Annotated in this window: 106 protein-coding genes (2 of these 106 running past the window's edge); 59 read left to right on the top strand and 47 right to left on the bottom strand. The window is 63.7% G+C overall.

All coding sequences use genetic code 11. The annotated features are described in order from the left end of the window. Window positions 1-745 carry the 5' portion of a methyl-accepting chemotaxis protein gene (locus LNV07_RS07645; RefSeq protein WP_263570589.1) on the bottom strand. The gene continues 818 nt to the left of window position 1, outside the view, so only the first 745 of its 1563 coding nucleotides appear in the window; its start codon is at window positions 743-745; its stop codon lies beyond the left edge, outside the window. A 414-nt stretch (window positions 746-1159) separates the two neighbouring features. Between LNV07_RS07645 and LNV07_RS07640 the strand changes: the two genes are divergently transcribed. The 4 genes from LNV07_RS07640 (at window position 1160) to LNV07_RS07625 (ending at window position 3998) form a co-directional block, all read left to right on the top strand. After that, window positions 1160-1723, top strand: a complete 564-nt coding sequence (locus LNV07_RS07640) for a cytochrome b (protein WP_263570588.1) — start codon at window positions 1160-1162, stop codon at window positions 1721-1723. A 65-nt stretch (window positions 1724-1788) separates the two neighbouring features. Further along, entirely contained in the window at window positions 1789-2724 is a 936-nt protein-coding gene (locus tag LNV07_RS07635) for a cation diffusion facilitator family transporter (protein ID WP_263570587.1), read from the top strand. 50 nt (window positions 2725-2774) lie between these two features. Next, window positions 2775-3500 (top strand): VC0807 family protein, encoded by a 726-nt coding sequence (locus LNV07_RS07630; RefSeq protein ID WP_263570586.1) that lies wholly within the window; start codon window positions 2775-2777, stop codon window positions 3498-3500. A 36-nt stretch (window positions 3501-3536) separates the two neighbouring features. Then, window positions 3537-3998, top strand: a complete 462-nt coding sequence (locus LNV07_RS07625) for a tellurite resistance TerB family protein (protein ID WP_263570585.1) — start codon at window positions 3537-3539, stop codon at window positions 3996-3998. Here the strand turns inward: LNV07_RS07625 and LNV07_RS07620 are convergent. Continuing rightward, entirely contained in the window at window positions 3995-4585 is a 591-nt protein-coding gene (locus LNV07_RS07620; protein WP_263570584.1) for a GNAT family N-acetyltransferase, read from the bottom strand. The genes LNV07_RS07625 and LNV07_RS07620 overlap by 4 nt on opposite strands. 91 nt (window positions 4586-4676) lie before the next feature. Between LNV07_RS07620 and LNV07_RS07615 the strand changes: the two genes are divergently transcribed. Continuing rightward, window positions 4677-5327 (top strand): glutathione S-transferase family protein, encoded by a 651-nt coding sequence (locus LNV07_RS07615; RefSeq protein ID WP_263570583.1) that lies wholly within the window; start codon window positions 4677-4679, stop codon window positions 5325-5327. 38 nt (window positions 5328-5365) lie between these two features. Here the strand turns inward: LNV07_RS07615 and LNV07_RS07610 are convergent, their stop codons facing one another. After that, window positions 5366-5830, bottom strand: coding sequence for a hypothetical protein (locus tag LNV07_RS07610; protein ID WP_263570582.1), 465 nt, complete (start codon window positions 5828-5830; stop codon window positions 5366-5368). Between the two features lie 320 nt (window positions 5831-6150). Here LNV07_RS07610 and LNV07_RS07605 point away from each other — a divergent pair, with 320 nt between their 5' ends. Next, on the top strand, window positions 6151-6588 hold the full coding sequence (locus LNV07_RS07605) for a cache domain-containing protein (protein WP_263570581.1): 438 nt from the start codon (window positions 6151-6153) through the stop codon (window positions 6586-6588). Window positions 6589-6603: 15 nt separating this feature from the next. Here the strand turns inward: LNV07_RS07605 and LNV07_RS07600 are convergent, their stop codons facing one another. Next, on the bottom strand, window positions 6604-7041 hold the full coding sequence (locus LNV07_RS07600; RefSeq protein WP_263570580.1) for a GNAT family N-acetyltransferase: 438 nt from the start codon (window positions 7039-7041) through the stop codon (window positions 6604-6606). A gap of 60 nt (window positions 7042-7101) precedes the next feature. On the opposite strand from LNV07_RS07600, the gene LNV07_RS07595 reads away from it, so the two are divergent. Then, window positions 7102-7635 (top strand): choice-of-anchor A family protein, encoded by a 534-nt coding sequence (locus LNV07_RS07595; protein WP_263570579.1) that lies wholly within the window; start codon window positions 7102-7104, stop codon window positions 7633-7635. A gap of 63 nt (window positions 7636-7698) precedes the next feature. Here the strand turns inward: LNV07_RS07595 and LNV07_RS07590 are convergent, their stop codons facing one another. Then, window positions 7699-9609, bottom strand: a complete 1911-nt coding sequence (locus tag LNV07_RS07590) for a winged helix-turn-helix domain-containing protein (RefSeq protein WP_263570578.1) — start codon at window positions 9607-9609, stop codon at window positions 7699-7701. A gap of 117 nt (window positions 9610-9726) precedes the next feature. On the opposite strand from LNV07_RS07590, the gene LNV07_RS07585 reads away from it, so the two are divergent. Both LNV07_RS07585 and LNV07_RS07580 read left to right on the top strand, forming a co-directional pair. Then, window positions 9727-10767 (top strand): formylglycine-generating enzyme family protein, encoded by a 1041-nt coding sequence (locus LNV07_RS07585; protein ID WP_263570577.1) that lies wholly within the window; start codon window positions 9727-9729, stop codon window positions 10765-10767. Between the two features lie 282 nt (window positions 10768-11049). Next, window positions 11050-11394, top strand: a complete 345-nt coding sequence (locus LNV07_RS07580) for a DMT family transporter (RefSeq protein ID WP_263570576.1) — start codon at window positions 11050-11052, stop codon at window positions 11392-11394. Between the two features lie 6 nt (window positions 11395-11400). On the opposite strand, the gene LNV07_RS07575 is transcribed toward LNV07_RS07580, so the two are convergent. Next, complete coding sequence (locus LNV07_RS07575) at window positions 11401-12456, bottom strand: AraC family transcriptional regulator (protein ID WP_263570575.1); 1056 nt, start codon at window positions 12454-12456, stop codon at window positions 11401-11403. Continuing rightward, the gene (locus LNV07_RS07570; protein WP_263570574.1) at window positions 12453-13379 is read right to left on the bottom strand and encodes a GGDEF domain-containing protein; all 927 of its coding nucleotides are present in this window, start codon (window positions 13377-13379) and stop codon (window positions 12453-12455) included. The genes LNV07_RS07575 and LNV07_RS07570 overlap by 4 nt, the downstream gene beginning before the upstream one ends. Window positions 13380-13602: 223 nt before the next feature. Between LNV07_RS07570 and LNV07_RS07565 the strand changes: the two genes are divergently transcribed. Beyond that, window positions 13603-16128, top strand: coding sequence for a TonB-dependent receptor (locus tag LNV07_RS07565; RefSeq protein WP_263570573.1), 2526 nt, complete (start codon window positions 13603-13605; stop codon window positions 16126-16128). After that, on the top strand, window positions 16128-17687 hold the full coding sequence (locus tag LNV07_RS07560) for a phytase (RefSeq protein ID WP_263570572.1): 1560 nt from the start codon (window positions 16128-16130) through the stop codon (window positions 17685-17687). The genes LNV07_RS07565 and LNV07_RS07560 overlap by 1 nt, the downstream gene beginning before the upstream one ends. Here the strand turns inward: LNV07_RS07560 and LNV07_RS07555 are convergent. After that, entirely contained in the window at window positions 17679-18332 is a 654-nt protein-coding gene (locus tag LNV07_RS07555; protein WP_397545533.1) for a Vat family streptogramin A O-acetyltransferase, read from the bottom strand. The genes LNV07_RS07560 and LNV07_RS07555 overlap by 9 nt on opposite strands. Before the next feature lie 21 nt (window positions 18333-18353). Next, window positions 18354-19265 (bottom strand): MBL fold metallo-hydrolase, encoded by a 912-nt coding sequence (locus LNV07_RS07550; protein WP_263570570.1) that lies wholly within the window; start codon window positions 19263-19265, stop codon window positions 18354-18356. Between the two features lie 102 nt (window positions 19266-19367). On the opposite strand from LNV07_RS07550, the gene LNV07_RS07545 reads away from it, so the two are divergent. The 10 genes from LNV07_RS07545 to LNV07_RS07500 all read left to right on the top strand — a co-directional run bounded on the left by LNV07_RS07545 (window position 19368) and on the right by LNV07_RS07500 (window position 31337). After that, window positions 19368-19823 (top strand): MerR family transcriptional regulator, encoded by a 456-nt coding sequence (locus LNV07_RS07545; protein WP_263570569.1) that lies wholly within the window; start codon window positions 19368-19370, stop codon window positions 19821-19823. 129 nt (window positions 19824-19952) lie between these two features. After that, on the top strand, window positions 19953-20366 hold the full coding sequence (locus LNV07_RS07540) for a hypothetical protein (protein WP_263570568.1): 414 nt from the start codon (window positions 19953-19955) through the stop codon (window positions 20364-20366). A gap of 279 nt (window positions 20367-20645) precedes the next feature. Then, window positions 20646-21017, top strand: a complete 372-nt coding sequence (locus LNV07_RS07535) for an HPF/RaiA family ribosome-associated protein (protein ID WP_263570567.1) — start codon at window positions 20646-20648, stop codon at window positions 21015-21017. A gap of 49 nt (window positions 21018-21066) precedes the next feature. After that, window positions 21067-21672, top strand: coding sequence for a class I SAM-dependent methyltransferase (locus LNV07_RS07530; RefSeq protein ID WP_263570566.1), 606 nt, complete (start codon window positions 21067-21069; stop codon window positions 21670-21672). A gap of 274 nt (window positions 21673-21946) precedes the next feature. Then, on the top strand, window positions 21947-23122 hold the full coding sequence (locus LNV07_RS07525; protein ID WP_263570565.1) for an efflux RND transporter periplasmic adaptor subunit: 1176 nt from the start codon (window positions 21947-21949) through the stop codon (window positions 23120-23122). After that, on the top strand, window positions 23122-25128 hold the full coding sequence (locus LNV07_RS07520; protein WP_263570564.1) for an ATP-binding cassette domain-containing protein: 2007 nt from the start codon (window positions 23122-23124) through the stop codon (window positions 25126-25128). Before LNV07_RS07525 ends, LNV07_RS07520 begins: the two co-directional genes overlap by 1 nt. A gap of 46 nt (window positions 25129-25174) precedes the next feature. Beyond that, window positions 25175-26512, top strand: coding sequence for a TolC family protein (locus tag LNV07_RS07515; protein ID WP_263570563.1), 1338 nt, complete (start codon window positions 25175-25177; stop codon window positions 26510-26512). 86 nt (window positions 26513-26598) lie between these two features. Further along, complete coding sequence (locus LNV07_RS07510; protein ID WP_263570562.1) at window positions 26599-29085, top strand: protein kinase domain-containing protein; 2487 nt, start codon at window positions 26599-26601, stop codon at window positions 29083-29085. After that, entirely contained in the window at window positions 29075-30109 is a 1035-nt protein-coding gene (locus tag LNV07_RS07505; RefSeq protein WP_263570561.1) for an alpha/beta fold hydrolase, read from the top strand. The genes LNV07_RS07510 and LNV07_RS07505 overlap by 11 nt, the downstream gene beginning before the upstream one ends. 28 nt (window positions 30110-30137) lie before the next feature. Further along, on the top strand, window positions 30138-31337 hold the full coding sequence (locus LNV07_RS07500; protein WP_263570560.1) for an MFS transporter: 1200 nt from the start codon (window positions 30138-30140) through the stop codon (window positions 31335-31337). An 8-nt stretch (window positions 31338-31345) separates the two neighbouring features. Here the strand turns inward: LNV07_RS07500 and LNV07_RS07495 are convergent, their stop codons facing one another. Further along, window positions 31346-32089: a hypothetical protein gene (locus tag LNV07_RS07495; RefSeq protein WP_263570559.1), complete on the bottom strand. Its 744-nt coding sequence runs from the start codon at window positions 32087-32089 to the stop codon at window positions 31346-31348. 138 nt (window positions 32090-32227) lie between these two features. Then, a complete protein-coding gene (locus LNV07_RS07490) occupies window positions 32228-32956 on the bottom strand; it encodes a hypothetical protein (RefSeq protein WP_263570558.1) in 729 nt (242 codons plus the stop codon). A gap of 326 nt (window positions 32957-33282) precedes the next feature. Between LNV07_RS07490 and fabI the strand changes: the two genes are divergently transcribed. Further along, complete coding sequence (gene fabI / locus LNV07_RS07485) at window positions 33283-34080, top strand: enoyl-ACP reductase FabI (RefSeq protein ID WP_263570557.1); 798 nt, start codon at window positions 33283-33285, stop codon at window positions 34078-34080. A gap of 158 nt (window positions 34081-34238) precedes the next feature. After that, entirely contained in the window at window positions 34239-35825 is a 1587-nt protein-coding gene (locus LNV07_RS07480; RefSeq protein WP_263570556.1) for a thioredoxin family protein, read from the top strand. A gap of 53 nt (window positions 35826-35878) precedes the next feature. Here the strand turns inward: LNV07_RS07480 and LNV07_RS07475 are convergent, their stop codons facing one another. Beyond that, the gene (locus LNV07_RS07475; protein WP_263570555.1) at window positions 35879-37657 is read right to left on the bottom strand and encodes a hypothetical protein; all 1779 of its coding nucleotides are present in this window, start codon (window positions 37655-37657) and stop codon (window positions 35879-35881) included. Between the two features lie 207 nt (window positions 37658-37864). Here LNV07_RS07475 and LNV07_RS07470 point away from each other — a divergent pair, with 207 nt between their 5' ends. From LNV07_RS07470 to LNV07_RS07455, 4 genes are all read left to right on the top strand, one after another. Beyond that, a complete protein-coding gene (locus tag LNV07_RS07470) occupies window positions 37865-38539 on the top strand; it encodes a response regulator transcription factor (RefSeq protein ID WP_263570554.1) in 675 nt (224 codons plus the stop codon). Beyond that, a complete protein-coding gene (locus LNV07_RS07465; protein ID WP_263570553.1) occupies window positions 38532-40505 on the top strand; it encodes a sensor histidine kinase in 1974 nt (657 codons plus the stop codon). The genes LNV07_RS07470 and LNV07_RS07465 overlap by 8 nt, the downstream gene beginning before the upstream one ends. Window positions 40506-40798: 293 nt before the next feature. Further along, the gene (locus tag LNV07_RS07460) at window positions 40799-41599 is read left to right on the top strand and encodes a sigma-70 family RNA polymerase sigma factor (RefSeq protein ID WP_263570552.1); all 801 of its coding nucleotides are present in this window, start codon (window positions 40799-40801) and stop codon (window positions 41597-41599) included. Continuing rightward, window positions 41596-42525 (top strand): cupin domain-containing protein, encoded by a 930-nt coding sequence (locus tag LNV07_RS07455; protein WP_263570551.1) that lies wholly within the window; start codon window positions 41596-41598, stop codon window positions 42523-42525. The genes LNV07_RS07460 and LNV07_RS07455 overlap by 4 nt, the downstream gene beginning before the upstream one ends. Window positions 42526-42558: 33 nt before the next feature. Here LNV07_RS07455 and LNV07_RS07450 read toward each other — a convergent pair whose 3' ends face one another. Together LNV07_RS07450 and LNV07_RS07445 are read right to left on the bottom strand one after the other, a co-directional pair. Beyond that, window positions 42559-43056 carry an SRPBCC family protein gene (locus tag LNV07_RS07450; protein WP_263570550.1) on the bottom strand — a complete coding sequence of 166 codons (498 nt, stop codon included), beginning with the start codon at window positions 43054-43056 and terminating at the stop codon, window positions 42559-42561. Between the two features lie 196 nt (window positions 43057-43252). Beyond that, complete coding sequence (locus LNV07_RS07445) at window positions 43253-44788, bottom strand: DUF4331 domain-containing protein (RefSeq protein ID WP_263570549.1); 1536 nt, start codon at window positions 44786-44788, stop codon at window positions 43253-43255. 170 nt (window positions 44789-44958) lie between these two features. Here LNV07_RS07445 and LNV07_RS07440 point away from each other — a divergent pair, with 170 nt between their 5' ends. Continuing rightward, entirely contained in the window at window positions 44959-45528 is a 570-nt protein-coding gene (locus LNV07_RS07440; RefSeq protein WP_263570548.1) for a PEP-CTERM sorting domain-containing protein, read from the top strand. On the opposite strand, the gene LNV07_RS07435 is transcribed toward LNV07_RS07440, so the two are convergent. From LNV07_RS07435 to LNV07_RS07425, 3 genes are read right to left on the bottom strand one after another with little or no spacing between them, the layout of a single operon-like run. Continuing rightward, window positions 45529-47955 (bottom strand): putative bifunctional diguanylate cyclase/phosphodiesterase, encoded by a 2427-nt coding sequence (locus LNV07_RS07435; RefSeq protein ID WP_263570547.1) that lies wholly within the window; start codon window positions 47953-47955, stop codon window positions 45529-45531. Then, window positions 47952-48557: a methylamine utilization protein gene (locus LNV07_RS07430; RefSeq protein WP_263570546.1), complete on the bottom strand. Its 606-nt coding sequence runs from the start codon at window positions 48555-48557 to the stop codon at window positions 47952-47954. Before LNV07_RS07430 ends, LNV07_RS07435 begins: the two co-directional genes overlap by 4 nt. A gap of 33 nt (window positions 48558-48590) precedes the next feature. Beyond that, the gene (locus LNV07_RS07425; RefSeq protein WP_263570545.1) at window positions 48591-49016 is read right to left on the bottom strand and encodes a group I truncated hemoglobin; all 426 of its coding nucleotides are present in this window, start codon (window positions 49014-49016) and stop codon (window positions 48591-48593) included. Between the two features lie 132 nt (window positions 49017-49148). On the opposite strand from LNV07_RS07425, the gene LNV07_RS07420 reads away from it, so the two are divergent. Together LNV07_RS07420 and LNV07_RS07415 are read left to right on the top strand one after the other, a co-directional pair. Further along, window positions 49149-50021 (top strand): DUF3034 family protein, encoded by an 873-nt coding sequence (locus LNV07_RS07420; protein ID WP_263570544.1) that lies wholly within the window; start codon window positions 49149-49151, stop codon window positions 50019-50021. Continuing rightward, window positions 50018-51265: a hypothetical protein gene (locus LNV07_RS07415; protein WP_263570543.1), complete on the top strand. Its 1248-nt coding sequence runs from the start codon at window positions 50018-50020 to the stop codon at window positions 51263-51265. Before LNV07_RS07420 ends, LNV07_RS07415 begins: the two co-directional genes overlap by 4 nt. Window positions 51266-51277: 12 nt before the next feature. Here the strand turns inward: LNV07_RS07415 and LNV07_RS07410 are convergent, their stop codons facing one another. The 9 genes from LNV07_RS07410 to LNV07_RS07370 form a co-directional block, all read right to left on the bottom strand. Beyond that, entirely contained in the window at window positions 51278-51691 is a 414-nt protein-coding gene (locus tag LNV07_RS07410; protein ID WP_263570542.1) for a VOC family protein, read from the bottom strand. 43 nt (window positions 51692-51734) lie between these two features. Further along, window positions 51735-52271, bottom strand: a complete 537-nt coding sequence (locus LNV07_RS07405; RefSeq protein WP_263570541.1) for a GNAT family N-acetyltransferase — start codon at window positions 52269-52271, stop codon at window positions 51735-51737. Window positions 52272-52292: 21 nt separating this feature from the next. Next, window positions 52293-52751, bottom strand: a complete 459-nt coding sequence (locus tag LNV07_RS07400) for a GNAT family N-acetyltransferase (protein WP_263570540.1) — start codon at window positions 52749-52751, stop codon at window positions 52293-52295. Between the two features lie 74 nt (window positions 52752-52825). Beyond that, entirely contained in the window at window positions 52826-53881 is a 1056-nt protein-coding gene (locus LNV07_RS07395; protein WP_263570539.1) for an alpha/beta fold hydrolase, read from the bottom strand. 151 nt (window positions 53882-54032) lie between these two features. Beyond that, window positions 54033-54584, bottom strand: a complete 552-nt coding sequence (locus tag LNV07_RS07390) for an NADPH-dependent FMN reductase (protein ID WP_263570538.1) — start codon at window positions 54582-54584, stop codon at window positions 54033-54035. Between the two features lie 193 nt (window positions 54585-54777). Beyond that, window positions 54778-57228 carry a tetratricopeptide repeat protein gene (locus LNV07_RS07385; protein WP_263570537.1) on the bottom strand — a complete coding sequence of 817 codons (2451 nt, stop codon included), beginning with the start codon at window positions 57226-57228 and terminating at the stop codon, window positions 54778-54780. 29 nt (window positions 57229-57257) lie between these two features. Continuing rightward, window positions 57258-57932 (bottom strand): zinc metalloprotease, encoded by a 675-nt coding sequence (locus tag LNV07_RS07380; RefSeq protein ID WP_263570536.1) that lies wholly within the window; start codon window positions 57930-57932, stop codon window positions 57258-57260. Continuing rightward, entirely contained in the window at window positions 57922-58920 is a 999-nt protein-coding gene (locus LNV07_RS07375; protein ID WP_263570535.1) for an XdhC family protein, read from the bottom strand. Before LNV07_RS07375 ends, LNV07_RS07380 begins: the two co-directional genes overlap by 11 nt. A 59-nt stretch (window positions 58921-58979) precedes the next feature. Further along, complete coding sequence (locus tag LNV07_RS07370) at window positions 58980-59219, bottom strand: DUF2789 domain-containing protein (RefSeq protein ID WP_263570534.1); 240 nt, start codon at window positions 59217-59219, stop codon at window positions 58980-58982. Between the two features lie 220 nt (window positions 59220-59439). Here LNV07_RS07370 and LNV07_RS07365 point away from each other — a divergent pair, with 220 nt between their 5' ends. The 5 genes from LNV07_RS07365 (at window position 59440) to LNV07_RS07345 (ending at window position 64505) form a co-directional block, all read left to right on the top strand. Continuing rightward, entirely contained in the window at window positions 59440-59928 is a 489-nt protein-coding gene (locus LNV07_RS07365; RefSeq protein WP_263570533.1) for a (2Fe-2S)-binding protein, read from the top strand. Beyond that, complete coding sequence (locus LNV07_RS07360; RefSeq protein ID WP_263570532.1) at window positions 59925-62279, top strand: xanthine dehydrogenase family protein molybdopterin-binding subunit; 2355 nt, start codon at window positions 59925-59927, stop codon at window positions 62277-62279. Before LNV07_RS07365 ends, LNV07_RS07360 begins: the two co-directional genes overlap by 4 nt. 18 nt (window positions 62280-62297) lie before the next feature. Beyond that, window positions 62298-63089 carry an FAD binding domain-containing protein gene (locus LNV07_RS07355; protein ID WP_263570531.1) on the top strand — a complete coding sequence of 264 codons (792 nt, stop codon included), beginning with the start codon at window positions 62298-62300 and terminating at the stop codon, window positions 63087-63089. Between the two features lie 19 nt (window positions 63090-63108). Further along, window positions 63109-63660: an SRPBCC family protein gene (locus tag LNV07_RS07350; protein ID WP_263570530.1), complete on the top strand. Its 552-nt coding sequence runs from the start codon at window positions 63109-63111 to the stop codon at window positions 63658-63660. 194 nt (window positions 63661-63854) lie between these two features. After that, window positions 63855-64505, top strand: coding sequence for a PEP-CTERM sorting domain-containing protein (locus LNV07_RS07345; protein WP_263570529.1), 651 nt, complete (start codon window positions 63855-63857; stop codon window positions 64503-64505). A 46-nt stretch (window positions 64506-64551) separates the two neighbouring features. Here LNV07_RS07345 and pdxR read toward each other — a convergent pair whose 3' ends face one another. After that, the gene (gene pdxR / locus LNV07_RS07340) at window positions 64552-66150 is read right to left on the bottom strand and encodes a MocR-like pyridoxine biosynthesis transcription factor PdxR (protein ID WP_263570528.1); all 1599 of its coding nucleotides are present in this window, start codon (window positions 66148-66150) and stop codon (window positions 64552-64554) included. A gap of 92 nt (window positions 66151-66242) precedes the next feature. Here pdxR and LNV07_RS07335 point away from each other — a divergent pair, with 92 nt between their 5' ends. Genes LNV07_RS07335 through LNV07_RS07320 form a run of 4 tightly spaced genes read left to right on the top strand, consistent with a single transcriptional unit; the run spans window position 66243 to window position 68466 of the window. After that, a complete protein-coding gene (locus LNV07_RS07335; protein WP_263570527.1) occupies window positions 66243-66884 on the top strand; it encodes an FMN-binding negative transcriptional regulator in 642 nt (213 codons plus the stop codon). A 26-nt stretch (window positions 66885-66910) separates the two neighbouring features. After that, the gene (locus LNV07_RS07330) at window positions 66911-67522 is read left to right on the top strand and encodes a GNAT family N-acetyltransferase (protein ID WP_263570526.1); all 612 of its coding nucleotides are present in this window, start codon (window positions 66911-66913) and stop codon (window positions 67520-67522) included. 42 nt (window positions 67523-67564) lie between these two features. Then, complete coding sequence (locus LNV07_RS07325; protein WP_263570525.1) at window positions 67565-68026, top strand: GNAT family N-acetyltransferase; 462 nt, start codon at window positions 67565-67567, stop codon at window positions 68024-68026. Next, window positions 68023-68466, top strand: a complete 444-nt coding sequence (locus tag LNV07_RS07320) for a GNAT family N-acetyltransferase (RefSeq protein WP_263570524.1) — start codon at window positions 68023-68025, stop codon at window positions 68464-68466. Before LNV07_RS07325 ends, LNV07_RS07320 begins: the two co-directional genes overlap by 4 nt. A 4-nt stretch (window positions 68467-68470) precedes the next feature. Here the strand turns inward: LNV07_RS07320 and LNV07_RS07315 are convergent, their stop codons facing one another. The 7 genes from LNV07_RS07315 to LNV07_RS07280 form a co-directional block, all read right to left on the bottom strand. Continuing rightward, window positions 68471-69052, bottom strand: coding sequence for a DUF3617 domain-containing protein (locus tag LNV07_RS07315; protein ID WP_263570523.1), 582 nt, complete (start codon window positions 69050-69052; stop codon window positions 68471-68473). A 263-nt stretch (window positions 69053-69315) separates the two neighbouring features. Next, window positions 69316-70041 carry a substrate-binding periplasmic protein gene (locus tag LNV07_RS07310; RefSeq protein ID WP_263570840.1) on the bottom strand — a complete coding sequence of 242 codons (726 nt, stop codon included), beginning with the start codon at window positions 70039-70041 and terminating at the stop codon, window positions 69316-69318. A 186-nt stretch (window positions 70042-70227) separates the two neighbouring features. Then, entirely contained in the window at window positions 70228-70419 is a 192-nt protein-coding gene (locus tag LNV07_RS07305) for a helix-turn-helix transcriptional regulator (RefSeq protein ID WP_263532512.1), read from the bottom strand. Continuing rightward, window positions 70416-70796, bottom strand: coding sequence for a hypothetical protein (locus LNV07_RS07300; protein WP_263570522.1), 381 nt, complete (start codon window positions 70794-70796; stop codon window positions 70416-70418). Before LNV07_RS07300 ends, LNV07_RS07305 begins: the two co-directional genes overlap by 4 nt. Window positions 70797-70923: 127 nt before the next feature. After that, on the bottom strand, window positions 70924-71409 hold the full coding sequence (locus tag LNV07_RS07295) for a c-type cytochrome (protein ID WP_263570521.1): 486 nt from the start codon (window positions 71407-71409) through the stop codon (window positions 70924-70926). A gap of 64 nt (window positions 71410-71473) precedes the next feature. Continuing rightward, a complete protein-coding gene (locus LNV07_RS07290) occupies window positions 71474-73240 on the bottom strand; it encodes a sensor domain-containing diguanylate cyclase (protein WP_263570520.1) in 1767 nt (588 codons plus the stop codon). Between the two features lie 157 nt (window positions 73241-73397). Further along, window positions 73398-77009, bottom strand: coding sequence for an L-glutamate gamma-semialdehyde dehydrogenase (locus tag LNV07_RS07280; RefSeq protein ID WP_397545532.1), 3612 nt, complete (start codon window positions 77007-77009; stop codon window positions 73398-73400). A gap of 104 nt (window positions 77010-77113) precedes the next feature. Here LNV07_RS07280 and LNV07_RS07275 point away from each other — a divergent pair, with 104 nt between their 5' ends. The 3 genes from LNV07_RS07275 to LNV07_RS07265 all read left to right on the top strand — a co-directional run bounded on the left by LNV07_RS07275 (window position 77114) and on the right by LNV07_RS07265 (window position 78297). Then, the gene (locus LNV07_RS07275; RefSeq protein ID WP_263570519.1) at window positions 77114-77584 is read left to right on the top strand and encodes an Lrp/AsnC ligand binding domain-containing protein; all 471 of its coding nucleotides are present in this window, start codon (window positions 77114-77116) and stop codon (window positions 77582-77584) included. Window positions 77585-77742: 158 nt separating this feature from the next. Continuing rightward, the gene (locus tag LNV07_RS07270) at window positions 77743-78006 is read left to right on the top strand and encodes a hypothetical protein (RefSeq protein ID WP_263570518.1); all 264 of its coding nucleotides are present in this window, start codon (window positions 77743-77745) and stop codon (window positions 78004-78006) included. A gap of 51 nt (window positions 78007-78057) precedes the next feature. Beyond that, entirely contained in the window at window positions 78058-78297 is a 240-nt protein-coding gene (locus tag LNV07_RS07265) for a hypothetical protein (RefSeq protein ID WP_263570517.1), read from the top strand. A 341-nt stretch (window positions 78298-78638) separates the two neighbouring features. On the opposite strand, the gene LNV07_RS07260 is transcribed toward LNV07_RS07265, so the two are convergent. Together LNV07_RS07260 and ppk2 are read right to left on the bottom strand one after the other, a co-directional pair. Beyond that, a complete protein-coding gene (locus tag LNV07_RS07260; RefSeq protein WP_263570516.1) occupies window positions 78639-79394 on the bottom strand; it encodes a phosphatase PAP2 family protein in 756 nt (251 codons plus the stop codon). Window positions 79395-79446: 52 nt separating this feature from the next. Then, on the bottom strand, window positions 79447-80331 hold the full coding sequence (ppk2, locus tag LNV07_RS07255; protein WP_397545538.1) for a polyphosphate kinase 2: 885 nt from the start codon (window positions 80329-80331) through the stop codon (window positions 79447-79449). 576 nt (window positions 80332-80907) lie between these two features. Between ppk2 and LNV07_RS07250 the strand changes: the two genes are divergently transcribed. The 6 genes from LNV07_RS07250 (at window position 80908) to LNV07_RS07225 (ending at window position 85204) form a co-directional block, all read left to right on the top strand. After that, window positions 80908-82122: an HlyD family secretion protein gene (locus LNV07_RS07250; protein ID WP_263570514.1), complete on the top strand. Its 1215-nt coding sequence runs from the start codon at window positions 80908-80910 to the stop codon at window positions 82120-82122. A 189-nt stretch (window positions 82123-82311) separates the two neighbouring features. Next, on the top strand, window positions 82312-82482 hold the full coding sequence (locus LNV07_RS07245) for a hypothetical protein (RefSeq protein ID WP_263570513.1): 171 nt from the start codon (window positions 82312-82314) through the stop codon (window positions 82480-82482). A 16-nt stretch (window positions 82483-82498) separates the two neighbouring features. Beyond that, a complete protein-coding gene (locus LNV07_RS07240) occupies window positions 82499-83164 on the top strand; it encodes a CPBP family intramembrane glutamic endopeptidase (RefSeq protein WP_263570512.1) in 666 nt (221 codons plus the stop codon). Continuing rightward, complete coding sequence (locus LNV07_RS07235) at window positions 83161-84492, top strand: peptidase domain-containing ABC transporter (protein ID WP_263570511.1); 1332 nt, start codon at window positions 83161-83163, stop codon at window positions 84490-84492. The genes LNV07_RS07240 and LNV07_RS07235 overlap by 4 nt, the downstream gene beginning before the upstream one ends. Beyond that, window positions 84425-84991: an ATP-binding cassette domain-containing protein gene (locus LNV07_RS07230; protein WP_263570510.1), complete on the top strand. Its 567-nt coding sequence runs from the start codon at window positions 84425-84427 to the stop codon at window positions 84989-84991. The genes LNV07_RS07235 and LNV07_RS07230 overlap by 68 nt, the downstream gene beginning before the upstream one ends. 12 nt (window positions 84992-85003) lie before the next feature. Next, window positions 85004-85204, top strand: a complete 201-nt coding sequence (locus tag LNV07_RS07225) for a P-loop NTPase family protein (RefSeq protein WP_263570509.1) — start codon at window positions 85004-85006, stop codon at window positions 85202-85204. Between the two features lie 51 nt (window positions 85205-85255). Here LNV07_RS07225 and LNV07_RS07220 read toward each other — a convergent pair whose 3' ends face one another. Further along, window positions 85256-87577 (bottom strand): putative bifunctional diguanylate cyclase/phosphodiesterase, encoded by a 2322-nt coding sequence (locus tag LNV07_RS07220; RefSeq protein WP_263570508.1) that lies wholly within the window; start codon window positions 87575-87577, stop codon window positions 85256-85258. Window positions 87578-87749: 172 nt separating this feature from the next. Continuing rightward, window positions 87750-89822, bottom strand: a complete 2073-nt coding sequence (locus LNV07_RS07215; protein ID WP_263570507.1) for an NADPH-dependent 2,4-dienoyl-CoA reductase — start codon at window positions 89820-89822, stop codon at window positions 87750-87752. 192 nt (window positions 89823-90014) lie between these two features. On the opposite strand from LNV07_RS07215, the gene LNV07_RS07210 reads away from it, so the two are divergent. After that, window positions 90015-91307 carry a DUF4397 domain-containing protein gene (locus LNV07_RS07210; RefSeq protein WP_263570506.1) on the top strand — a complete coding sequence of 431 codons (1293 nt, stop codon included), beginning with the start codon at window positions 90015-90017 and terminating at the stop codon, window positions 91305-91307. Window positions 91308-91348: 41 nt separating this feature from the next. Next, window positions 91349-92290 (top strand): DMT family transporter, encoded by a 942-nt coding sequence (locus tag LNV07_RS07205; protein WP_263570505.1) that lies wholly within the window; start codon window positions 91349-91351, stop codon window positions 92288-92290. A 10-nt stretch (window positions 92291-92300) separates the two neighbouring features. On the opposite strand, the gene LNV07_RS07200 is transcribed toward LNV07_RS07205, so the two are convergent. Continuing rightward, window positions 92301-93095 carry a type 2 periplasmic-binding domain-containing protein gene (locus LNV07_RS07200; protein ID WP_263570504.1) on the bottom strand — a complete coding sequence of 265 codons (795 nt, stop codon included), beginning with the start codon at window positions 93093-93095 and terminating at the stop codon, window positions 92301-92303. A 233-nt stretch (window positions 93096-93328) separates the two neighbouring features. Between LNV07_RS07200 and LNV07_RS07195 the strand changes: the two genes are divergently transcribed. After that, entirely contained in the window at window positions 93329-93991 is a 663-nt protein-coding gene (locus LNV07_RS07195) for an alpha/beta hydrolase (RefSeq protein WP_263570503.1), read from the top strand. Window positions 93992-94225: 234 nt separating this feature from the next. Further along, the gene (locus tag LNV07_RS07190) at window positions 94226-96205 is read left to right on the top strand and encodes a tetratricopeptide repeat protein (RefSeq protein WP_263570502.1); all 1980 of its coding nucleotides are present in this window, start codon (window positions 94226-94228) and stop codon (window positions 96203-96205) included. A 28-nt stretch (window positions 96206-96233) separates the two neighbouring features. On the opposite strand, the gene LNV07_RS07185 is transcribed toward LNV07_RS07190, so the two are convergent. Together LNV07_RS07185 and LNV07_RS07180 are read right to left on the bottom strand one after the other, a co-directional pair. Further along, window positions 96234-97955, bottom strand: coding sequence for a diguanylate cyclase domain-containing protein (locus LNV07_RS07185; protein ID WP_263570501.1), 1722 nt, complete (start codon window positions 97953-97955; stop codon window positions 96234-96236). Beyond that, window positions 97952-99010, bottom strand: coding sequence for an ABC transporter substrate-binding protein (locus LNV07_RS07180; protein WP_263570500.1), 1059 nt, complete (start codon window positions 99008-99010; stop codon window positions 97952-97954). The genes LNV07_RS07185 and LNV07_RS07180 overlap by 4 nt, the downstream gene beginning before the upstream one ends. Before the next feature lie 223 nt (window positions 99011-99233). Here LNV07_RS07180 and LNV07_RS07175 point away from each other — a divergent pair, with 223 nt between their 5' ends. Both LNV07_RS07175 and LNV07_RS07170 read left to right on the top strand, forming a co-directional pair. Beyond that, complete coding sequence (locus LNV07_RS07175; protein WP_263570499.1) at window positions 99234-99452, top strand: hypothetical protein; 219 nt, start codon at window positions 99234-99236, stop codon at window positions 99450-99452. Window positions 99453-99597: 145 nt separating this feature from the next. Beyond that, window positions 99598-101244 carry a SulP family inorganic anion transporter gene (locus LNV07_RS07170; protein WP_263570498.1) on the top strand — a complete coding sequence of 549 codons (1647 nt, stop codon included), beginning with the start codon at window positions 99598-99600 and terminating at the stop codon, window positions 101242-101244. On the opposite strand, the gene LNV07_RS07165 is transcribed toward LNV07_RS07170, so the two are convergent. Continuing rightward, window positions 101154-103769 carry a cation-translocating P-type ATPase gene (locus LNV07_RS07165; protein WP_263570497.1) on the bottom strand — a complete coding sequence of 872 codons (2616 nt, stop codon included), beginning with the start codon at window positions 103767-103769 and terminating at the stop codon, window positions 101154-101156. The two genes, LNV07_RS07170 and LNV07_RS07165, sit on opposite strands and share 91 nt — an antisense overlap. 96 nt (window positions 103770-103865) lie before the next feature. On the opposite strand from LNV07_RS07165, the gene LNV07_RS07160 reads away from it, so the two are divergent. Genes LNV07_RS07160 through LNV07_RS07140 form a run of 5 tightly spaced genes read left to right on the top strand, consistent with a single transcriptional unit; the run spans window position 103866 to window position 107526 of the window. After that, window positions 103866-104255 (top strand): DUF1924 domain-containing protein, encoded by a 390-nt coding sequence (locus LNV07_RS07160; protein WP_263570496.1) that lies wholly within the window; start codon window positions 103866-103868, stop codon window positions 104253-104255. Between the two features lie 11 nt (window positions 104256-104266). Further along, window positions 104267-104728 (top strand): diheme cytochrome c, encoded by a 462-nt coding sequence (locus LNV07_RS07155; RefSeq protein WP_263570495.1) that lies wholly within the window; start codon window positions 104267-104269, stop codon window positions 104726-104728. Continuing rightward, window positions 104700-105443, top strand: a complete 744-nt coding sequence (locus LNV07_RS07150; RefSeq protein WP_263570494.1) for a cytochrome b/b6 domain-containing protein — start codon at window positions 104700-104702, stop codon at window positions 105441-105443. The genes LNV07_RS07155 and LNV07_RS07150 overlap by 29 nt, the downstream gene beginning before the upstream one ends. 26 nt (window positions 105444-105469) lie before the next feature. Further along, window positions 105470-106156 (top strand): winged helix-turn-helix domain-containing protein, encoded by a 687-nt coding sequence (locus tag LNV07_RS07145; protein WP_263570493.1) that lies wholly within the window; start codon window positions 105470-105472, stop codon window positions 106154-106156. After that, window positions 106153-107526 carry an ATP-binding protein gene (locus LNV07_RS07140; protein WP_263570492.1) on the top strand — a complete coding sequence of 458 codons (1374 nt, stop codon included), beginning with the start codon at window positions 106153-106155 and terminating at the stop codon, window positions 107524-107526. Before LNV07_RS07145 ends, LNV07_RS07140 begins: the two co-directional genes overlap by 4 nt. 10 nt (window positions 107527-107536) lie before the next feature. Here the strand turns inward: LNV07_RS07140 and LNV07_RS07135 are convergent, their stop codons facing one another. The 5 genes from LNV07_RS07135 to LNV07_RS07115 form a co-directional block, all read right to left on the bottom strand. Then, a complete protein-coding gene (locus LNV07_RS07135) occupies window positions 107537-108415 on the bottom strand; it encodes a PEP-CTERM sorting domain-containing protein (protein ID WP_263570491.1) in 879 nt (292 codons plus the stop codon). Window positions 108416-108533: 118 nt separating this feature from the next. After that, a complete protein-coding gene (locus tag LNV07_RS07130) occupies window positions 108534-108917 on the bottom strand; it encodes a hypothetical protein (protein ID WP_263570490.1) in 384 nt (127 codons plus the stop codon). 14 nt (window positions 108918-108931) lie between these two features. Beyond that, window positions 108932-109315: a hypothetical protein gene (locus LNV07_RS07125; protein ID WP_263570489.1), complete on the bottom strand. Its 384-nt coding sequence runs from the start codon at window positions 109313-109315 to the stop codon at window positions 108932-108934. 60 nt (window positions 109316-109375) lie between these two features. Further along, the gene (locus LNV07_RS07120; RefSeq protein WP_263570488.1) at window positions 109376-112534 is read right to left on the bottom strand and encodes an efflux RND transporter permease subunit; all 3159 of its coding nucleotides are present in this window, start codon (window positions 112532-112534) and stop codon (window positions 109376-109378) included. Between the two features lie 86 nt (window positions 112535-112620). Continuing rightward, window positions 112621-113190, bottom strand: partial view of an efflux RND transporter periplasmic adaptor subunit gene (locus tag LNV07_RS07115; protein WP_263570487.1) — the 3' portion only. It continues 543 nt past the right edge of the window; only the last 570 of its 1113 coding nucleotides appear in the window; the start codon falls outside the window, past its right edge; its stop codon occupies window positions 112621-112623.

Below are 113190 nucleotides of genomic sequence, written 5' to 3'. Positions count from 1 at the left end.
GCACATCGGCGGCCTCGTCGCTACCTTGAACCGTGATCGACTCGGACAAATTGCCGGTCGACACATGCCCAGCGTAGGTGGCCGCGTCTCTCAGTGGCTTGGTGATGGACCGGGTCAGCTGCCGCGCAAACAAGATGCCGGCGACGATAAAGGCGACGAAAACGCCTGCCACCACCGCGCTACGCTGCACGATGGTGGCGGCGGTGTCGCTCATGCTTTGCTCGCGTTTTTCGGTCTGGCGTACGCCGAGTTTGGTGAATTCGGCAAGCCAGAGCTTTTGCAAGGGCGCAAGCTCGGTCAACAACATCTTCGCTGCCGCCTCCGGGTCAAAGGCTTTGGCCATACCCAGCGCCTGTTTGACCAGCGGTTCCGCCTTTTCACGAAATCGCCTTGCCTGCTCGACCGCAGATTTCTCCCCGTCATCCAGCGGCATCGCGGACAAGCGTGCCTCGGACTCACGGTAGCTCTTCATCTGGAGGTCAAAGAGCTCGCCATTCTTGTTCATCTCGGCGACATCAGCGGTCAGGCAAACGTTGCGAATCGCCGTGCCGGCCTCCAAGATGGCGATGTGCATCTCCTGCACCGCCATTGCCTTGCGGCTGGATTCATCTACCGCAGAGCCGATACGTGTCAGCGTCGACTGGGTCCCCAAATAACTGACCACAACCAAGATCGCCATCGCCAGAAAGACCAAGCCAAAGCCGAGGCCGAGCCGAGCACCAATTCGCAACTGATTCCAATTCATCGTAAGCGCCATTTCTCTAGAGGATAAGAGACACATCGAACAGCGATCGGTAACAAGGGTTCACAGCTTCTAGCGTTCACCCCGCAGCAAGCAGCTGATGGTTAGCGTAATGGGAATTACAAGCCTCAGCAACAAAATTTTTGGGGCTTTGAAAAGGCCCACACGCCATGCCACCCATTGCTTTCGACCAATTCCCTATTCTCTGGAGCGCAAATTTGAGCGCAAAACGACAAAGTTTGGGCGCTTGACGGCGACGGTGTGTCAGACAGCTTTCCGGGCTCGTCCGTTTGATCGATCGGGCCTGCGATGACAATCCACATATAGCAGCGACGGCATCGCGCCCATGATTGCATCTTCTCCATGCCTCAGGCCAGCGGTCCGGGGTTCAACTCGATCCAACTACCAGGGAACTCAATGAACTGGCGTAACACTTCCACCCGCTACGGCAATCTATCCATGGGCATGCATTGGTTGATGCTGGGACTGATTGCCGCTGTCTATGCATGTATTGAGTTACGTGGCTATTTCCCGCGCGGCAGCGGCCTGCGCCAGGGGATGAAAAATTGGCACTTCATGCTGGGCTTGAGCGTTTGGCTCTTGCTGTTGCTGCGCCTGGCCTTGCGCCTGACGGATACGGCGCCGCGCATAGAGCCGCCACCGGTCAAATGGCAAAGCCTTGCCGCGACCGCCATGCATCTGGCCTTGTACGGCTTGATGCTGCTGATGCCGCTGCTCGGCTGGATGACGCTGAGCGCCAAAGGCAAGTCGCTGCCCTACTTCTTTGGCTTTCAATTGCCGCCGTTCTTGCCCTCCTTGTTGCCGCCCAGCGAAGCGGCCGCCGAACTCTTGGAAGAGCTGCATGAGACGGGCGGCAACATCGGCTATGTGCTGATCGGCCTTCATGCCACTGCGGCGCTGTATCACCACTACATCGTGCGCGACAACACCTTGTTGCGGATGCTGCCCCGGAGCGGCTGAAGCTTCGGCCACGATACGCTAAGCCAGCAACAGTCCCCCTTTACCCACACTCTTACGCCGACCCGATGAATCAGAACGACTTTGCCGATGACCCCGAAGACCGCTTGCACAGCCCCGAAGAACGAGCGCGCGCGGCGTCCACCAGCACCTGGGTCAGCGTGGCTGTCAACACGGTGTTGACCATCACCCAGGTGGTTGTCGGCGTACTGTCAAAGTCGCAAGGCTTGGTTGCGGACGGCATCCATTCCCTGTCCGATTTGGTGGCCGATTTTGTGGTGCTGTTGGCCGGTCATCATGCCAAGAAGGATGCCGATGAAGATCACCCTTATGGCCATCAACGCTTTGAGACGGCCGCGTCCTTGGTGCTGGGCGGTCTGCTGCTGGCGGTGGGCGTGGGGATGTTGTGGTCCGCCGTGCTCAAGCTGCAGTCACCCGAAACGGTGGCCACCGTGCATGGCATCGCACTCTGGGTCGCCGGGGCGGCGCTGGTCGCCAAAGAAACCCTGTTTCGCTATATGTTGGCGGTGGCAAAGCGGGTCAAGTCCAGCATGCTGGTGGCCAATGCCTGGCATGCGCGCTCGGATGCGGCGTCGTCCTTGGTGGTCGGCTTGGGCATCGTCGGCAATTTGGCCGGCTACCCCATTCTTGACCCGATTGCCGCGTTGATCGTCGGCTTCATGGTCGGCAAAATGGGTTGGAACTTTGCCTGGGACGCGCTGCATGATTTGATGGACCGCGCCGCCGACGAGCAAGAGGTCGAGGCAATACGCCAAACCCTGCTGGAGACGCCTGGCGTCCAAAGCGTGCATGACGTTCGCACCCGCAAGATGGGCGACATGATCGTCGTCGATGCGCATATCGAGGTTGATGCGACGATCTCGGTCGAAGCCGGCCACGAGATTGCGGTGCTGGCCCGGCAACGCGTGCTGCTGCGCCATCGGGTGCTCAATCTGATGACCCATGTGGACCCATGGCGCCGGCCGGACCTGGACCACGCATGAGTTGCCGCAAGAACAGTTCACCACCTTAAACCTTTGCCCGATTGCCAGCCATGCCCACTCCTGCAACATCAGTTTCTTCTCCGGTCACCCCGGCCGCACGCCCCAAAAACACGCTGGCCGAATTGCTGCTGGCCGTCTTGCTGCCGTCCCTGGTGCTGATGCTGCTCAGCGGCCCCGAGCGTTTGGGTAACGTCGGCGCGCTGCTGCTGGCGCTGGCATTTCCACTCGCCTGGGCCATCTACAGCGGCCTGCGCGAGCGTCGCTTCAGTGGCATGGCGGCCTTGGGGCTGGCCAGCACCTTGCTGACCGGGGGCATCGCCCTGCTCGCCTTGGACACGCGCTGGCTCGCCATCAAAGAGGCGGCGGTGCCGGGCGCGATCGCCATCGCGGTGTTGCTGTCGCTGCTGAGCAAGCGGCCGCTGGTGCACTTGATGGTTTTTCATCCGAGCATCATGAATGTGCCGCGCATCGAAGCGGCGCTTGCCGAGCGCGCAGCCGCTGCGGCCTTCGAGCAGCGGCTGCGCATTGGCACGCTGATGCTGGCCGGTAGCTTCGCTTTTTCAAGCGTGATGAACTATGCCTTGGCGGTCTGGATCGTGCGCAGCCCCGCCGGCAGCGAGCAGTTCAATGCCGAGCTCGGCCGCATGAATCTGCTCAGCTGGCCCATCATCGCCATCCCCTCGATGCTCTTGACCATGGGTGTGCTCTTCTATCTGGCGCGCGGCATTCGGCAGATGACGGGACTGACCTTGGAAGAATGCCTGCACCAGCAGTGAGCGGCCCGAGCGCCATGTCATGATGACGCCATGTTGATGAAGACACTCAAAAACCTGTTCGACGGCCTGCTGCCGCCACAGCCCGGAGCGGCCAACGAAGAACATGCGCTGCAGCTGGCCACCGCCGTGATGCTGGTGGAAGTGATGCGGGCAGATACCAGCTTCCATGCCGGGGAGCGCGCGGCGGTGTTGACCGCGCTGTGCGACAAGTTCGCGCTGAGCGAGGATGAGGCCAATTGCCTGACCGAGTTAGCCGAACAGGAGGCCAAAGCCGCCAGTGATTGGTTCGGTTTTACCTCAAGGATCAACGCGAACTTCGAGATGCCACAGAAGCTCCGCATGATCGAGCATATGTGGCATGTCGCCTATGCCGACGGCCACCTCAGTGAGCATGAACGCCATGTGCTGTGGCGCATCGCCGACCTGCTGCACATCCCGCAAGGGGCCTATATTCATGCCAGGATGAGGGCACAGGCAGCCGCTGGTTTGAGTGATTAGCAGTCCGGCCGGTCGCGGGCCACCAGGGCCAGGTACTCCGCCTGCGTCGTGCCGGCCAAGGGTTTCAGCATCACGCGGATGCTGTTGAGGCGCGGCCCGGTGGCGACACCATGGCGCTGGCGCAGCTCGACAAAACCTTGAGCGGCCCAGAATCGCTCGGCCCTGGCGTTGCCAACGACGACCCCCAGGCGCAGCCAGCGAGCACCCTGAGCCCCCGCCCAGCGCTCGATGCTGGCCAACAAGGCCTGCGCATCACCCTGACCATGGTTCGCGGTAGCCACGATGAACAAACCGATGTGAAAAACCCCCTCGGCCATCAGATCGCTGGTGAGTTGCGCAATGGCTCGCCAAGGCGCGGAGCCCGCATGAGGAACAAAGGCGAGATAGTAGGTTCTGTTGTACTTGAGCTCGGCCGGCGGCAATTCATGGAATTCTTCCTCCGCCAAATTGGGTCCGGCCGGCTCGCCGCCCACAGCCAGAAAATACTCCGGGTTGCTATCGAAAAAGCGCTGCAAGGCCGGTATGTCTTCGGGCTCTAGCTCCATGCAGCGCAGGTCTGGGGGGCAAGGCAGGTCGATCGGGCGCATGGCAGAAATTCATTGAAGTGAGAGCTTGCGCAGATTGTGCCGTTACGATGCCGGTCGACACAAGAACAGGCCCGCCAACAGGTATTCGCAGATGATTCAACTTCACTATTTCCCCGGCAACGCCAGCATGGCGCCACATCTCTTGCTGGAAGAAATCGGTCAGCCCTTCGAACTCAAGCAGGTGGACCGGGCCAACAACGGCCACAAATCGGCCGACTACCTAAAGCTCAATCCCAACGGTTTGATTCCGGTGCTGGTGGACGGCGAGACGGTGCTTTACGAAGCGGCCGCCATCCTCTTGCATCTGGCCGACACCCATCCCGCCGCAGGCCTGCTGCCGGCCGTCGGCACGGCTCAGCGGGCGCAGGCCTACAAATGGCTGGTCTGGTTGACCAACACGGTGCAGCCGGCTCTGCTGGCCTATTTCTACCCCGAGCGCTGGGTCAAGGAAGGCAACAGCGACGGTGCGGCCGAGGTGCAGGCGCAAGCCGAAGCACGGGTGGTCGAGTTGCTGGCGCAAGTGGAGGCGCAGTTGAGTCAACATGGTGGCAACTGGCTGCTGGGCGCCGACTACAGTGCGGTTGACGCGATGGCCTTCATGCTCTGTCGTTGGACGCGTGGTTTCACCAGTCGGCCGGCGCGCGACTTCCCTTTGATCGGCGCCTATCTGCAGCGCATGCTGGCGCGCCCGGCCGTGCAGCGCATGCTGGCCACCGAGCAACTGCCCGCGCCTTGGATCTGATTCGCCCGGTGTTTTAGCCGCCTAGGAACGTGGGGGATTCAATCGGCGAGCGACCGTAGGCGCTCGCGCAACCAATCCTCGGCAGCGGCCATCGTCTCGAAGGCCGAGAATTCGCGCCCAGCATCGGCATACAGGCGGGCAAACAGAGGCAACATCAGACAAGCACCTTCCACCGCCGCCGCAACCACAAAGGCCACCGCCTTGGGCGCCGTCTTGGCCGTGGACATGGCTTTCAAGAAGTCGGCAAAGGCGGCCAATGCCTCGGGCGAGGCCATCAGGCTGCTGCGAAATTCGAGCAGGTAGACAAAGTTTCGATCCGGCGGCAGGATCTGATAGAACTCCTTGATGGCCGCGCCAAGCGCCAGCACCGCTTCACGATTGAACGGCCCTTCGGCCTGCACCCGCAAGACCGAGCCTTCGGACCACAATTCCAGCCTTCCATGCGGCCTGAACGGGCCATCTGCCTTGGACAGAAGATTCAGCTTGTTGTTGGCATTGGACATGCATTGATCTTAGAACAGAGTCCAGCGAGCGCGCCTGAAGCCTGTCATGGCTTGATTGACGGCCAGAATGTCCGTGAAAAACTCGGCCATGCCGCCGATTCAACGATAGCCAGACACCGTCGGCCTCATGCTGTTTTTCTTGAAATCGGTCAAAATTGGTGCTCTTTTGTACCGACAGCCGGAGGGCTTCTACTGCTCTAATCTTCTTTCGAAGGCGGGTCGAACGCACAGGAGTCGGGTCGCCATCTTTTCAATCAGCGCTTTTGTTATGGGGATTTCTCATGCTTTCACGTAGCTGTTTCGTATTGGCCGCCTGCGCCTTGCTGGCCATCAACCCTGCCCAGGCGGAAGAACCCAGGGCCACCGAGGCGGAAGCTCAGGCAATGGTGGGCAAGGCCGTTGCCCTGCTGAAGGCACGCGGGCCGGATGTCGCCTACAAAAGCTTCACCGAGCATCCTGACGGGGCGTTCAAGGACAGAGATTTGTACGTCTTCGTCTACGACTTTGGCGGCACCTGTTTGGCACAAGGGGCCAATCCAAAGATGGTTGGAAAGAACCTGTTGGCCATCACCGACGTTGACGGCAAGGCCTTTATCAAAGGCATGGTCACGATGGTCCAGTCCTCCGGCAAGGGTTGGTACGGGCCGTACAAATTTGCCAGGCCAGATGGCAAAGGCTACGAAGAAAAGAAGTCCTACTGCGAGCGCGGTGTCGGCGATACGATGGTTTGCGCAGGCATCTACGTCGCCGCCAAATAGCCTTGAGAACTCGGGCTAAGCCGGCGCGCCGCGTTTGTAGACGTCCGGGTCCAGGCGCTCCATAAACGCCTGTGGCTTGGCCGATGGCGTGAAGCCGAACTGAGCATAGAGCTGCGGCGCGGTGCTGGTCGCCAGCAAGAAGCGCCGCAGTCTTTGCAGTTCGGGATGCGCCATCACCGCCTCCATCAGGCGTTTGCTATGGCCTTGCCCCTGATGCTCGGGCAGCACGAACACATCGCAGAGGTAGGCGAAGGTCGCGCCGTCTGTGATCACGCGGGCAAAGCCGATTTGCGCACCGTCCAGGTAAGCGCCAAAACACAGGGAATGCTGCACCGCGCGCTGTACGGTGGCGAGCGGGATGCCGAGCGCCCAGGTTGACAGCTCGCTCAAAAAACGGTGAATCAAGGGCAGATCGAGCAGCGACTTGTCGCTGCTGATCGTAAGTGCACTCATGGGCGTGTAGGCGGATGGCGTGGTAAAGATGGGGCATCCTAACTGCTCCTGTCCAGGTCCTTGAGCCGTCTGGCCAGCACCGGCAGCAGTGTCAGCATCAGCAACAAGGGCAAGCGGGTCACCTCCAGCGCCCTGGCCAATAGCCAAGGCCTGGCGGTGTTTGACCTGAGCCGCTTTGACAAGCAGATCTTCTCCAAGGGCGAGTTTGCCTTTGAGCTGAACGGTGCCAACACCGTCATCTTCAATGTTGACGAGGCCAGCCTGAGTTTTGCCAGCAATTTTCTGAACGGCAGCGCCACCCAGTTGGGCGGCAAGGCGATCTGGAACTTCTACAACGCGAGCAGCCTGAACATCAGTAATCAGTTCGGCGGGACGATCTTGGCGCCCCTGGCCAAGCTGACCCATCACAGCAGCATCGAGGGCTCGGTCTTGGTCAATCAGTTGGACCAGCGCGGCAAGATCAATCTGCATAAATTCACCGGTGACATCACGTCTGCGGTCCCCGAGGCACAGAGTTCCGCGATGCTCTTGGCCGGCCTCGTTCTGGTGACTCGGGCGGTTCGACGCCGCCCTGTGCAGAAAACAAGGGCCTGAGTTCAGGGCCGCACATGCACGCGGGTTCCCGGCTTGAAGGCTTGCGATGTCAACAGCCGGGGCTCAATCGGGCTCGGTTTTGGCTTTGGCCTGCAGGCCCTTCAACGCCGCCTGGTTTTGACGCAGCCATTGCGGCGTAGCGTTCTTGCCGATGTAGTCTCGATAGGGCTGAGCAGCCTCCGCCGCACCGTCGGCCAGCCGCCGCTCGGCCAAGAACAGGGCCGCATCCAGCGTCGTCAGGTAGTCGCCGGCCAGATTGCCGGCCCGGAAGGCGGCCTCGGCCTTTTGCAGGGCCAGGCCTTGCTGCTTCGGCTGCGTGAAATGGATCCGGGCCAGCAGCAAGAGCTCGGCCGCATTGGGCTTGGGTTCGCGTTCCACCAAGGCAAGGGCTTCTGCACTGCGGCCCTGCTTCAGGTAGAGCTGTACCAGTTGCAGCATCGCGCGCTCCTTGGCGGGGGCGGCCTCGCCGGGGGCAAAGCGTTGCAGCGCGGCCTTGTAGAGCTGCTCGGCCTGGGCCGGAGTCGCGCTATTGAGCCCGGTGAAGAACTCCAGCTCTGCGTAGGACCAGGACGGCAGCTGGAGTTTGTCAAACAGCGCCCGGGTCTGTGCCAGGTAGAAATCCTGCTTGGTGTCGAGCTGGAATTTGTAGCTGGCCAGTGTCAGGGCGAACAAGAGCTCGGACTCACGGGCCGGGTTCTGCGCCGTTTGCGCCAGACGCAATGCCTGCAACAGCGTCTCCTCCAGAGCCGCGAAATCCTGCCTGATCAGGTGGACCGAAAAGTAGCGCTCCAAGGTGAGCGCTTGAAGGCGGGCGTCTTGCAACTCGCGCCCCAGGGCGAGGGCTTGGTCGAGCAGGTCCTGCGCCCGCTGGGTCTGCTCAGCCTCCAGGGCCAAACGTGCCAAGGCATGCAGGGCATGCACCTGATGCGGCAGATCTTGGGCCTGCTTGGCCTGCTGCAGTAACTCGTCCGCCCGCAGCTGCGCGGCTTGCGAATCACCGATGGCGAGCAAATTGCCGACCAGGTTGCGCAGAATGGGCAGGCTTTGCGGCGCCTCGCTGTGCAGCAGTTGCAGCTGCGCGTTGACGAGACGCTGGTCCTTGCTCTCCCACAGCACGCGCTGCGCTGCCACGCGGCGCAGCAAGGCGGCCAGTTGCTCTTCCAGCTGCGCCGCCGAGCCAGCGCTGAGATCGCCAAACCAACGATTTTCGCGACCCTGCAGGCTGAAACTCAGCAGCAGCTGGTCGCCATGCCGCTGCACCCGCCCGGTCAGCAGCAAGCCGGCCGTGCTCGTCGGCGCCGCAGCGCTGGTTGAGGCCGGCTGCTCAAACAGCGCTCGCGCGTAATGTTGCGGCGCGGCCATCAGCTGAGCCTCGCTGTACTCGGGCGGTGCGGCGCCCGCCTGCAGAGCGGGCTCGGCGCGCAGACGCTGCAGCAAGGCGGCTTGAAACTCGGCGCCCAAGGCCGCTTGCGCAGGCGCTTGAATCCTCAGCAACAAGGGCACCGGCTGTTGAGTCGGAGCGGCCGGCGCCCAGGCCTTGAACAGCAAGCCGAGCGCCAGCAAGAACAGCGCCCCCAAGGCCCCCGCCACCCACCAGCCCAATCGCCGAGGGCTGGGCGCCAGGGCTGCGGGTGAAACCCCGTCAAGCGCGGTATTGCTGTGCGAATCGCTTGCCGGCGCTTCAGTATCCAGGGCGATCTGCCATTGGTATCCCTTCTTCGGGAAGGTTTTGATGGCGTCCTCACCAAACTGCTGACGCAAATTGCTGACGGCCTGAAATACCGCCTGCTCGGAAACCACCTTGCCGGCCCAAACCGTGTCGAGTATTTGTTCCTTGCTCAATACCTGGCCGGGGTGGCCCAAAAAATAGGCCAGCAGTTTGGCCTCGTTATTGCGCAGTGCCAATATCTCCTCGCCCCGCCACAGCATCAGCGTGGCGGTGTCAAAACGGTACTGCGCGAATCGAAAATCCATGGGTTCGGGGGGCTCAGCGTCTATAAATTTTCTATACGCATCAAAAGCTAGGCTTTTGCTAGGACTCGGGGCGGCGGCGTCGCTTCAATAGCGGCTTCATCTTTCAGGACTTGCCGCATGAATAAAACCATCCTTCAAACCTCAAGCTCGATTGTGGCCATCAGTATCGCCGGGCTCGCCCATGCGGCCGGCGGGCCGATCGAACCCATTATGCAAACCCTGCCCGGCGGGAATTTCACGATGGGCAGCGACCAGCCGGTGCAAAACGGCCCCAAGGGTGAAGTCCGCCAGCTTAAAAGCATTGGTCCGGCACACCAGGTGACGGTGAAAGCCTTTCGAATCGGCAAGTATGAAGTCACCGCGCATGAGTTTCGCCGATTTGCCGAATCCAGTGGCTACCAAGCGCCCAAGGTCTGCAATCAGATGGCCAGCAAAGAATGGTTTGACGAACTGCCCGGCAATTGGGCCGGCAATAAACATACGAGCGGCGAATTCGAGCCGGTGACCTGTCTGGGCTGGAGCGGCGCTCAGGCTTATGTGGCATGGCTGGCCCAGCAGACCGGCAAAAAGTACCGCCTGCCCACCGAGGCCGAGTGGGAATATGCCGCCCGCGCCGGCAGCAACACGCCTTACTACTGGGGCGACGATATCGGCCGCACGCAGTCTTGTGCCTATGCCAACGTCGCGGACCAGTCCGCCGAGGCTGCCATCAAGCGCGACTACGACGGTTTAGAGTCCAAGAACCATATTGGTGTGGTGCCCTGTGATGACGGCGCCGGCTACGCCAGCGTGGTGGGCATGTACAAGCCCAACGCCTTCGGCCTGTACGACATGATCGGCAATATCAACGAGTACACCGCCGATTGCCAAAACCCGACCCACGAGGGCGCGCCGACCGACGGCAGGGCCCGCCTCGACGGCGACTGCAGCAAACGCGTGCTGAAGGGTGGCTCCTGGCACTGGCCGCTGTTCACGAGCGCCCAGCGCGGCTCGCGCGGCCCGGATCTGATCGGTGCGCTGGAAGGCTTTCGCGTGGTGGAGGAGTTGAGCGACGAAGCGCAGGCCAAGGCCGGCCAGCAGCTCTCGCCCGCCACTGCGGCGTTTGAGCGCGCACTGGCCGACGCCCAGAAGCAGGCGCTTGCCAAGCGCAAGCCTTGAGCCTTGTTGCCGGCCTGGCCGAAGGCGTGACGCCGAACTGCGCATAAAGCTGCGGCGCGGTGTTGGTGTGGTGACCAGCAAGAAGCGGCGCAGGTTCTGCAGGTCGGGGTGGGCAAAGATGGCGTCCGCACTGAAGACGCGGTTCGTATTGGTCGCCAAACGTCGCGCTTGCTGGCCATCCGTCGGACGCGAGCGCCGCCGAGCACTCGGCGGTTCTACAGTGTCGTCAGCGCATCGGCATTCCGCCTGTGCCGCCAATCACTGAGCTCATTCATCATCCCCATGTTTGCATCCATTTCACCTCCCTTTGCCTGGGGCCTGCTGGTCTTGGCCGGTCTGTTCGAGATCGTCTGGGCCATCAGCATGAAGGCTTCGGAGGGCTTCACCCACCCTCAGTACACCGCGATCACCCTCGCTGCTGCCTCGGCAAGCTTTTGGCTGATCGGGCTGTCACTGAAGGCCTTGCCGGTTGGCACGGCTTATGCGGTGTGGACGGGCATTGGCGCGGTCGGCGCTGCCGTTTTGGGGATCTTGTTCTTCAAGGAGCCGGCCACGCTGGCCCGCATCGGCTGCATCGCGCTGATCGTCGTCGGCATCCTGGGGCTGAAGTTTCTCAGCAGCGAGTAGAGGCCATCAAGCCAGCAAGCTCGGCACCAGCCCGGTCCAGCGTTTGAAGGAGCGGCGGAAGTTGCTGCTGTCGTGAAAGCCCAGTTGCGAGGCCACGACCTCGTTGCTGCGGCCCTGCAGCAGCAAGAGATAGAGCGCCACATGGGTGCGCACCTGGTCGACTTGGGCCTGGTAATGGGTGCCATGCTGGGCCAGATGGCGCTTCAGCGTCGCCGCGCTAACGCCGAAAGCGCCCGCAGCCTGATCAAGTGAGGGTGCGTCGCGGTAACGTGGCAGCAGATGGTCATACAGCGCCGCCAGCAAACCACGCGCTCGCGAGGCCGGCTCCGCGCCTTGGGCCAAGGCTTGTTCAGCCATGCTGCCCGGCACGCCGCGCGGCCAGGCCCTGGCGGCCAAACTCAAGGGCAGGCGCATGGCATCGACCTGGCAATCGAACTGCAAATCTTGCCCCAGAAACACCGCATGCTGCGACAGCTCGCGGGGCCGGGTGCGGTTGAAGCTGAAGCGCCAGGGCAGGCGCTCGGCGCCGAGCCATTGGCACATCGCCGTCACCGCGCTCATTTGCATATCGACGACAAAACCCCGCTGCGCCGCCGGCACGCCGCAGGCCTCGGTCCAGAGCAGGATCAACTCATCGCCATGCTGCAGCAGGCGCGGCGTCAGCAGCGGCGACAGGTGGCCCGCATGGCTCACCAGTAATTGCAGCGCATGGCCGAGATTGCAGGCCTGGGCCAGCGCGTGGCTGGGCAGGCCGTAATGGCCGGGCAGGCTCAATTGGCCCAGCACAAACGGCGTGTCGGCCGATTGCAGCTGCTGTTGCACGGCGGCCAGCAGGCTCAGCAACTGCTGCGGGCTGATCGGCGCATTGCCGCCCAGGCTGGCCTCGCGTTGCAGCGCAACGGGGTCCAGCCCGCGGCTGCGCGCAAACTCCAGCAGCAGCACCGGCCAATGGGCCCAGGCCAGGCAGCGCGTGCCGAGCTGGTAGGGCGTGCCGGGGCCCGCGCCCACCGGGGGGCACAGACCCAGCAGCGCTGCGGCCAGCGCCGGATCCTGGCCGCTCATCTGGCAGTTCTCATCAAACGAGCGTTCAGGCTCAGCAGCTGCTGCTCGGGTGGCTGGCTTGCGTCGAGCGGCGCCCAGGCGCGCGAGGCCCGCAGCTGCAGGCGCTGGCCGCCGCGGCTGTGGTGGGCCAGGCCGTTCAGCGCCTGCTGCAGATGCTCGGCCTGCAGCCGTGCGCCGTCGCTATCGGCGCCCGGCATCAACACGCAGAAGCGGTCGGCAGCAAAGCGGCAAAGCAGATGTTCGGGGTGCAAGTTCAACAGCAGCAGATGGCTGGCCGCTTGCAGAAGCCGATCGGATTCGGCCAGGCCCAGCTCGCGAGTCACGGTGTCGAAGCCGTCCAGGCTCAGCATTAGCAGGGCGCCGGGCCTCTGCATGCGCTGCTCCAGCGCGATTTGCGCCTGCAGATAGGCGGCATCGCCGAGCTGGGTGATGCCGTCCATGCTGCGGTGTTCGCGGAACAGGCGCTCGCGCTTGAGCAGTTGTTCGGTCAGCGCGCGTTGCTCCAGCCGCCAATGGTGCAGGCCCAGGGTCAGGAGCAGGGCACCCAGCGGGTTCAAACTCGATTCCAGCCAGTTGTCCCAATAGATCGCCTTGGGCAGATGCCAGAACTCGTCCAGCACATCCACCCATTGGCCCAGCATCATCGCGGCCAAACCCAGGCAGAGCAGATCGGTCACGCGCCCGCCGGGCCGGCTCAGGCGCAGCTGAAACAACCAGATCGCGGCCATCACGCCCATGCCGCCTTCGCCGGCGATGTCGACCCAGCGCCATTGCAGCAGCGGTTTTGGCTCACCAAAACTGGCGAATGCCCACAGCAGGGCCGCCATCGGCAGCGCCAGTAGATGCGCAATATGGGTCAGGCCCAAGACCGGGGCCAAGGGCGCCGGACGCAGGGCTTTCAAGGCCAGGGTCAGTGAGTGCATGGGCCGAGATGCTAATTAGCGAATGTGACAAGGCTTGTCACAAAGCGAGTTTGTGGTTCGTGGGGGTTCTAAAAGCTCAGGCGCGGGCGGCGCTTTGCGCTGATCCGGCCGCTGGCGGGGATCGGGCGCCGACTGTCACGGCTCAGACATTTGGCCTGCCTAAGGTGCGGCCTCAGCACTTCAGCCCCACCCACTTCCACCCCGATCGACAATGCCCACCCCCATGACATATCCATTCAATCCGTCCGTCCTCAGCCTTTGCTTGCTGGCCGCCTTTTCGGCCCAAGTTTCGGCGCAAAGCCAAACCACACCCGCCCCCAAGACGCTGGACACCGTGCTCGTCTCCGGCCAGGGCGCCAGCCTGCGTAATGCGCTCGCCAAACAGCAGTCGGCTCAGGGCATCATCAACGTCGTGCATGCCGACGGCATCGGCCAACTGCCCGACAACAATGCGGCCGAGGCCTTGGCGCGCATACCGGGTGTTTCTGTGGAACGCGACCAAGGCGAGGGCCGCTTCGTCCGCGTGCGCGGCCTCGGCCCCGACCTCAATGCCGTCAGCATCAACGGCACCCTGGTGCCCTCGGCCGAAGCCGACCGCCGGGCCGTCGGTCTCGATGTGGTGCCGGCCGGGTTGATTCGCTCCCTGGTGGTCACCAAGACCGCCACGCCGGATCAGGACGCCAACTCGCTGGGCGGATCGGTCGAGGTCAATACCTTGTCGGCCTTTGACCAGCCGGGCCGCTTCTTGACCCTGTCTGCGGGCCTGAACTACGCCGATTTGACGGGCAAGACCAAGCCCGCCGCGGCGCTGATCTATAGCGATCGTTTTTTCACCAACACCTTGGGCGTGGCCTTGACCCTGAGCACCGACGCGCGCAGTTTCGGCTCCGACAACGTCGAGACGGGCGGTGCCTGGGATCTCGCCGGTGCCAAGCCGGCGCTGAGCAAGCTGGAACGTCGCAGCTACACCATCACGCGCGAACGCCGTGGTGCCGCGCTCAATCTGGATCTGCACCCCGATGCTTTGCAGAGTTACTACCTGCGCATGTTCAGCAGCCGCTTTACCGACACCGAGCAGCGCCAGGCCCAAACGCTGGAGTTCTCGCCCGCCTTGGCGGAAGGTGCCAGCGGCTCGGCCAAGGCCGCGCGTACCTTGAAGGCGCGTGAAGAAGCGTCGCAAATCGATTCACTCAGCCTGGGTGGCGAGCGCCGCTGGGGTGACTGGAAGCTGCTCGCCGCCATCGGTGCCGGCCGCGCCAGCGAGGACAAGCCCGACACCTTGTCCGGCGCGACCTACAAGAACCCACTCAGCCAGAGCGGCCTGTCCTTCAAAGACAGCCAGCAGCCCATCGTCAGCGGCCCGGCCAGCATGGCAGGCGCCAAGGACTTCGCTCTGGACAAGATCAAGATGGAAAAGAGCCTGGCCACCGACCGCGAGCGCAATCTGAAACTGGACTTGCTGCGCGATCTGGAGTTATCCGGCGTGGACCTCGAGATCAAGGGCGGCTTCAAGCTGGCCCGGCGCGAGAAGAACAATGAGCGCGAGGTCTGGAGCTATGGCACCAAGGTGCTGGGCAAGCCGCCCTATGGTTTCAGCAAGGACCAGCTCGCTATGGGGGCGGTGGTCGCCGAGGGCATGCCGCGTTACCCTTGGGGCGAGCTGGGCCCGAATCTGAGCGATGCCGCGATTCGGCAGCTGATTGCGCCCTTGAAGGCGGCCGAGTTCCGTGTCGCCAGCGACTCCGCCGTCAATGACTACCGCATCGAAGAAAACACCGGCGCCGCCTATTTGCAAGCCCGCGTCGAGCTGAAGTCGACCCAAGTCATCACCGGCCTGCGCCATGAGTCCTTCAGCATGAATGCCAGCGGCACCGGCAACAAGAATGGCAAGCTGAGCCCGCAGCAGACCAGCACCAGCAGTAAGCATTGGCTGCCGGCGCTGCTGATCCGCCATGACCTCAAGCAAGACACGCAATTGCGTGCCGCCTACACCGAGTCGGTCGTGCGGCCGACCTTTGGCCAACTGACCCCCGGCTTTGTCATTGAAGACAAGACGGCCGAGTTTGGCAACCCCGAGCTCAAGCCACTGCGTTCGCAGAATCTGGACTTCGGTCTTGAGCGCCGGATTGACCGCGACGGCGCGGCTTCCGCCTACGTCTTCCACAAAGACATCAAGGACTTTGTCTACCGCAGCAATCTCGCCGGCCAAGGCGCTTGGGTCGGCTTCGACTCGGCCATCAGCTATGCCAATGGCGAAGCGGCCAAGGTCAGCGGCCTGGAGTTGTCCTATAGCCAGGCGCTGCGCCGCTTGCCGGCACCGTTCAATGGTTTGATCGTCGGCGCCAATGCGACCTTGGTGAGCTCGGAGGCGACGATTGGCGGCTTTGAAAAGGGCAAGTGGCAGCAGCGCAAGTTGGCGCTGCCCAGTCAGTCAGACCGCAGCCTCAACTTCAGCCTGGGCTGGGAGGGCTATGGCTTGAGCACCAGGCTTGCGGCCAACTACAAATCGGCGTACCTGCTGGAAGTCGGTGATGTCTTGAATCCGGCCAAGGACATGTGGGTTGATGCGCAAACGCAGCTGGACTTCTCACTGCGCTATGACATCACGCCAAAGCTGCAGATCAGCTTCGAGGCCTTGAACCTGAGCGACCAGCCCTATTACGTCTATGCCGGCCGCTCGGCGCTGAACTCGCAGTACGAGCAATACGGCCGCAGCTACAAGCTGGGTCTGAAGCTGGCGGTGTTCTGATGCGTGCGAATTTCTTGTTAGCCCTGCTCGGCTTGTCTTTGCTCTTGGGCCAGCCGGCCGTGGCCGCCACCTCGCTGAAGCTGGACAAAGCCGGCCTGCATTTGTTGGACGAAAACGGCCGCGAACTTGATAGTCTGAAGCTGCGCGCCAAGCGCTGGGATCAGCGTGTTGAAGGCTCACATGAGACCGTCGCCGTGCTGCTGGACGCCGACCGAGGCCGCCCGGTGCTGGTGCGCTCCGAGGGTCGGATCTTGCTTGCGCGCGATTTGCCCGAGCCGACCTTTGCGGTCGATGCCTTGTGCCTGCACCGCGATCCGCAGGGCTTGCTGCATTTGTTCCTGCTCGGTGAAGAAGGTTTGAGCGAGCAATGGCTGATCACCGACAAGGGTGCCCGCACCCTGCGGCGCCTGGCCACCGCGCCGTCACCCGAGGGCTGCCGGGTCGATGACCGACGCCAGGTCTTGCAGGTCCACGAGGCCGGGCTTGGCCTGTGGGAGCATGGCACCGAGGCCGAGGGAAAGCCGCAGCGCCGCCTCGTCAAAGTGCCGAGCAAAGGCAAGGCGGAGCCAGCGCCCAAACGCTACGACTGGCCGGTGCTGCAGGCCACGGCGCAGACCGATCCGGTCGAGCGCCTGGGCGACGCCGCCGATGATCCGGCAATCTGGCTGCACCCGCTCGACGCGAGCCGCAGCCGGGTCTTGGGCACCAACAAGAAGCAAGGTCTCCTGACTTATGACTTGAGCGGGCGTGAGCAACAGTTGCTGGAGGTCGGGCGCATCAACAATGTGGACCTGCGCCAGCGCATTCAAGCCGGTGGCAAGACCTGGGATCTGGCCGTCGCCACCCAGCGCGATGAAAACTCCCTGCTCTTGTTCGGCATCGACGCCGAAGGCCGGGTGAGCGAGTTGGCCCGCCTGCCCACCGACCTGACGGACATCTACGGTCTCTGCGTCGGCCGCACGCCGGACGGCCAGCTGGATGTCTTTCCTAACGACAAGGACGGCCGGGTTCAGCAGTACCGGGTCGAGCTGAATCCACAAGGGCAATGGCAGGCGCGGCTCTTGCGTGCCTTCAAGCTATCTAGCCAGCCCGAAGGCTGCGTGGTGCATGAGGCCGAGCAGCGCCTCTTTGTCGGCGAAGAAAAGCGCGGCATCTGGGCCGTCGACGCGCGCGCCGAAGTGCCGGCCAAGCCGCAGCTGGTGATGCCGGTGGGCGCGGAGTTGCAGCCCGATGTCGAGGGGCTGGCCCTCTATCAGGGCAAGCCCGGAGCCCCGAGCTATTTGCTGGTGTCCTCGCAGGGCAATCACAGCTATCTGGTGCTCGACGCCAAGCCGCCGTTCGCGCTGCGCGGCGGCTTTCGCATCGGCATCAATGCGCAGTTGGGCATTGATGGAACTTCGGAGACCGACGGCCTGGACGTCAGCTCGGCCGATTTCGGGGGGCTTTACGGGCAGGGCCTGATCGTCGTGCAAGACGGCCACAAGCGCCTGCCCGACGGGCCGCAGAACTTCAAGTACCTGCCTTGGTCTGAGGTGACCAAGGCCTTGAAACTACGCTGAACTTGCGCTGAGCTGCAGCGCGGCGACATCACCGGCCACAATCAAGGCGAGCTGTTCGGTGATGCGCTCGGGCGGCCAATCCCACCAGGCGATGGCCTGCAGCTGCCGCGCTACTTCATCGGTAAATCGTTCTTTGATCACTCTTGCCGGATTGCCTCCCACCACCGCATAGGCAGGCACATCGCTGACCACGACAGCACGCGATGAAATGATCGCGCCATCGCCAATCTTGACGCCCGGCATGATCAAGGCGTCATAGCCGATCCAGACATCGTTGCCGATCACGGTGTCGCCCTTGTAGGGCAAATCGCCCGGCTGCGGCGCGGCTTTCTCCCAGCCCTCGCCAAAGATGAAGAAGGGGAAGGTCGAGACGCCCGAGGTCTTGTGGTTGGCACCGTTCATGATGAACTTCACCCCGCGTGCGATGGCGCAGAACTTGCCGATGACCAGCTTGTCGCCGATGAAGGGAAAGTGATAGAGCACATTGCGCTCGAAGTTTTCCACGCCGTCCGGGTCGTCGTAATAACTGTAGTCCCCGACGGATATGTTGGGATTGGTGCTCAAGGCCGGTTTCAAGAAGGCGACTTGGGGGAAGCCGGGCATCGGGTGCGGGTTGTCGGGGCTGGGGCCGTGCATAGAGACCATTTCTTTGCTTGGAATGGATCGCTACTTTACCCACTGCGGAAAGTAGCCCAGCCGGTCTTGCGTAGCGCTGTCATGCGCCGGCACCACCAGCATTGCGGGCTCCTTCAGCATCAGGGCGCGCAGCTGCTCGACGCTGCTCTGCGTCTGCTCGGCGTGCCCATCCACCAAGGCGCCTGCGGCCCAGAACTTCGGCGCGCCGGCCTTGATGGCATCGACCGTCCAGGCCACATCACCGATGAAGAAGTAGACCTGCCCGCTGTCGACTTTCAAGAACATGCCGATCGACCCCGGCGTATGGCCGGGCATGGGCACCAGCACGACCGTGCCGTCACCAAACAGGTCGAGGCTTTGCGGATAGCCGCGATAGGGCTGCGGCTTGAATTCCAGCAAGTCCCATTTGATCGTCTCGCTGGCGATCTGCGATGCCCAGGTGCCGCCCGGCCCGCGCGTTGGATGGCGAATCAACGCCATCTCGGCGGCCGCCACGCTTATCTTCGCCTCGGGGAAGTCCAGCGTGCCGCCGGCATGGTCCCAATGACTATGGCTGAGAATGACCCGGCTCAGCGGCGCGATGCCGGCGCGGTCAAGTTGCTCGCGGGCCGGCAGCACGGGGGCCTCGTACTTGAAGAAGGGTCGCCACCATAGCGGCATATCCGCATGATATTGGCCGTCGATCTGCCGCCCCATGCCGGTGTCGAACAAGAAATATTCATCCCGGTGTTTGATCAAAAAGGCCGAGAAATTGGAGTCGATCTGTTTGGTGAAACTGCCGCCCGGCACCAGCAGGCCTTCCATCACGGCGACTCGGGAGGTCTTGATGATGGCGAAGCCGATTTCGGGGAGCTGGGGGGCCTGGCTTTGCGCGGCGTTGGCCGACCCAAGCAGCGCGCTTGCCATCAGCAACTGCCAGAAGATGTGGAGAAAAGTTCGCATAAGAGTGCTTGCCTGAGGGCTGTTGGACGAGATGAATGCGAAGCTTAAAGATTGGTCTATGCTCCAAGGTCAAGCCGCCGGCAACTCTTTTTCATCGCTTCCATGAACATCAGTCAACTCGCCAAGGCCTGCGGCATCTCTGCCGACACCGTGCGTTACTACGAGAAGCAGGGCCTGCTGGCGGCGCCGGCGCGGCTGGACAACGGCTACCGCAGCTATGCGCCGGCCCAGGCGGAGCAACTGCGTTTCATACGCGGTGCGCAGGCGCTGGGCTTTTCGCTGCAGGAGATCCGCACCATCCTGCCGCTGTTGGCGCAGGGCAAATTCGGCCGGCCCGAAATCGAGCAGCAGTTGCAGACCAAGATGACGCAGATCGACGCCCATATTGCGCAACTGCAGATCTTGAAGTGCGAGCTTGCGGCGACCTTTGCCGCCCTGCGCTGCGCGCCCGAGCGCGCGCTGGTGACGGACGATGCCGTCGCGCCCGACAGCGGCAGCGGCGCCGGCGCGGCGGTGCTCAAGCGCAGCTTTCGGCCGCCACGCTCCGCCAAGGCTTAGCCCCTTCAAGCGCGCAATGAATTGCGCCAGGACTCGCATCCGATCGACCGAGCGAGCGAGAGCTGCTTTGCGGTCGATGAGCGCAATTTTCATCGCTCTTTAGGAACGGCTGCGGACGCCAGGAACAAGATGGCCGCATCGACAACAGGCTTCGCCAAACGCCGGAAGCCGCTTTACTTGAACAGTTTCAAGGCGAGCACTATTGTTGCCGACGGGCTCCAACGGAGCAGGCAGCAGCAGCCATGCTGCAAACGCAAGTCCTTTGAAGGGATGAATATCATGAGCAACGCATCAAAATTCAGCGATCAAACTCGTTCGCGGGTGACATTCGCCTTGATTCTGCTTGGCGCCTCCGCCCTCTCGGTCATCGCCGCGAGCGTCGGGAACGACCAAGCGCACAACTCGCAATTGCTGGTCGAAGCGCCATCGGCCGGCGCCATCGCTACACCCACAGCAATGGACAACTCGGTACCCTCGGCCAGCGAGGTTTTCGCAACGGCCACCGCGGCGAAGTTTTCCGACGATCAGCCGGACGGTTTTTGAGAAAGCCTCCGCCCTTTCTCCGCGCATAGCGGGCACACGCCTAAGCTGAAAGTTTGACCTTGGAATCGGCAGAAGCAGCCCCATGTTTCCAATATGGGCTGTGCAAGGCGCCGGCTGAACAGGAGTCCGCATCGCCGGGACAAATGTCACGGGCGCCGAGCCAAAGCTCTGTTAGTCTGAGCCTGGGCTGATGGAAACCGTGACGGGTGCAAGGAGGCACCACCGGCGACATGCTTGAAGGCCTGTACTTCGCTCGTTCACTTGAAAGGGAAAGCATTTATGCAAGTTCTGCTCCAAACCGACTCGAATATTGAGGCCAGCCAGCAAATGGCCGATCACTTGAAGAGCGTCGCCAAAGACGCCCTCGACCGCTTCGGAGAACGCATCACGCGGGTCGAAGCCCATCTCAGCGATGTGAACGGACATGCCAAATCGGCCGAAAACGATATCCATTGCACGCTTGAAGCTCGCCTAACCGGCTTGGAGCCGGTGATCGTCAAGGAGAACGCCGGCAGCACCCATCAGGCGATTGACGGCGCGATGCGCAAACTCAAACGTGCTGTCGCAAGCGCGCTCGAAAAACATGAGCCGCGCAGCCACCGCACACCGGGTGAGGCGCTCGCCGCAGCGGACGAAGATTTAGCCGCCTGAGCAAACAACACCAGCCCGCTTCGAGCGGGCTTTTTTTCGAAAGCCATTGATGCTCGAAGACGTCCCCAGCCCAATTGATCTGCGCCAACCCGCCGACGCTCAGCAATGGGCCGCCACGGCTTTGAGCAAACGCCCCGACCGGCCCGAATTCTTTGCCTGCTTCGAGCGCTCGATTGGCGCCGGCCCATGCCGCGTGTTGGAGCTGGGCTCGGGCCCCGGCTTTCTGGCCCATCACCTGCTCAACGCGCTGCCCAGCCTCGACTATGTCGCGCTGGACTTTTCGGTCGCCATGCATGACCTGGCGCGCGAGCGCCTGGGCCCGCTGAGCCAGCGCGTGCAGTTCATTCAGCGCAGTTTCAAAGAGGGCGACTGGTCGCAAGGCCTGGGCCAGTTCGACTTTGTGCTGACCCATCAGGCGGTGCATGAGCTGCGCCACAAGCGCTATGCCGCCGCACTACACAGGCAAGTGCGGACCTTGCTCGCGCCGGGCGGCGCCTATCTGGTCTGCGACCACTTTGCCGGCGCGGACGGCATGAGCAATGATCAGCTTTATATGACGGCGGACGAGCAAGCTGCCGCGCTGGCAGACGCTGGCTTTGCGTCGATTGAACCCTTGCTGTGCAAAGGCGGGATGCTGCTGCATCGCGCCAACTGAAAGCCACTGCGGCCACGCTGCCTTACGCATACGAAACATCCCGTCGATTCAATTCAGCAAACTTTGCAAGCGCTTGAATGCGAGTTGCATCTGCCCAAGGCCAGGGCCGACGCCGGGCGCTTGGAGCCGGCCGGCTGGCAGATGGTGTTTCACCAGGGCACTCCCACCGCGCCTTGGGCCACGCAAGCGCCCCCCCATGACGACCCGCACTCCGCCAAGCCCGCTGCCCTAGGTATATTGCGGGACGCTCTTTTGGAGCGGGCGGGGACAAAGTTTGAAGACTACAAAACAAAAGGCCGCCAGCGGCTGGTTGCGCCGCTGGCGCGCATGGTTGATTGCCGGCCTGATCTGCGGCGCTGCCGCCATCGGCTGGAAGCTGACTCACCCCACGGCCGAGGCCGCGCCGCCGCCGTCCGGCACCGTCACGCTGGCCGATGTCACGCAAACCGTGCAAGCCGCCGGCGTGCTGCAGGCCAAGCTGAAGGTGGATGTCGGCGCGCAGGTCAGCGGCCAGGTGCAGAAACTGCATGTCGAGCTGGGCCAGAACGTCCACAAGGGCGATCTGCTCGTGAGCCTGGACCCGGAGTTGGCGCGCAGCGATGTGGCGCAGGCCGAGGCCTCGCTGGCCCAGCAGCGCGCCGCGCTGGACAGCCGCTTGATCGACCTGGCCGCCGCGCGCCGCGAGGTCGTGCGCCAGCAACGCCTGCTGAAGGGCAGCGCCACCGCGCCGACCGAGGCCGAGCGGGCCGACACCGACCTGGCCAAATGGGAAGCCGATGTGCGCGGGCAGACCGCCACCCTGGCCCGCCTGCAGGCCGACCTGGCCAAGAAGCAGTTGGCTCTGGGCTACACCCGCATCACCGCACCGATGGACGGTACGGTGGTCAATCTGCCGGTCCAGGAGGGCCAGACGGTGATCGCGATCCAGCTGCCGCCGGTGATGATGACGCTGGCCAATCTGGACACCATCACGGTGCGCACGCGCGTGCCCGAGTCCGACATTCAATCGATACGCGCGGGCCAGGCGGCTCGCTTCGCCACCTTGGCCGGTGAAGATCAACGTTATGAAGGCAAGGTGCGGGTGATCCAACCGATTCCCGAACGGGCAGCCAACGCGGTGTTCTACAACGTCTTGTTCGAAGTCGACAACCAGCAGCGCAAGCTCTTTTCCGACATGACGGTGCAGGTCGACATCGTCACCGGCCGTGCGGCGCAGGTGCCCACGCTGCCCATCGTGGCCTTGGGTGAGCGCGGCAAAGATGGCCGCTACACCGTGCAGGTGCTCGAGGCCGGCAACAAGCAGACGCCGCGCCAGGTGCGCGTCGGCCTGCAAGACGGCGCGCGCGCGCAGGTGCTGGAGGGGCTCAAGGTCGGCGAAAAGGTGCTGCTGGCGCCGCCGTCGGCCGAAGCCGCAGCCTCGGCGGCCAGCGCAGCTTCGGCTTCCAAATAATGGCGCTGATCGAGCTGGCCGGCGTTGCCCGCCACTACCAGCATGGCGACATCGATGTGCCGGCGCTGGACGGCATCAGCCTGGCCATCGAGGCGGGCGAATATGTCGCCATCGTCGGCCAGTCGGGCTCGGGCAAAAGCACCTTGATGAATGTGCTGGGCTGTCTCGACAACCCGACCCATGGCAGCTTCCATATCGGCGGCCAGGACGCCAGCCAGTTGGGCCCGGACGAGTTGGCGGCACTGCGGCGCGAGCGCTTCGGTTTCATTTTTCAACGCTACCACCTGCTGCCGCATCTCGACGCACGCGCCAACGCGGCGCTGCCGGCGGTCTATGCCGGCCTGGGCAATAACGCAAGGTCCAAGCGTGCCGAGGCCCTGCTGACAAGGCTAGGCCTGGCCGACCGCCTGCACCACCGCCCCAACGCGCTCAGCGGCGGCCAACAGCAGCGCGTCAGCATTGCGCGGGCCTTGATGAATGGCGGCCAGATCATCCTGGCCGACGAGCCGACCGGTGCGCTCGACTCAGCCAGCGGCGCCGAGATGCTGCGCCTGCTCGGCGAGCTGAATGAGAAGGGCCACACCATCATCCTGGTGACTCACGACCCCAGCGTCGCCGCCCATGCGCGGCGCGTGATCGAGTTGAAAGACGGCCGCGTGCTGAAGGACAGCGGCACGCCTGCCAATCACAGCCTGCCCGCCGACGCGCCCGCCGAGTTGGCCGGCACCGAGCAGGCCGGCGGCCTGCGGCGTTTGCAGGTGCAGTGGCGCGAGGCGATTCTTACGGCTTGGTTGGCGCTGCGCGGCAACCGGCTGCGCACCGCCTTGAGCATGCTGGGCATCAGCATCGGCATCGCCTCGGTGGTCAGCATTCTGGCGCTGACCGACGCGGCGCGCGGCTCGATCGAGAAGGATGTGCGCGGCTTCTTGTCCGGCCGCATCCCGGTCTGGCGCGGCAACCCGGCCTTGCCGCCGGGCGCCGTGGCGCGCTCGTTCCGGCCGTCCGAACTGGACGCGATCCGGGCCTTGCCCGGCGTCAAGGATGTCAATGTGGTGCGCGAAATGCAACTGACCGCACGCCACCGCGCCCGCGATGCCGGCGTCACGGCGATCGGCGCCGATGCGCAATCGCTATCGGCACGCAAGCTCAAGCTGGCCGAGGGCCGCTATTTCAATGAACTTGACCAGGCCAGCAGCGCTCAAGTCGTGGTCATCGACGGCAAGGCCCGCAAGGCCTTGTTCAAGGCCGGCCAGCCGGCGCTCGGCCAGACCTTGTTGCTGAGCCCGATGGGGCTCACGGCCGAAGTGCCCGGCCAGCCCTCGGCCGCCGGCGCGGCGCTGCCGATGACGATCATCGGCGTGGTCGACCCTGACAGCGGTGGCGGTGTCAGCTTCGGGTTTTCTAACGGCCAGGTGCTGCTGCCTTTGAGCACCTTTGCGCGCAAGCTTGATCCCAAGTTGGACACCGACAGCTTCAACGTCATGCTGGACTTCAGCGTGCCGCCGGCGCAGGTGCGCGAGCAGGTCATCCACCGCCTGAAGGCATTACACGGCGTCGAGGACTTCGACAGCTGGAACGCCGACGAGGAATTCCAGAAAATTCAAAATGTCACCGCCGCGATGGCCGCGCTGTTTGCCGGCGTCGGCGCGATCGCGCTGCTGGTCGGCGGCGTCGGGGTGATGAACATCATGCTGGTGTCGGTGTCGGAGCGCACCCGCGAGATCGGCATCCGGATGGCCGTCGGCGCCCGCCAGGGCGATGTGCGCCTGCAGTTTTTAATCGAAGCGGTGGTGCTGTGCTGCCTGGGGGGACTCGTCGGCGTGGCCTTGAGCTGGCTGGGCGCACAAGGCATCAATGCGGTCCAGGCGAAGCTGGAGGTACAGGTGAGTTGGACGGCCCTGGCCGTCGCTTTCGCCGTCTCCAGCGCGGTTGGACTTTTGTTCGGCACCCTGCCGGCGCGCCGCGCCGCGGCCTTGAGCCCGGTCGATGCCCTTGCCCGCGAGTAAATCTATGCAATCCAACTCCCATTGGGCAGTTCTTTCACTGACCGCCATGACCGCCATGACCGTTTTGGCCGGCTGCAGCACCGCGCTGCCGCCACCCGCGCCGGTCTCCGATCTTCCAGCCACATGGTCGGCCGGCCCGGCCCAAACCGAGGGCAGCGCCAGCGTCGGCTGGCTGGCTCCCGAACTGACGGCGCTGCAAACGCAGGCCTTGGCGGCCAACCGCGATATCGCGCAAGCCGCCCTGCGCTGGCAGCAGGCGCAGCGCCAAGCGGCCCAGGCCGACCTGCGCCTGCAGCCCAGTCTGAGCCTGAACTACGGCAGCAGCCGCCCGCTTGAGCATTCGACCCCTGGCTGGCGAAGCAACGCCGGCCTGTCGGCGGGCCTGGGCTACGAGGTCGATCTCTGGGGCCGCCTAGCGCATGCGAACGCCGCCCAACTGGCCCAAGCCGAAAGCGCCCGCACCGACATCGCGGCGGCCAAGGCCCTGATCCTGGCGCAGGTGGCCGAACGCTATTGGACACAGGCCGCCATCGCCGCCCAGCAACCATTGGCGACCGAGCAGGCGCGTCACTCCCAGGAGGCCTTGGAGATCACCGGTCTGCGGGTCCGCGAGGGCAAGATGCTGCCGATCGAGGTCGACAAGGCGGCCGCAACCTTGCAATCGGCCCAGCTTCGCCTGAGTGATTTGAAGGCCGATGCGCAGCTGCAAAGCAATCAGCTCGCGCTGCTGCTCGACCAGGCGCCGCCCGGCCCGATCTTGTCGCAAGCGCAGCTGCCCGGCATGGAGCCGCCGCCCTGGCGCTTGGCCGCGCCGGCCGAGGTACTGGCCCAGCGCCCCGATGTACAGCGCGCCAGGCTGGCCGTGGATGCGGCGCTGGCACGCCTGCATGGCGCTCAGGCGGAACGTTATCCGCGCCTCAGCTTCAGCGCCAGCTTGTCCAGCGGTGGCAGCGAATGGCGCGACTGGCTCAGCCAGCCGCTGGCCTCGCTGGCCGCCAATTTGACCGTGCCGCTGGTCGATTGGCGCCGGCTGGAGCTGCAGCAGGCCAGCGCTCACACCGAGCTCGAGCTGGCCGCCTTGAGCCTGCGTGAGACCTTGTTCAAAAGCCTGGCCGAGGTCGAGGCGCAGATGATTGAGCGCGAGCGCCTGCGTCAGCAATTTCTGGCCACCGAGCTGCGTTTGCGCGAGGCCCGTCAGGCCGAAGCTCTGGCCGAGCTGCGCATGCAGGTCGGCAGCATTGCCCGCATCGACTGGTTGCAGGCCCGCGATGCGCGCCTGAATGTCGAAGTGGATTTATTGCAGCTACAGCTGCGCCGCTGGCTCAACCATGCCGGCATGTTCAGGGTCTTGGGGCTGGAGCTTTGGAGCGGCGGCACTTTGTAGGCGGCCGGCCAAGCCGGCAAGTAAGATAGGCGAGCAAGACTTGACCCCCACGCTCGGATCTTTTTGCCTACCAATCAAACTCTGCCATGGGCGCACAGCCAAGCTCCGGCGAACCTGCTGACGATGATGCCGATCGAACCGTGATTCGCCCGCGCTCGGGCACGGCCGATCCGGACGCCACCGTGGTTCTGCCCTCACCGGCACCGCAGGACGATGCGACCGTCATCATCAGACCCCGCTTGGCCACCCAGATCGCAGCGCTTGGCCCGGCGGTGGATGCGCGTCGGGCCGGGTCGAATTTTCCGCCCCTGCCGCCCTTGCCAAAAGGCCACGCGATTGCGCTGCCGGTGGGTTTTCGCCTACATGAATACCGCATCGACGCGGTGCTCGGCCAAGGCGGCTTCGGCATCACCTATCTGGCGACCGATGTGCACCTCGACGCGCTGACGGCCGTCAAGGAATACCTGCCCGAAGAAATTGCCTTCCGGTCCTCGACCCATGGTGTCTCGCCCAACGCCAGCGTGCACCGCGAGCGCTATCGGCAGGGCCTGGAAAACTTTCTCGTCGAGGCGCGCACGCTGGCAAGCTTTCGCCATCCGAACATCGTCCGCGTGGCGCGATTCTTCGAGGCCCACGACACCGCCTATATGGTGCTGGAGTACGAGCGCGGCGAGTCGCTCAAGAGTTGGTGGCCGCGCCACCAAACACTCGGTGAGCGGCAATTAGCGCGCCTGCTGCTGCCCTTGCTGGACGGTTTGTCGGTGGTGCATGCGGCCGGCTTTCTGCACCGCGACATCAAACCCGACAACCTGCAGTTGCGCAAGGCAGACGGCCGCCTGGTGCTGTTGGACTTCGGCTCGGCCGCACGGACGCTGACGCTCAGCGATCAGGACGCCGTGGTGGTCACGCCGGGCTATGCGCCGATCGAGCAATATGGCCTTGGCGAGCAAGGCCCGTGGACCGATATCTACGCGCTTGGCGCCACGCTGTATTGGATGATCAGCGGCAAGCGCCCGCCGGATGCCGAAAGCCGCTGGATGCTGGCCCAGGCCGCCCAAAGCATGGGCCAGGCCATTGCGCAGAGCGGCCGAACTGCGATGCCATCGGCACAGGACCTCGGGCGCGGCCGCTTCAGCGACAGCTTTCTTCAAGCGGTGGACTGGGCCCTGACGCCAGACCCCAAAGGTCGGCCGCGCGACGTCGCCGAATGGCAGGCGAGGCTGTTCGCTGCCGAGCTACATTCGCTCAGTTTGCGCGACGCCTTGCGCTCGGGTGAAGTCTTGCAGGGCGGCAAAGAGGCCGCACAGGCCTTGGCCCGAGGTCCGCACCAGGGCCTGTTGGGCTTGCGGCGCTGGCTGAGGCGGCTGTTCAACCCGGCTGGGTGGCCGCTGGCCGTGAAAATAGCGCTGGCCATGGTGGTGACGGCCTTGGCGCCGATGTTGATCACCGGCCTCTACAACCTAAACAGCAGTTTGGACGCGGTCTCCAGCAGCGAGTTGCGCAATCTGGAGCAACTTGCGCGCAGCACCGCGGGCCGTATGGCGCAGCTGATCGGCGACAGCCAGCATTTGGCCCGCTCGCTCGGCACCGATGAGGACTTCGAGCGCTTTATGAACGGGCCCGATGCCGAGCAACAGCAAACGCTCACGCGCAAGCTGAATCGGCTGGCGGCGGCTAACCGCGATATTCATCTGATCATGCTGATGGACCGGCAAGGCCTTGTGCGGGTCTCCAGCGAAGCCCCCCTGGTCGGGCGCAATTTCGGATTCCGCGAGTATTTCAAATCGGCGCTGCGGGGCCAGCCTTTTGCGACCGGCATCGTGGTCGGAGCTGCGGCCGGGGCACCGGGCATGTTCTACGCCGAACCGGTACTCGACCAGAGCCGCGCCGTCATCGGCGTGGTGGTGCTGCGGCTGCATGCGGCCAGCTTCGGCCGCATCCTGGATCAGGTGCAGGACGGCGAGCGCCGGGTCGGCATGCTGATAGACGGCGACGGTGTGCTGATTCAACACCCGCGCCCCGAGCTGCTGTATCGCAGCCTGGCACCGCTGAAGGCCGACGTTCTGGCCGAGATCCAGGCCGACCAGCGCTTTCGACGTGACAGCATCGATAGCCTCGGCATGCCCTTGCTGGCCAAGGCCATTGCGGAGCACAAGACGGGCCATGTGGAGCTGGCCGAAGGGCTCAGTCAGCGCGCCGAGATTGCCGGCTTTGCGCCGGTGCAGGGCCATGACTGGACCGTCATCGTCAGCGAGGACCGCGCGCTCTTCGAGGCGCCGCTGCAGCGCTTGTTTGTCCATTTGTCACTCAGCGTTTTGCTGGTCGGCCTCTTGTTCCTGGGCCTTGCCCTGCTGTTTTCGCGCAGCATCGTGCGGCCCATCCATGCGCTGACGCGGGCGGCCGAGGCCTTGCAGCAGGGCGACTTCGAGCGGGCCAGCGTGACAGTCAGGGCGCAGGATGAAATTGGCCGTTTGGCACGTACCTTCAACGTGATGATCGATGTGCTGCGCCAGCGCGAACGCGAGCGGGAACGCGAACAGGAACAAAAAGTCGAGGCCGTCGATGAGCGTTGATGCGGACGACCATGAGCAGATTTGGCGGGCCTGGCTATTGGCCGCGCAAGGCCTGGACGCGAGCTTTGCCGGCTGCTACCGATTCGGCAGTTTTGACTACCAACAACCCTTGTCGCTGCAATCCGGCGTGCCGCGGCGCATGCGACGCCCCTACAGCACGCCGGTCTTCTACACCGACTGGGGGCCGCAAGATGCGCCCCTGCTGCTGTGCTGTGGCGGAGTCGCAAACACCGCCATGCGCTTCAGCTTTGTGGCCGCCGATTTGAGCCGTTATGCAAATCAGCCTTGGCGCGTCATCTGCATGGACTGGCTGGGGCGCGGCCGCTCCGGTTGGCTGGCCGACGAGCAGGAGTACCGGCGCGCGACCTATGTCGAACAAATGCGCCAGATGATTGCGCATCTGGGCGGCCGGCCGCTCGCCGTGCTCGGCTCTTCAATGGGCGGCACGGTGGCGGTGGAACTGGCGGCGCGCCAACCCGGTCTGATCAGCCGGCTCATTCTCAATGATGTCGGGCCGCAGATGCCGCGCGCGCGGCGCCAATACCGGGCCGAGACGCTGGCGCGATTCTATGTGTTCCGCTCGCCCGGGGACATCATGCGGCGGGTCGGTGCGGCGCAGAAAAATGATGGCCCGGTCAGCGATGAGATTCGCCACTTCCTGGCGTGGCACCAAACCCGCTGGTCGGACGAGAACGCCGGCCGCATCTACAGAGTCGACCCACGCGCCTTGCAGGCCTACCGTGCCGAGGCGAACCAAGCACTGGCCCAATGGGACAGCTTCCGCGCCCTGCAATGCCCTTTGTTGCTGCTGCATGGCATGGACTCCGATGCCTTGCAGGCCGCCACCCTCGGCCGCATGCAGCGCTTGCAAGACCTGACCCTCGCGCATATCCCCGCCACCGGCCACACGCCTATGCTGTCGGACCGCAGGCAGATCCAGGTCATCGCCGCATGGCTGCGGGGCGAGTTGCCGGAGCCATGCGAGTTCTCGATTCCCTTGGCCAAGGCCCGTGCGGCTTGGTGAGCCGCGACGCAATTCACTGGACAAGCCTATGCAGCATGATTCTGGTCCGACTTCTCCGACGAGCGCGCGCGCGCAACTGCCCGCCGCCATCTGGCTGCTCGGCTTCGTCAGCCTGTTGATGGATGTGTCGTCCGAGATGATCCACAGCCTGTTGCCGCTGTTCATGGTCGGCAGCTTGGGCGCCTCGGCCTTCACGGTAGGGCTGATTGAGGGGGCAGCCGAGGCCACAGCCCTGATCGTCAAGGTCTTTTCCGGCGCCTTGAGTGACTACCTCGGGCGCCGCAAAGGCTTGGCATTGTTGGGCTATGGCCTGGGCGCGGCGACCAAACCCGTCTTCGCGCTTGCCAGCGGCGTCGGCTGGGTCGTCGCGGCGCGCCTCACCGACCGGGTCGGCAAGGGCATTCGGGGCGCGCCGCGCGACGCGCTGGTGGCCGATCTCGCGCCACCGGGCTTGCGCGGTGCGGCCTTCGGGCTGCGCCAAGCGCTCGACTCGATCGGCGCGGTGCTCGGGCCGCTGCTCGGCGTGGGCTTGATGCTGCTGTGGGCGAACGACTTTCGCGCGGTGTTCTGGGTGGCGGTGATTCCTGCCGCCATGGCGGTCGCCTTGCTGGCATTCGGCGTGCATGAGCCCCGAAGCAGTGCCGGTAAAAAACGCCTCAATCCGATCAGCCGGGCCAATCTGCGCCAGCTCTCCCCGGCCTATTGGTGGGTGGTTGCGATCGGTGGATTGTTCACGCTGGCGCGTTTCAGCGAGGCGTTTCTGGTGCTGCGGGCACAGCAAACCGGCCTGCCCCTGGCGACTATTCCACTGGTGATGGTGGCGATGAATCTGGTCTATTCGGCCAGCGCCTACCCCTTCGGAAAGCTGTCCGACCGGGTCAGCCACAGCGCCATGCTGGGCTTGGGCTTGGGGGTCTTGCTGGCGGCCGATTTGCTGCTGGCCAGCAGCAGCGCTTGGGCGGCATTGGGCGGCGGGGTGGCGCTCTGGGGCGTGCATATGGGCATCACCCAAGGCCTGTTGGCGACCATGGTGGCCGACACCGCGCCGGCCCATTTGCGCGGCACGGCCTATGGTTTTTTCAATCTGATCAGCGGCTTGGCCATGCTGCTGGCGAGCGCTTTGGCGGGGCTGCTGTGGGACGGCTGGGGTGCCGAAGCCACCTTCTATGCCGGCGCCGGCCTGTGCCTGCTGACGCTGCTTGTTTTGCTGGTTAGGCGGCCGGCCTAACCATGAACTTACTGCGGGCCGCGGTGCAGCATCAAGCCGGCGATCGCACAAGTCATCGCCTCGCGTTGCGGCGCCGGCAATCTTTCATGCAGCCAAACGGTGCCCGGATAAGCCAGCCCCAGAGCGGCCACCGCCCCATTCCCCCCATCAACACGGTAGCCATAGAAGGGTTCGTCAGCCGGCACCGTTTGGCCGTTGCCGTCATAGCGCGCCACCCGATAGGTCTGTCCATCCACCGCGATGCTCAAACTCAAGCTGCTTGAGCCACTCAAGCCTTGCCAGCTGCGGTCGCTGGCGATGCTGAGCGTGGCTTCATGCTGGTCCTTGCTGCTGCAGACGCAGCTGAACAAGCCCCGCCCCTGCTGCTGCGAGATGCCATAAGCCAGCTTGGTACTGACATCTTGTGAACGACTTTCGCAGCGGCCCGCCCACTCGGTCAGCCCGCTGGGGCCACCCAGCAGGCGGAAGCTGAAGCCGCTGCGCTTGTTTTCTGTCTTGACGCCGTTGATCTCTTTCGAGTTGGCGGAACTGCCGGATTTACCTTCGATGCCGGTAACCCGGTAAGGCCCCAGATTGAAGGACTCATCGACCAATAGCCCGGTCGCGCGACTGCGATTTGAGGCGGGCAAAATTTGGCTCTGCCCAGCAAAACCCTCGGGCGTGACCAAGGCGTGCTGCGTAGCGCAGGCGGCCAGCAGGGTCAGCAGCGCCGCCAGGCCCAGGCAGTTTGAAGTCTTGTTGATCATCGGCATGATGCTTGTCCCAAACAGGTCGGATGAGCTCGCACTTTAGCCATCGGCTCGAGCCGGTGTGGAGATTCTGCCGAGTATCGAATTTCGCCACTCTCGGTAGCAAGAAGCTCACCCGACTCGGCCGACATGAACCGATTTTCAGGGACCGGTGTGCAGCAACAAGCCCGCCAAGGCGCAAGTCATCGCCGCCCGCTGCGAGGCCGGCAAGCTCTGGTGCAGCCAGACCTCGCCGGGCGAAAACAGGCCGACCGCCGCCGCCGGGCCGGCCTGCCCGTCAAAGCGATAGCCGACAAAGGCCCGCCCATCGCTCATCGCAAGGCCGCGGTGATCAAAGGGGCTGCCGCTAAAGCTCTGCTCTCCAATCGTCAGCTTCAGGCTCTCAGGCAACCATGCGTCTTGCTGCTGCCAACCGGAGTTGCTGGCAAGTTCCATGCGCGCCGGCGCGCCATCGCCTTGGCAGTCACATTTCAGCGAAAACCTGCTTTGCAAGGGGATGATGCTGACCGACAGCGGCAGTCGGGTTTCGCCGTTATTGACCTCACAGCGCCCATGCAGCGTTGAGTTGGAGGCCCGCAGCACATAGGCGAAACCGTTGCTGCTCTTGCCCCAGGTCAGCGGTCCGAGGCTGAAACTGGCCTTGGAGTCCGCCCAGTCACGCTTGACATCGGTCACCCGGTAAGGCCCCAGGTCGAAAGATTCATTGGCAAACAAGCCGCTGTCGGCGCTGCGATTGCCGGCCAAGAAGGCGTCGCTTTGTGCCTCGAAGCCCTGCGGCGGCGTCATCGCAATCGGCGCCACGGTGCCACAGGCGCTCAGCCACATCAGCACAACCGGCGCGAGCCAGATTGAGGTTTTTTGAAGGCGCATGCTCATCTTCATGATCAATCGTTGGTCCAATTTTTGGCTAGCTTCGACGGCTCCATCCTATGGCGCGCTTGAAGGCGGCCGGCTAGGCGCGCGCGAGGTCGCGGATTCCGCTGCCTGCGGGTGCGTCTGAAGCTCCTTTTGGCCGCCGCAGTCACTCGCCCGCCGAGCACTTGGGCCGAGATTGCTCGACACACGCACGCAATAAATGGGCTGCAAGATCAGTTTGCTGCACCGCACAAGTGCGTATGCGAAACTTCCAGAGAACCGGGTGTTTTTGATCCTGTGCCAAACGCTGGTACCCCTATTTGAAGTCAAGGAGTCTGCAGATGAACAGCAAGCATGAAGCCGCCGCCGGCAACAACCAAGCCTTGGCCGGCAAGAAGGCCCTGGTCGTCGGCATTGCCAACGAAAGCTCGATCGCATGGGGCTGCGCGCAAGCCTTCAAAGAGCTGGGCGCGGAGGTAGCGGTGACTTTTCTGAACGAGAAGGCAAGGCCTCATGTCGAGCCGCTGGCGCGCGCGATCGAAGCGCCGCTATTCCTGCCACTTGACGTCACCCAGCCCGGCCAGTTGGAGGCCGTGTTCGAGCAGATTGAAGCGCGTTGGGGCAAGCTTGATATCGTCCTGCATTCGATCGCATTCGCGCCCAAGGAAGACCTGCAAGGTGGTCTTTTGAGCTGCTCGGCCGAGGGCTTCGGCAAGGCGATGGATGTGTCCTGCCACTCCTTCATCCGCATGGCCAAATTAGCCGCGCCCTTGATGACGGACGGCGGCACCCTGTTCGCGATGAGCTATCACGGCGCCAACAAGGTCGTGCCCAATTACAACGTGATGGGGCCGGTCAAGGCGGCGCTGGAGGCCTCGTGCCGCTACCTCGCTTTCGAGTTGGGCCACCAGGGCATTCGCGTCCATGCGATCTCGCCCGGCCCCTTGAAGACCCGCGCCGCTTCGGGCATCAAGGACTTTGAGGCCTTGCTGCATGAGACCGAACAGCGCGCGCCGCTGGGCGAGTTGGTTGACATTCTGGACGTTGGTTATGCCTGCGCCTATATGGCGACCCGCTATGCGCGGCATATCTCCGGCAACACGGTGTATATCGATGGCGGAGCGAACATCATGGCGTGAGGGCGGCAATAGCCCCGGGGCGTCGCGCCGGCCCTCATCGCGGCGCCAGCCACATCAAGCTTGGTTGTTCCCCGGATATCGAGGCTCTGCGCCAAGCCTCACAATGCGCCACCACCCATTTCAAGTGCTGGCCCGACCCGGGCCGCCCGGATGCAGATATGAAGATAAACCGTCGCCCTTCCGCCTTGGCCGCCACCGCTGCCGCCGCCCTGAGTTTGGTCTTGCTTTGTCAGGCGCCTGTGGCCTATGCGATGGCCCCCTCCAACGCCAGCGTCGCCTGGCAAGAGGCCGGCGCCGACGCCGATATTGAAAAAGCCTTCGCCCAGGCCCGCGCCGAAAAGAAGCCGGTGTTGCTGTACTGGGGTGCCAAATGGTGCCCGCCCTGCAATCAACTGAAGGCCACGCTGTTCAACCGCCAGGACTTCATCGAGCAGACCCAGGCCATCGTGCCGGTGCATATCGACGGCGACTCGCCCGGCGCGCAAAAGCTCGGCACCCGCTTCAAGGTGCGCGGCTACCCGACGATGATTCTGTTCAGCGCCGATGGCCGCGAGATTACCCGCTTGCCAGGCGAAATCGACGCGCCGCAGGTGATCAAGGTCTTGCAGTTAGGCCTAGCCGGTGGCCGCCCCGTAGGCGATGTGTTGGCCGATGCCAAGGCCGGCAAGAAGCTCAGCGCCAATGAATGGCGTTTGTTGGGCTTCTATTCCTGGGAAACCGGTGAGTCGCAGTTGGTGCCCGCCGCCGAGTTGCCGGCCTTGCTTGCGCAACTGGCGGCCGCCTCGCAAGGCGTTGATACCGAAACGACGACGCGTTTGTGGTTGAAGACCCTGAGCGCCAGCGATGAGGGCAAGGGCGTCAAGCCGGATGCCAAGCTTGCCGGTCTGGTGCAGGGCGTGCTGGCCAGCCCGGCCGAGTCGCGCGCGCAGATGGATGTGTTGAGCAATGGCGCCGCCGACATCGTCAAGACGCTAACGCCTGAAGCGGGCGCAGCCCGCGCCAAGCTGATTGGCGAGTTTGAAGTCGCCTTGAAGCGCCTGGAAGCCGACGCCAGCTTGTCACGCGCCGACCGCCTGGGCGCCTTGAATGCCCGCGTCGACCTGGCCCGCCTCGATCTGGCCAAGACCGAGCTGGCGCCCAAGTTGAGCCCGGCCCTGGTCAAAGAGGTCAAGGAAGCCGCGGCCAAGGCCGACCGCGAAATCACCGATGGCTACGAGCGCCAGGCCGTCATCAGTTCGGCCGCTTATTTACTCGGTTATGCCGGCCAGTGGAAGGACAGCGACGAATTGCTCAAGGCCAGCCTCGCCAAGAGCCATTCACCTTATTACCTGATGAGCCAACTCGGCGGCAATGCCAAGAAGCAAGGCCGCAAGGACGAGGCGTTGCGCTGGTATGAGGAGAGCTACAACAAGAGCGAAGGCCCTGCGACCCGGCTGCAATGGGGCTCCGGCTATATGGCCGCGCTGACCGAGCTGGCGCCGCAAGACGCCGCCCGCATCGAAAAAACCGCCGCGCTCTTGTTCAGCGAAGCCGCGCAGGACAAGGGGGCTTTCTATGAGCGCAGCGCCCGCTCGCTGCAAAAAGTCGGCGGAGCGCTGGTCAAGTGGAATGCCGACGGCAAGCATGATATGAACATCGCCCGCTTGAAAACGCAGTTAGACGGCATCTGCAGCAAGGTCGACGCGGCCGACAAGCAGCGTGCGACTTGCGAGGGGCTGTTGAAGGCACCGGGCAAGAAGGCTTGATGCTGACAACGAAAAGGGCGCCGATGGGCGCCCTTTTTCATTCAGCCAACCCGTCAAGGCGCCGGCTGTTCGACCGAGAACTGGAAGCGCTTTTTGCTTTGGTTCAACACCGCCGTGACGCCCATGCCGCGCAGACCCATGCTGGTGACCTGGTTGATCGTCAACGTTGATCCGTCGCCGGCCAAGGCGGTGCCGGCGGCGCGGTAGTTATAGCCATTGCGTGGGCTGTTAAGCAACCAGGTTTCCGAATGCTCGTCAGTGCCCGTGCTCGTGCCGCCCACCGACTTTTGCTTGCGCACCCAGCTGCCCGCGACCGCGTCGACCGAAACGACGGTGTTGGTGTCGGCCGAAATTGCGCCGCTGGACAACATTTGCTCATCAATGCCAAAGCTCCAATTCGTCTTGACTTGGGCCACGGCAGGCAGGCTGTTGACACGCTGTTTGGTCCAGATATTGAACTCACCCTTGGCATACACCTGGACATACATCAGGTCACCGCTGCCGGACTGGTAGATGAAGCCGCGCCCGTCGACCGTGCCAGTGTCACTCATCAGGTCGAAACCGCCGGCTGCGTTGACACGCAAGGCCTGCTTGCTCGGTGTGAAGCTGGCGCAGCTGACGACATCCCAGTTTGAAGGATGCGAGCACGCCGAGCCGGCGCTGATCTTGCCGTCCGCCCCAAAGGTCACCGTGGCCGCAACGGCGCCAAAGCCGACCGCGCCGTCCCAGGCGTTCATGCCCAAGCCGCTCCAAGTACCGGCCAACTCGGCCAGCGCGTGCAATTGCTCTGGAAAGGCCATGGCGGTGCGGAACTGGGCGCCATCGGCAATCCGCGCCACCATCACACCGGCCGGTGACACCACGACATCGTCTTTGCCATCGTTGGTCCGATAGCGGCATGCGCCATTGGGAATCATGTTGTCGACAGTGCCATCGGCATTGGTGCTCACGCCCGTCGATGCATTCAGATCAAAGCTGTCGGCCTGCTCGCTCATCGGCGCGCCGGGCACCGGTATGACCACACGGTATTTGCCACTGCGTACCGCCGCGCAGTTGGACGCCGCCGGTTTGATGATGCTTTCGGGCGGCAGGCTCGGTAGGCCAACGATGATGACGGGAGTGCCGTCGGCCTTGGTCGGCGTGGTGTTGACCACCGCCGTGGTCAGGTCGGCCAGCTTGGTGCCGCTGCTGACCAGCGCCTTGTCCAGCGCCACCAGCGCGGCGGTGTAGGCCGGTGTCACGGCGGCGGCGTTGATCACGTCGCCGGCGGCGCTCAGGTCCACCCCGCCGGAATTCAAGGTGCTCAGCACGGCCGTCTGTGCATTGGCCACCGCTGCGGGCGTGACAAAGGCCGCTGCGGCACTGTCAAACGCCGTGTAGTAGGCGGCAGGTTCGGCGCCGGCCAGCCGCGCGACCACCAGTTGCGTGACCGGCGTGATGTTGGCCGTAGCGCTGGTGGCACCGCTACTGCCCTGCGCGATGGAATGCAGCTGAGTACCGTCGTCCTCGGTGACGCGGGCCAGACAAGGCCACTTGCCGCCTTCGATGTCGACGCTGTAGCCGCCATCAGACTTGGTGGTGCCGCTGCCACTGCCGGCCGCGCATTTGGCCGCGAAGGCCTTGCCGCCCAAGCCAGAGCTGCGTGTCGCGGTGCCGCTCAGCGTCAAGCTGGTGACGGTCGGCGTGGGCGTGGGCGTGGGCGTGGGCGTGGGCGTAGGCGTTGGGGTCGGGGTCGGGGCGGGGTCAGAGCTTGAGCTGCCGCCACCGCAGCCCACGACCAAGGCGCTCAGCGCCAAACCGACCAGTTTGCGTTCCCAATTCTGTGTCGTCATGATTTTTACTCTCCCAAGTGAATCGTCAAAGAAGTCCGTGGCGAGGCCGTCGGCTTGAGCCGCTAGCAAACCCAGCAGCAGTGACGAACCTTATCGACAAGCCAGGCCTTGCACATCCGCAGTTCATGGGGTACCGACCCGGCCCCGAAACGACCCCGCCTGTGCGAACATCGGCCACCCTCACCTAAAGCGGCGCAGCCTATTCACATGAACTCCGTCCCCTGCGTCAGCGTTGCCCTGGTCGAAGACGAGTTGGACATGCGCGAGCGTCTGGCGCGGGTGATTCGGCTTGAACCGAGCTTGCGCCTGGCGTTTGCGGCCGCCAGCGGGCAGGAGCTGCTGGCCTGGTTGGCCGACAACGCGGTCGATGTGCTGCTGGTCGACCTCGGCCTGCCCGACTGCTCGGGGCAAGACGTGATCCGCCGCGGCCGCCGCATGCAGCCGGCTTGCGCGGTGATGGTGATCACCATGTTTGGTGATGAGGCCAATATGCTCGAGGCCTTTGAGGCCGGCGCCAGTGGCTATTTGCTGAAAGATGACACCGAGTCCAATCTATCCGCTCATGTGATGAGTTTGCACGCAGGCGGCTCGCCGATGTCGCCCATCATTGCGCGCCAATTGCTGATGCGCTGGCAGCACGGCCAGGCTCAAGCGCCCGCGCCGCGTGTGGCGACGCAGCAGACCGAGGCTTTGTCGCCACGCGAGTCCGAAGTCTTGAACCTGGTCGCGCGCGGCTTTACCTATCTCGAATCTGCTCAAAAAATGGGCATTTTGCATTCGACGGTGCAAAGCCATGTGCGCAATATCTATGGCAAGCTCGATGTGCACAACAAGACCGAGGCGGTGTTTGAAGCGCGCCAGCTGGGTCTGCTGAATGAATGAAAAGGCGGCTGACCGCCTGAACCCGGTCAAGCTGGCCGCCCCGGCACCCCCAGTCGGGCGGCGTTGGCTGATGCCGCTGCTTTGCGCCGCCTTGTTGGGCGTGGCGCTATGGGTGTCGGGCACCCTGGCCGAAGAGCATCACCAATGGCCCGGCCAGAGTTTGAGTGTGGCCGAGTACTGGCTACCGGATGCTGGGTCGGAAGAGCAGCGACCGCCCGTGGCCGCCGACTGGCAGCCTGTCACGCTCCCGGACAACTGGAAAGTCAGCCGCCCCTTTTACCAAGGCAGCGTTTGGTATCGGCTGCGCTTTGATCGTGGCAGTGCGCAGACCCAGGCGCTCTTGTTGTCGCGTTTGGCGACGAGCGGGTCCTTGCTCTTGAACGGCTCCCAGCTGTGGGAGCGCCGCGCCGAGCGGCCCGGCATCACCTTCAGCTGGAACGCGCCGCTGCTGGTGGTGCTGCCGAGCGATTTGCTGCGCGCTGCGGGCAACGAGGTATTGGTGCAAGTGAGCGGTTCGGGCCAGTACCGAGCCGGACTAGCAGCACCGCAACTAGCCGACTATGCAGCGCTGCGGCCGGTCTTTAAGCGGCGTAATTTTTGGCAGTTCGAGGGGGCCATGCTGTCCGGTACGGTCAGTCTGGTGGCCGGCTTGATGATGCTGCTGACTTGGCTCCGTCAACGCCAGGATCGGCTTTTCCTATTTTTTTTTGGCCTAGCCAGCCTGGCCTGGGCGGCGCGTAACAGCAATCTCTTCTTGGAGCAATTGCCGCTCTCACTGGAGGCGTGGACCTCACTCGTTGTCGCGGGAAATTGCTGGTTCTATGCGCTGTTCGGGCTTTTTGTCTTGCGCTTTGCAGAGCTGCGTTGGCCCCGCGTGGAAGCTTCGCTGTGGGCCTATGCCGGCCTGAATTCAATCCTGTTGTTGCTCGGGGTTTTCAGTAATTTTCAGCAACTGATGGCCGTGACGATTGCGCCCGGCCTGCTGTTCTTCTTTGTGCTGGTGGGCTTGCTGGCGCGCAAGGCCTGGCATGAGGGCAGTGTCGATACCGCGCTGATGACCGCCACCGCCTTGGTCTTCCTGCTGCTCTCGTATCGGGATCTGCTGCTGCTGCGCAACCAATTGCCCTATGACGCCTACTCGATTTCGCACTACACCGGGGTGTTGATGTTGGTGTCGACACTGTGGGGCTTGGTTGCCCGAGTGGTGACTGCGCGCGTGGAGGTGGTGCGGCTCAATGCCAGTCTTGGCCAAAGGGTTGCCGACCGCGAGCAGCAACTGCAACAGGCCTTCGATGGACTGCGCGAGCAGCGCCACCAGCAATCGGTACAAGACGAGCGGCAACGCATGATGCGCGAGATTCACGATGGCGTCGGCGCCCAACTGGTCGGCTTGCTGAATATGGTGGCGCGCCCTGGCGCAGAGCCTGCTGTGCTGCATGAACAGGTGCAACATGCCTTGGACGAAATGCGCATGGCGGTCGATTCTCTGCAACCGGTGCACGACGATTTGTTGACCGTCTTGGCGACCCTGCGCTACCGCTTGCAGGCGCGGCTTGAGTCCGCGGGTATTCGGGTGATCTGGCAAGTGGACGACCTGCCGGCATTGCCGAACTTGTCGCCTCAGAAGGTCCTGCAAGTGCAGCGCATCTTGTTGGAAGCCTTCACCAATATTCTCAAGCACGCGCGGGCCACCGAAGTGACCGTGAGCGCCGAGTACCGGGTCGGCGAGCCGGCCATGATTCTGTTGAGGATCGCCGACAACGGTGTGGGCATGAGTATCGATTTGAACGATCAGCCGTCATCGCAGCAAGCCGACTCGCCGGTTCGACGCCACGGGATAGGCAATATGCAGGCCCGCGCCGCCGCCTTGGGCGCTCAACTGAGGCTGGAGTCAAGCCAGAGCGGCGGGCTCAGCGTTGCGCTCGACTGGCCCGTGGACGCAAGGGCGCCCGACAAAACGCCCTGAGTCGCAGGCCAGCCCAAGCCGCCGGAGAGATTCTTTTTCACCACCCTGCATCCAAATCAGCGCGGCCGGCGTACCGATGGGGAGAGTCATTCCGCCTCGCTCAATTGCTTCAATTGGCGGCGGCTAGCTCCGACTGGAAACGCTATGCAAACTCAGAAAGAACCGACCCGGCCGCGCCGAGCGCAGCCCCGCCCGTCGCAACTTGCCGGCACAATGGTGAGGTAATGGTGCTGTTCGCATTGCCCCGTCGCTTGGCTGCTGCCCCCCGGGAATTGTCTCGTCTGGATGCTGCTATGGTTTATTTTGCTCGACCGGCCACACCGCCTGGCGCCGATGTTGGCGAGGCCTGGGAGGTCGATGATCTGGCCGAAGCAATGGCCGACGATGGGCTGGCGGAAGAGGTCGACAGCGACGCCGACGCGGACGCCGACAGCATTGCCGAGCCCCCCCCGCTGAGCCCGCTGGCCAGCGCCGATGAGCCGCAGCTGCAGGCGTGGCTGGCCCGCATCGTGCGTCAGGACGAGGCCGCGCTGGATGCGCTCTATCGCGCCTGCGTGGGCCGGGTCTATGGCCTGGCCTTGCGCGTCGTGCGCAACCCCGCGATTGCCGAAGAAGTGACCGAAGACACCTTCTGGCAAGTCTGGCGCCAGGCGCCGCGTTTCGACCCCTCGCGCGGCACCTCGCTGGCCTGGTTGCTGACGATCGCGCGCAGCCGCGCGCTCGATGCCTTGCGCGCGCGCCGCCGTGTCTTGGCCAACACCGTGTCGGCCGATGCCTTGGGCGAGGCGATGGACGCCTTGGTCGAAGCGACGGACGCGGGCGGCGCCGGCAGCGGCAACGCCGATCCGCATGATCTGCTGGAGGCGGTGCAAAGCAATCAGCAGCTGCATCAGGCCTTGGCGAAACTCGACGCCGTGCCGCGCCAATTGGTGGCGCTGGCCTTCTTCAAAGGCTTGACCCACGAAGAGATCGCCAGCCAGATTGGCCTGCCACTGGGCACCGTCAAATCCCATCTGCGCCGCGCCATGCTCGCCATGCGCAAATGCCTGGGCCCGCAATCGGCGGCCACCTGCAATTCAACGAATTCGATATGAACACAAGCGCCACTCAGTCCCCTTCCGATCTTGCGGCCGCCGAAGCGCTCGAGCCCCTCACCTTGCCCGGCGTTGCGCCCGCGGCCGGCCTCGGCCTACTGCCCACGCTGGCCGTCGAGCTGACGCCGATCGAGCCGCCCCCGGCCAGCGCCGGCGCCTTGCGCCAACGCTTGCTCGCCCGCGTGGCCAGCAGCGCCGCCGCCAGCGCCGGCATGACGACGCTTCGCGCCGGCGACGCCGTCTGGCAAGACCTGGCCCCCGGCGTGCGCCTCTATTCTCAGCACCGGGGGGATAACAGCCAAAGCAGCTTGCTTGAACTGGCCCCCGGCACGCAATGGGCCCCCGGCGAAGGTGCGGCCTTGTTGCATGGCCCGGGGCCCGCTGTGCATGAATGCCTGGTTTTGCATGGCGAGCTGCAAGTCGAATTCGCCGCGCTTGGTTCACCCACGCTGGTCGCTCAGGACTACCAGTTGATCGGCCTCGACCAGCCTTGGCCGGCCGAGGCCAGGCTGAATTCGCCCCTGGGTGCCTTGCTCTACTGGCGCAGCAGCAAGCCGGGAGCGGGCGCCGACGAGTTTGGGCAAACGACTGCTTCGCACCGGGTCGCCGGTGGTGGGCAAGGCTGGGAGCCCCTGCGCCAAGGCGTCGACATCAAAGCGCTGCATCTGGTGGGCGAGCGCATTTCGATGCTGGTGCGCTTCGAGCCCGGCGCGCGGGTGCCTGCGCATCCGCATGGCCTGGGCGAGGAATGCCTGATGCTGGACGGCGATTTATTCCTTGGAGATGTGCTGCTGCGCGCGGGCGAGTTCCAGTTCGCCCCGGCCGGCACCGGCCATGATGAGCTTTACTCGGATGTCGGCTGCCTGCTGTTCTTCTGTGGCGCCATCGACCCGGCTGCGGTAGACCCGGCGATGCGGGCGGGCTAAGGGAGGCGTGCTTGTGGCGCCGGGCTTTCGAGCTCAGCCCTGCACCACCGTCCAATGCTTGAGCCGCGAGCTGCGGCAATTGAGCCGCGTGGCCATGCCCTGGGCGCCGGCCTCCATCACCGCAAAATGGCTCCACTTGAACAGGGTTCGCAACAAGGGGGCGAGCCAGCGCATCCAGCGCCGGCCTAACTCGACCTCGTAGCGGTAGGTGACGTCGACCTGACGGGGCTCGCCGGCCGTGACGGAAGAGCGCACCGGGTCCAGCACCCACAAGCCCTGACCCATCAAATCACCGCTGGAGCGGCCCTCGATTTCGCAATGGCCGTCTTCGCCGCGCTCGCGCCTGGTGTTCAACACATCAATCGTGAAGCCATAGCCCAAGGGGCTGCGCCAGGTCAGCGCCACTTTGGTGCCCGCTTCTCCGACCGGAGCCCGGTGCAGCAGACGTGCTTGGCTCACTTGCGGCCACCAGCGGGGCCAGTTCTCCAGATCGGTCAGCAAGTCCCAGATCGGCTGGCTGGTGCAAGTCATGCGCCAACGGCTGATCAAGACAAATCGGGCCGCAGCCTTGGGGGAGTGGGAAGAATATCGACTAGGCATGAAATGAATACGCCACCGGGGGCTTTTTGGATCAGGGCGGCAAGCCTAGAAATCGAAAGGCGAAAAAGAAAAAAGGCGCTGCAAGCGGTCTGCTCACAGCGCCCGGTTCCGGCTCAAGCCGGGTTGCTTATTTGCTGCCCGCTATCGGCGTGAACAAATAGGGGAACTTGCTCAACAAGGGAACCACCGCCTGATCCACCGCGTCATGCAGCTTGAACGAGGTAGCGCCGAGCGGCACCTTGCCCGGATTGCAGTCCATGCCGAAGCCCAAGGCATTGGCGTTGCCATTGGCCACGCACAAGCCGCCCATCACCGCCACCAGCGAGATGTCGACAACATCGTCCTTGGGGCGACGGCCATTGGGGTAGCCGGCGTTGTCGCTGCCGCCGGCGAGAATGTTGCCGACCAGCCCCAAGCGATTCTGCTGATCGAAGCGCACCGGTTCGATCGCCGTGTTCAAGCGCAGCATCTCCGAGCCGACCACATTCTTGGGTTGGTTGACGCCCTTGATGCCGGTCAGGAAGGTGGTGACCAAATCGAAGCGCGGGAAGTTGGTCGGCGCCGTACCCGGCAGCGCCAGGGCGATTTCCAGCAAGGCCGGCAAGGACGGATGAGTCACATAATCAATGAATTGAGCGTCTCCCGTGGGCGAGGAGGCATTGAACTTGTCCTTGTCCGGCAGGCCGATCACGAGCTCGTTGACCAGCGGCATGCCCAGGCGCGACACCTGCACCCAGCCGCCGCCGACCTTCTCGCTGGTTTGATGGCCCGATGGCGGCGTGGCGTTCAGCAACCGCGATTGGCGCAGGCTGGCGGTGGTCCAGCCGCCGATCACATCATCACCACGGGTCAAACAGCTCCGGTGTACCTCAAGCGCCAGCGTGGTGACATTGGCGTCATCAATGGTGTTTTGCGCCGCGCCGATCAGGGCCGGGTTGGTGATTACGTCGACCGGGGCGTTGACCAGGTCGAAAATAACGCCCAGATTGACCGCAAACGCATCCTTGCGCTGGCCGACGAAAAGCTTGGCCGGCATGTCGCAGCCCGGGATATTGACGCTGTAGATATGCTGATCGGCATAGCCGGGGTAGTCGGGAATGGTCTTGACGCCGATGTTGTCGACCGGCTTGTCAAAGTTCGTGCTGCCATTGGCCAGATTGGTCAGGGGCATGGCCGTACCGGTGCGGCGGTCGCCACGCACCAGGCTCACGCCGAAGGATTCGGTCAGATTCAGATTGCCATCACGCACCCCAGCGACTTGCCCCTTCTGCACCAGAGGGATGGGAATGTTCTTGCCGCCGATCGGCAAGGCGAAGCCCTTGCCGGCCGCACCCAGGCTGTTGTTGAAGCGGAACTGAAAGGTCAGGTCTTCTTTGGCATCGCCGTTGTTGTCGATATGGATCTCATAAAGGGCATTCGGATCCATTGCGAAATAGTTCGGGCCGCCATAAGCAGCCTGCAAGGGCTGGTAGTTAGCGATCATCGTCACATAGTCTTTGCGGCCGTCTTCATAGCTGCGGAACATATAGAAATCGGTTGCATCCACCTTGGGGGCGGTGGTGATGAAAGGTGCTTCGCGGTGGCTGGACGCCTGCGCCAGGCCGGTGCAGGCCAGCAGTACGGCAGCGGCCAGGGGCGCCAAGTTGAGTCGGTGAACTTGCATGAGTAGATCTCCAGGGTGAGCGGGTTTGGCGGTAAATGCCGCTGGAGGTCTATACGCGCTACCGCTTGAATTGGATGCAAGGTCATTGAAATGAATCTCTTGCATCCAATCGCCCCGACGCGGCGTATGGCTTGACGCGATCCTCAACTTCACCCAGGGAATTTTCAATAATGCCTACCTTTAAAAAAACCGCCGGCCAACTGATGCTGGGCCTTTGCGCTGCGCTTGCGCTGGCCGCCCAAGCCGGCCCGAGCCCGGTCAACCTTTTCTTTGACGGGGCCGGAACTCAGCCAGCAATCGACGCCGCGCAAGGCACGGGGCTTTGGAGCGGCAGCATCAAGCCAGGCTTTGGCTCCGATGTCACCGAGTCGCTGCTTTCAAACGTGCTGTTCAAACTCGACGCCAGCACCAACACGCTCAGCGGCAGCTTCGAGTTCAGCAGCCTGGATCTGGCCTCAAGCATCAGCGGCTTGTTGACCGGCAGTGACCTGGACGGTGACGGCCAGTTCGAGATCGACTACCAAATCCTCGGCGGCAGCGGCGCCTTCAGCCGAGCCAGCGGTTATGGCTTGAGTTTCATCAGCTTTGATCAGCCGCTGACCATGGCCGGCAGCTACACCGAATCCGGCCTTTTGAGTTTCGCGGTTCCGGAACCGTCAAGTTATGGCCTGCTCGGTCTGGCGCTATTGGGCGTGGCGCTGACACGACGCAAACCAGTCGGCACGGCGCTGCGCGGCTGATCAAGCACTCAAACTGCCCAGCATGGTTTCCACCGACTCGTGACTGAGGTCGGGAGCCGACCAGGCCTTGAACCAAGCCGAGAACTGCTCCTGCGGCATCGGCTTGGCGATGAAATAACCTTGTCCTTCATCGCAACCCAACTCGGCCAGCAGCTTCCAGGCCATGCCGGTCTCAAGGCCTTCGGCCACCACGGTCAGGCCCATATTGTGAGCCAGCTCTATGGTTGAGCGCACGATCTTGGCATCACCCAGATCGGTTTCCATCGCCAGCACAAAGCTCTTGTCGATCTTCAACTCGTCGACCGGCAAGCCCTTCAAATAGGCGAGCGAGGAGTAGCCGGTGCCGAAGTCATCGATGGACAGCTTGAAGCCCATCTCGTGCAGCTGGTTCAAGGTCTCCAGCGCGCGCTGCGGGTCGTCCATGATGGCGCTTTCGGTGATCTCCAGGCACAGCGAATCGGTGTTGGCGCCATATTGGGCCAGCATCGCGCTGATCTTGGCCGGTAGGTCCTGATCCATCAGGTCGCGGGTGGACAAATTGACGCTGATGCGCAAGGCCTGGTTTTGCGCGTTCAGTGCGGCCCAGGCTTGCGCCGATTCGGCCAGCACCCAGCGCGTCAATTCCCGGATGAAGCCGGTTTGCTCGGCAAAAGGAATGAACTGCATCGGCGGCACCAAGCCCCGCTCGGGATGCTGCCAGCGCAGCAAGGCCTCGGCGCTGATGACGCGGCCCGTCTTCAGTTCGACCTTGGGCTGCAGATACAGGCGCAGCTGCCCACCCTCGACGGCTCGGCGCAATTCGCTCAGCAAGGACAGTGACTCCTGGCTGCCCGCGTCGAGCTGGGGGGAGTAGATCGCGCTGCCGGTCTGGCGCTTCTTTGCCGCCACCATGGCCAAGGCCGCGCGGCTCAAGAGCAGCTTGGCGTCTTGCCCATGGGCCGGCGACAGCACAATGCCTATGCCCGCGCTGAGGTCAACGGTCTGCTCAGCTATGCACAGCGCGCGCTCGAAGTCCAGGCGAATCGTTTCCGCCGCCGCGCGCGCGGCCTCCTCATCGGCATGCTCCAGGAGCAGCACAAATTCATCACCGCCCAGGCGCGCCAGGCTGCGCGACTGCGCCCCCAGCAGGGTTTGCAAACGCAGCACCACCGCGCACAAAAGCCGGTCGCCGAAGTCATGGCCCTGCACATCATTGACATGCTTGAAACGGTCCAGGCCCAGCTGCAGCAAGGCGAAGGGCGCGCTGCTCTGGCTCAGCCGCAAGGCCAAACCTTCGCTGAAACCAGAACGATTGGGCAGATTCGTCAGCTGGTCTTTATAGGCCAGCTGGCTCAGGTTCTCATCGCGCTCGCGAATGCCGCGGCGCATCAACTCGAAGGCCGCCGCCAGATCACCGACCTCATCGACCGATTGCCGCAGCACCGGCGTTTCGTAGTCACCCTGGCCCAAGCGGTCGGCCGACAGCGCGAGCGCCTTCACCGGGCCGCTGATGCGCCTGGCCATCAGCACCGATCCCAGCGCGAAGACCGCCACCCCGATCAAGGTCAGGGCCAACAAGGTCAGTTGCAATTCGCGGTAAGGTGCGACCGCAGCGTCAAATGAGCGCAGCAACAAAACACCGAGTTGCTGCTGTTGTTTCTGCTGCTCCGGGGCCATCAAAGGCGCCCACAGGCCGCGCATATGGTCGGCGCCCATGTCGACCGGGAACAAGCCGCCGCCGGGCGGGATCAGGCGCGCCACGCCATCGGCCTCGGCCGGCTCCAGCAGGCTCAGCAGGCTGCGCCATTGGCCACGCTCGTCCTGCATCACGATGACGGCCTGCAACTCGGACAGCTTTTGCAAATCCTGCAGCGCCGATTTCTCCAGCACAAAGCCCATCAAGATCCAACCCACTTGGGCGGGTGTCTTGACCGGCACGACCGCGACTTGATAGACCTGCCCACCCAGCAGCGAGAGATGTGCGAGCTGCTCCGATTCGGCACGCGCAAGTTGCTGCTTCAACAGGCTCGCAAATCGGCTGGCGTCGTCGCGGGTTGCTGTCACCAGCGCTTGCTCGTTATCAAAATAGGCCACCACGCTGGCGCCTATGCGTTCGCCCTGGTTGGCCAGCGCGTCCTTGATGGTTTCGACCGTGCCCTGTTCGGCCAAGGGCAGGCCTACCGCCTTGATGAAGCCATAGTCCTTGGCCAGCAGCTCGGCCGCATCGTTCAGCTTGTCGGCCCGCTGCGCCAGCAAGCGCCTGAAGACCCGGTCACCGGTCTTGAGCTCAGCCGCGATCGAAGCATCGGCATTGCGCGCGATGCTGGAGCGGATGACGGCGAAGCTGGCAAATTGCACCACCAGCAACAGGGCCAGAAAGAGCGCCACGATGCGCCCTTCGAGGCGGCGCAGATTCAGATAGGCCGGCAGCGTCACGGCGACCCTCATTCGCTCAGCGTGAGGCTGGTCTGCGCGTCGCCGGCCGGCGCATTGGCAGGCACGACCAGCGTTTGACTTTGCAAGGTCTGCGTCTTCATGCCGGCATGCCAAACCTTGAGCCTGTGCTCTCCGGCCGGAAGCTCGAACTTGACGCTGCCATTCGCGTCGGTGATGCCGAACAAGGGGCTATCGACGACGACGATATGGGCGCTCATACGGTCATGGATATTGCATCCGAGCGTTGCGACGCCGGGTTTGTCGAACACGATAGGTTCGCTCGGCGTGCCTGAGTAGAGCTTGACGTCGATGACCTTGATCGGCGAGAAGGAATAGACATGATGCCGAACCACGTCGAAGTTAGGAAAGTTGACCGCCGTGCCGGTTTGCACGATCAACAAGGCGGGCTGAAATTGGCGCTCGCGTTGCGCCATCTCGGCCTTGACCGAGCTGGCGGCTTTGCTGGCGCGGCCCAGCAGCTCCACGGCAACGGCCGCGCCCGCCACCGGCTTGCCGGCCGCGCTATTCAGCTGCACGGTCCAGGGCAGCGCTTGGGCGGCCGAACATGCCAAAAGGCTTGACGCCAGCAGCGCGCGGGGGGAAATCAACTTCATGGTTTGGGCTCGATTCCGGCAGGCTTTAAGTCGTCAAGGGCTAACGATAGCCTGTTTCATGGGTGCCAGCAGGCGCAGCAACTCATTCTTCGCCCTCGCGTCGCTGCCGCCGCGATCGATTTCCTGGCGCAGCATTTCGACAAAGGCATCAAATTCCGAAGGCTTGATATGCAGGTCTTGATGGACACGGGCCATGGTCTCGCCCTGGTAGCGGCATCCGCCCCCTGCCAGCGCGCAGATCTGTTCGGTCAGGCTTTGCTGCAAAGGGCTCAGTTTGATGCCCTCGAAGCTGCGTTGGGTGCGCGGGTCGGCGGCCGCGCGCGCCAAAGTGCGGCCCATCAAATCCGATACCCCGGCCGGCCCCCCGAGGCGCTCAAACAGGCTGGCGGGTGGCGTCGCGGCACAGCCGAGCAACACAAGCAGCAGGCAAGCCGGCGGAAGGAGACGAACTCTCGGCATGGTGGGTTTCGATTTGCAAAATGAGGGCTTCAGCCGCTTGGCGAACGTCCGATGAATGAATGAGGCGCGCACACGCCTTTGCCGCGCCTACAGCAAACTTTATCGACTTCACTTAGCCCAACTTGAGACGCCATGCCAGAGAAGCACCCTCAACTGATTCGCTGGCAAGGCCTGATGCTGATTGCAGCAATCTGGGCCGACCCGAGCTGTGCCGGCGAGCGGCTGCTGGGCAGTTCGGGGGTCAGCCAGATCGAAGGCGCGGCCGGCGGCGGCCTGACACCTTGGGCCATGATCGCCGGCAGCGGCAGCCGTGACCAAATTGGCGCCTCAGCTTTCGTCACGCGGGCCCACACGCGCGGCGGCTACACATTGGATGCGGCCGGCGCCGCCGTCGGCTGGTATGACAGCGTCGAGCTGTCGCTGGCGCGCTGGCGCTTCGGTTTGTCCGATACCGTGCCGGGCGAGCACCTCGGCCTGGACCTGTTCGGGCTGAAGTGGCGCGTGCTCGGTGACGCGGTCTTCGATGCCGACAGTTGGCGCCCGCAATTGGCCCTCGGCCTGCAGCACAAGCGCAATCGCGACATGACCGTGCCCCGCTTGTTGGGCGCCAAGCGTGCCCATGACACCGAGCCCTATGCGGCCGCGACCAAGCTGTGGCTGGGGGCTACGGGCGGCTACAACCTGCTCACCCACCTGACCCTGCGCGGCACGCGCGCCAACCAGATGGGTCTGCTGGGCTTCGGCGGCGACCGCGGCGGCAGCTTGCAGCCGCAGCTCGAGATGTCGCTGGCCCTACTGCCGCGGGACAATTTGGCGATCGGCATCGAGTGGCGCGGCAAGCCCAGCCTGCTGAGCAATGCACCCGAAACGCGGGCAATGGATCTGTTCGTGGCCTGGTGGATCAGCCCCAAGCTGAACCTGACGGTCGCCTACCTCGACCTTGGCCAAATTGCCACCAAGGCTGCACAACGCAGCAGCTATATTTCTTTGCAGGCACAGCTTTGAAGGCATTATTTTGCACAGCGATTGCTCCGCTGTTTGCGGGCTGGGCGCTGTTGAGCGGCACGCCGCCGGCCGCCGCCGTCGAGTGGCATGGCTTGCTGGATATGCGGGCGCTGCATACGGACGCCGAACGCAGTTGGACCGACGCCGGCCTGGGCAAACTGCGCCATGACAAGCAATCAAGCGGGCTTCGCCTGGGCCAGGCCTTCTTGTCGGCCCAAGCAGATCTGTTGTCCAACACCATCACGGGCCGTTTGGTCCTGAGCGCGGCCGATGACCGCGCCGGCGCTTTGGACGTCAACGAAGCCTGGCTGCTTTGGAGCCCCTTGCCCAGCAGCGCCTGGAAGACACGGGTCAAATTAGGGGCCTTCTTTCCCGCCAGCAGCCTGGAGCTTGACTACGACAGCATCGGCTGGACGCCGTCCCGGACGGTGTCCAGCTCGGCCGTCAACAGCTGGATCGGCGAAGAGCTGCGCACCCAAGGTGCTGAATTGACGTTGACGCACAAAGGGCGTCAGAGCAACTCGCTGCACGACTTCGGCCTGACCCTGGCGGTCTTTGGCGGCAATGACCCCGCAGGCACATTGATGGGCTGGCGCGGATGGTCGATCAGCGACCGGGTGTCCGGGCTGACCGAAGGCCTGCTGCTGGCCGATTTGCCGGTCTATAGGCCCAGTGGCGAGATCCCCAAACAGAACCGCAGCGTGCACCTTTTTCGCGAGCTGGACGGCCGGGCGGGCTATTACCTGGGCGGCCAATATGCTTACACCGAGCAAGTCGAGTTGAGCGCTTTGCACTACGACAACCGGGGCGACCCGCTGGTCGAGAAGAACGGTCAATACGCTTGGCACACCCGTTTTGACCATATCGGGTTGCGCCTGCGACCGGCCGGCGAATGGGAGCTAGCCGCCCAACTGATGAGCGGCGAAACCTTGATGGGTCCGCAGGCGGTGCGCCTGAGCTTCAAGGCCGGCTACTTGCTTGCCAGCCATCCGTTCGCGCAAGGTCATCTGAGCCTGCGCTATGACCGCTTCCGTGCCCGCGAAAACGACATTCTGCCGAGCGACCCCAATCATGAAGATGGTCGGGCCTTGGCGCTGGCCTACGCCTTGCCGCTGCGGCAAGGCTGGTCTTTACTCGGCGAATGGCTGGTGGTCAAGAGCACGCGCCCGGCCCGGCGTTTGACGGGCAATGCGCCCGCGCAAACCGAGCGCAGCCTGACGGCCTCTTTGCGGTGGCAGTTCTGACGGCAGCGCTACTCAGCTTGCCGGGCTATAGAGCTGCTCCGGGGCCGGCGTTTCCCGGAGCTGAAACACATTGCCTTCCGGATCGTAGGCATTGCGCATCTGAAAGCCCGGCCCCGCGTAGACCGGGCCGAACAGATCGCCGCCAAGCGAGCGCGCGCGCGAGGCGGCCGCCTCCATGCTATCCACAGTGAAAAACAACTTGATCGCCTGCTCCTCACGCGGTGCGGGAGGCACGGCGATGCTGAAGGTCGCCGCGACCGGCGCGGGCAAGGCATGGATGATCAGCTGAAAGTCCGTCGAAGCGATCACCTGAAGCTCGGCGTTGGCGTGCAACAAGCGCATGCCCAACACCTGTTGGTAGAAGGCCGAAAGCTTGTCCAAGCTATGCGCGTAGATAAGGGCGCCGGCGCGGGCGGGTCCTGCCATGGTGCTAACTCCTGAGTTGAGCGCTTATTATCAGCGACGCGGCTCAGCTCAAAAAGTCAGGCTCTGGCGCCCTGATCCCGTACACCATCAGCTGGCGCTCGCTGCCGTCCGGATGCGGCATCAGGCGCTCGAAGCGCAGACCCAACTTTTCCAACAGCTGTTGGGAGCGCAGATTGTCAAGCCGCGTGGTCGCCAGAATGGTTGTCAGGCCCAGCTCGGTTTGCGCATAACGCAGCACCGCAGCGGCGGCCTCGAAGGCGTAGCCCTGACCCGCATGCTGGGGCAAAAAAGCAAAGCCAATGTCGGGGCTGTCCAAGTAGTCCCGTTGAGAGATGCCGCAGGCTCCGAGCGCCAGCCCTGTTTGCTTCGATTCGACAATGCAGAAGCCGAAACCCAAACGGGCATACATGTCGACCGGGCCAGTCTCGATATAGCGTTGCGCTTCTTCCAGGGTGCGCACCCCGCGGTCGCCAATAAAGCGCAGCCAAGTGGCGTCATTCAACAAGGTCAACATGAAAGCCGCGTCGGCTACGGCGGACATGGGGCGAATGACCAGACGGTCGGTATGGAGAGTTTTCAAGGTCAGCTTCCTAACATCATGCTAGCCCGTTGGGGCGTGGACAAAGCTTTGCACCGGGCCATGCCAGTCGTCATCTTTCAGCTGCTGCTCGCTGAACTTGCCTCGGCTGAAGTCGTCGATGACGCTGCGCCAAAACGCTTGAGCCCCATGATTATTGGCATGCTCGGCGACTTCCCAGCGCCCGGCCAGCGAGGAGAACACAGCGGCGGCGGCGAAGCGGCCCAGGCCGCTATTTCGATACTTGCGCAGCACAAAAAACTCGCAAATCGCATGCTCACTGCCCGGCAGCAACAAACCGGCTTCGGCTCCATCCACCAGGCAAAAGCCCGCATAGCGTCCTGCCACTTTGAAAACAAACGCCGCCTTCGGTGCCTGCCAATATTCCTCCACCCATGGGTAGTGGTACAGGCCGGCTTCATTCACATCGTCGCCGTCGAACTCGGAGAAGTCGTGCAAGTAGAGCTGCAGGAGTTGCCGCACGACAGGGCGCTCTTCAGGAGCAGCGATTGCGACAGAAAATCCATGAGTAGTTTCCAATTTGTGCCGGCGCCGTGTCAGTTTTCTTTCGACATCTGCTGCGCGGCACGCAGCAAGAGTCTGTGCTGCGCCTCAATCAGCGCGGGGTTGGGGTCATGGCCAGCCAAAGGCACGACGGTGAGTGACTTCTCGGGCGCGCGGATGCTATCCACAAAGCCCTGCGTGACCGTGAGCGGCGTCAGCAGATCCAGCTCACCCTGGATGAAATGCATGGGGATGAGGTACTCGGGCCCCAGCGCAGGCAGGTCGATTTTGGACAATATGCCGTCACCGGCCAAGCCCACGAACTGCAGAAAAGAATACTCCTCGCCTTCTTCCGTCGCGGCTTGGGCATCGGCGCTCTGATAGCGGGCCTCGGATTGCCACCAATCGCGCGGCGCTGGCATGCTGCCCTTGGCCTCGTAAGCACGAATGGCACGGCGCAGCACCCCGAATGCCCGCGGATCGCGGTGCGGCGGTGGGCCTATGGCCTTCAGCGCGGAGACAGTTCCGGCATCACCCGCCGCCTCGGCCAGGGCCAGGGTCTGCTTGTAGCTGGCTGCGCCATTGGCCTGGGCGCTGACCAACTGTGCCGTCCCCACATAGACGGCAAACAAGTCGGGCCGGAGTTTCGCCATTTGCACGCCAAGCACCGAACCCCAAGAGCCTCCCATCAGCAAGACCTTGCGCGGGCCGAATTGCTGCTGCAGTCGCTCCGTCAGCTCAAGGCCATCTGCAACCATGCGCTCCAGAGTGAGCGAGCTGCCGGCCTGCTCGGGGTTGCGCCCGAAGCTGAGCCCGGCGCCGCGCTGGTCCCATTGCACCAGCACGAAGTCACGACTCCAGTCGCCATAGATGCGTTTGGCAAAAGGGCTGAGCGGACTGCCTGGGCCGCCATGCAAGAACAGCAGCACCGGTTTGCTCTTGTCTTGGCCGTGGATGGTGACCCATTGCTCGATCCCGCCAATGCGCCGAAAGCCCTCTTCGTCAACAGGCGTTGCCGCCCTGGCCGAGCCAAGCAAGGCCCATAGTCCGACCGCCGTGGCTAGCGCAAAAGTACCGAACAGGCGGCGACGAGGTGAAGTGCTGATCATGCAAAAGACCTTGGAATGCTTGGAGAAGGGCCAATGCGACAGTGGGCCCGGAGTGGCCCTACTGCCCCCTGGCGCTGCAGCACTGTAGGCCAAGCATGCGCCGCTCTCAAGCCGCAATGGATGGGATGCGTTTCGGCGCGGGGCAAGGCCGCTACTTGCGCAGCTGCAAGGACCAAGCCGCCAGCGCTGCCAACTGAGCCTTCACACCGTCCTTGATCCTCTCGTCGGTGAGATTGCCATCGGCATCAAACTGACCCGCAAACGCGTTCGCGAATACCTCGGGCTTGTTCAAAGGATGGACGTCGACAAACACACAGACTTGACGCAAATGGTATTGCGCCCGCGAGGTGCCCATGCCGCCGCCGGCGCCCATGATGGCAGCGGCCTTACCGCCCAGCAGCGCATTGTTTGGCGCGCGCGAGGCCCAATCCAAAGCATTTTTAAGCGCCGGTGAGATCGAGTAGTTGTATTCGGGGCCGCCAAAAATGAACGCATCGGCATTGCCAAACTGCGCCAGCAACTGCGTGACCGCCGCCGGCGGTTCGCTGATGTCCGCGTTGTAAAACGGAATCGCCGCCAAGTCGGCAATCTCGATACTCATACCCTCGGGCGCATTGGACTGCGCATAACGCAGCAAGCCCTTATTCGATGATTTGGCCCGCAGGCTGCCGCAGAGCGCGAGGACTTTGGTGGTTTGGGTCATTGGGTCTCCAATCTTCCATCGGCACAAATTTGCGCCCTTAACAAGGGGGAGGGAAAAACACGATCAGCAACTCAAATTGACGGGCTGGAAGTAACAATCTACCTCAGTAGATTAATGTGCCACATTGACAATTTATCGCCCAATAAATTGGGCGAATCGAAAAACGTCAAGGGTATCCCGTCCTCTTCATCACTCACTCTCCCACCAGGCGCCGCAACAAGCCATGCTCCACGTTCGGTAGCTCGTGCACCGAAACCCAACTCGACTTGTCCGCCCGGTACAACCATTGCGGTGGGGCGCCCGTAGACAAGCGCTCGCGCAGCGGCGCCAGGACCAGGGCCGCCTCGTCGCTGCGGCCCAATGACTTCAGGGCCGCAGCCTTGACGATCAGCGCCAGGTCGTTCCAAGGTGCTTTCTCCAGCGCCTTCGTGGCCTTCAACAAAGCCAGCTCGGCAGGCTCCTGGGCCTTGCCCGCGCCCTTGCCAAGGCCCTTGTCCTCAAGCGCCAGCCAGGCACCCAAGGCCAACAAGCGCGGGTCGTCGCCGTCCAGCAACTGGGCCTCTGCCAACTGCTTGGCCGCCGCGTCGAAGCGGCCGGCGCGGATCAGGTCTTGCACTAGGTCGGCGCGCAACTCGACCAGGCCGGTGCGCAGGCGCAGCGCCTGCTCATAGACGGCAAAGGACTCGGCCCAGCGCTCATCCAGCATGGCCAGCGCAGCCGCCCGGCCCCATAGCCCCTCGGGGCTGTCGGATTGATAGGCCAGCGCCGCATCAAAAGCGGCCAGCGCACGCGGGCCGTCGCCGAGCTTGCGGTAGTTGTCGCCCAAGGCCAAATCGACCCGGTAACGGTCCTCATCACCGGCCAAACCGGCGCGGCTGGCGGCCAGGGCGTCGGTCACCTCGCTCAAGCTCCGGCCGGCATGCCACAAAGCATCGGCCGCGCCGACACGCAGGGCGCCGCTGCGCGGGTGCAGTTGCAAGGCCTGCGCGGCGATCTCGACCACGCCCGCGCTGTCGCCAGTGAACGAGAGACCGTTTAGTTGCGCCGTCAGCACCAATTCATCATCCGGCGGCGCCACCTTGGCCGCCCTGGCGTACAAGGCCAGTGCGGCTGACGCATCGCCTTCTTCGAGTTTTTGATGGCCGGCATTGAGCAGCGCAATCGGCAGGCTGGCGCCAACATCCTGTTGGGCCAGCAGGCGCGCGACCAAGGTCTTCAGCTCGGGGTCCAGCGCGAGCAGGCGCTCACGCACAATCTCCCGATTGTCAAAGGCGTCGCGGCGCGGCGAATCGAAGCTGTTCGCGCCCTCGGCAAAATACTCCCACACCGAGCCGCCGGCGTAGCGCGACAAGAAGCCAGTTTGCGTCGCCTCATCGCGCAGCTTGGCGCGCCGGTACAGCTCTTGAATCTCGCGCGCCTGGGCCGCCGTCATCACGCCATGCACCTGATGCGTCAACTCGTGCAACACGGTGTTGTAGCGGTCAAAGATCGAGCGCTCCACATCCTCGATGCCGGTCACGGTATTGAAGCCGCCGGCCCCGCGCACGTCGTCCCACAGGCGCGAGTCGTAATTGATGCGCTGATCCTTCAGCGCCTGCGCGCCGGGGGTTTCTGACAACTTCATGTGCAGCGGCTTGATGAAATGCGTGGCGCCGCCCTCCACCAACACCGGCACATAGGCTTTCCAGGGCGCGATCGACAAGGCCACGCGCTTTTGGTGGCGTGGCGACAGTTGCGCCCAGTTCAGGACATAACGCTCGATGCCGGGGACAGCGGGCATGGGCATGGCGGCAAAGCGGGCCTCCGCCTCGGCGCGATGCACGTCGAGCGCCAAACGCTGCGACTCCAGCGCCTTGGCCAGCACCGCATGCGCGCGACCATAGCCGGGCAACAGAGCCAAGGCCTGTTCGCTCAAGTCAGCGGCTTGCTTGAAGGCGCCGCCGGTGAAGGCGTCGGAGGCTTGACGCGTCAGCCGCTGTGCTTGTTCAAACGCCGCGGGCTTCAGCGCCGCCAGTTCGCTGTAATTCTTGCGCGCATAGCCATTGCCGAGCAGGTAATGCGCCACCTCATGCTGCGGGTCCAGCGTCAGCGCACGCTCGGCAGCGGCGATCGCCTCATCGGTGCGGCCGAGGCGAATCAGGGTGTCGGCCAGCGTCATCAACCCATCGGCCGAAGCGTGCAGCTTGACGCTGGCCTGCGCGGCTTTAAGCGCCGCGTCATAGTCGCGGCGCTGGAAGGTGACTTGGCTCAGGCCCTTGATGGCGGCAGCCTTGTCCTCGGGCTTGGCCTTGGCATGCGAGCGGGCTCGCTCAAAGGCGGCCTGCGCGCGCTCGAAGTTGCGCTGCTCCAGCGCCAAGCGTCCGGCCGCCTGCAGGTCGGCGGGCAGTGCGGCGGGCTTCGCTGCGGGGTCGAGCGCGCTGCGCGTGCGGCGCTCGACCTCGGCCAGGTCATCGATAGCGAACAACCAGGTGTAGATCAATCCGCGTTCGCGGTTGCCGGCGGCGCTCTGCTGCGGTTTTTCGAGCAGCGCCCGGCCGGCGAGGTAGTCGGGCTGCGGCCCGGCAAGCGCCGAGCTCAGGCCGATGCTAAGGCTAATGCCGAGTGCGAGCAGGCTCGCCTTGGCCCTGGGAGGCGAAATTTTCATGAACAATAGCAGCAACAAAAAAAAGGGATTCAGGGCGCGTTTACCGGCAGGCCATTGGCAATCCGGCAGCGCTGAATATCGCAGGCGGTCGGCAGGATGGAGCGATATTCGACCACGGTCTTCAACTGCGAGCGGTCACGGGCATAGCAGTTGCCGCCCTTGCCGTCGGTGTAATAAGAGGTGACGTCGATACAGCGACGCGAATGCGCCATCAGGCCGAAGAAGTGACCCATCTCGTGCGACACGACCATCTGCAAGGTTTGCTCGGCCGGATAGCTGGGGTTGCGGGTGCGCAGCAGCTGGAACATCGCCGGGCTCAAGGCCAGCGTGCGCTGGCCCAGATTGGCCAGGCCAAAATTGCCTCGGCTACCGGCCTCGCTCCACTGCACGACCACCGCACCGGCAGGCAGCGGGGCATTGCCAAGCAGGGCACTGACCCGGCTCTCGATGCCGCAGCCCGCCCAGGCTTGGCTTGAGCGTTTCAACAATTCCATGACCTGCGCGGATGAAAACCAGGTCGGCGCGCCGGAATCCCAGTAGACAAAGACCAAGGGCTTGCCGAGGGCCGGGCGGTCGCGGCCATCGGCCCAGGTGGCTATTTCACCGGGCCGGCATTCGGCAATCTCCTGCTCCCGCGGCGTCGCGTTGGCGCAAGCGCCAACGCAAGTCAAGGCCAGCAACCCCGCCAATAGTTCAAACCGCACAAGCGCCCTCGTTACCGGAGCGCAGCTGTGAACCGCTCAAACTCACACCGTAGCGTTCGGCCGTCATGTGAGCGAGTATGGACAGCGCGATTTCAGGCGGCGTGCGCGCGCCGATATGCAGGCCGACCGGGCCGTGCAGGCGCACCAACTGCGCGCTCGTCAAGCCGAAATGCTCGGCCAAGCGGGCCTTGCGCTTGCTCTGGTTGACGCGCGAGCCAATCGCGCCGACATAAAAGGCCGGGCTTTTGAGCGCCTCCATCAAGGCCAGATCGTCGAGCTTGGGGTCATGCGTCAAGGCCACCACGGCGCTATGACCATCGGGGGCGAAGGCGGTGACCACATCGTCGGGCATCTCGCGCGTCAGCGTCGTGCCGGCCAAGCGGAAGGCATCCGCATATTCCTCGCGCGGGTCGCAAATCAAGACTTGATAGTCAAGGCTCAAGGCCATGCTGGCCAGGTACTGCGTCATCTGACCGGCGCCAATGATGAGCAAGCGCCATTGCGGGCCATGGTGGGTGACCAGGTTTTTCTCATCGAGCGTCAACAGGTCGGCACCGGCCAAGGCCGGGCTCAAGACCACCGCGCCCGTGGCCAGATCCAGCGTGCGGCAAACGCGCTCGCCGCGGTCCAAGCACGCCAGCAACTCATCGATCATCGAGGCGTTGGAAAGAGGCTCCAGCATCAACTCCAACGTGCCGCCGCAGGGCAGGCCGAAACGTGTGGCCTCCTCGGCCCCGACGCCCCAGCGCTGCAAGCCCGGGTGAGTCAGGCTCAAAGCACCATTGCGCACCTTGGTGATCAAGTCGTCCTCGATGCAGCCGCCCGAGACCGAGCCGGCTATTCTGCCGTCATCGCGCACTGCCACCATCGAGCCAACAGGTCGCGGCGCCGAACCCCAGGTGCGCGTGACGGTGCCCAGCACCACGCCTCGCCCGGCCGCTCGCCAGGCCACGACCTGGCGAATCACATCTAAGTCGACATTGTCCATGGGCAAGATCGTACGACGCGCGGCGCCGATCGCCAAAGGTCATCCGGTGAGATCTTGTATCAGCCCCGATAACGCAGCGAGGCGTCGAGCTGATCCACCAACTCGGCCCAGTCCGCGTCGGCACAACGCTCCTCGCACAGCATCTCGGCCTGCGCGGGGTGCCAGAACGGCGCGTCGGCCAAGCCGATTTCCGGTGCCAACGGTGCATGGCTTTTCAAGAAATCGCGGATGCTGTCGGCATCATTGGGCAGGCCCAATTGGGCGAACAGTTCATTGAAGCGGTGATTTGGTTTTTCCATGATCTGTGGTGCTGAGCTGTGCTGGAGTCATCGGGGCCAGGGCCATGATGGTCGCATGATCCGCCCGCCCGCCGCTGTGCCAGCTTGACACATAAACCAGCAGACCGAGCGACTCATGTATGGGCATACAGGTGGGTAAACCGTGGATGGTGCGCCGACAGCGCCAAGGCGATGATGGGGCGGATCAAGAACCCGCCCGCCACCCCGCAGGAGACGCGATATGAGCCACGAGAAGATCACACTCAAGGTCAACGGCGAGACGATCACGCGCGCGACCGCGCCCGACCGTCTGCTGTCACAACTGCTGCGCGAGGACCTGGCCCTGACCGGCACGCATATCGGCTGCGACACCGGCCAATGCGGCGCCTGCACCGTGCATGTGAACGGCCATGCGGTGAAGAGCTGCACGATGCTGGCCGTGCAGGCGGCCGGCACCGACATCACCACCATCGAAGGGCTGGCCGCCGCCGACGGCACGCTGCACCCGATGCAGGCCGCATTCAAGGAATGCCATGGCCTGCAATGCGGCTTCTGCACGCCGGGCATGGTGATGAGCGCGGTGGACCTGGTTCAACATCACGGCTGTCACTCCGAGTCCCAGGTGCGCGAAGCGCTGGAGGGCAATCTCTGCCGCTGCACCGGCTACCAGAACATCGTGCGCGCCGTCATGCTCGGCGCCCGAGGCACAGCGCCAAGGAGCCAGCCATGAACGCGCCACAACAGGGCCTGATCGGCCAAAGCATCCGCCGCCGCGAGGATGCACGCTTCTTGACCGGACGCGGCCAGTACACCGATGACATCGTGTTGCCGCGCCAAACATTCGCTTACTTCCTGCGCTCGCCCTACGCCCATGCGCTGATCAAGTCGATCGACACGGCAGCCGCCGTTGCGGCCGAGGGCGTGCTGGCGGTCTACACCGGCGAACATTTCCGCGCTGTGGGCGGCCTGCCCTGCGGCTGGCTGATCAAGAGCCTGGACGGCAGCCCGATGAAGGAGCCCAAGCACCCGGTGCTGGCCGACGGCAAGGTGCGTTATGTCGGCGACCAGGTCGCGCTGGTGGTGGCCGAGACCTATGAGCAGGCGAAGGCCGCCGCGCAACTGGTCGAGGTTTACTACGAGGAGTTGAAGCCGGTGGTCGACACCGCCCGCGCCAAGGGTGCAGCCAGCAGCGTGCATGAGGAAGCACCCGACAACGTCTGCTACACCTGGGGCTGCGGCGACAAGGCCGCCACCGACGCGGCTTTTGCCCGCGCCACCCATGTGACAAGGCTGGAGTTCCGCAACAACCGCCTGATCCCTAACGCGATCGAGCCGCGTGCCGCGAATGCAAGCTACAACCCCGGCGACGAAAGCTGGACACTGTATGTGGCGAACCAGAACCCGCATGTCGAGCGGCTGTTGATGTGCGCTTTTGTGCTTGGCATCCCCGAGCACAAGGTGCGTGTGGTGGCGCCCGATGTGGGCGGCGGCTTCGGCTCCAAGATTTTTCTCTACGGCGAAGAGACCGCGCTGACCTGGGCCACGCGCCAGCTTGGCCGGCCGATCAAATGGACCGCCGAGCGCAGCGAATCATTTCTGACCGACGCCCATGGCCGCGACCATGCCACCGTGGCCGAACTGGGCCTGGACGCTGCCGGCAAGTTCGTCGCCATGCGGGTCAGCACCACGGCAAATCTGGGCGCCTATCTGTCCACCTTTGCCAGCAGCATTCCGACCATTCTGTATGCAACGCTGTTGGCCGGCCAATACACGACGCCGGCGATTTACGCCGAAGTCACCGGCGTGTTCAGCAACACCGCGCCGGTCGATGCCTACCGCGGCGCGGGCCGGCCGGAAGCGACCTATGTGGTGGAGCGCCTGGTCGAGACGGCCGCGCGCGAGCTCAAGATTGACCCGGCCGAGCTGCGCCGGCGCAATTTCATCCGCACTTTTCCCTATGCCACACCGGTCGGCCTGAGCTACGACATCGGCGACTACGACGCGACGCTCAATAGCGTGATCGAGTTGGCCGATGTGGCCGGCTTTGCGGCCCGCCGTGTCGAGAGCGAGAGCAAGGGCTTCAAGCGCGGCATCGGCTACTCGACCTATATCGAGGCCTGCGGGCTGGCGCCGTCAAACATCGCCGGCGCGCTCGGTGCACGAGCCGGCCTGTTCGAGGCCGGCGAGGTGCGGGTGCACCCGACCGGCAAGGTGACGATATTCACCGGCAGCCACTCGCATGGGCAGGGCCACGAAACGACGTTTGCGCAGGTGGTGGCCGACAAGCTGGGCATCCCCTTCGAGGATGTCGATATCCAGCATGGCGACACCGCCAAGGTGCTGTTCGGCATGGGCACTTACGGCAGCCGCTCGCTGTCGGTCGGCGGCTCGGCCATCGTCAAGGCGCTTGACAAGGTGATCGCCAAGGGCAAGAAGATCGCCGCCCATTTGCTGGAGGCGGCAGACAGCGAGATCGAATTTGCGCAAGGCGTCTTCAAGGTCGCCGGCACCGACCGCAGCGTGCCCTTTGCCACCGTGTCGCTAACGGCTTATGTGCCGCACAACTACCCGCTCGCAACGCTGGAGCCGGGACTGAACGAAAACGCGTTTTACGACCCTAAAAACTTCACCTATCCCGCCGGCAGCTATGTCTGCGAGGTCGAGGTGGACCCGGCCACCGGCCATGTGCGGGTGGACCGCTTCAGCGCGGTGGACGACTTCGGCAATATCGTCAACCCGATGATCGTCGAAGGCCAGGTGCAGGGCGGCATTGCCCAAGGCATAGGGCAGGCGCTGCTGGAGCACGGCATCTACGACGTGGACAGCGGCCAGTTGCTGACCGGCAGCTATATGGACTATGCGATGCCGCGCGCCGATGACCTGCCCAACTTCCTGATCAAGACCGCCAAGGGAACGCCCTGCACCCACAACCCTTTGGGCGTGAAGGGCTGCGGCGAGGCGGGTGCCATCGGCTCGCCGCCGGCCGTCATCAACGCGATCTGCGACGCGATTGGCGTCAAGGACATCGCGATGCCGGCCACGCCGCATGCGGTCTGGCAAGCCATTCAAGCCACACGCTGAACCTTCAGGAGCTTGCACATGACAACCTTCACCTACACCCTGGCCAACAGCCTGGCCGAGGCCGGCCGCGCGGCAGCAGACGCCGAAACCAAGCTGATCGCCGGGGGTCAGTCCTTGCTCGGTGCAATCAAGCTCGGTCTGGCCGCGCCCGAGGCCTTGATCGATCTGAGCGGCTTGGCCGATCTGAAAGGCATCCGGGTAGATGGTGGCCATGTCGTGATCGGCGCGATGACGACCCATGCCACGGTCGCCGCGAGTCATGAAGTACGGCGCGCCATCCCTGCGCTGGCCGATCTGGCCGGCCGCATCGGCGACAGGCAGGTACGCAACCGCGGCACGCTCGGCGGCAGCCTGGCCAATAACGATCCGGCCGCTTGCTACCCGGCGGCTGTGCTGGGCCTGGGGGCGACCATCTACACCGACCGGCGCAGCATCGCCGCCGATGATTTCTTCAAGGGCCTGTTCGAGACCGCCTTGCAGCCGGGCGAGATCATCAGCTCGATCAGCTTCCCGGTCCCGAACAAGGCCGCTTGGCAGAAGTTCAAACAACCGGCCTCGCGCTTCTCGCTGGTCGGCGTGTTTGTCGCCCAGACCGCCGCCGGCGTGCGTGTGGCGGTGACGGGCGCGGCGGCAGGTGTGTTCCGATTCACGGCGATGGAGGCCGCACTGCAAGCAAATTGGAGCGCGGCGTCGGCCGCGCAGGTCGGCATCAGCGCGAGCAAGCTGAACGGCGATCTGCACGGCTCAGCCGACTACCGGGCAGCACTGATCCCGGTGCTGACCGGGCGGGCGGTCGCGGCGACACAGTGACCCCGGATTCGGCGCCAGCATGAATTTGTCCGGACAAGAAACCCTGCCCGTCTCCCAGACCCAAGCCTGGGAAGCCCTCAATGACGCCGAACTGCTCAAGGCCAGCATCAGCGGCTGCGACAGCCTGACCTTGATCGGCGAGCATGAATACGAGGCCTTGTTGACGGTTTCCGTCGGCCCGGTCAAGGCCAGGTTCAAGGGCAAGCTGAAGCTTTCAGACTTGCAGCCGCCGAGCAGCTACGGCCTGACGTTCGAGGGCCATGGTGGCGCGGCCGGCCATGGCAAGGGCAGCGCGCAAGTGCGCCTGGAGGCGCAGGGTGCGGCACAGACCCTGCTGCACTACGAAGTGCAAGCCAGCGTCGGCGGCAAGCTCGCGCAGATTGGCTCGCGCCTGGTCGATATGGCGGCGCAAAAGATGGCCGGCGACTTTTTTGCTAACCTCAACACCGCACTGCAAGAACGTTATGCCGCCGCACCAATCAAGGCTTTGGTCGCAAAGAAAAGCCGCTGGCATGCCTTGCTGGACTGGTATCTGGGCTGGTTGGGGCGCATCTTCACGGGCAAGATTTAGTCCACACCCGCGTTCCCCCGTAGGTCAAGGTCCATAGGGCCGGAAACACATTCGGGTTGATATGTAGTCGTTTGCCATTAATCGAATATACGGGTTGTTGCCGCTGCATCGGAGATGGATATTTGTGCAGCTGCCTCTTCGGTCATAACGGCTAATCAAGGCGGCCTTATTACACCTCAAGGAGTTAACCCATCATGACCAAAAACCTGTTTATCAAACCACTGGCCCTGGCCGCTCTGTTGGCAATCGCGGGTACCGCTCAGGCGACCGTGACGGTCTATAACAGCCTGGCGAGCTACAACGCCGCCGCCGCTGGCGGAGGCACCGACACCTTCAACGACATGCCGGTCGGAGCGCAAGTTGCTGGGCCTATCAATCGCAACGCCGGCGCGATCGGCTACACCGGCACGGTGACGTCCGGCGAAACTTCCTTCTGGACCGCCGGCGAGGATCCGGCCGATGTGTGGTTGAGCACCAACGAGCGCAAGGCGCTGGTGACATTCGACAACTTCAGCGCTTCGGTGAAGGGCATTGGCGGCAATTTCTTTGGCTCCGACCTGTTCGGTGCCTTTGTAGCCAACCAGACCACTCACTTGACCGTGGTCGATTCCAGCGGTACGACCAATATCGACTTGCTCGGCACCGACATCAACAGCTTCATGGGCTTTGTGTCCACAGGCACCATTACTTCCTTGACCATTTCCGTCGGCGATGTTCCAGGCACTTGGTTGACCGCCAACAATCTGGTCATGACCGCTGCCGTGCCGGAGCCATCGACCTATGCCTTGATGTTCGCCGGCCTAGGCCTGGTAGGCATGATGGCCCGCCGCCGCAAGTCGGTTTGATGTGAGGCCGAGGGGCCGGCTCATCGGTCGGCGCCTCTTCTCCTTCTTACCGCGCGCTCAGGCCCCACACCGGCCGCCAGGCCTTTGCCAGCACCGCCACCGCGCGGCGTATCTCGGCCGGCGTGACCGAGGCGAAGCCGAATACCAGGCCCGCCTCTTGGCTATGCGCCGGCAAACCACCGACCTGCCCCAAACCTCCTAACTCGATGCCCGCAGCCACCCCAGCGGTGACCAGTTTGGCCTCCAAGGCCCGAGTCGGCAAGGGCAGCACGGCTTGCAAGCCGGCATCGATCGGCAGCAGTCGCAGGCCTTGATAGGCGGCCGGCAGGCTCGGGGTCAGGTCTTGCGCCCAGGCCTCCAGAAAGGTATCGCGCCGCTCCAGCGCCGCACGCCGCATTCGCCGCACATGGCGCAAAAAATGCCCCTCGGCCATGAAGTCGGCCATCACCACCTGATCGGCAATCGAAGACTGGCGGTCCAGCACGCCGCGCAGCTTGGCCAGCGTCGTCAGCCAAGCCGCTGGCGCCACCAGATAACCCAGGCGCAGGCCGGGGAACAAGAGCTTGGAGAAGCTGCCGATATAAAGCGTGCGCTGCTGCTGATCGGGCGTGGCCAAGGTGGCCAGCGGCGCCAACGGCACGCCGTTGAAGCGGTACTCGCCGTCATAGTCATCCTCCAAAATCCAGGCCCGCTCGCGCTCGGCCCAGGCCAGCAGTTCGAGCCGGCGCTGCAAGCTCATCGCCACCCCGGTCGGGTATTGGTGCGAGGGCGTGGTGTAGACCAGGCTCAGCCGCCCCAAGGCCTGCAGCGCGCCGACCCGCAGACCTTGGCTGTCGAGGGGCACCGGCACGACCTGCGCGCCACTCAAGCCCAGCGCGGCGGCCGCCGCGCGGTAGCCGGGCGACTCCATGCCAACCCGGTCGCCCGGCTCCACCAGCGCCAGCACGGCCAGCGCGATCGCCTGCTGCGAGCCGGCCGTGACGATGACCTGCTCTCCACTGCAACGCAGGCCACGTGAGTGGCTCAGATAGGCGGCGATCAACTCACGCAGACGCGGCAGGCCGGCCGGCTCGCCATAGCTGAGGCTGGGGGTGGTGGAGGCGCCGGGCCGGCGCTGCGACCTGGATTGCGGTCGCCCTTGTTCGCGCCAAAAGCGTGCCTGCAAGCGCGCCCACAGGGCATGAGGGAACAGATCCAGCGCCGGCAGGCCATGCCGAAAGGCCGGCGTCGGGCCTTGCACGGCCGACAGGGTTTGGTAGTTTTGCAAGCGCGCCCATTGCGCGGTCTGCGGGATTTCGGTCGCTGCGTGCTCGGCCAACTCCGCGCTGCGCGGCAAGCCGCCGGAGCTTGGCCGGGCCAGCTTCGCGATCTCGGCAATATCGGCGACAAAGCAGCCGGCGCCGACCCGCCCGACCACAAAGCCCTCGCTGACCAGGGACTCATAGGCTCGCACCACGGTGTTGCGCGAGACCTGCAGGGCCGCGGCCAATTCGCGCGTTGTCGGCAGGCGCGCGCGGGCGCTCAATGCCCCTTGCAGGATCTTGTCCTTCAACTGCGCATGAATCTGCTGCGCCAGCCCCTGGCCCGGCTGCAAGCACATGCCGGCCGGGTCCAGTGTCAAGGTGGGTCTATCAATTGGATCCATGATATTGCCGCAAAGTGGATCTTTGATCGTACCAAGTTGCAAACTATGCTGCGAGCCTGTCGATCAAAACCACCCATGCTTGCGAGAACGCCATGTACATGCCCGCCCACTTCACCGCCAAAGAACTCGTTCCCGTTCATCAGCTGATGCGGGCCTGCCCCTTGGCCTTGCTGCTAGGCCCGGACGCCCAGGGCCAGGGCTTCGGCAGCCATCTGCCTTTGACCTTGCTGGATGAGGCCTCGGACAGAAGCGGCTGCGGCATGCTGCTGGAAGGCCATATGGCAAGGGCCAATCCGCATTGGGGCTGGCTGGCCGGCTTGCCCGCGCAGGGTCAGGACGTGATGGCGGTGTTCAGCGGCCCGAGCGCCTATGTGTCGCCGCGCCATTCCGACAGCCACTTGGCCGTGCCGACCTGGAACTACGCGGCCGTGCATGTCTACGGCGAGCTTGAGCTGATTGACGACGCGCAGGCCAAGGACGATTTGCTCAAGCGCCTGATCGCCCAGCATGAACCCGGCTATGCGGCCCAGTGGCGCGACTTGCCGGAGGATTTTCAAAGCAAGATGCTGGGCGCCATCGTCGGCTTTCGCCTGCATGTCCGGCGCTGGGAAGGCAAGTTCAAGCTGAGCCAGAACCGCAGCGCGGCCGAGCGCGGCCGCATCCGCGAGGCGATGGCCGCCGGCACGCCCACCGAGCAGGACGTCGGTGCCTGGATGACCCGGCTCGGCCTTTGAATTCAGCAATTCTTTCACCAGCAAACATGAAACCCATCCCCCCGATGCAAGTCGCGCCCGTCACGCTGCAAGGCCCCACCCTGCGCCTGGAGCCCTTGAGCCTTGACCATGTCGACGGGCTCGCCGCCGTCGGCCTGCTGCCCGAGTTGTGGCGCTGGGTCCCCACGCTGATCAGCACGCCGGCCGAGATGCGTGGCTATGTTGAGTTAGCGCTTGAGGATCAGTTCAAAGGTGCGTCTTTGCCCTTCGCGCTGGTGTTGGCCGGGCCGGGTCAGCAAAACGGACAGGTAGTCGGCAGCAGCCGCTTCGGCAATATCTCGCTGCGCGACCGGCGCCTGGAAATTGGCTGGACCTGGGTGGCGCCGGCCTGGCAGCGCAGCAGCGTCAACACCGAGGCCAAGACGCTGTTGCTGACGCATGCATTCGAGACGCTGGGCGCGCACCGGGTCGAGCTGAAGACCGACTTCTTGAACGACAAATCGCGCGCGGCGATTGCTCGCATAGGCGCCACGCAAGAAGGCATCTTTCGCCGCCATATCGTCAATGACAACGGCAGGGTCAGGGACACCGTCTACTTCTCCATCATCGACAGCGAGTGGCCGGCGGTGAAGGCGCGGCTGACCACGCTGCGCGCTTGATTGATCAAACCCCATCAGTCCCCAAACCCAATGACACCGACCATGCCGCAAGCCTTGATCGTTCGCCCCATCTCCCCCGATGACTTCGAAGCCTGGCAGCCGCTCTGGGACGGCTACAACGCCTTCTACGGCCGCGCCGGCGAGACCGCCTTGGCCCCCGCGATCACCGCGTCCACCTGGGCCCGCTTTTTCGACCCGCAGGAGCCGGTGTTCGCATTGGTGGCGGAGCGCGCCGGCGAGCTGCTCGGCCTGAGCCACTATCTGTTTCACCGCAGCACAACGCGCCTGGACAGGGTCTGCTATCTGCAAGACCTGTTCACCGCGCCGGCGCAGCGCGGCCTCGGCGTCGGCCGTGCGTTGATAGCCGGCGTTAGCGAGGCCGCACAAGAAGCCGGCATCGACCGGGTCTACTGGCACACGCATGAATCAAATGCGGCCGGCCGCCGGCTCTATGACAAGGTCGGCAAGCATGGCGGCTTTATCGTCTATGCGGGCAAGCCATGAGCGCGGGCGAGCCTAAGACCCAAACGCGGCTGTGCACCGATATCGAGCGCGTGGATTGGCTGGCCCTGGCCGATGTGTTCGAGCGTGCACCCTTGGGCACCCGCGATCCGGCCATGCTGGCGCTGAGCTTCAAGAACAGCCAGGTCCGCTGCTTTGTTTATGCGGATAGCCAGATCATCGGCGCCGGCCGCGCGCTGAGCGATGGTGCGCTCTGGACCGTGGTGTTCGATGTGGTGCTGCTGCCCGAATACCAGGGCTTGGGCCTGGGCCGAGCTCTGATGGACTCACTGATCGCCCAAGCCGGCGCGCTCAATGTGATGCTGTACGCGGCGCCCGGCAAACAGCCCTTCTACGCCAAGCAGGACTTTCGCCTGATGACGACGGCGATGGCACGCTTCGCCAACTCGGAAGGTGCCAAGTCGCGCGGCATGATTGTCTGAGAGACTAGCCCTTGGCCTTGCCGGACTTCATCGGCGCAATGCCGCCGCAGTCGGTGCCGAGCCAGCGGCCCTGGCCCGTCATGGTCATCGCTTCGCTCTTGCCATTCATCAGCGTGGTCGCGCGCATCGTCGAGCTATAGGACTCGGCGCTATTGATCGTGGCGCTGCTCTCGCCGCTGATCTGCGGATCGCTGCAAGTGAACTGGCTCTGGATTTGCTTGCCATGGCGCTGAATCTGGTACTGGCACTTGCCCTTGTCGTCGATGGGCAGTTCGTTCAAGGCCGCCTGCTCGGGCGTGATGCAGACCTTCATCGTGACCAAGCCGCTGCCGATATCGGCGCTGATGCCCTGCTTGTCCATCATGTCTTGAATCATCTTGCGCTGCTCGGCCGGCATTGCGCTCATCTGCTTTTGCGCCTCGGCCATCATCGCCTGCCGCTCGGGGCTGAGTTGGGGCTGCATCTTGTTCTCCCACAGACCCGGCTTGATGTTCTGCGCCAGCGCCGCTTGAACGCCTGACAGCAGGACGGCGGCGAGCAGGCAGGATGAGACTTGGCGTGGCGAGAACATGGTTTGACTCCGCATCGAAAGCGCTCAGTTTAGCGAAGCGGCCGCGGGGGGCAGCGTTCGCATCGAACCTTGGCCTATTTGGGCCCGTTTCAACCGGCGCGAGCAGCGAGGGCGAAAGCCCCCCGTAAACCAAGGCCTCCCTGTTGGCGCCGGCATGCCATTCACCGGCCAACACCGACCAGAGATTGGCGGCCGCGCCGGTGCCTATCGGCAAGACTATGACTATGGCTCCGGCAAAGCAGAATCCTTGCCTGCAAGGGGATTCTTGGCCCAGCGCCCTATTTCCGCTCCGGAAACATCCAGCGCTCGTAGATCTTCTTTGCCGTGCCGTCGTCGACGATGGCCTTGAAGACGGCGTTGACTTGCGCTTCCGCGCTCGACAGCGGCGATTTCTTTGAAAAAGCGACGGTCAGATAGGTGGTATTGAGAACCAACACATCGCCGAACTCCGCCTCCAAGCCCAGCTTGTGAATGATGTGATTCAAGGAGGACAAAGACCCCGCCACCGCTTTGGCGTCGCGCTCTGCAATCGTCATGCGGATGGCTTGGGTGTAGTCCAGCAGCAGCTCCTTGCGCACGTCCGGATCGACATCAAAGCGCGGGTCCACCTTGAGGCCGCGCGGCGCGGCGACAACGACTTTCAGAAGGTCTGCATAACTTTTCAGGCTCACGCCTTTGCGTGCCATCACGCCAAATTCAAGTGGCACAAAGGCGGTGCCGCGGTTGGCGTAGGAGGCTCGCGCCTCACCCCAGGCCATGAGTGAGAAGTCGACTTCACCTAGCTGCAGGTTGCGCTCCACTCGGGCATAGGGCGTGAGGGTGCGCACGGTACTGTGTCCGCTGCGGCGCTCAAACTCGTTCAGCAGATCCACGACGATGCCTACATGGGGCTCGCGGCCCCGCAATGCGGCATCAGGGTTCGGCTTGGCCCAGGGGTCAAGTTGTATCAAATCAACCCTGAACTCGGCCGCATGCGCCTTAGGGCAAACCGTCCAAAGCAGCACCACCACCCAGAAGGTAAGCTGACTCTGCCGGAGACAGGGGTACAAAGTGGAGATAGGCACGCCCAGAATTTACCATCTCCGGAACCTCGCGCTCAACGAGCCGGGCGCAACTAAAGAGGGCAAAAGCGGGCCAAATGCAAGGACCGAACCGGCGGGTTCGGAATAGCTCGCAGCAAGCTCAGCCGATCAAGCCGCCGAAAAGATCGCCTCGATCGGCATCTCGAACACACGCGCGATCTCGAAGGCCAAGGGCAGACTGGGGTCGTAACGCTCGTTCTCGATGGCATTGATGGTTTGGCGCGAAACCTTCAGGCGTTCGCCCAATTCGGTCTGCGACCAGCCGCGCTGGGCGCGCAGCTCGCGGAGCAGGTTTTTCATTTGTAGCGCCTCGCTGCCAAGACCAGGCCCAACATCCAAAGCGCAGCCATCAGCGGCCAGACCACAAACATGCTCAGGCGCGGGTAACCCAGGCCTTCGAGAAAGCCATAGCTGAAGGTGACGAAGGCGGTGCCGGCGAAGGCCAAAGCGAAGGCCTCGAACTGCACCCGCTGCTGCAACTCGTCAAGCCGGCGCAGCTGGCGCAAGATCACCCAGACCATCAAGGCGCCCGGCAACATCGGGCTGAGCGCGATCAGATCGCGCCAAGGGGAGGCCAATGTCGCATTGGCATTGAGCCAGGTGATCGAACCGATCAGCAGCGTTGCATAGCCCAGCAGGGCCAGGCCCAGTTCTTTCAGATATTGCTTGTGATTCATCTCGTACGCACCTTTCATGTAAAGCGTGCTTTCCACTTTACCGAAAAAGCGCCGAGCTGTAAAGCATCCTTTACATAATTTGGCGGGGTCAAGCCTTGCTCAAGCCGGCGCAGCCCCGCGGGCCAAATTATTGAATCGGCTGACCCGTCCCTTGCGTGCCTTCGGAGCGGGCGCTCAGGTAGGCATAGAGATCGACGATATGGGCGTTCACCACCGGGTCGCTCTGCCATGCCGGCATCACCGTTTGACCGGCGGGGCGCATGGTGTTCGCTGCGCCTGGCGCTGAACTCCAGTCATAGCGCTTCAGGACCAGATCGGAAAACCGCGCCGAGCCCATCTGGCGCACAAGGGGCAGCAAATCGGGCGCCTTGGCCGTACCGGCAGCAGCCGGACCGTGGCAGGCGGCGCAATGCTCTTGATAGACCCGCCAACCGGTCGCCACCGAGCCGGGCAGCTTGGCTTGCTCTGCGATTTCCTTGGCGCCTTGCTGGTTCAGAATCTCGACCGAGCAGCCGCCCAGCAGCAGCAATAGCGCTGAGGCAAGCGCCGCGCCGCGCAATGAATCAATCGTTTTAGATATTAGGACTGCGCCGTTTTGATTTAACCGATTCATCTCTATCTCCAAGTTTGCTCGCGATAGATTGTGGGTCGCCGCCTGCCCTGCCGCTTGACTTAGATCAGGCCAAGCCAACTCCGTTGCGGCCATTCCTTTTGATGCTGTACATCGCTTGGTCGGAGCGCATTAGAGCCACTTCCGGACTGCCGTCAGCGCTCGCTATCGCGCTGATGCCGATGCTGACCGTCACCGGAATGATGGCCTGCCGATACTGCGCCGGGTTTTGCTCGATGCGCAGGCGCAGCCGTTCGGCCAGCGCCTGCGCGTCTTCGCAACTGGTGTCGGGCAGCAGCAGAGCAAATTCCTCACCGCCGATACGCCCAACCACATCGAGCGGGCGTGTGCCCAGGCGCATCAGCAAGGTCACATGGCGCAAGACGGCATCGCCGGCGGCATGACCGAAGCCGTCATTGATTTGCTTGAAGTGGTCCAGATCCAAGGTCACGACACAGCTACTCAACTCGGGCCGGCGCTGAATGCGACCGTATTCCGCCTGCAATCGCTCCATGAAATGACGCCGATTGGCGGCGCCGGTCAGGTAGTCGGTACTGGCTTGGCGATGCAATTCCTGGCGCGTACGCACCAACTCGGTGATGTCCTCAAAACTTGTGTAGACCTCGGCCAGGTCGCCGCACTTGAACAAGGGCGTGGCGTTGACCTGTAGCCAGACCAAACTGCCATCCTGCAGGCACAAACCCATCACCACTTGCCTGACGGACCGAGCGGTGCGCAGCGTTTCCATCACCGGATGCTGCTCAATCGGGAATTCACTGCCGTCCTCGTGAATGGCATGCCATGTGGAGTCGAAGGAACTCTTGCCGAGCAACTGCTCAAGACTAAGCCCCAGCAACTCACAGGCGGCCGGATTGGCGGCCGTGATGCGGCCCGCCAAGTCGTGATACAGCACACCTTGCGGCATCGTTTCGAAGAACAAGCGAAACGCCTCCGTGCTCGTCTTGAGTGCTCTTTCTGCCTGAATGCGGTCAGAAACATCGGTCAGCACACCGGTCAACAGCCACTCTCCCGGCCCCGCCGGCTTGGGCGTTGCTTTGGCATGCAAGAATTTCGGAACGCCACCCGGCGCACAAACTTGCACCTCATGCTCCCAGGTCTGACCGGCCGCGACCGCCTTGCGCAGCGAGGCCTCGCAGGCCACGCGCGCCGACTGCGACACGCAACGCAGCAAGGCGCGGCCGTCGCCACAGGCCTGCTCCGGCGTCAGGCCGAACAAGCCCTCGATACCCGGGCTGAAATAGACGAATTGAAGCTCGCCGGTCGCGCGAACCAGGAGCCGAAACAAGGCTCCCGGCATGGATGCCGCCAAGTCCAGCAGTTCGGCCTCATGCGTTCGCAAGGCAGCTTCCACCAGCTTGAGCTCCGTCACGCTGTCATGAGCCACCACGACCAGGGGCGGATTGACCCCGCCCACCCTTGAGACCCGAACCGAGAACCAGCGCACCTGCTGCGGCGAAGGACAGGAATACTCCAGCTGGAATTCATTCAGACTGCCCGCCAGCACCAGGCGCAATTGCGCAAGAAATGACTGCAGAGCGGGCTCTGGCGGCGCCGTATTCTGCAAGGCCCGCTCACACACCGATAGATAGTTGCTTCCTTCGCTGCAGCGCTCTGCGCACCCTTCATTGGCCTCGGCAAAGCGGCGCCAAGCCTGGTTCACCTTGATGATGATGCCGCGCTCGTCGAGCACGCAAACATGGGCGGCCAAAGCATCCAAGACCGACAGCTCGAAATGCGCCGAGCGCTCCCGTCCACGCGCGGAGCACAAGGCCTTGGCGGCCGGCATCTTCAAGCGCTGGTCTGGATTCGACATCGCCCCCCCTTGGATTTGCTCCTGACTCCGCAAGCAAGGTGAGGAATTTAACTCGGGAGGCCTAGGCTTGTCTGCAATAACTGACAATTTCACACAAACGGCGCCCAGAAAAAAAGGGGCGCCAAGCGCCCCTTTCCGTTAGGCAAGACCAGGCATCTCAATGCATGCCGGCCAGCAAGGCCGCGTTGCCGCCGGCGGCTGCCGTATTGATGGTCAGCGTTTGTTCGGCGCTGAAACGGTATTGCTGGCGCACATCAAACAACTCCTGCGCCGTGATCAGTTGTCGAATGGCCCCATCATCGGCGGCCATCTGACGCAGCAAGTTCCGCTCGGTGGTGGCGTTAGCGCTGAGCAGACAGACGCCGGCCACGCGCTCGTCATCCAACAGTGCCGTCAGGCTCTGCGCGGCTCCCGGCAGCAAGACCAAGACCTCCGCCGGCAGGCCGGCGGCGCGCAATCGTCCTTGCAGCGTTTCAGCCTGCGCCGCACTCGTTGAGTCCACCAGCAAGGCCACCGCATTGCCTGCTACCAAGGCCGCAGTCAGCGCCAATGCCAAGGCGTCTGGCGAGGCGCCGCTGGCTTGCAGGGCCAGCACACCACGACCATGCTGGCGCAACTCATTGCTCTCACCGGTTGGGCCGGGCAGCAATTTGTCGGCGAGCAAGCGCTCCGCTTGAAGCAAACGGCTGTTGACGGCGTTCGCCTGCGGCTGTCCCTCGAAGGCGCGGCGCAAGAGCGCGACCCGCTCGCTCAAGGGCTTGTCGCTCCAAACCTCATAGCCCGCCGCCAGCGCGGCCACCGCCGAAGCCACCGGCACGGCCGGCACGGCAGCGGCTGCGCTGGATGCCGCCTCGACGATGTGATTCACGGCCGGCACGGCGCAGAAACGATACAGATAGTTCGGGCCACCCGCCTTCGGGCCGGTGCCGGACATGCCTTCGCCACCGAAGGGCTGTACACCGACCACCGCGCCGATGATGTTGCGGTTGACATAGACGTTACCGATGCGGGCCTTGTGGGCTAGGCGCAGCGCGCGGCTGTCGATGCGGGTCTGTATGCCCAGCGTCAGGCCATAGCCCAGCGCATTGATCTGCTCGATCACCGCGTCCGGCTCGCCGCCCCAGCGCACCACATGCAGCACCGGGCCGAAAATTTCCTGGCGCAAGGCGCTGATATTGCTCAGCTCGAAAGCGACCGGGCGAATCAGGCGCGGCATGCCGTCATGCACCGGCGCCTCGGCGATCAGCTTGGCCTCGCGCTTCAGGCGCTCGATGTTCTTGGCGACGTTCTCGAACGCCTCGTCATCAATGACCGGGCCGACATCGGTGGCCAGCTCGGCCGGCTGGCCGACCCACAGCTCCTGCAGCGCGCCGCTGAGCATTTCGATCACGCCGTCGGCAATGCTCTCGTGCACGCACAGCAGACGCAGCGCCGAGCAGCGCTGGCCTGCCGAACGGAAGGCCGACTGCACCACCGCGTCGATGACCTGCTCGGGCAAGGCGGTCGAGTCGACCAGCATCGCATTGAGGCCGCCGGTTTCGGCGATCAGAGGCACGATCTGACCCTCTTTGGCTGCCAGCGTGCGGTTGATGATCTGCGCCACTTGAGTCGAGCCGGTGAAGCAGACGCCGGCGGTTTGCTCGGCCGCCACCAGGCCGGCGCCGACCGTCTCACCGGCGCCGTGCAACAGTTGCAGCGCGTCATGCGGGACGCCGGCGGCATACAGCAGCTCGACAAATTTCAGCGCCACAAACGGCGTCTGCTCGGCCGGCTTGGCCGCCACCGTGTTGCCGGCGACCAGCGCCGCCACCACCTGGCCGGCAAAAATCGCCAGCGGGAAGTTCCAGGGGCTGATGCAGACGAACACGCCACGGCCTTGCATGGCCGGGCCGTCGCTCTCGGCCTGGTCGGCGTAGTAACGCAAGAAGTCAACGGCCTCGCGAACCTCGGCCACGCAGTCGCCTTGGGTTTTGAAGGCCTCCTTGACCAGCAGCGCGCAAAACTCGGCCAGGCGGGCGTCCAGCGCATCGGCAGCGCGGCGCATCACGGCGGCGCGCTCTTGCACGGGCACGGCGTTCCAGCCCGCGAAACCGGCCTGCAAGCCGGCCATCGTCGAGGCCAGATAGGCGGGGCTGGCCTCGGCGACGGGCAAGACCTGGCACTGCTCAAGCGCCAGCTGCAGCGGCCGGCGCTGCGCGATATCGGTCAGGTCGGCGCCGGTCGAGTTGACGCGGCCATGGCCGAGGCGGTCAAAGTAGAGCGCCCCGGGCAGCGGCAATGCACCCGCCGTCTGCAGCTCTTGCAAGGGCGAACCGAGCAGCTCGGGCACTTGCACATTGACGTCGGCCAGCTGATGGACAAAGGAAGAATTGGCGCCGTTCTCCAGCAGGCGGCGCACCAGATAGGCCAACAGGTCGCGGTGCTCGCCGACCGGCGCGTAGACGCGGCAGGGGATCGTGCCGTCGCGCAAGACCTCGCGGTAGACGCCTTCGCCCATGCCATGCAGGCGCTGCATCTCGAACTTGGCATTCGCCTTGCGGGCCATCAGCACGATGGCGGCGATGGTGCCGGCGTTGTGGCTGGCGAACTGCGGATAGATCACATCGGCATGGGCTATCAGCGCCTGCGCGCAGGCGAGGTAAGACACATCGGTGTGCTGCTTGTGCGTGAACACCGGGTAGGCGGCCAGGCCCTGCTCCTGGGCGCGCTTGATTTCGCCGTCCCAATAAGCACCCTTGACCAGCCGCACCATGAAGCGCAGGCCATGCTTGTGGGCAATTGCGGCGACTTCGTGAATCACCTGCAGCGCACGCGTCTGATAGGCCTGCACGGCCAGACCGAAGCCCTGCCATTGCGGATAGGTGCTGGCGATGCGGGCGGCCAGCGTGTCCAGCACGTCGAGTGACAGCTCTAGGCGGTCGACCTCTTCGGCATCGATGGTCAGGTTGATATTGGCCTGCGCGGCCAAGGTGATCAGCTCCCAGACCCGCGGCAGCAACTCGGCAAACACGCGCTCGCGCTGCAGCACTTCATAACGCGAGAACAAGGCGCTGAGCTTGATCGAAATGCCGTCGGCCTGCTGCGGGTTGTCGGCGCGGGCGCCGCTGGCGATGGCCTTGATGGCGCCGATATAGGCGGCGTGATAGCGGCGTGCATCGGCCTCGGTGCGGGCGCCCTCGCCCAGCATGTCATAGGAAAAACTGAGTTGCGGCTGGGCCTTGCGGGCGCCGGCGGCCTCGTTCATCGCCTCCTTGATATTGCGCCCCAGCACGAATTGGCGCCCCAGCAATTGGATCGCCCGCACCGTCGCGCTGACGACGGTCTGCGCACCCAAGCGGGTCATCAGGCCGCCCGAACCCTCGGCGTCCGGCAGGAACTTCTTCGACAGCGAAATCGCCGAGGCCGACAGCGCCGCGAACATCTTGTGCGGGCCTTCCGAGCTGCCGTCGAACTGGCCGCGGCCGAGTTGGTCGGCAGTCAGCGCGATCGCGGTCGGCGCATCCGGCACGCGCAGCAAGGCCTCGGCCAAGCGCATCAGGGCCAAGCCCTCGGAGCTGCTGATCGGGTACTCGCGCAGCAGCGACTCCATCGCCCAGAACGGCGCCGGGTTAGCGCGCACCTGCTGCACCCAGGGGCCGGCCAAGGTCAGCACCGTCGACCAATCAAGCCCGTCGCCGATGGTTTGCGCCAAGGCATTGACGACCGCGATCTCCTCGCGATAGGGGTCGGGCAGGCGGGCGGCTTCGGGTGGCAGAGTGAATGTGGACATGAGAGCGACCTTGACGGCTTGTTTCTAGTGAAGAACCGAACTATATGAATGAATCAGGTGTTTTAAATTCAAATCATTAGCGCTTCGATAGTGGAAAATGCGGCATGAACCCGGAAACCCCTCTCGACAAGATCGACGCCCGTATTCTCAGGGTGCTGCAAAGCGATGGCCGCATCTCCAACCTGAAATTGGCCGAGGCCGTGCACCTGTCGCCAACCGCCGTGTTGGAGCGCGTCAAACGCCTGACCCGTGACAACTACATCCTCGGCTACGAGGCCAGGCTGAACCCGGAAAAGCTCGGCGCCGCGATGTTGGTCTTCATCGAGATCTTGCTAGACCGCACGGTACAAGACGTGATGGATAACTTCAAGGCCGCCGTGCAGGCGCGCCCCGAAATATTGGAATGCCATTTGGTGGCGGGCGGTTTTGACTATCTCTTGAAAACGCGGGTGTCGGACATGGGCGCCTACCGCGAGTTCATAGGCAGCGTGATCTGGACCCTGCCCGGAGTGCGCGAGACCCGCACCTATGCGGTGATGGAGGAAGTCAAGAACACCACGGCGCTGCCGTTTTAGACGCTCCCTTGCCAAGCGATGGACTGAGGAGCAGGTACGCGCCTGCTGAAGGGGGGGGGCGAAGCGCGGTGGAACGGCCGGTTGATTTGCAGTCGATAGAACTGTTTATTTATACAGTACTATTGCCATCTCAACGCAGCCCAATGGAGTCATGCCCCATGATCCTGAACCTCACCGATCCCGCCAGCATCGTTAATTGGTGGAAGGTCCTGCCCGAGCGGCATGGGCCGCAACTGCAAGCCTTTGCACGGCTTCGGCCCCAGTTTGCTCAGCCGATCAGAGTGGCGGTGCGCCGTATCAAGGCCGACCCGGAACTCCGGCATCTGTTTGAGCGCGGCATCGCCGCCGAGTCCGCCCACGCCGACGAAGTCGCGCCTCGGCATTACAAGGATGACCCCGCCGACGCGCTGTTGGCGGCCTGATTTCACGCGCTTGACTCACAAGGAGAGCAAGATCCGCAGAAGGGACCGGCAATGAAACATATTGAATTTTGGTACTGGCAACTGCATGACCCGGTGAGCGGCGCGCCCGCCCGCTCGACCTGCCGCCTCACCGAGGCCGATGCCCTCAGGCGCGACCCACATGCTTCGCGCGTGCCTGAGAGCTGCGAAGTGCGCGTGCTGCTCCGTCACCCGGACGACTATTTGCCCAGCTTCGCGCTTCGCAGCTTGAGCTCAAGCAGAGGCGCCGGTCACAACTCGACCGCGAGCTAGGCGCTCCGGCAGCCGCCGAACACCCCCAGGAAAACCCTTGGCTCCTTTGGGGGAGGGGGATCAAAGCGCCAACAAGGTTTGTTTGCAAAACCCGCCATCAGCAGGATAGGAATTGGGGCCGGCAGCGCCGAATATTGCTGCACTGCGCAAACAGCTCAGCCCTCACCCCAGTCCCGATACGGAGTCCAAAATGCAAGCTCAGGCCGTTTCTCTCGTCGCTCGCGCAGCAGTCGCCTCAAGCCAGTCAGGCCCAACAAGTCTGGAGTTTGTGAGCCCCGAAACGGTGCGCGGCGGCTGCGGCTACTTCGACTCCAGCTTCGAACTCAACCAGGGTTTGACGGTCACCGAGGAGCTTGACCCGGTCCTGTTGCAGCTCTGGACTCGGGTGTTGAACGGCGCATTGACCTTGCACTGAAGGGCGCCATTTGCTGTCGATGCAGATCGGCACGAACAAAGGGCTGAGAGCGGCCGGACAGCTGCAAAGAGAGTTGAATGACCCAATCATGGCTGCGCGATTTGGGCGCTCCAAACGGCATCAACAGCAAGGCGGCCAGCAGGCCGACCGGCAAGTAAATCGGCGGCGCCTTGGCCGACTGGGCCCGCGGCAGCAGCTCCAAGCTGAACAGGCTGGCCAGCCCGCCAAGCACAAAACCGGCCAGCGACTCCGCAGGTGAGTGTGCGCCCACCTTGAGTCTGGAGTACGCAATCAAAGCGGCCAGACCAAAACCAAAGATCACCCCAAGGCGACGCAGCGGTGGCGATTGCCCCATCAATGCGTAGCCAGCCAGAAGCGGCAGCACCGCCGCCGACACCATGGCGTGACCGGAAATGCCGGTGAAATCCCAGGCGGCAATACCCCAACCCCAAGCGAAAAATGCCAGCTTGCTCGCGGCGGTCAGGCCGATGGCCGCGCCAAAGCTCAACATCCAGCGCCTTGCCAATTGCGCCTGCGCGGGCATGTGATTGACGACAGACTGGCGCCACAAGCAAAGCGAGCACAGCAGCGCCAAGGGCAACAGAATCTGAATCTCACCGAGGCGGGTGAGCAACTGCCAAAAAGGCGTGGCGGTGACTAAAGGGGCACTGATCGACAACATACCGCCATGCTAGCGCTTCAAGATGACGCCAGGCATGGCATGGCCAACCCCGTCAATAGATCTCCGGCACCACCATCTCCGGCGGCACCGGTTGGCGGGCGTAGTCGTCACGCCGCTCGCGCGGCGGCAAGGTGACGGGCGCATGCTCGACCTCGTGATACGGCATCTGCGCCAGCAAATGCGCCATGCAATTGAGCCGCGCCTTCTTCTTGTCGACCGCCTGCACCACCCACCAAGGCGCTTCCTCGATATGGGTGCGCTCCATCATGGTCTCTTTGACCTTGGTGTAGTCCTCCCAGCGGCGGCGCGACTCCAGATCCATCGGGCTCAGCTTCCACTGCTTGAGCGGGTCATGGATGCGCCCCAAAAAGCGCGTGTGCTGCTCCTCATCGGTGATCGAGAACCAGTATTTGATGACCTGGATGCCGGCGCGCACCAGCATCTTTTCGAACTCGGGCACCGAGCGGAAGAATTCCTCGTACTCCTCGTCCGAGCAAAAGCCCATCACCCGCTCGACGCCGGCGCGGTTGTACCAGCTGCGGTCAAACAAGACGATCTCGCCGCCGGCCGGCAGATGCGAGATATAGCGTTGGAAATACCACTGCGTGCGCTCGCGGTCGTTCGGCGCTGGCAGCGCCGCCACGCGGCAGACGCGCGGATTCAGGCGCTGGGTGATGCGCTTGATGACGCCGCCCTTGCCGGCCGCGTCACGACCTTCAAAAATGATCACCGCCTTGTGTTTGGTCGCCACCACCCAGTCCTGCAGCTTGACCAACTCGCCCTGCAGGCGGAACAGCTCCTTGAAATAGGCGCGGCGCTGAGCCCGCTGCTCGGCGCTGAAGACGCCACCACCTTCGTCAAAAGCGCGGTCATCGATCTCCATCTCCAGCTCTTCGTCGTAGCTGTCGATCAGATCGGCCTGCATGCGCTGCATCATCTCGGCATGTTCTTCGGCGGCCGAGACTTCTTGCTGGGGTGTTTTGCTAGTCATCTCGCCAGCCTGCCAGGGCTGCATGACAGTACGATGAATCAAGCCAACTTCAGCCGCTTCACCACCACCAGCTTCGGGTCTGCCGGCGACATTGCACAAAGGCGGTGGCGTCCTTGCCTTCCCAATGAATAGCATGCAATGCCAGCGCGAAGTCACCGAGATGCCCGCGCGTTCACACGGGTTCGCGGCGACAGAGTCGTTGGATTTCCGGAACATTGGGCCAGTCTCCAAGTTCTTGCGGCGTGAAATGATGGGCATCGGCGCCGCTGGCCCTTCCAACAAATGCCGGCTTACACAGCTTTGCATCACGCTTTCAAAAGGGTTTACGTGCATAGCCACAGCTTACAAGACAAGATATGCGCGCGTCGCACCGAGACTTCCACTTCCCTTCGAATTCCCACCCCCGCACCCGAGGGGTCCCCCCCCAAGTTTGGAACACTTGTGGCCAGTCGTACCGAGACATGCCGGAGAGCAGGGACGGACGACGAAGCAAACGGTAGTTCCGCAGGGAGGAAAAATCAAATGAGCAACGCTAGCCCGCTATTCCGGGCAGAGGTTTTGCAAGCCAAGCAGGTGCAATGGCTGGGCAATATACGTATCGGCCGCCCGGCAAGCTTCGCGTGGGTCACTGGCACCGCGTTGCTGCTTGCGGCAGCGTTGATCGCCTTTGCCTGGCTGGGCGAGGTGACCGGCAAGGCTAAGTTGCCTGGCCTGTTGGTGCCCAGCGGCGGACTGCTGCAAATAGCTGCACCGCAGGCCGGCCAAGTCGCCGAAGTGTTGGTGCAAGAGGGCGAAGTCGTACGCCCGGGTCAAGCCTTGATGCGCTTGCACAGCGAGCGCATCACAGGTTCCGGCGAAGCCTCGGCGCTGAACGCTCAGGCAATCGCCCAACGTCGTGCCGGCCTCGATACCGAACGCCTCTTGACTCAGCAGCAAGCCCGGCAACGCCAGGATGCACTGAACGATCGACTGCGCAGCCTGCAGGCCGAGGAGCGCCAGGCGCAAGGCGAACTCGACACCAGCCGCTTACGCGCCCAGCTTGCCGTCAAGAGCCAGGAGCGCTTTGCCGAATTGGCGCGCAGCGGCTTTGTGTCTGCCAGCCAGGTGCAGCAGAAGCAAGAAGAGCTGTTGGATCTGCAATTGCGCGAACGCAATGCCGAGCGCTCGCTTCAGGCCCTGCTGCGCGACACCCAGGCGCTGCGCGCCGAGTTGACCAGCACTCTCACCAGTGCGCAAACCACCTTGGCGCAGATTGACCGCTCACTGGCCGCCCTGAGCCAGGAGTCCATCGAGAACGAGGCCCGTCTTGGCCTGACGATCACCGCGCCGCAAGCAGCAACCGTCAGCGCGCTGACGCTACATCCGGGCCAAGCCGTCCAAACGGGCCAGACGTTAATCAGCCTGGTGTCGCAGCAACGTGAAGCCGCAGCGGAGAGCGCGCCGGGCAGCCTGGAGGCTCAGTTGTTCGCCCCCAGTCGCACGACCGGCTTTGTGCGACCGGGGCAGACTGTTTGGCTGCGCTACGCCGCTTATCCCTATCAGAAGTTCGGCATGGCCGAAGGCAAGGTCACGGCAGTCAGTCAGACGCCGATCGCTGCGCAAGATCTACCCCTGGGCCAGGCTCAGGCACTGCTAAGCGCCGCCCAGTCCAACGAACCGCTGTATCGGATCACCGTACAACTAGGCCGGCAGGCGGTCACGGTCTATGGCAAATCCCAGCCGCTGAAAGCGGGCTGACGCTTGACGCCGATGTGCTGCAGGACCGCCGGGCGGTATGGGAATGGATGCTGGCGCCGGTGCTTGCGGCATCTGGTTTGCTAAAAGTTTGAGTGCGAAGACTTCATCCAACCCAAAAGGGTGAAGGTCGACACAAGAAGTGGTGAACGGCCATGTTCACCGTTTGTTTGAAATCTACAGGGAAACTATATGAAGACGCTTACTCAAAATGAAATCAGTGTCGTTGCTGGCGGCGATAGCTGGGCTGGCACACCCGCAGGACGCGCGCCGGTTCCAACACCGGAGCCAGGATTAGGCAATCTGCCCTGGGTAGGTATCGCAGGAACTATTATCATTAAAATCATCATGTCAAAATTTTAATCAATAATTGATAGATATGCGCCATTTTTGCACTCAAGGCTTGCAATATTTCAATCGATATATTGCCTTGGTCGTCGCTGCACTGCTGCTCTATATGGCAATGCGACTGCTGCTGCCCCTCTTGCCAAATGGCCATTTAACCGAATTTCTTTTGTGCACTAATTCCCGCCTAACTGAATGGGACCAAAAAGTACCAGCAACAATCTTGGGGTTGCTGATTGCCGTCCTTGTTTCCCCAATAATTGAAGAATATATTTTCAGGAAGTGCTTGCTGACCGCCTTAGTGAGAAAAATGCACTGGGCCTACGCTGCATTTATCTCATCGATGCTATTCACGGCCGGACATAGTCAATATATTATCAACTACTTTGATCCGGGAAATTTACTCGCAGTCTGGATAGCCGGGATGGTTTATGCCATTATCTACCTGAAGCGAAATTCGCTGCTTGATTCCTTTTTGTCGCACGCTTCATTAAATATATTTATATTGATTCCAAAAGAAGAAATATTCGGCATTCATTGCGCAAGCATTAAACCCCTTATGGCTTTCGCGTTTGCTATGGTTCTTCTGGCTGGTTTAGCTATTTTGTTGTGGAAAATTCCAAAGTATCCATCCTTAATACCCAGCCGAAAGCTAGCCGCCCATATAAGTAAAAAGAGCGCAGCGCAGCAAAAACCATGACCGCAATCCTCCAATCCGAATCCAGTGAATGCGGCCTCGCCTGCCTGGCAATGGTCAGCAGCGCGTACGGTCTGCAGCAGGATTTGGTCACTTTGCGCCGGCGTTTTTCGGTCAGCCTGAAAGGCGCCACCCTGCAGCAATTGATGGCTCATGCCGGCGCCATGGGGTTTTCTTCCCGCCCACTGAAGCTGGATCTGGACGAACTCAAGGAGCTGCAAACCCCTTGCATCCTGCACTGGGATATGAATCACTTCGTGGTGCTAAAGCGGGTGAATCGCAGCGGAGCTTTGATCCTTGACCCCGCCGTGGGCGAGAGACGCCTGCCTTTCTCCGAGATTTCCCGCCACTTCACCGGCGTGGCCTTGGAGCTGACGCCCAACACCGAGTTCAAGAGCCAAGCTCCGGCACCGCGCGTCTCGCTGCGGGCACTGACCGGCAAGGTGCTAGGCCTGAAGCGCTCGCTCTTGCAGATCTTCGCGGTGGCTGTGGTGCTGGAACTGTTTGCCATCGTCGCACCCTTGTTCAATCAGCTGGTCGTGGACGATGTGCTCAGCTCCGGCGACCGCGATCTACTGGCGGTGCTCGTGATCGGTTTCGGCCTGTTGCTGCTCGTGCAAACAGCTCTGGCCCTGGCACGCTCCTGGATGGTGATCTTGCTGGGTCAGACCTTGAGTCTGCAATGGATGGGCAATGTGTTCGCCCACCTCGTGCGCCTGCCCGTCGAGTTCTTTGAAAAGCGCCATCTGGGCGACATCAGTTCGCGCTTCGGGGCCGTCGGCGCGATCCAGAAGACCCTCGCCACGGCCGCCGTCGAAGCCTTGCTCGATGGTCTGATGGCCGTGGCTGCTCTGCTCATGATGCTGATCTACGCGCCGACTCTGGCTGCTGTGGTCATCGCAGCGGTCGCCGCCTACGGGCTGCTGCGTTGGGCCGCCTACCAGCCGTTTCGTGACGCGGCCGCCGAACGCTTGGTGGTGGCTGCCAGGGAAAGCACTCATTTCCTGGAGACCCTGCACGCCATCACACCACTCAAACTGTTCGGCCGCGAGGAGGAACGCCGCGCGCGTTGGCAAAACCTGATCGTCGAGGTGCAGAACCGCGATGTGCGCACGGCCAAGATGAGCATGGGCCTCAACACCGCCCATGGTTTGATCTTCGGCGTGGAGAACCTGTTGGTGCTTTGGTTGGGAGCAAAGCTGATCATCAGCAGCCAGTTTGCCGGCGCCGGGTTGGCGGGGGGCATGACCGTAGGCATGCTGTTTGCCTCCATCAGCTACAAGACTCAATTCAGCAGCCGATATTGCGCTGGAGCCACCCGAACGCGATGAGCAACCCGACAGCAATCTGGCGCACCTGCTTCCCAGCATCGAACTACGCAATGTGAGTTTTCGCTATGCCGAGGGCGAGCCATGGATTCTGCGCAACGCGAACTTTCTCATTGAGGCCGGCGAAAGCGTGGCCGTGACCGGGCCCTCGGGCGCCGGAAAGTCGACGCTGTTGAAAATCGCACTCGGCCTGCTCAAACCCTGTGAGGGTGAAGTGTTGTTCGGCGCGATGCCGGTGCGCCAACTCGGCCTGGCCAACTTCCGCCGCCAGATCGGCACGGTGATGCAGGAGGACACGCTTTTGACCGGCTCATTGGCTGAAAATATCGCATTTTTCGATGTTCAGCCCGATCAGGCTCGCTTGGAATCCTGCGCCAAGCTGGCGCAATTGCATGACGACATCGTGCGCATGCCCATGGGCTATCAAACCTTGGTCGGTGACTTGGGTTCAGGGCTCTCCGGCGGGCAGAAGCAACGGCTGCTGCTTGCACGCGCCTTGTAAAAGCAGCCGCGCGTGTTGGCCTTGGATGAGGCCAACAGTCACCTCGACGTGACCAACGAACGTGCGGTAACGGCTGCCTTGGGTCAATTGCAGCTGACGCGCCTGATCATTGCGCACCGGCCGGAGACGATCGCCGGTGCAAAACGGGTGGTGTTGGTGCAACTGGGTCAGGTTGCGGAACTGGCTCGGGTGCTGGCGCCAAGCGGAACTTGACCGTTGACGCAGCGTAGAGCCCTACTTAAACGGCAAGCCAAAGCGATGAAATCAAGCCAGCTGCAGCCGCTTCACCACCGCCAGCTTGGGCCCTACCGGCAAAACCTGTTGGATGACGGCGAAGTCCTCCGCCGGCATCGGCCGGCCGTAATGCCAACCCTGCGCCCAGTCGCAACCCTCGCGCTGCAGCCAGGCGGCCTGCTCGGCCGTCTCGACGCCCTCGGCCAATACATCCAGATGCAGGCTGCGCGCCAGCACGATGACGGTGCGGGCAATCGCGGCGACGTTGGCGTCCTGACCCAGCTCGGAGACGAAGCTGCGGTCGATCTTGAGCGTGTTGACAGGCATGCGGCGCAGATAAGACAGCGAGGAATAGCCGGTGCCGAAATCATCGATCGCCACCCGCACGCCGCGCGACTTCAAGGCGCCCAGCAGCTCGATCGCACCCTCGGCGTCTTCCAGCAGCAGGCTCTCGGTCACTTCGAGTTCCAGCGCATGGGCGGGGCAGCCGGTCTCGGCCAGGATGAAGTCCACCGTTTGAATAAAGTCGGCCTGGCGCAACTGCCGCGCCGACACATTGACCGCCACCTGTTGCGGTTTGCCCGGCACACCTTGCCAGCGTGCGGCCTGGGCACAGGCGGTCTCCAGCACCCAACGGCCGATCGGGATGATCAGGCCGGTCTCTTCGGCCAGCGGGATGAACTCCATCGGCGAGATCGGCCCGCGCGTCGGGTGGCGCCAGCGCAGCAGCGCCTCGGCACCTATCAAGGCGCCGTCCGAGAGCCGCACCTGCGGCTGATACTCCAGCCGGAACTGCGCCGCTTCATTGGCGTGGCGCAAGGCATGGGTCAGCTCAAAGCGCTGCTTGACTGCCTGCGTCAGCTCCGGCCGATAGGCTTGCACGCTGTTGCGGGCATGGGCCTTGGCGCGCACCATCGCCGCCTCGGAGTTGCGGAGCAAATCATCGACCGTCACGCCATCGGTCGGGAACAAAGCCAAGCCTATGCTGGCACCCAGATTGAAGCGCTTGCTGATGTCGATCTGGCCATCAAAAATCGGCTCGCGCATCGCATCGATCAGGCGCTCGCCCAAGCGCATCGCGGTTTCTTCGTCGACCAGGCCCGACAGCACGATAACGAACTCGTCGGCGCCGACGCGCGCGACCGAGTCGCTGGCCCGCACCACATTGACGAAACGCGCCGCAGCCTCCTTCAGCACCGCATCGCCGGCGCTGTGGCCGGCAATGTCATTGACCTCGCGGAAGCCATCCAGATCGACATAGAGCACCGCCACGCAAGTCTGGTCGCGCTGAGCGACCCCCACTTGACGCTCGATCCGGTCCCGCAGCAAAGCAAGGTTAGGCAGGCCGGTCAAGCGATCATGCAGCTTCTGATGCAGCAGTTCGGCCTCGGTCTGCTTGATGCGCGAGATGTCGGTCAGCACCGCCAGATAATGCGGCTCGCCGCCCTGTTCGGCGGCAGGCACGCTGACGATGGTCACCCACAGGGGTATGCAGCTGCCGTCTTTATGGCGGTCCACCAACTCACCGCTCCATTTGCCCTTGGCACCGACATCGGTCCACAGCTCCTTCAAGACCTCGGCACCTTGCTCACCCAGTTGCAGGTAGTGAGGCATGGTGCCCAGCAACTCGTCACATGAATAGCCGGTGATGGCGCTCAACGCCGGGTTGACATCGCGAATCAGCAAGTCGGCATCCATCATCATGATGCCTTCGCCGCAATGCTCGAACACGGTGACCGCGCGGTGCAGCTTGGTGGTCGCCTCGCGCAGCGCCGTCACATCGCGCGCCACGCCGATCTGACCCATACATTGGCCCTCGTCAAACACCCGCGCCTGAACGACGTCCAGACAAGCGCGCTCACCGCCGGGCTGGGTCACCCAGGCCAGCGTGCGTTGCGTTGAATGGTTATTGCCGGCGGCTCCGGCCAGCGCCCCACTCCACTCCGGGCGCTGCTCGATTTGATCGTCACGCTGCCCGATCAATTGCGCCTCAAGCAGGCCGGTGCAGCGCTCAAAAGCCGGGTTGCAACCCTCGTAGGCACCTTGGGCGTCCTTGAAATAGACCGGGTCGGGGATGGCGTTGAGCAAGGCTTGCAGCTTGCTGCGCTCGCGCCGAACCCGCTGCAACTCGCTGCGCCGCTGGCGCAGGCGCAAGCGCTGCGATTGCACCAGCGCCAATACCAAACCCATGGCCACGGCGCCGAGCACGCTGAAGGCGATCAGCCAGAACATCGGGTCGCGCAAATCCACGGTGGCTCCGCCGCCCGAGCCTGCGGCCCAGGCAGACGGCCAGGCACAAAGCGCCGCGAACGCGGCCATGGCCCCCATCAGGTGCTTGAAGAAAGTGCTCATCGGCTACCAAAATTTTTGCTCGGGCATCGGCCCGGCCGGCTTCTTGGGCCGACCCGCTGTGCCTTGCATTTGTAGATTTTCAAGTCCACCCTGGCTTGCCGCAACAAACCTAGGTGTCCCCTCGTTCTCGTCGTTTCGGTAGTGTCGGGTCCAGCTTGAGCCCGGCTAGGGTTTACAGCAGGCAGCCAAGCTGGGTTCCCTGCAATATTGCACGCTTGGCGTCCAATTCGCCGGCCTCCAGCGCGCCGCCGAGCAAATGCACGCTTGCTCCTGCCGCACGCAGCGGGCCTTCAAGCTCACGCAAGGGCAGCTGACCGGCGCACAAGATGATGCTGTCGCAGGCAATCAACTGCCTGTCGACATGGCCCTTGTCATAGCTGATCCACAGGCCCTCTTCGGTGATCTCTTCGTAGTTGACGCCGGCCAGCATCTCGACTTGCTTAGCTTTCAGCGCCGCGCGGTGGATCCAGCCGGTGGTCTTGCCCAGGCCGGCGCCGGGCTTGCCCGGCTTGCGCTGCAGCAAGGAGATGATTCGCGCTGCGGTGGCAGGCTCCGGCGTCACCAGGCCGGCGCGCGCAAAGCTGGGATCGCCAACGCCCCATTCGCGCCGCCAAGCGGCCGGGTCCAAGCTCAGCGAATGGCCCTGCTCGACGCCTTGCTCGGCCAGATACTCGGCCACATCAAAGCCGATACCGCCGGCGCCGACGATGGCCACCCGCGGGCCGACCGGTTTTTTATGCCGCAGCACATCGATGTAAGTCAAGACCTGACCCCGCGCCTCGCCCTCGGACTGACCCTTGATGCGCGGATCGCGCGGTGTCACGCCGGTCGCCAGCAAGACCTCGTCGAAGCCCAGCAAGGCGTCGGCCGCGACGCGCTGATTCAGATGCAGCTGCACGCCGGTGATCTCGATGCGGCGGCGGAAGTAACGCAGCGTTTCAGCGAACTCCTCTTTGCCGGGGATTTGCCGCGCCATATTGAACTGCCCGCCAATCTCGGCGGCAGCGTCGAACAGATGCACCTGATGGCCGCGCTCGGCCAGCGTGGTCGCCGCCGCCAAGCCAGCCGGCCCGGCGCCGACGACGGCGATCTTCTTGCGCGCCTGTTGGCTCTTGGCGAGCGGAATGACGCGAATCTCCTGCTCGAACGCCGCCCGCGGGTTGACCAGGCAGGTCGAAATCTTCTGCGCAAAGGTGTGATCCAGGCAGGCCTGGTTGCAGGCGATGCAGGTGTTGATTTCGTCGGCGCGGTTCTCGCGCGCCTTCTTGACGAACTCGGGGTCGGCCAGAAACGGCCGCGCCATGCTGACCATATCGGCCGAGCCATCGCTCAGCAGACCTTCGGCCACTTCAGGCGTATTGATGCGGTTGCTGGTGATCAGCGGGATCTTGATGCCTTCCAGGCGCAGCTGATCGCGCAACTTCTTGGTCACCCAGGCAAAACCGGCGCGCGGCACCGAGGTCGCAATGGTCGGGATGCGTGCCTCGTGCCAGCCGATGCCCGAGTTGATGATGGTGGCGCCCGCCTTGACGACCCCGCGCGCCAACTCCAGCACCTCGTCCCAACTGCTGCCGTTCGGGATCAGGTCCAGCATCGAGAGCCGGTAGATGATGATGAAGTCCGGCCCGACCGCCTCGCGCATACGCGTGAGGATTTCCAGCGGCAGCCGCATCCGGTTCGCATAACTGCCACCCCAGGCGTCACTGCGCTGGTTGGTGTGGGTGACCAAAAATTGGTTGATGAAGTAACCCTCGGAGCCCATCACCTCGACGCCGTCATAGCCGGCCTCGCGCGCCAGTTTGGCGCAGCGGATAAAGGCGCGAATCTGCCTTTCGATGCCGCTGGCTGAAAGCTCACGCGGCGTGAACGGCGTGATCGGTGACTTGATGCGCGAGGGTGCGACGCAAAAGGGCTGATACCCATAGCGCCCGGTATGCAGAATCTGCAAGGCGATCTTGCCGCCCTCGGCATGCACGGCCTTGGTGATGACGCTGTGCCGCTTGGCCGCGCCGCCGGTCGCCAGCGTGCCGGCAAAAGGCTTGGCCCAGCCTTCGATATTCGGCGCATAGCCGCCGGTCACGATCAGCCCGACCTCGCCGCGCGCGCGCTCGGCAAAGTACTCGGCCATGCGCTCGAAATGCTTGCGCCCATCCTCCAGCCCGGTGTGCATGCTGCCCATCAGCACCCGGTTCTTCAGGGTGGTAAAGCCCAGGTCCAAGGGTTCAAGCAGATGGGGGTAGCTCATGGGGTAACTCGGTGGCAAGGGTGCTTGATGCTAGCAGTCGGCCTCGGCCAGGCAGAGCAGGTTTGCCCTGTATTGGGGAGCTTGCCCTAAGAAAGCGCAGCAACAAGACTTCACGCGCCCGACACAAGGCCACACGCCACAGCAACATCGCTCAAGCCCAATCGCGCAGCACCTTTCAACGGAGTTCTCTTGATGCGATTCAACTTTCTTGCCCCAAAAAACTGGGGCCTTCTGACGCTTGCCTGCGCCGGCCTGCTCAGCGCCTGTGGTGGTGGCAATTCCGGTGACAGCAACGCCAACATTCGATTGCTCAATGCGACGCGCGGCTACGCCAACCTGGCCTTGAGCGTGAACGACAAGAGCATCAATACCGATGTGGCCTACGCCTCTGCTGGCGCCTATGCCAGCGTCGACACCTCGGCAACCACCAGCCAGATTCAAACCACCGGCATCGGCACCACGGTGGCCAGCCTCGCCCCGTCACTGAACAAGGGCAGCAACTACACCATGATCGCCTACGGCTGGGCCGGCGCCGTCCACACCAGCATGCTGCAAGAAGATCAGGAACTCGCGGCCAGTGGCAAGGCCAAGCTCCTGGTGATGAACCTCGCACCGGATGCCGGCACGCTGGACTTCTATCTCTCCGTGGTCGGCGACAGCCTGGACAACGAAGCCGCCGTGGCCAGCAGCATTGCAGGCGGTCTCACCAGCGGCTTCAACACCATCAACAGCGGCAGCTACCGCTTGCGCATCACCAGCGCAGGCAAGAAGGATGAAGTGCGGCTGGATATTCCGTCCCTAACCCTGGCGTCGACCGGCGTCGCCACGCTGATCGTCACGTCGAATGAGGGAGGCATGTTGGTCAACGGCATCTTGCTGCAACAAAAGGGCGAGTCCAGCAATTTCCTCAGCGCTGATGCGCGCGTGCGCGTCATCAGCTCATTCGGCGACGGCGCCCGGGTCACGGCCCAGCTCAATGGCGGCAGCTTGATGAGCAATGCCGTTGCCCCGGCCATCGGCGAATATCAAAACAGCAAGGCCGGCGCCGGCAGCTTGAGCATCCATGTGAATGGCAGCCCGATGAACTTGGCCGCCCCGAGTTTGAAGGCCGGTGGTGACTACACGCTGCTGGTCTGGGGCGACAGCGCGGCACCGCAACTGACCCTGCTGAGCGATGACAACCGCCTGGCCGCCACCGCCGGCGCGGTCAAGATGCGCCTGGTCAATGCGGTCGCCAATTTGAACGCCGGTTTGGGCCTGTCGGTGGACTACAGCGCCATCGCGTCCAATGTGCTGCCGGGCGCCAGCTCAACGCCGAGCCTGCTGTCATCCAGCGTCAGCTCGCTATTGAGCGTCAGCTCCGGCGCCAGCAGCAGCCCGGCCTATTCGATCACCGACTTGCCCTTGGTGAGCAATGGCGTTTACAGCGTCTTCATGCTGGGCGGCGCCGACAAGATGGTCGGCACGCTGCGGCGCGAACGCTAAGCAGCCGAGGGAAACGGCTGGGGTTCAGGCAAGATGCCGGCATGTCGACCCCTCATCCCGCCGCTTCCCGCCACAGCCTTGCCGTCGGCTTGGCCATCGTGATCGCCTGGGGCCTGAACTTCCCGCTGCAAAAAGCACTGCTGACGGCGATGCAGCCGGAAGGCTTTTTGTTCATGCGCTTCGCCTTGATGCCGCTGCTGGTGACGGGCCTGTTGTTGCATCGTTATGGCTTGCACTGGCCGCGCGTGTCCGGTGCCGACGCCTGGGCGCTGGCGCGCCTGGGTCTGCTCGGCCAGGGCCTGCACCTGGCCTTGAGCAGCTACGGCATTCATTTCTCGACGCCGTTTTCCAGCTCGGTCTTGCTGGCCTGCGGGCCGGTGTTCACCTTGTTGATCCTGCGCGCCTATGGTGTCGAGCGACTGCAGCGCGCCCAGCTCTTGGGTATCGCGGTGGCCGCTGCCGGTGCCTTGCTGTTCATGTCCGACAAGTTGCTGGTCGCCAATTGGCGCGCCAGCGGCGGCGACGCCGTGCTCTTGCTGGCCGCCGCGATGTTCAGTTACTACACGGTCGCTGCCAAGCCCTTGATCGAGCGCCACGGTGCCGTCTTGGTGATGTGTTACGCCAGCCTGGCCGCAACTCTGCCGGTGTTGATCTATGCCGCGCCGCAGGCAAGCCAGGTCGACTGGGCCGCCGTTTCGCCGCTGCTCTGGCTGGGTGCGGCCTGGGCAATTGTCTGCATTGGCTTTGTCACTTGGCTGGCCTGGGGCTGGGTCAACGCCCAACGCGGCGTGGCGCGCACCGCGCCCTTGATTTACCTGATGCCGCCGGTCGCCGGCCTGGCCGCCTGGGCCAGCACCGGCGAGCAGTTCACTGCGGTCAAGCTGCTCGGGGCGGCCATCACCTTGAGCGGCGTGGCCCTGGCGCAGTTTGCGCCGCTGGTTCGCATTGCGCCGGCCGCCGGCACCGTCAATGCGGATGGATGAGCACGAATAGCTATTTATTCATGGACACGCGGGCTTCGGTGCCCAGCATCAAGGCCTCTTCATCCTGGTATTTTTTGCTCTTGCGTGCGCGTTCTATCGCCGACCAAATCGACCTGACCTGCGCCTCATTGCCGGCATAGAACAGGCTGTTGAACAGCAGGTATTGATCGGCCACCTTGACCGGCGGGCCGTCTTCGACCATCACCGTGTTCAGTTCGGGTTTGGCCTTCAACAAGCGCAGAGCTTCATAGTGCTGCAAGACCGCCACTTGCAGAACACCGATCTCCAACATGCGGGTCAGATCTTCCGCGCTGCGGGCGGTTTTGACCGGGTAGCCCAACTCCTCGATATTGCGCCCGACGCTATAGCCCAGCTGCACGCCGACCGGCTGGGCACCCAGATTCTCGAAGCGCTGGTTCAGCCAGCGCACCGGGCTATCGAGCCGGCGAAACACATGAAAGCTATCGGTGTGCAGGCGCAGCTCACGGTTCAGGCTGCCGTCCGGGTTTTGCGGGTAGCTGCCCCAGCTGGCGCGTTCGCTATTGAAGCTGGCGGCAATCGCCGCGTGAATGCGGCCGGTTTGAACCTCAAGGAGGCAGCGCCGCCAAGGCAGGCGGATGTAGTCGAACTTCTGGTTCAGATCTTTTTCGACCAAGGCCAACTCGAACAGCACCAGCCCCTTGTCGTCACCGGTGATCCAGGGGTAGACCGAGCTGTCCTCGAAACACAGCTTGATCGGGCCATCAATGGCTGCGACAGACCCGAGCCAGAGACTCAACAGCGCAGCAAGCATGACTCGAAACATGGACAGCCCTCTTGGCAAACCACCAAAGCCATGGACGGCTCCGACTGGGGGCGAATGCTCACATATTTACTCGCATCAGACAAGCAGAGAGTACCCGGCAAGCCGCAAAAATGCCGCCTCCCGCCACTCGGGCTGCCAGGAGGCTGTCGGACTTGGGATCCGGCGCTCTCCTCCGCTACCATCTCGGCCAAGCGTCCTTAGCCCAATTCAAATCCAAGCCCCAAACCGCCACCATGACTCTCCAAACCATTGAACTCTGCCCTGCCGACGCTGCCAAGGCCAGCCTGATCGTCTTGCACGGCCTGGGGGCCGACGGCGCCGACTTCATCCCCATGTGCGACGCCTTGGACCTCGCCGAGGTCGGCGCGGTGCGCTTTGTGTTGCCGCGTGCGACCGAACGGCCCATCACCTTGAACAATGGCTACCGCATGCGCGCCTGGTACGACCTCTACGGCATGGAGTTGCAGCGTCGCGAGGACGAAGCGGGCCTGCGCGAATCGGTGCGCGAGGTCCACGCCTTGATCGACCGCGAACGCGAGCGCGGCGTGCCGGCCCACCGCATCGTGCTGGCCGGCTTCTCGCAAGGCTGCGCGATGACGCTGCTGGCCGGCCTGCGCTACCCCGAGCGCTTGGGGGGCTTGGTCGCCATGTCCGGCTACCTGCCCTTGGCCGCCCAAACAGCGGCCGAGCGCCATGACGCCAATGCGTTGGTGCCGATTTTCATGGCGCATGGCCGCAAGGATGCGATGGTCACCATGGACCGCGGCATCGCCGCACGCGATGCGCTGGCGGCGCTGGGCTACAACATCGCCTGGCATGACTACCCGATGGAGCACTCGATGTGCATGGAAGAAGTGACCGAGCTGAACCGCTGGCTGCTGAAGGTCTGGGTCTGAATAGTGCATCGGCGATCGAGTTTGACGGTGTCCGCGTTTTCCGCCGTGCGTCAGGCGATGAGCTTCAGCGGTGCGGGCGTCAGACGAGGCAAGTTTTCTTCCAACGACCGCCCTCGCCGGCTTTGTGTTAATTTTCTGTTTAGCAATTTATAGCGGTTTCTCGAAGTGGACCCGCTGACCCATGAACCGGGCGGTCTTGATCTTGTCCCGTAACCGAATTTCGAGGTGGCTTCGATGGCATGCGCAAATGAGCTTGTTCTGTTTCCACTCGAACGCGAGGTGCTGGCGGCCAGCCAACTTCTGACCGAGCGCTCGGATTGGAATTCCCGCCTCTATGTCGCCTGGGGTTTGCGCCAACTGAACAGCCCGGGCGCACTCGCACTGGCCACCGCTTTGCAGCAGGAGTTGGAGCGGGAAGTGGAGCAGGTTGCTTTCGTAGACCCGGCAGCCCTGGCGTCGATGCGCGGGCGGCTGCATCTGGTGCGGGGTGAAGTGGCGATGCTGATGATGCGCCTGGACGAGGCGCAACAGTCTCTGGCCAGCGCCCGCAGCGAGTTTGAGGCCCACCCGAACCCGACCGGTCAGGCTGATTTGTCCTGGTTGCAGTCCTGCGTCCATTTCGATCGCGGTGAGGTCGACGCACAGCGCGACGCAATGCAAAGCGCGGTGGATTGGGCCGACCAGGCGCTGGACGCCGAGCGCCAGCTTTTTTACCGCGCCGCGCTGGCCCGCTCCGACTTGTTCCGTGACTTCGAGTTGGCAAGCGCCACTTGGTCGGAGCAGCTGCCGCAAAGTGCCGAGGGTTTGACCGCCCAGTCCACCGCAGCCGTGGCCGATTACCGCGCGCTCGAAAATGGCTTGGCCTCCAACTATGTGGAAGCCGCCCGCTGGCTTGACCTGTCCTTTGAAGCGAGCCTGGAATCCGGGCAGACCCGCCGCGCCATCAACGTGGCCTCCAATCAGGGCTACACCTATACCAATATCTCGGACTTCGAGGCGGCGCTGGCCTGGTTGAAAAAGGGCCTGGCCCTGGCTCGCAAGGTGCGCTGGCCTGGCGCCATCGGCCTCTGCCTGGCCCAAACCGGCGAAGCGCTACGGCGTGTGGGTCAGACCGAATCCGCCCGCGATCTCCTGCGCGAATGCCTGCAGACCTTGTCTCAGCATCCCCAAAATCGCACGGTCATGATGGCGCTGAACTATCTAGGCCAGACCGAGCTGGACGAGGGCCATTACGACGTGGCGCTGAAACATTTCGAGCAACTGGGCGAGCGCGAGCGCCAATCGCATGCCTCGGACATGCTCAGCGATGTGGTGCTGGGCCGGGCCCGCGCGCTGATGCATTTGAATCGCCTGGATGAAGCGCGCATGGTGGCGCTGGACGCCGCCAAGGTGGCTGCCTCGCAACAGCAAAAAGTCACCCTGGTGGAGTTGCGGCAGGTTTTGGCCGAGATCGAACGGCGCAGCGGCGCAGCGCCCGAGGTGGTGCTCAATTGGCTGAATCTGGCGCTCGAGCAGGCGCAAGCATTGGAAGGCTTCCAGGCGCCGGCAAGTTTGCTGGACGCAGCCGCCGAAGCACTGAGCCATGCCGATCGACCGCAGGAGGCCTACGCCATGGCCCGGCGTGCGGCGGTGGCGCGCCAAGCGAGTTGGAGTACCGCCTCCAAGCATGGCCGCCAGCAGGTGGAGATGGCGCGCAACGAGCGTCAACATGCCAGGGCTTTGGCCCACGCCAAAGAGACTCGGCTCAACAAGCTACAGGGCGCCCATGAAGACCTGCAGCAATTGGTGGTCCTGAGTCGCGAACTCTGGCGGCAACGCAGCCCCGGCATGATCTTCAACGCGCTGGGCCGTGCCTTGCGCTCGGTGCTGGGCATCGAACTCTTGGCCGTTTACCGCCGCGACCCCAGCGACCAGACCTTGCTGCTGGGCGAGTCATCCAAAGGGGAGCATGAGGGCCTGGGCCTGAGCATTGCGCTCAACGACCCGCATAGCCCCTGCGCAGCTTGCAGTCGCGACTGGGGCGAGCGGCAGTTGCCGCTGGCAAGCGGTGCGACGCGGCTTTTCGCCCCGATGGTGGGCGACGATGACAGCCCCGGCGTGCTGGTGCTCGAGTTGCCCGCCGGCCAGGTCTGGGCGACACGCGAGCAGGGCCTCTTGCGTCACCTGAGTACCGACGCAGCACTGGCCTTCAAGCGGGCGGCGGCCGGAGCCTGAGGTCTGCGGGCAAGACTTGACCCTGCAGTCACTCCTTCGCCGATGAGTAGAACCTCACCCCGCCCTGCCCGACCGCCTTGGCCGCATACATCGCCTGATCGGCCTTGGCCATGATCTCGGCGCGGGTCTGGCCGTCTTGCGGGTAGCGGCCGATGCCGATGCTGGCGCCGAGCGCCAGTTCATGCCCCTGGTAGGCGATCGGCGCGGTCAGGCCACTCAAGAGCTTCTCGGCAATCGCTGCCACATGGTCCATGCTGGTCTGCGCCTCCAGCAGCACCACAAATTCGTCGCCGCCCAGACGTGCCACGGTGTCGACCTCGCGCATCATGCCCAGCAAGCGCTCGGCAATGATCTTCAAAACCGCGTCACCGGCGTCATGGCCATAACGATCATTCAGCACCTTGAATCGATCCAGATCGATGAACAGCACACAGACCCCGCCACCATGCCGCCGCGCGGCGGCAATGAAGCCGTCCAGGCGCACTTCCAATAGGCGTCGATTCGGCAAACCGGTCAACATATCGTGCTGAGCCAAATGCTCCAAGGCTTCTTGCTTGCGCAGCAGATCGGCCATTTGCTCGCTGATCTGGCCTTGCATCCACGCGAAGCTGCGCGCCAGGCTGCCGAGTTCATCCTTGCGCGCCAGCGGCAAGGGCCCGGGTGGCAGGCCTTCTGCAAAGCGCTGCGCGGCGGCGCTGACGGCATTGATAGGACGCGTGATCGCGCGCGCCAAGCCCGCCGCCAACAGCAAACAAAGCAGGCACAGCAAAGACACGATCTGCAGCAACTCACTGGCCAATGGCTGGCTGCGGCTCAAGACCTCGGCGAGCGGCTGTGCCAGCCCCAGCACCAGACGACTCTCGTTCGAATGGACCTTGATGGTCTGGCCAATGAAGGCCGCCACCATCGGCGCCATCGCATAGTCGTTTTCACTCGTCTCAAAGACCGCTGCATCGAACCTGCCGCTGACGATATCGGCCACTTGCGCCATTTCGTCTTGCATCAGCACGCGCCGACCTCGGTCGAAGCCAAAGGTTCTGGCGCTGTCCGGATGGATCAGGATGTCTCCTTCGCCATTGGCCAAGAAGAGCTTGAAGCCGGCCGGCAGATCGGCTTGCAGCAGCGCAAACATGCCGTTCAAATCGACGTTGACGACAATCAGCCCCGCCGCCGCATCGCCACCCTGGGACCTGACCGGCATCGCCAGTTGCAAGGTCGGTTGATCTTGGCCGGTGTTGGCGCCACGCTCGTGGTTGATGCTGATGCGCGAGAGATAAGTCTCCCCGGCGGCCAGCTTCAGCGTGTCCGCCACGTAGTCGAAATGGCCCTTCTCCTGCAAGTCTTCGCCGCTGACGCGAATCAAACCCGCTAACTGCCTATCGACCCGCACTCGCTCCAGTCCATGCGCGCTGGCCGATATCAGGCGGAGCTGGAAATAGGACGGATTCGCCAGCATCAATTGTTTGAACAGGGTTGCCATCTGTTCGGCCGGCGCCTCCGCATCCGGCTCTTGCAGGGCCCGCAGCACCGCCGGGTGTGTTGCCAGCATCAGCAAATTGCGGCTGACCTCCTCGCGGTTGAGCGTGATGCGCCGCGCCAACACCCGGGTCGAGGTCAGCAGCTCCTGTTTGGCCGATTTGAGCAAGATCTCGCGGCTGGCCGCATAGGCATAGAAGCCGCTCAGCCCGGCCGCCAACACGCCGACCAAGGCCAACAAGACTCCGAGCTTGAAGGCGATGCCGTACTTCATGTCGCCAACACCTTGGACGCTCGATCCCCCGAAATGATGCGCCCCCACAGCAGGTTGCGGCGCTCCTCGCTCTCGACGGCTTGCAACCACAGCAGCTTGTCATCGGCACGGTAGTCGGCGGAGGCCTGCGTCGTATTGCCCAAGCCCTGCCGACTGGTCAGCAAATGGCTGGCGGGCTGCTCGAGCAAATGGTTGATCCAGGCATGGGCCAGCTTGGTGTTTTGCTGCGCGGCACTGCTGACGACCCAGCAATCCAGCCAGGCCAAGGCACCTTCCGAGGGGATGACGTAATCCGCGTCGACCCCGGCGGACTTCAGCAACAGCAGCTGCTGACGGCCAAAGTTGGCAAACATCAGCACCGCTTGACGGCGCTTGAACAGCGCCACCGATTCTTCCGGCCGGGTATAGAAGCCGGCCACATTGCGACGCAGCGCGATCAAGCGATCTACCGCCGGAGCCCAATCGCTCTCGGCCAGCTTGAACGGCGTCGGCAGCCGCAAAACCTGTGCCGCGAGCGAGAAGTTATGCGTGCCGCCGTCATAGGCGATGACGCGGCCGCGCAAATGAGGGTCCCACAAGGCGGTGACGGAATCGGGCGGGCGCTGCATTTGCCGACGGTCGTAGATCAGGCCCATTTCGGCAAATGCAAAAGGCACGCCCAAGGTCTGTGCGCCCACACCGACGCCCGGAATAGCCGCAGACCGGCGAAAACGCGGCAGTTGCTGGGCCAAGTTCGGGATCAAGCCTGCCTCGATATTGGCGACCAGGCCTTGTTCGACATAGCGCGTCAATTCGGCGGTATTGACGGCAAATACGTCGAAGTCCGCGCCTCGTTTGGCGTTCATCTTTTGCCACAGATCGAGGTCCGAGTCGATCAGCGTCAACTCGACGCTGGCGCCGCTGCTTTGCTCAAAGCTCTTGATCACCTCGGGCTCCGCATATCCCGGCCAAGCCAACACGCGCAGGCGCGGCTTGCCTTGCGCTGCGGCGTGGGGCCGCCCGGACAGCACGCCCAAGCTCATGCCCAGAATCAATTTGCGTCGCTGCTCGCGCATATCACATCGTCTCACTACCTCAAGCCCAGAGTGTGCCGTACCGGGGCACTTTGGGCCCGCATGCCGGTATTTTTAGCACACCAATATGGCATTGGCTTCGCAACGACGGCCAGCACGCGCACCTTGCTCGGCGCTCGGTCCGGCCCCACAATCGAAGCCGGGTCGGGCAAGGCGCTTCGGTTCGCCAGCTCGCCAATTGATGCATGCCGTACAGGAGTAGCACATGAGCAACCGCATTTCGCCTTCGCCTCAAGCCGCCCAGCAGCAACGCCAGACCCAGGCAAATAACAATGCTGCTGCGGCATCCAATGCTGCCGCACAAAAAGCCAACTCGGCCCGCCAGGCTCAGGCCAAGCAAGCGCAAGCCCCAAAGCCGGAGCCCGCACCCAAGCCCTCTCCACCCTCTGCGACCGCGGGCAACAAGCTCAATGTTGTGGCCTAGGGTTTGAGGTTGGCGCTCCGGCAGGGGCAATAATTGCCGGCATGATCAGCCAGCTAAACGCCCCCCGAAAACTGCCCGCCGACTACTCGTTCTCAGCGCGGCCAAACAAGCGCCAAGCAAGCATTTGTTCCGGCGGGATTCGCAAGTGAGTGAGCCCGGGCTTGCCTCGGTCTGGCGCCCTGACGTCTTGGCCGGGCTGGCCATGTCGGGCTTGCTACTGCCCGAGGCGGTGGCCTACGCAGGTATCGCGGGCCTGCCGCCACATGCCGGCCTGATCGGCCTGCTGTTCGGCTTGACGATCTATGGCCTGATTGGCAGCTCCCGTTTTGCCGTGGTCGCTGCCACCTCTTCTTCGGCGGCGGTATTGGGCGCCGCGACCTTGTCACTGGCTGCCGGGCAGGCCGGACACCGTTTGGCCTTGGCATCGGGTCTGGTCATCTTGACCGGCATCGCCTTCATCGTGGCTGGGCTGGCCCGGTTCGGCTCGGTCTCCAATTTCATCTCCAAGCCGGTGCTACGCGGCTTCGCTTTCGGCCTGGGGCTAAGTATCGTTCTGCGGCAGTTGGCCAAGATTGCTGGCATCCACCCCCCAACAACAGACATGTTGAGCTTTGCCTGGCATTTGCTCGAACAGCTAGCGCAATGGAACCCCTGGGGCCTGGGCCTAGGCCTGAGCAGTTTGATCGTGCTTCGCTGGGCTGAACGGGCGCGCCAATGGCCGGTCGCCTTGGCCTTGATTGCCGCAAGCATCGCTGTGAGTCAATTTTTCGAGCTCGGCGCCAAGGGGGTTGAACTGGTGGGCAGCATCAAGCTCGCCTCCATCACGCCTGGCTTGCCGAGCTTGGCCCAAAGTGACTGGCTCAAGCTGGGTGAATTGGCGTTTGCGGTGGTGCTGCTGCTGTTTGCCGAGAGCTACGGGGCCATCCGCAGCTTGGCACTCAAGCATGGTGACACGGTGGCGCCCAACCGCGACCTGTTCGCGCTCGGCGCGGCCAATCTGGCCTCGGGTTTGTTCGGCGGCACCCCGGTCGGGGCCGGCTACTCCGCCAGTTCGGCCAATGAAGCGGCCGGCGCGCAAAGCCGTCGTTCGGCCTGGGTTGCCGCCGTCTGCATCGTGTTGATGATGGCCTTCGCCCTGCCCTGGGTCGAGCTGACGCCGGAACCGGTCTTGGCCGCGGTCGTCATCAACGCGCTCTGGCATGCGTTGTCGCTCGACGCGTTTCGCCCCTATTTCCGCTGGCGAAGAGATCGGCTGGTGGTCATCGGCGCGGCCGCAGCGGTGGTCTTGCTGGGTGTCCTGTATGGCCTGCTGGCGGGCATCGGCGTCAGTCTGCTGATGACCTTGCGTGATCTGTCGATGCCGCGCGTTAGCGAGCTCGGCCGTCAGCGCGAAGGCCACGACTTTCTGAGCCTCGCTGCCCACACGGACGCCCGCCTGACGCCGGGCATCTTGGTGCTCAGACCCGAAGCGCCGCTGTATTTTGGCAATGTCGATGCGATGTTGGCCGATGTGATGGCGCGTCTGCAGAAGTCAGAACAAACCGCGCTGGTGCTGAGCCTGGAAGAGTCACCCGATCTCGACGGTACTTGCATCGAGGTTTTGCAAGGCTTCGTGAACGAGCTGCGTTCGCGCGGTATCGCCTTGGTGCTGGCAAGGCTGAAAGACAATGCGCTGGCCGTGCTGAGCATGACCGATGGTTTTCACGCCGATGAACTGGACGGCGGCAGCGTCAGCGATGCGGTGTCTCGCTTGCTGGCAAGACCGGCGGTGGCGGCACCCATGACGAGTTGACGAAACAAGCGCTTCAGTGCTTCCAGCATGAGCAAGACCACGGAACCCAGCGCCAGCGACGCGGCCAACAAGCCGGTCGGCGGCAACTCGAATCCGAACACCTCCCGCAGCGGAGCCAAGCCAAGTGCCAGCGCCAACAGCAGCGCCGTCGCCGCCAACATCCAACCGAGCATGCGGTTAGGCCGCAGCCAGGCCGCGAGCAGCGGGCCGCTGAAGCTGCGGTTGGCCAGAATCAAGGCTATGTCGCAAGCCACCAAGGCGACAAAGGCCAGCGCACGCGCTTGTTCGGGCGCCAGGCCATAAGCCAGCAAGCCGGCAAACCAGCCGCCCACCGCGACCAGAATCAGGCCGCCTTGCAACAAGCTCCAGCCGAGCAGGCCGCTTGAGAACAAAGGTGCGGCCGGGTCGCGCGGCGGGCGCGCCATCACATCGGCCTCCTCCGGCTCGGCCTCGAACACGACCGAGCAGACCGGGTCGATCAACAACTCCAGAAAGGCAATGTGTACCGGCGACAGGATCAGCGGCCAGCCCAAGAGCAGCGGCAATAAAGACAGACCGGCGATCGGCACATGGACGGCCAGCACAAAAGCCATCGCCTTGCGCAGATTGTCAAAAATGCGCCGGCCCAGGCGCACCGCCTGCACGATGGCCGCAAAGTTATCGTCCAGCAAGACCAGGCTGGACGCCTCGCGCGCCACATCGGTGCCGCGCCCACCCATCGCGATGCCGATATGCGCGGCCTTCAGCGAGGGTGCGTCGTTGACGCCGTCGCCGGTCATCGCCACGATCTCACCCTGCGCTTTCAAGGCCTCGACCAGCGCCAGCTTCTGCGCCGGCTTGATGCGGGCGAACACATGCTGCGTGCGCAGCTGACGGTCCAATTCAGCGGCATTGATCAATGCCATCGCGCTGCCGGTCAGCGCCGCCTCGCTGTCGGCCAGACCGGCCTGCGCGGCGATGGCGATCGCGGTGGCGGGGTGATCGCCGGTCACCATCAAGACCCGCAGCCCGGCGGCCCGGCATTCGGCAATCGCCGCCGGCACCTCCGGCCGCAGCGGGTCGGCAAAGGCGCACAGGCCTAGCAGTTCGAACTCGAAACCTGCCGGATCGGCCGGCCATGGCTCGCCCGCCCCTTTATCCCATTTGGCCCGCGCGACCGCCAACACCCGCAGCCCGCGCGCCGCCATCGCCTCAGTCCGCTGCGTCAGCGCCAAGGCCTGCGCCGCCGGCAAACGGCACAAGGCCAGCACCGCCTCGACCGCCCCCTTGATCGCCACCACTTGTTCGGCGCCGTCCGCCTGCCACACATGGGTCATCGCCGGCAGCGTCGGGCTGAGCGCATATTCGTGCAGCAGGGTCCAGCCCGGATGCCGCGCGCTGGCCGGCAAATGCGCCTGCCCCAACTCGACCAAGGCCCGCTCCATCGGGTCAAACGGATCTCGCTCGCTGGCCAGCACGGCAAACTCCAGCAAGGCATGGAACTGCGGGGGCAAGGTCTGAGCCTCGGCCGGCCAAAGTTCCACGCCGGCGCCGCTGGCGATACACAACTCGGCCACCGCCATCTTGTTGACGGTCAGCGTGCCGGTCTTGTCGGTGCAGAGTACCGTCGCCGAGCCCAGGGTCTCTATCGTCGCCGAGCGCCGACTCAGCACCCGCTGAGTCGACAGCCGCCACGCGCCCATCGCCATGAAGACCGTCAGAATCAGCAAGAACTCCTGCGGCAGCATCGACATCGCCAGCGTGATGCCGGCCAGCAAGCCGGCCAGCCAATCACCCCGCAGCAGGCCATAGATCAGCACCAAGGCCGCGCTCAGGCTCAGGCCCAAGACCGAAAAGACGCGCACCAACCGGCGGGTTTGCCGGTGCAAAGGCGTAGCCGGCGCGGCTATCTCGGCCAGCGATTTGCCGATGCGGCCGATTTCGCTGCGCGGCCCGGTCGCCGTGACCCGCGCGCGACCTTGGCCGCCGACCACCAGCGAGCCGGCAAAGACGCGGTGCGGCTCGGCCGCGCTTTCGCCGGCCACCCAGGGCCGCTTGGCCACCGGCAAGGACTCGCCGCTGAGCAGTGACTCATCGCATTGCAGATCATTGGCCTGCAGCAGCAGCGCATCGGCGGCGACACGGTCGCCCTCGGTCAGCATCAACAGATCGCCGCGCACCACCTCGCGGCCGGCGATCCGCTCGGGCTCGCCGTCACGTATCACCAAGGCGCGCGGGCTGGTCAGATCGCGCAGCGCCTCCAGCACGCGCTCGGTGCGCTGCTCCTGGCTGACGCTGATGATCACCGTCAGCAGCACAAAGCCCAGCAACATCAAGGCCTCACCCCTATCGCCCAAGAGCAGATAGATGGCACCGGCGGCCAGCAACAGCTGCAGCATCGGCTCGCGCACCAGGTCGGCCAGGATATGCCAGATGGTGCGCCTGCGCGGCGGGCTGAGCTCGTTGGGGCCGTCCTCGTTCAGGCGCTTGGCGGCTTGGGCTTGGCTCAGGCCCTTGTCGGGGTCGCGGGCATCGTCGTGATTCATGCAAATGATTGTCGGCTTGCTCCAGATCAAGGCGCTGATGTAGCGCAAAGCCGCGTCTTAAGAATGCCCTAAGACAGGCCCGGCAGGATGCCGTTCATGCACAAACATCTTCAAATCCTGAGCTTGCTGCTCTGCTTCTCCGCCGCGGCCGCCACTGCCGCACCCGGCGATTTGTTGGCCGGCTATAGCGCCTTGGCCGGCCGATCCGCAGACGCCGCCCAAGGCCAGCGCCTGTTCACCAGCAGCCAGGGCGGTGAATGGAGTTGTGCCTCATGCCACCAGGCGCTGCCGACGGTGGCCGGCCGGCATGCCAGCACCGGCAAGCGCATCGATGCCTTGGCGCCGGCCTTCAACCCGCAACGCTTCAGCGACCCGGCCAAGGTCGAAAAATGGTTCAGGCGTAACTGCAAGGATGTGCTGAGCCGCGAATGCACTGCGGCCGAGAAGGCCGATCTGCTGGCCTGGCTGATTTCACTCAAACCCTGAAGGCACAGCTTATGAAAACCCTGCTTCTTTTTGGCTTGGGCCTGAGCCTGTTTGCGGCCCAGGCCGATGATGGTCACGCCCTGCGCGGCGTGCCCCTGCTGCCCAAATACCAACAGGAATGCGCGGCCTGCCATCTGGCCTATCCGCCGGGCATGTTGCCGGTGGCCTCTTGGCAGCGCCTGATGGCAAACCTGCCCAAGCATTTCGCCTCCGATGCCTCGCTGGATAGCGCCAGCGTGGCCGAACTGAACCGCTGGCTGGTGGCCAATGCCGGCACTTACAAACGCGTGGGCAATGAGCCGCCACCGGCCGATCGCATCAGCCGCTCCACCTGGTTTATCCGCAAGCACGACGAGGTCGCCGCCGCCACCTGGCAGCGCGCCGGCATCAAGAGCGCCGCCAACTGCGCCGCCTGTCACCCCCAAGCCGAACAAGGAGATTTCAATGAACACCGCGTCCGCATCCCCAAATGACTTGCCACAAGAGACGCCTGGCCTGGCCCCCAGCCGCCGCGTCATCGATGCGCCGACGCGGGCGTTGCATTGGTTGCTGGCCTTCAGTTTCAGCGGTGCCTATCTGAGCGCCGAGAGCGAGCGCTGGCATCTCGTCCACATCACGCTGGGCTACACGGTGCTGGGCCTGGTGCTGGCCCGGCTGGTCTGGGGCTTGGTGGGCCCCAAGCGCGTCGGCCTGGCGGCCTGGCTCGGCAAGCTGCGCGGCCTGCCGCAACAACTGCGGGCCTGGCCACAAGGGCGGGGCAATCTGCTGGCCAGCTATCAGGGACTGAACACCTTGGTGGTGGTGGCCCTGCTATTGGCCGCCTTGAGCGCCGCGCTGACGGGTCTGGGGCTGGAGCAGGAATGGTTCGGCAACCGTTTCGAAGACCTGCTGGAGGGCTTGCATGAACTGCTTGGCAACGCCACCTTGATGGTGGTGCTGGCCCACCTGGCCTTGATTGCCGGGGTCAGCCTGCTGCGCCGCCACAAGCACTTCATGCCTATGCTGAGCGGCCGCATGCCGGGCAAGGGGCCCGATCTGGTCAAACAGAATATGAGTCCGCTGGCGCTGCTGCTGGTGACGGCGGTGTTGGGCTTCTGGGGGTGGCAATGGCAGGATGCTCCGTCCAAGCTGACCGAGCGCCCGGCGATCGGCGCAGGCCATCACGAGACTCAGGATGATGAGGACTGAGCGCGCGCAGGCTCAATAATCAGCCCATGCGAATCCTGCTTGCCGAAGATGATGCCTTGCTGGGCGATGGCCTGCGTGCCGGCCTGCGCCAGCAGGGCTTTGTGGTCGACTGGGTGCGTGACGGCCTGGCCGCCGAGCGCGAGTTGCGCGCTGAAGCCGCACCCGGATCGCAGTGCTACGCCGCCGCCGTGCTCGACCTGGGCCTGCCGCTGAAAGATGGCCTGGACCTGCTGGCCGGCCTGCGCCGGGATGGGATCACGCTGCCGGTGCTGGTGCTGACCGCCCGCGACGCGGTGCCCGATCGCATTCGCGGACTCGACCTGGGTGCCGACGACTATGTGATCAAGCCGGTCGATCTGTTCGAGCTGGGCGCCCGCCTGCGCGCGCTGGTGCGTCGCTCGGCGGGTCAGCCGCAGGAGTTGCTGCGCGCGCAGGATGTGCTGCTCGACCCGGCCGCCCGCACGGTGCTGCGCGGTGGCGCTGCGGTGAGCTTGTCGACGCGCGAATTCGATCTGCTGCAGGCCATGATGCTGGGCGCCGGCCGCGTGCTGTCGCGTGAGCAGTTGGAGCAGCAGCTCTATAGCTGGGGCCAGGAGGTCGACAGCAATGCGGTCGAGGTCCATATCCACCATCTGCGCCGCAAGCTCGGGGCCGATTTGATACAGACCGTGCGCGGTGTCGGTTATGTGCTGCTGCGCGAGGCCGCCCCATGAAGCTGCGGCAGCCCGCTTCTTTGCAAGGCCGGTTGGTGGCGCTGGTGCTGAGCCTGGTGCTGCTGATCTGGCTGGGTCTGAGCGCCGCGGTGTGGGTGGACGCACGCCATGAACTGGATGAGTTGCTGGATGGTCATCTGGCACAGGCCGCTGCGCTGTTGGTGGCCCAGCAGCAGGGCGAGGGCCAGCATGATGAGCAAGCGATCGACGCGCCGACCCTGCACCGTTATGCCAACAAGGTCGCCTTCCAGGTCTTTCACGAGGGGCAGTTGCAGCAGCGCTCGGCCAATGCGCCGGCCCTGCCGATGATTGCATTTGATGAGGGCTTTCGCCAGGGTTTGCGCAGCACCATGATCGAAGGCAAGCGCTGGCGCGTCTTTGCCGCCTTCGGGGCCGAACGCGATGTGCAGGTCTATGTGGGCGAACAGGTCGAATCGCGCCTATCGATTCTGTGGGCGGTACTGCGCGCCGTCTTGTGGCCCTTGATCTTGGCGCTGCCCTTGCTGGCCCTGGTGGTCTGGTGGGCGGTCTGGCGCGGCACGATGCCGCTGCGCGAGCTGGGTCGGCAGTTGGCGGATCGCTCCGCGCTTGATCTGGCGGTGCTGAATTTGACCGATGCGCCGAGCGAGATGGCGCCGATGTTGACGGCGATGAATGGCCTGTTCGAGCGCATCGGCGCGATGATGCAAGCCGAGCGGCGCTTCACCGCCGACGCCGCGCATGAGCTGCGCACGCCCATCGCCGCCATCCGCACGCAGGCCCAAGTCGCGCTGGCCGAGCCCGATGCCGAGTTGCGCCGCCATGCGCTGCAAGCGACCCTGCTCGGCTGCGAGCGTGCCAGCCGCCTGGTCGATCAACTGCTGACGCTGGCGAGGCTGGAGGGCGGCGAGCGGCCGGCCTGCCTGCCGCTCGATTTGAGCGCATGGCTGCGCCAGCTGCTCGCCGAGCTGGCGCCGGCCGCCTTGCAACGCCGGCAAGACCTGTCGCTCGAAATACTGGCTGAGCCGGCGCCCGAGATCGTCGCCAATGAGCCTTTGCTGCGCGCGATGCTGCGCAATTTGATCGACAACGCGCTGCGCTACAGCCCGGTCGGCGCGCGCATCGAAGTGACGCTGCAGGCTCAGGCCGACCGGGTGCTGCTGCAAGTGGCCGACAGCGGCCCCGGCCTGACGGACGCCGAACTGCAGCGCCTGGGTGAGCGCTTTTACCGGGTGCTGGGCAGCGAGGCCAGCGGCAGCGGCCTGGGCTGGTCTATCCTGCGGCGCATCGCCGAGCTGCACGGCGCAACGCTGCAGGCCAGGCGCAGCGAACGGCTTGGCGGCCTGGAGGTGCGGGTCGGCTTCCCCGCCCGCCCGCAACAAAGCGCTTGAAGACGCGGCATCAAGGCGCCCGCCGCCGCCATGCCAAGCCGACCAAGCCGGCCAACAGACTCAACCACTGCGCCGGCTCGGGAACGGCCGCGGCCAAGAACTCATGCCCACTCATGCCAACGGTATTCAAACCAGTCACCGAAGGGGCCAGCGTGTAATTCAGCGTGTGGCCAAAATCGGCCACCGCAAAATGCGCGCCGAGGGGGTCGATGGCGGGCTTGGCCTGCGCAAAAAGATTGAGGTTGCCGGTCATGTAGAGCTCGTGACCCACCTGGGTATTGATGGTCACCGAGTACACACCAGAAGCGAAGCTGGCGGCATTCCATTCAAATTGCTCGCTTTGATTCGAGCTGGTGTCCAGCACGCGCAGCAGCGCGGTCGCCGAAGCCGCCGCGAACGGGCTGCCCAAGGCACCCAGCACATGACTGACCGTGCCTTCGATCGTCAAATCGACCCGGTAACTGACCGGGGTCCCCGGCGCCAAACCGGCGCCGTTAACCTTTACCGTGTCATAAAAGCCGGCCTGAGCGTTGGAACTGGCCAAACCATCGAGGGTGGGGTGGTAGGCATAGCCGGCATCGGCATAAGCCTTCAACACTCCCATGCCGGCACTGACATGAGCGCTGGCGTTGCCGCCCACGCCGAGCAGCACCTTGGCCTCCGCCACTTGCACTTGGCTGGCCCTTGGATCAGGGGCATTGAACCTGAGCAGCTGCGACTGGTTCAAATCTTGCGGCGGCGTTGCGCTGTAAGCACTGGCTTGAGCATAGGCGATCACCTCATAGGCCTGCGCCAAGGCTTGCTGCTGCGGCAGGCATAGGCCCGCCAACAACAAGCCACCCAAGCTCGCCCGGCTTGCGGCGCCTTGAAAGAAAAGGGCTTTCTGCATGATGAACACCTCCGCGGATTTAAGTGCTGCGGAGTGTCGCGCCTGAAGGCATTTTTGGCGCCTGGCAAGTTAGGGGTAAAGCTGCCGCGCTCATTGTGCTGAGGCCAGCCCAGCCCGCCTAGCGGCTCAGCATCAGCTTGAGCTCCACCGCCTGGTCCGATTTATTGGTCCACATCCAGCAATAGTCCTGCTCGCTGACGATTTTCAACAGACCCGAGGCGGCCGTGGCGCCTTCGACCCTGGCCGGGTAAGTCACCTTTTCGCCTTCATGGAAATGGATGTTGAAGTTCAGCGCTTGCCCGGCCGTGAACTGCCAAATGACAGGCTTGGCCTTGTCCAGCTTGCCGCAGATCTCGACAAACTTGCCCTGGGCCAATGGCTTGGCATGCTCGAAGCGGCCGGCCTCGCTCCACTGAATCTCAATCAGCTCGGCGTGCGCCGGCGCACCGAACAAGGCCAGAGTTAGCGCGATGGCGGCCGATGCTGGAGTTGTCGGTTTCATGGCTTTGCGCGGCCTCATTTGATTGCGAAGCGGACCGTGACCGCCTTGCCTTCGACATTGCTCAAGCTGGCCACCACCTTGGCGCCGCTGCCGATTTTGATACCAATGGCTTGGAGCTTGTTGTCGCCCGCAGGCTTGAGCTCGGCCTCGGTCTTGCTGGCGCCGCTCAGCACCGTCAGCTTGCCCGTGATGCCTGCCGAGCTCATCGGCTCGTCATGGTCGATCAGATAGATCAGCGCGCCGTCGGCCTGCAAGACCAACTCGAAGTTCACATCATTGGCGACCTGCACCACGCCGCCATGCTGCGGTTTGGCGGCACCATGGGCCCAGGCATTGTTGAGGGTCAGAGCGCTCAGGCCCAGGATCAGGGCTTGAGCCGATTTCTTCAAGGTCAGCATATTGAATTCTCTCGGTTGAATGCGGCGCACTTCAGCAGGCGGCGCCGCCAGGCCAATTTGTCAGAACGCTTCTCGCTGGCTGGCTTCGCCATCCTCTTCCGGCTGCAGCAGCCGCTCGGTCGCATTCTTACCCAGTCGCCAGAACAGCAGCGGCGTCAACAGCGTATCAAGCAGGGTCGAGCTGACGAGGCCGCCGAAAATCACCACCGCGACTGGGTGCAGGATTTCCTTGCCCGGCGCGTCGCCGGCGAACAACAGCGGCGTCAGCGCAAAGGCCGCCACCAGCGCCGTCATCAGCACCGGCGTGAGCCGTTCCAGCGAGCCGCGCACAATCATTTTCTGATCGAAGACCTCGCCCTCGAAGCGGCACAGATTGATGTAATGGCTGACCTTGAGAATGCCGTTGCGCGTGGCGATGCCGGCCAAGGTAATGAAGCCCACCATCGTCGCCACCGACAGGCTGACGCCGGCCAGCCACATCGCCGCCACCGCGCCGATCAGTGCGAGCGGAATATTCGCCATGATGATCAAGGCCAGCACGGTCGAGCGGTAGCGCGAATAGAGCACCAGGAACATCATCGTCAGCGACAGCAGCGAGAGGCCCATGATCAGCCGCGTCGCCTGCTCCTGCGCCTGGAATTGGCCCTCCAGGCTGACGAAGCTGCCGACCGGCAAACTGGTCTTGGCGACGACCTGGCGGATGTCTGCAATCACATGCGCCATATCGGTCCCGGCGGCCCCGTCGGTATTGGCATAGACGACGATGCGGCGGCGGCCGTTTTCGCGCCCGATCTGGTTCGGCCCATCGGCCTCCTCGACCGTCGCGAAGCTCGAAACCGGCAGCCGCCCGGCCGGCGTATCAACCAGCATGCGGGCCAGATCCTGCGGGCCGCGCTGGCCATCGGCCAAGCGCAGCACCAGGTCGTAGCGGCGCGGGCCGTCGACGATCTGCGCGGCGTGCGCGCCATCGGTCAGCACTTGCAAGACGCGCACCGCCTCACCCGGCGACAGGCCCGTCTGCGCCAGCCGGCGCGGGTCAAGGCGCACCAGCACCTGCGGGATCAAGACCTGTTTTTCGACCGTCAGATCGACCAGACCCGGAATGCCGCTCAGCCCCACCCGCATCTGCTCGGCCAGGCCGCGCAAGGTGTCGGTGTCGTCGCCATAGATCTTCACCGCGATCTGCGCACGCACGCCGGACAAGAGGTGGTCAAGCCGGTGCGAGATCGGCTGGCCGATCGCCACTTGCGCCGGCAGCACCGCCAACTGGCTGCGAATCTTGGCCATCACCGCCTCGCGGTCCAGGGGCTTGCCTCCGGCTTCGTGCTTACGCTTGAGGTCGACATCGATCTCGGTCGAATGCACGCCCTCGGCATGCTCATCCAGCTCGGCCCGCCCTGTACGCCGGCCGACCTGCGTCACCTCCGGCACCTGGCCAATCAGGCGCTCCGCCAGCGCGCCCATGCGATTCGCCTCGGCCAGCGAGGTGCCGGGGTTGAACAGCAGCGAAAGCACCAGCGAACCCTCGTTGAAGGCCGGCAAAAACGCGCGCGGGAAAAAGGGCACGCTGGCCGCCGCCATCGCCACCGCCAAAGCGGCCGCCAGCATCAGGCCACGCGCACGCGGGAAGGACCAGGTCAAGAGCTTGGCATCCCAGGCCTTCAGCTTCAGCACCACGGGGCTGTCGCCATGATCCAGGCGCTTCATGCCCGGCAGCAAGAAGGTACACAGCGCCGGCGTCACCGTCATCGACACCAGCATCGAGGCCAGGATGGAGACGATATAGGCAATGCCCAGCGGCGAGAACAGCCGCCCCTCGATGCCGGGCAGCGCGAACAGCGGCACAAACACCAGCACCACGATCACGGTCGCATAGACGATGCCCGAGCGCACCTCGACGCTGGCCTGGCGCACCACCTCCAGGATCGGCCTCGGTCGGGCGGCGGCACGGTTCTCTTTCAGGCGCCGCAGGATGTTCTCCACGTCGACGACGGCGTCATCGACCAGCTCGCCGATGGCAATCGCCAAACCGCCCAGCGTCATCACATTGATGGACTGATCCAGCCAGCGGAAGACCAGCGCCGTAACGGCCAAAGACAACGGAATGGCGATCAGCGAGATCAGGGTCGTGCGGGCCGACAACAAAAAGGCGAACAGCACGATGGCCACCATGATCGCGCCGTCGCGCAGCGCCTCGCTGACGTTGCCGATCGAGGCTTTGATGAAGTCGGCCTGGCGGAACAAGACCACCGGCGCCGCCAAGCCCTGCGGCAAGCCGGCCTTGAGCTCGCCCAGCGCCGCTTCGATCTGGCCGCTCAGGCGCACGGTGTCGGCGCTCGGCTGCTTCTGCACGCTGACGATCACCGCCGGCGCGCCCTTGTAGCCGGCGTCGCCGCGTTTGACGGCGGCCGCGAAACGCACCGTCGCGACCTGCTCCAGCAAGATAGCGCGGCCGTCCTTCCAGGCCACGGCGACGCCGGCCAGATCGGCCGCCTTATTGCTGCGGGCCAGATGGCGGATCAGGTACTCGCGGCTGTTCAGGTCGACAAAGCCGCCACCGGCATTGCCGGCATAGCCGCGCAAGGCCTGCTCGACCTGGCTGAGCGTCACCCCGAGCTGCGCCATGCGCTGCGTGTCGGGTTCGACCCGCATTTGCCGCACCTCGCCGCCGATCGGGATCACCTGCGCGACGCCAGGAATCGCCAGCAAGCGCGGGCGCAGCACAAAGTCGGCGTACTCGCGCGCCTGCATCGGCGTGGCCTTGTCGTCCAGCGGCAGCGCGATCAGCATCACCTCGCCCATGATGGAGGAGACGGGGCCCATCGTCGGCGTGATGCCACCATTGGGGCCATTAGGCATTTGCTCGCGCATTTGGCCCAGACGCTCGGCCACCAATTGGCGGTTGCGGTAGATATCGCTGCCCCAATCGAACTCGGCATACACGACCGACAGCCCTACCCCCGAGGTTGAGCGCACCCTGGTGACGCCGGGCATGCCGTTGAGGGCGGTCTCCATCGGGAAGGTGATGAGCTGCTCGACCTCTTCGGGCGCCATGCCGCCGGCCTCGGTCAGCACGGTGACGACGGGTTTGTTGAGATCGGGGAAGACATCGACCGGCGTACGCCAAGCCGTCATCGCCCCGGCCACCATCAACAAGGCCGCAAAAGCCAAGACGAACAGCCGGTTGTGCAGGCTGAATTTAACGATCCAATTAAACATGGTGATCAGACGGCGCCGGGCCGTTCCCAAGCTGGCTGAGCGCCCCCTCGGGGGGCAGAGAACGAAGTGAGTGTGGGGGCTTCATGTCAACGAATTTGCGCGATCAAGGCGGCGCCTTGAACGACGACACGGTTGTCGGGCGACAAGCCACTGGTCACCAGAACCCGGTTCGAGTCCAGCGCCTGCATTTGCACCGGCATAGCTTGATAGCGTTCGGCGCTGATCTTGATCCACACCACCCGCTCATTGGCGGGGTTACGCACCACCGCCTCGGCCGGCAGCACGATACCTTTGCGCTGCTGCTTCAGCGCCACCACCAGCTCGACCGGCTGGCCCAGCGCCAGCGCCGCGCCCGTTGATTGAGCCTTGAAGCTCAGCGGCAAGACGCCGTCGCGCAGCGCCATCGCCGCGCCGATCAGCTTCAGCTTGACCCCGGGCTGGCCAGTCAATTCGGCGCCGGCAATGCGAGAAGCCAGGCTCACATCAGGCGTGCTCGCCTCGACCAGCAGGCGGTTCGGGTCCACCACTTCGATCAAGACCTCGGACGGATCGACGACGCGCCCGGCTTGCAGCTCGGTGCGAGCGACCACACCCGACACCGGCGCGCGCAGCGGCTCACGCGCGTTCAGGCTGGCGGCAAAGCTCTGCTCCCGCGC

Origin of the sequence: Roseateles oligotrophus, from assembly GCF_025717515.1 — a bacterium.
Classification (GTDB): domain Bacteria; phylum Pseudomonadota; class Gammaproteobacteria; order Burkholderiales; family Burkholderiaceae_C; genus Paucibacter_A; species Paucibacter_A oligotrophus.
This window is presented reverse-complemented; position numbering and strand designations above follow the sequence as displayed.

Coding starts and splice junctions, on each gene's coding strand:
- LNV07_RS07640 (WP_263570588.1), top strand. CDS start 1,160: ATGAACTGGCGTAACACTTCCACCCGCTACGGCAATCTATCCATGGGC.
- LNV07_RS07635 (WP_263570587.1), top strand. CDS start 1,789: ATGAATCAGAACGACTTTGCCGATGACCCCGAAGACCGCTTGCACAGC.
- LNV07_RS07630 (WP_263570586.1), top strand. CDS start 2,775: ATGCCCACTCCTGCAACATCAGTTTCTTCTCCGGTCACCCCGGCCGCA.
- LNV07_RS07625 (WP_263570585.1), top strand. CDS start 3,537: ATGAAGACACTCAAAAACCTGTTCGACGGCCTGCTGCCGCCACAGCCC.
- LNV07_RS07620 (WP_263570584.1), bottom strand. CDS start 4,585: ATGCGCCCGATCGACCTGCCTTGCCCCCCAGACCTGCGCTGCATGGAG.
- LNV07_RS07615 (WP_263570583.1), top strand. CDS start 4,677: ATGATTCAACTTCACTATTTCCCCGGCAACGCCAGCATGGCGCCACAT.
- LNV07_RS07610 (WP_263570582.1), bottom strand. CDS start 5,830: ATGTCCAATGCCAACAACAAGCTGAATCTTCTGTCCAAGGCAGATGGC.
- LNV07_RS07600 (WP_263570580.1), bottom strand. CDS start 7,041: ATGAGTGCACTTACGATCAGCAGCGACAAGTCGCTGCTCGATCTGCCC.
- LNV07_RS07590 (WP_263570578.1), bottom strand. CDS start 9,609: ATGGATTTTCGATTCGCGCAGTACCGTTTTGACACCGCCACGCTGATG.
- LNV07_RS07585 (WP_263570577.1), top strand. CDS start 9,727: ATGAATAAAACCATCCTTCAAACCTCAAGCTCGATTGTGGCCATCAGT.
- LNV07_RS07580 (WP_263570576.1), top strand. CDS start 11,050: ATGTTTGCATCCATTTCACCTCCCTTTGCCTGGGGCCTGCTGGTCTTG.
- LNV07_RS07575 (WP_263570575.1), bottom strand. CDS start 12,456: ATGAGCGGCCAGGATCCGGCGCTGGCCGCAGCGCTGCTGGGTCTGTGC.
- LNV07_RS07570 (WP_263570574.1), bottom strand. CDS start 13,379: ATGCACTCACTGACCCTGGCCTTGAAAGCCCTGCGTCCGGCGCCCTTG.
- LNV07_RS07565 (WP_263570573.1), top strand. CDS start 13,603: ATGACATATCCATTCAATCCGTCCGTCCTCAGCCTTTGCTTGCTGGCC.
- LNV07_RS07560 (WP_263570572.1), top strand. CDS start 16,128: ATGCGTGCGAATTTCTTGTTAGCCCTGCTCGGCTTGTCTTTGCTCTTG.
- LNV07_RS07555 (WP_397545533.1), bottom strand. CDS start 18,332: ATGGTCTCTATGCACGGCCCCAGCCCCGACAACCCGCACCCGATGCCC.
- LNV07_RS07550 (WP_263570570.1), bottom strand. CDS start 19,265: ATGCGAACTTTTCTCCACATCTTCTGGCAGTTGCTGATGGCAAGCGCG.
- LNV07_RS07545 (WP_263570569.1), top strand. CDS start 19,368: ATGAACATCAGTCAACTCGCCAAGGCCTGCGGCATCTCTGCCGACACC.
- LNV07_RS07540 (WP_263570568.1), top strand. CDS start 19,953: ATGGCCGCATCGACAACAGGCTTCGCCAAACGCCGGAAGCCGCTTTAC.
- LNV07_RS07535 (WP_263570567.1), top strand. CDS start 20,646: ATGCAAGTTCTGCTCCAAACCGACTCGAATATTGAGGCCAGCCAGCAA.
- LNV07_RS07530 (WP_263570566.1), top strand. CDS start 21,067: ATGCTCGAAGACGTCCCCAGCCCAATTGATCTGCGCCAACCCGCCGAC.
- LNV07_RS07520 (WP_263570564.1), top strand. CDS start 23,122: ATGGCGCTGATCGAGCTGGCCGGCGTTGCCCGCCACTACCAGCATGGC.
- LNV07_RS07515 (WP_263570563.1), top strand. CDS start 25,175: ATGACCGCCATGACCGTTTTGGCCGGCTGCAGCACCGCGCTGCCGCCA.
- LNV07_RS07510 (WP_263570562.1), top strand. CDS start 26,599: ATGGGCGCACAGCCAAGCTCCGGCGAACCTGCTGACGATGATGCCGAT.
- LNV07_RS07505 (WP_263570561.1), top strand. CDS start 29,075: ATGAGCGTTGATGCGGACGACCATGAGCAGATTTGGCGGGCCTGGCTA.
- LNV07_RS07500 (WP_263570560.1), top strand. CDS start 30,138: ATGCAGCATGATTCTGGTCCGACTTCTCCGACGAGCGCGCGCGCGCAA.
- LNV07_RS07495 (WP_263570559.1), bottom strand. CDS start 32,089: ATGCCGATGATCAACAAGACTTCAAACTGCCTGGGCCTGGCGGCGCTG.
- LNV07_RS07490 (WP_263570558.1), bottom strand. CDS start 32,956: ATGCGCCTTCAAAAAACCTCAATCTGGCTCGCGCCGGTTGTGCTGATG.
- fabI (WP_263570557.1), top strand. CDS start 33,283: ATGAACAGCAAGCATGAAGCCGCCGCCGGCAACAACCAAGCCTTGGCC.
- LNV07_RS07480 (WP_263570556.1), top strand. CDS start 34,239: ATGAAGATAAACCGTCGCCCTTCCGCCTTGGCCGCCACCGCTGCCGCC.
- LNV07_RS07475 (WP_263570555.1), bottom strand. CDS start 37,657: ATGACGACACAGAATTGGGAACGCAAACTGGTCGGTTTGGCGCTGAGC.
- LNV07_RS07470 (WP_263570554.1), top strand. CDS start 37,865: ATGAACTCCGTCCCCTGCGTCAGCGTTGCCCTGGTCGAAGACGAGTTG.
- LNV07_RS07465 (WP_263570553.1), top strand. CDS start 38,532: ATGAATGAAAAGGCGGCTGACCGCCTGAACCCGGTCAAGCTGGCCGCC.
- LNV07_RS07460 (WP_263570552.1), top strand. CDS start 40,799: ATGGTTTATTTTGCTCGACCGGCCACACCGCCTGGCGCCGATGTTGGC.
- LNV07_RS07455 (WP_263570551.1), top strand. CDS start 41,596: ATGAACACAAGCGCCACTCAGTCCCCTTCCGATCTTGCGGCCGCCGAA.
- LNV07_RS07450 (WP_263570550.1), bottom strand. CDS start 43,056: ATGACTTGCACCAGCCAGCCGATCTGGGACTTGCTGACCGATCTGGAG.
- LNV07_RS07445 (WP_263570549.1), bottom strand. CDS start 44,788: ATGCAAGTTCACCGACTCAACTTGGCGCCCCTGGCCGCTGCCGTACTG.
- LNV07_RS07440 (WP_263570548.1), top strand. CDS start 44,959: ATGCCTACCTTTAAAAAAACCGCCGGCCAACTGATGCTGGGCCTTTGC.
- LNV07_RS07435 (WP_263570547.1), bottom strand. CDS start 47,955: ATGAGGGTCGCCGTGACGCTGCCGGCCTATCTGAATCTGCGCCGCCTC.
- LNV07_RS07430 (WP_263570546.1), bottom strand. CDS start 48,557: ATGAAGTTGATTTCCCCCCGCGCGCTGCTGGCGTCAAGCCTTTTGGCA.
- LNV07_RS07425 (WP_263570545.1), bottom strand. CDS start 49,016: ATGCCGAGAGTTCGTCTCCTTCCGCCGGCTTGCCTGCTGCTTGTGTTG.
- LNV07_RS07420 (WP_263570544.1), top strand. CDS start 49,149: ATGCCAGAGAAGCACCCTCAACTGATTCGCTGGCAAGGCCTGATGCTG.
- LNV07_RS07410 (WP_263570542.1), bottom strand. CDS start 51,691: ATGGCAGGACCCGCCCGCGCCGGCGCCCTTATCTACGCGCATAGCTTG.
- LNV07_RS07395 (WP_263570539.1), bottom strand. CDS start 53,881: ATGATCAGCACTTCACCTCGTCGCCGCCTGTTCGGTACTTTTGCGCTA.
- LNV07_RS07390 (WP_263570538.1), bottom strand. CDS start 54,584: ATGACCCAAACCACCAAAGTCCTCGCGCTCTGCGGCAGCCTGCGGGCC.
- LNV07_RS07385 (WP_263570537.1), bottom strand. CDS start 57,228: ATGAAAATTTCGCCTCCCAGGGCCAAGGCGAGCCTGCTCGCACTCGGC.
- LNV07_RS07375 (WP_263570535.1), bottom strand. CDS start 58,920: ATGGACAATGTCGACTTAGATGTGATTCGCCAGGTCGTGGCCTGGCGA.
- LNV07_RS07370 (WP_263570534.1), bottom strand. CDS start 59,219: ATGGAAAAACCAAATCACCGCTTCAATGAACTGTTCGCCCAATTGGGC.
- LNV07_RS07365 (WP_263570533.1), top strand. CDS start 59,440: ATGAGCCACGAGAAGATCACACTCAAGGTCAACGGCGAGACGATCACG.
- LNV07_RS07360 (WP_263570532.1), top strand. CDS start 59,925: ATGAACGCGCCACAACAGGGCCTGATCGGCCAAAGCATCCGCCGCCGC.
- LNV07_RS07355 (WP_263570531.1), top strand. CDS start 62,298: ATGACAACCTTCACCTACACCCTGGCCAACAGCCTGGCCGAGGCCGGC.
- LNV07_RS07350 (WP_263570530.1), top strand. CDS start 63,109: ATGAATTTGTCCGGACAAGAAACCCTGCCCGTCTCCCAGACCCAAGCC.
- LNV07_RS07345 (WP_263570529.1), top strand. CDS start 63,855: ATGACCAAAAACCTGTTTATCAAACCACTGGCCCTGGCCGCTCTGTTG.
- pdxR (WP_263570528.1), bottom strand. CDS start 66,150: ATGGATCCAATTGATAGACCCACCTTGACACTGGACCCGGCCGGCATG.
- LNV07_RS07335 (WP_263570527.1), top strand. CDS start 66,243: ATGTACATGCCCGCCCACTTCACCGCCAAAGAACTCGTTCCCGTTCAT.
- LNV07_RS07330 (WP_263570526.1), top strand. CDS start 66,911: ATGAAACCCATCCCCCCGATGCAAGTCGCGCCCGTCACGCTGCAAGGC.
- LNV07_RS07325 (WP_263570525.1), top strand. CDS start 67,565: ATGCCGCAAGCCTTGATCGTTCGCCCCATCTCCCCCGATGACTTCGAA.
- LNV07_RS07320 (WP_263570524.1), top strand. CDS start 68,023: ATGAGCGCGGGCGAGCCTAAGACCCAAACGCGGCTGTGCACCGATATC.
- LNV07_RS07315 (WP_263570523.1), bottom strand. CDS start 69,052: ATGCGGAGTCAAACCATGTTCTCGCCACGCCAAGTCTCATCCTGCCTG.
- LNV07_RS07305 (WP_263532512.1), bottom strand. CDS start 70,419: ATGAAAAACCTGCTCCGCGAGCTGCGCGCCCAGCGCGGCTGGTCGCAG.
- LNV07_RS07300 (WP_263570522.1), bottom strand. CDS start 70,796: ATGAATCACAAGCAATATCTGAAAGAACTGGGCCTGGCCCTGCTGGGC.
- LNV07_RS07295 (WP_263570521.1), bottom strand. CDS start 71,409: ATGAATCGGTTAAATCAAAACGGCGCAGTCCTAATATCTAAAACGATT.
- LNV07_RS07290 (WP_263570520.1), bottom strand. CDS start 73,240: ATGTCGAATCCAGACCAGCGCTTGAAGATGCCGGCCGCCAAGGCCTTG.
- LNV07_RS07280 (WP_397545532.1), bottom strand. CDS start 77,009: ATGTCCACATTCACTCTGCCACCCGAAGCCGCCCGCCTGCCCGACCCC.
- LNV07_RS07275 (WP_263570519.1), top strand. CDS start 77,114: ATGAACCCGGAAACCCCTCTCGACAAGATCGACGCCCGTATTCTCAGG.
- LNV07_RS07270 (WP_263570518.1), top strand. CDS start 77,743: ATGATCCTGAACCTCACCGATCCCGCCAGCATCGTTAATTGGTGGAAG.
- LNV07_RS07265 (WP_263570517.1), top strand. CDS start 78,058: ATGAAACATATTGAATTTTGGTACTGGCAACTGCATGACCCGGTGAGC.
- LNV07_RS07260 (WP_263570516.1), bottom strand. CDS start 79,394: ATGTTGTCGATCAGTGCCCCTTTAGTCACCGCCACGCCTTTTTGGCAG.
- ppk2 (WP_397545538.1), bottom strand. CDS start 80,331: ATGATGCAGCGCATGCAGGCCGATCTGATCGACAGCTACGACGAAGAG.
- LNV07_RS07250 (WP_263570514.1), top strand. CDS start 80,908: ATGAGCAACGCTAGCCCGCTATTCCGGGCAGAGGTTTTGCAAGCCAAG.
- LNV07_RS07245 (WP_263570513.1), top strand. CDS start 82,312: ATGAAGACGCTTACTCAAAATGAAATCAGTGTCGTTGCTGGCGGCGAT.
- LNV07_RS07240 (WP_263570512.1), top strand. CDS start 82,499: ATGCGCCATTTTTGCACTCAAGGCTTGCAATATTTCAATCGATATATT.
- LNV07_RS07235 (WP_263570511.1), top strand. CDS start 83,161: ATGACCGCAATCCTCCAATCCGAATCCAGTGAATGCGGCCTCGCCTGC.
- LNV07_RS07220 (WP_263570508.1), bottom strand. CDS start 87,577: ATGAGCACTTTCTTCAAGCACCTGATGGGGGCCATGGCCGCGTTCGCG.
- LNV07_RS07215 (WP_263570507.1), bottom strand. CDS start 89,822: ATGAGCTACCCCCATCTGCTTGAACCCTTGGACCTGGGCTTTACCACC.
- LNV07_RS07210 (WP_263570506.1), top strand. CDS start 90,015: ATGCGATTCAACTTTCTTGCCCCAAAAAACTGGGGCCTTCTGACGCTT.
- LNV07_RS07205 (WP_263570505.1), top strand. CDS start 91,349: ATGTCGACCCCTCATCCCGCCGCTTCCCGCCACAGCCTTGCCGTCGGC.
- LNV07_RS07200 (WP_263570504.1), bottom strand. CDS start 93,095: ATGTTTCGAGTCATGCTTGCTGCGCTGTTGAGTCTCTGGCTCGGGTCT.
- LNV07_RS07195 (WP_263570503.1), top strand. CDS start 93,329: ATGACTCTCCAAACCATTGAACTCTGCCCTGCCGACGCTGCCAAGGCC.
- LNV07_RS07190 (WP_263570502.1), top strand. CDS start 94,226: ATGGCATGCGCAAATGAGCTTGTTCTGTTTCCACTCGAACGCGAGGTG.
- LNV07_RS07185 (WP_263570501.1), bottom strand. CDS start 97,955: ATGAAGTACGGCATCGCCTTCAAGCTCGGAGTCTTGTTGGCCTTGGTC.
- LNV07_RS07180 (WP_263570500.1), bottom strand. CDS start 99,010: ATGCGCGAGCAGCGACGCAAATTGATTCTGGGCATGAGCTTGGGCGTG.
- LNV07_RS07175 (WP_263570499.1), top strand. CDS start 99,234: ATGAGCAACCGCATTTCGCCTTCGCCTCAAGCCGCCCAGCAGCAACGC.
- LNV07_RS07165 (WP_263570497.1), bottom strand. CDS start 103,769: ATGAATCACGACGATGCCCGCGACCCCGACAAGGGCCTGAGCCAAGCC.
- LNV07_RS07160 (WP_263570496.1), top strand. CDS start 103,866: ATGCACAAACATCTTCAAATCCTGAGCTTGCTGCTCTGCTTCTCCGCC.
- LNV07_RS07155 (WP_263570495.1), top strand. CDS start 104,267: ATGAAAACCCTGCTTCTTTTTGGCTTGGGCCTGAGCCTGTTTGCGGCC.
- LNV07_RS07150 (WP_263570494.1), top strand. CDS start 104,700: ATGAACACCGCGTCCGCATCCCCAAATGACTTGCCACAAGAGACGCCT.
- LNV07_RS07145 (WP_263570493.1), top strand. CDS start 105,470: ATGCGAATCCTGCTTGCCGAAGATGATGCCTTGCTGGGCGATGGCCTG.
- LNV07_RS07140 (WP_263570492.1), top strand. CDS start 106,153: ATGAAGCTGCGGCAGCCCGCTTCTTTGCAAGGCCGGTTGGTGGCGCTG.
- LNV07_RS07135 (WP_263570491.1), bottom strand. CDS start 108,415: ATGCAGAAAGCCCTTTTCTTTCAAGGCGCCGCAAGCCGGGCGAGCTTG.
- LNV07_RS07130 (WP_263570490.1), bottom strand. CDS start 108,917: ATGAAACCGACAACTCCAGCATCGGCCGCCATCGCGCTAACTCTGGCC.
- LNV07_RS07125 (WP_263570489.1), bottom strand. CDS start 109,315: ATGCTGACCTTGAAGAAATCGGCTCAAGCCCTGATCCTGGGCCTGAGC.
- LNV07_RS07120 (WP_263570488.1), bottom strand. CDS start 112,534: ATGTTTAATTGGATCGTTAAATTCAGCCTGCACAACCGGCTGTTCGTC.